Here is a 113870-nt window from a genome sequence, read left to right as displayed (position 1 = left end):
CCAATTCGGCCACCGTGCCGTCGACCAGGTCACCGACCACGGCCACGATGTCGGCGTCCAGGCGGTTGATCGCGGCGACGATGCGCTCGGTGTGCGCCCGACCGGTCAGCGGCCCGATGTGGATGTCGGAGACGGTGGCGATGCGCAGGCCGTCCATGCTGCGCGGCAACTTCGCCAGCGGAATCTGCACCCGGTCCAGTCGGGGCGGACCCATCGCGGTCCGCACCCCGTACCCGACCAGGCCGGTGGCGGTGAGCCCGGCGAAGATCGCGGCGCCACGGGCGAGCAGCAACCGGCGGGACGGGTCGTGGTCCGGGCCGACCGCGCCGACGGCCGGCCGGTCGGTCGCCCCGGCACCCGCGTCGTCGGCTGCCGGGGCGTTCGCCTCGGCGTCGTCGGTGCTCGGCGGATCCGCCGGGGTGGCGCTGCCGACCATCGCCGGCTCCGGTGCGGCGGTCGCCGCCCGGCGGCGCAGCACCCGCCGCGTCACCAGCATCGGCACTTCCAGCACGACGAGGATCACCAGCAGGTAGAACATCACCGCGAGCCAGAGGTATCCCGGCCAGGCGAGCCAGTACATCCCGGACCGGGTGCCGATCATGGTCGCCGGTACGAGCAGCGCCAGCACCACCGCGCTGACGGTGCCGATCCGCCGCCAGCGCCCGGCGGTGGTGGTGTCCTTGACCAGCCGCTTCCAGAGGTAGAGGTGGATCAGCCCGGTGATCAGGGCAAGCGTGGCCACGAAGCCGAGTACCGCGAACACGTGTGTGGATCCCCCTCAGCCACCGGCGAAGGGAGGCAGGACGTCGATCGTCGCTCCGGCCGGCAGCGGCTGCTTCCGATCATGACAGGTGACACCGTCGACCAGAAAACTCGCCACCTTGAGCACCGGCACCAGTCGCGCGCCGTGCCGGTCGGAGAGCTCCGCCAGCACCTCGTCCAGCGATCGCCCCGCGGTGGTGGTCTCCTCGGCGCGACCGGCGGCAGCGCGGGCCCCGGCGAAGTAACGGACGGTGACGGTCGCCACGGTCACCCTCCGATGGCCGACATGGGCCGGGTCGGTTGCAGGAAGGTCGGGTCGTCGATGCCGTGCCCGGCGCGCTTGCCCCAGGTCGCCGCCGTCCAGCGGCGGGCCACCTCGTCGTCGTCGGCCCCGGCCCGCATCGCGTCGCGCAGGTTCGACTCCTCGGTGGCGAAGAGGCAGTTGCGGATCTGGCCGTCGGCGGTGAGCCGGGTCCGGTCGCAGTCGCCGCAGAAGGGCCGGGTCACCGTGCCGATCACGCCCACCCGCGCCGGGCCGCCGTCGACCAGCCAGGTCTCGGCGGGTGCGGTGCCGCGCGCGGTCGGGTCCGGGCTCAGCGCGTACGCCGAACGCAGCGTCGTCAGGATCTCCTCGGCGGTGACCATGGCGGCGCGGTCCCAACCGTGCTGGGCGTCCAGCGGCATCTGCTCGATGAACCGCAGCTCGTAGCCGTGGTCGAGGGCGAAGCGGAGTAGTGCCGGTGCCTCGTCGTCGTTGACGCCCCGCATCAGCACCGCGTTGACCTTGACCGGAACCAACCCGGCCTCGGCGGCACCGGCCAGACCGGCCAGGACGTCCGACAGCCTGTCACGTCGGGTGAGCCGGGTGAAGCGTTCGCGGTCCAGGGTGTCCAGCGAGACGTTCACCCGGTCCAGCCCGGCCGCCCGCAGCGCCGGAGCCAGCCGGTGCAGTCCGATGCCGTTCGTGGTCAACGACAGCCGGGGGCGGGGTTCGAGTGCGGCGGCGGCCGAGACGATGTCGACCAGACCTGGACGGATCAGTGGCTCGCCGCCGGTGAAGCGGACCTCGGTCACGCCGAGCCGGCACACCGCCACCCGGATCAGCCGGATCACCTCGTCGTCGGTGAGCAGCTTCGGCCCGGCCAGCCAGGGCAGTCCCTCGGCGGGCATGCAGTAGGTGCAGCGCAGGTTGCACTTGTCGGTCAGGGAGACACGCAGGTCCCGGGCGACGCGGCCGTACCGGTCGACGAGGGCGCCGGCGGTCGGCGGGGCGACGCTCACCCGTCGACCGTAGCGCGCTCGGCCCCGCTCAGGGTGGCCCGGGCGGCGTGGACGACCGAATCCCGGTACGCGCCGCCGAACAGGGCGGTGTGCACCAACAGCAGGTGCAACTGGTGCAACGGGACCCGGTCCCGCCATCCGTCGGCCAACGGCCAGGACTCGTCGTACGCGGCCAGGATCCGGTCCGCGTGGGGTGCCCCGCCGAAGAGCGCGAGCTGGGCGAGGTCGGTCTCCCGGTGTCCACCGTGCGCGGCCGGGTCGACCAACCAGACCCGGTCGTCGGCGCCCCAGAGCAGGTTGCCCGGCCAGAGGTCACCGTGGATGCGGGCGGGCGGCTCGTCGCCGCCGAACTCCTCGATGCGGGCCACGACCTGCTCGACGAGCGCGGCGGCGGTGGCGTCCAAGGCGCCACCGTCGACCGAGCGACGCAGGTAGGGCACGATCCGGAACTGCGCGAACCAGACCGGCCAGGGACCGGCGTGCGAAGTGTTGTCCGCCGGCAGCGCGCCGATGAAGCCCGGCCAGGGTGCCCCGAAGGCGGGTGCCCCGGCCCGGTGCAACTCGGCCAGCTCACGGCCGAAACGGTCGGCCGCCGTCCGTCGAGGCTCGCCCGGCTGCACCCATTCCAGCGCGAGCAGGTCGGGCAGCGCCACCAGCACCTCCGGTACGCCGACCGCACCGGCCTCCCGCAACCAGCGCAGCCCGGCCGCCTCGGTGGCGAAGAAGTCCTGCGGCACCTCTCGGTCGGCGTGCTCCGGCCAGGTCTTGGCGAACACCGAGTGCCCGTCGTCCAGGGTCAACCGGCTGGCGGCACAGATGTCGCCGCCACCCACCGGCGTCTCCCGGATCCGCTGATGGGTCCGGAAGGTCGGCAACTGCTCCGGATGCGCCCGCAGGTACGCCAGATCCATCCCCGCAAGGTATCCCTTCGGATGCAAGGAAGGGCCCCCTACTAACGCCTCGTGTATAGGAAGGGTCCCCTCCTTACATCCGTACGCCGGGCGCCGAGGTCGGGTGAACCGCGCTGAACTGGGTGAATACCTAGGGTGACTGTGGATAACCCGCGTGTCGTCCACAGGGGCGGCGGCGGGAAGGGGGCCGCTCGCAGGCTGGCCTCATGAACTCCACGGACCTGCCCCGCCTCACCGTCAGATCCCCCGCCGACCTCATCGCGGCCGTGCCGTACCTGCTCGGCTTCCACCCCACGGACAGCGTCGTGGTGGTGGCGCTGGCGGGCTCCCGGATCGTCTTCGCCGCCCGGGCGGACCTGCCCGGCGAGGGTGATCCTCGGGAGTCGGCGGAGCACATCGCCGCGGTGACCGGGCGGCAGGGCGCCGACTCGGCCACGGCGATCGGGTACGGCCCGCCCGAGCGGGTCACTCCGGCCGTGGACGCGGTCCGGGTGGCGCTTGCCGACGCCGGGCTCACGGTGGTGGACGCGTTACGGGTGACCGGTGACCGGTGGTGGTCGTACGTCTGTCAGGAGCCGGAGTGCTGCCCGCCCGAGGGCACTCCGTACGACCCGAGGGCCAGCGCGGTGCCGGCGGCGGCGGTCTTCGCCGGCCAGGTCGCGTTGCCTGACCGGGCCGCTCTCGCCGCTGCGGTGGCCCCGGTCGGCGGGTCGGAGATGCGGCGCGCCGCCGAGCGGGCCGATCGGCGACTCGCCGACCTGCTGGCGGAGGCGCCCCCGGCCGACCTCCTCGGCGGTCGGGCGCTGCGGACGGCCGGGGTGGCGGTGCTGCGGGCCACCCGACGCCGTCACCGCGACGGGACGCCATTGGCCGACGACGAGGTGGCGTGGCTCTGCCTGCTGCTGACCCACCTGCCGGTGCGGGACCACGCCTGGGAACGCACCGACGGCCGGGACGAGGACGTGGCGTTCTGGACCGAGATGGTGCGCCGGGCCGAGCCGGACCTGTCCGCCGCGCCCGGAGCCCTGTTGGCGTTCGCCGCCTGGCGGGCGGGGCAGGGCGCACTGGCGGCGGTGGCGTTGGAGCGGGTGTTGGCCGAGCATCCGGACTACTCGCTCGCCCTGATCGTGGACGACCTGCTCCGCCGGGGAGTGCCGCCGTCACGCCTGGACGGCTGGCCGAAGGCGCTGCGGCGGGGCGGGCGTCGGCCCGGCCGTCGCCCGCGATGATTAACAAGAAGTCTTGTACGTCACTTCTTGTATGTCTAGGGTGGCGACATGCCGAACGACGAGAACGTGCTGCACCTGACCGACCCCCGTGCCATGCGGGCGCTCGCCCACCCCACCCGGCTCCGGCTCCTCGGCGAACTGCGGCTGCGGGGGCCGCAGAGCGTCGGGATGCTCAGCGACGTCGTCGACGAGGCGGTCGGTTCGGTCAGCTACCACCTGGGCAAACTCGCCGAGCACGGCCTCGTGCGGGAGGCTCCGGAGTGTGCGCGCAACCGTCGGGAGAGGTGGTGGCGCGCCGCGCACACCACCACCTCGTGGGAACCGCTGGAGGCACTCGACGACCCGGAGCGGAAGGTCGCCTCGGACCTGCTGCGACGCGCCGTGCTGGAGCGGTACCAGGAGGCCCTGAACAGCTACCTCACCGCCGAGGCGACCTTCGAGCCCGAATGGGTACGCGGCACCGCCAGCAGCGACAACGCCTACCACCTGACTGCTGCGGAACTACGGGAACTGCGGACCGACCTGGAGGCGCTGGCCGTGCGCTGGCAGAAGCGCAGCGACCCGGATCGCGTCGACGCCCGCCGGGTCACGATGATCTATCACGCTTTCCGGCGGCCGGAATGAGTCGCCCGACCCGTGTGCCGTTGGTCGGTCTGCTGGTCGGACACACGGTCTCGCTGACCGGCAACATGCTCACGATCATCGCGCTGCCCTTCTACGTACTCGCCGAGACCGGTTCGCCGGTCGCCACCGGCATCACCGGTGCTGTCGCGACCGCGCCGATCGTGCTCGGTGGCGCACTGGGCGGCGTCCTGGTCGACCGGATCGGCTACCGCCGCGCGAGCGTGCTCGCCGATCTGGTCTCCTGCCTGACGGTCGCCGCGATCCCCCTCCTGCACGCCACGGTCGGACTCCCGTTCTGGGCGCTGCTCGCGCTGGTCTTCCTCAGTGGTCTGCTCGACACGCCGGGCCAGACGGCCCGGGTCGCCCTGCTGCCCGAGGCGGCCATCGCCGCCGGCCTGCCCACCGAACGGGCGATCGGCTGGTTCGAGGCGACCGAGCGCGGTGCCCGGCTGCTCGGTGCGCCGGTGGCGGGTCTGCTGGTCGCCACCCTGGGGGCGTTGCCCGTGCTGGTGCTCGACGCGGCCACGTTCGTGCTGTCCGCCGTGGTCGTCGCCGTACTGGTGCCGGCGAACCTCCAGCCCGGCGCCGACGAGCCCGCGACCGGCGACGCCACCGGTTACTGGCGCCAGTTCGCCGCCGGCGTCCGGTTCCTGCTCACCGAGCCTTTGTTGCGGGTGCTGGTCCTGTTGGTGCTGGTGACCAACTTCTTCGACGCGACCAAGACCAACGTGCTGCTGCCCGTGGTCGCCCATCGTGATCTCGGCGGAGCGGCGGCCCTCGGGCTGCTCGTCGGCGCCATGGGCGGCGGGGCGCTGGCCGGCTCGTTGCTGTTCAGCGCCGTCGGTCACCGGCTACCCCGCCGGGCCACCTTCGTGGTGGCCTTCGCGGTGGCCGGTCCACCACCGTTCCTGGCGATGGCCGCCGGGCTGCCGTTGCCCGGTCTGCTCGCCGTGTTCGCGACCGCCGGCTTCGCCGCCGGGGCGATCAACCCCATGATCGGCGCGATCAAGCTCGAACGCGTGCCGGTCCGGATGCGTGCCCGGGTGTACGGCGTGATCGGCGCAGGAGCCTGGGCCGCCATCCCGCTCGGCGCACTCGGCGCGGGCTTCGCCAGCGAACACCTCGGCACCACGACCACTCTCGTCGCGGTCGGCGCCGGCTACCTCCTGGTGGTCCTCACCCCACTCCTCGGTGGCCCGTGGCGGACCATGGGTCGTCTACCGACCCCGACTAGGAAAACCGTCCCGGGGGCTCGACAGGCCACGGCACCAGCGCCGCAGTCGGACCGGGAGACACGGATAATCACCGGATGAGCGAGTGCCCGGGTGGTCCGGTATGAGTGTCGCGCTGCTGCTGTCCCTCGTGGGACTGGCACTCGTCGACAGCACCAGCATCGGCACCCTGTTCATCCCGGTCTGGCTGCTGCTCGCCCCGGGTCCGGTTCGCCTCGGACGGGTGTCGACCTATCTGGGCACCATCGCCGGCTTCTATTTCGTGGTCGGGCTGCTGCTCTACTTCGGCGGCAGCGGGTTGGCCGAGATGTGGGGCGGTGCGCTGGACAACCGACCGGTGCTGTGGGGGCAACTCGCGCTCGGTGTCGGGTTGTTCGTGTTGAGCTTCCGGTACGACGGCAAGCGCGGGGGCGGTGGCGGTCGGGTGCTGCGCTGGCGCGACCGGGCGACGTCTGGTGACGCGTCGGCGCGTTGGCTGGTCGGGTTGGCGGTGTTCGCCGCGTTGGCCGAGGTGGCGACCATGCTGCCGTACCTCGGTGCACTGGGCCTGCTCACCACCTCGGGCCTGGGCGTGCCGCAGGTGATCGCGTTGCTGGCGGGATACTGCCTGGTCATGATCCTGCCGGCGGTGGTGCTGCTGGGCGCACGGGTGGCCTGGCCGAGGCGGATCGAACCGCTGCTCGCCCGCCTCAACGCGTGGATCGTGCGGTCGTCCGGCAGCATGCTGGGCTGGGTCCTGGGCATCGCGGGCTTCCTCATCGCCCGGGACGCCGCAGTTCGGTTGGAGCTGTTCGACCTGCTGGCCAACCGCTGAGCAACGGTCAGCCGGTCACCCGCTGGGCGCCGGTGTAGACGTTCATCGTCCGGCCGCGCAGGAAGCCGACCAGGGTGAGCCCGGCCTCGGCCGCCAGGTCGACCGCGAGCGTGCTCGGCGCCGACACCGCTGCGAGCAGCGGCAGCCCGGCCATCCACGCCTTCTGGGTCAGCTCGAAACTGGCCCGGCCGGAGACCAGCAACAGGTGCCCGGCCAGCGGCAGCCGCCGTTCGCGGACCGCCCAGCCGATCACCTTGTCCACCGCGTTGTGCCGGCCGACGTCCTCGCGCAGCACCAGCAACTCGCCGTCGGCGGAGAACAGTCCCGCCGCGTGCGACCCGCCGGTGCGGTCGAAGCCCCGCTGTCCGGCCCGCAGCCGCTCGGGAAGCTCGGCCAGCACCTCGGCGGGGACGGCGAGTGGGTCGGCGGCCACGTCGAACCGGGACCGGGTACGGACCGCGTCGATGCTCGCCTTGCCGCAGACCCCGCAGGCGCTGGTGGTGTGGAAGTGCCGGGTCGTGTCGGTGCCGGGCGACGGTACGCCCGGAGCCAGCGTCACGTCGACCACGTTGTAGGTGTTCGGCGTCTCGGTGCCGGCGCAGAGCTGCGCGGTGGACACGTCGTCCGCCGAGCCGATCAGCCCCTCGGTGAGCAGGAAGCCGAGCGCCAGATCCAGGTCGGCGCCGGGAGTCCGCATGGTCACCGAGAGGGGACGACGTCGGTCCGGCCCGGCCGGCCCGACCCGGATCTCCAGCGGCTCCTCGGCGGCGAGCGTGTCCGGCCGGCGGACCCGGATCCGTCCGGCGTCCGTCGCGTCGAGGTCGATGCGGAGCACCCCGCGTCGCTCACTGGCCCGTCCCATCCCGCCATCCTGCCCCGCCCGCTCACCCCACCGCATCCGACCGCTCACCCCGGCCACCCTGTCCGGCTGGACCGCCCGGCCGAGAGCCGCCTCGGGCCGGTTGCAGGGTCGGAAACGGCCGATCCCCTGCGGGTTACCGTGATCCGGTGACGGTGTACGCGGCGATCGTGCTCGCGGGTGGGTCCGCGCGCCGGATGGGCGGGCGGGACAAGCCGGCGCTGCCCGTCGGCGGCGTACCGATGCGCGAACGCGTGCTCGCTGCTGTCGCCGACGCGACGCCCCGCATCCTGGTCGGTCCGGGGCCGGCCCCGGCGGGGGTGCTCCCCACCCGGGAGTCACCGCCCGGTGGTGGTCCGGTCGCCGCCACCGCAGCCGGGATGGCCCTGCTCGAACCGGGTGTACCGGTCGTCGCGCTGCTCGCCGCCGACCTGCCGTTGCTGACCCGACCTGCCGTCGGTGACCTGCTGCGTCAGCTGGACACACCGCCGGTGGACGGGGTGTGTTTCGTGGACGCCTCGGGACGGCGACAGACGTTGTGTGGCGTGTGGCGTACCGCTGCCCTGCGCGCGGCGCTGGACCGGTTCGCCGGACGGCACGCCGGAGCGCCGCTGCGGGATCTGCTCGCCGGGCTCACCGTGCACGAGGTGAGCTGGTCAGGTGGCGGCCCGCCGCCGTGGTTCGACTGCGACACTGACGGTGACGTACGCCGGGCGGAGGAGTGGGCGCGATGACGGTGCTGGACGACTGGGTCACGGCGGCCTGCGCGGAACTGGGACTGGAACCGGCTCAGGTGCCGGTGTCGACCGTGCTCGACCTGGCCCGCGACGTCGCCCACCAGGTGGTGCGTCCGGGTGCCCCGGTCACCGCGTACCTGCTCGGCCTGGCCGTGGGACGTGGCGCCGACCCCGTCGCGGCGGCGGCCCGGCTCGCCGACCTGGCCGGCACCTGGCCGGTGGAGTTGGGCGGCGACCAGCCGGCCGACTGACCACGAGCGAGGGTTGTCCGATCACGGTCCGGGCCGCGCCGACCGACACGGCGGCTGGGTAGGGTGACCGGAACGGACGGAGGCGATCATGACGGCAGACCACCCCTCGGCGCCGCCCGGCACGCCGGCGCATCACCACGAGTCGATCCTGCTCGACGAGCCGACCACGGCCGACCTGCGGGCGAAGGTGACCCAGGCGTGGCGGGAGTTCGCGAGGGCGCTGGCCGACCGGCTGGTCGACCTGCCGGCGGGAGCGCGCGTGGAACTGACGCTCGACCCGACCGCCTCGGGTACGGACGACGCGGTCTACTCCGTCGGGGCCGACGTGGGCGCGGACGGCCGGCTCAACGCGCGCGCGGTCGGCAACGCCACCCTGCCGCAGGGCTACCGGCTGGATCGTGCGGCCGTCGCCGACATGGTCGCGCTGGGCTGGTCGCCGCCGGGTGTGGTGGAAGGCTCCGGTGACCAGTTCGGTCTGCACTGCGGGGTCGACGAGGCGACCCGGCTGGCGGCGGTCCTCTCCCGCACGTTGCGGGACATCTACGGTGCCCCGCATCCCGCGTTCCTGGTCTATCAGATCGAGGACGCCGAGGGTGAGCCGCTTGCGGGTCCGCCGCTGGGCACGGCGCGCAGCGAGTTCGGCCTGGTGCGGGAGATCGGCACCGAGCTGGAGGAGGCGCTGGCCGCCGCCGGTGGGGACGGCACGGAGACCGAGGTGCTGGATCTGGCCGAGCGGGTACGCACGGTCGTCTCCACCATGCTCAAGTCGGACTCGGACCGGGTCCAGGTCGACTCCGACGGCGATATCAACATCCGTGCGGGCTCGGCGATGGTCTTCGTCCGGGTCCGGGACAACCCGCCGCTGGTCGACGTCTTCTCCCCGGTCCTCACCGAGGTCGAGCCCACCGAGCGGCTGTACGTCAAGCTCTCCGAGCTGACCAACCGCATGCCGATCGGTCGGCTCTACTGTGCCGACGACACCGTGTGGGCCTCGATCCCGGTCTTCGGCCGGAACTTCCAACCCACTCATCTGATGCTCGCCGTGCAGGTGATGACCGGCCTCGCGGACGAGTTGGACGACCGTCTGCACGGTGAGTTCGGCGGCAAGCGCTTCTTCGGCGAGGGGGACAAGCCGGGACGGGGTGAGCACCGCACCGGCATGTACCTCTGACCGTCGACCGCCTCGCGCCGCTGTGCGGTGGAGGCGGGTGGGACCCGGAAACCCCGAGAAACCGGGCCCCACCCGCGTGGGAGGAAGGTTCAGGTCGTCGCGATCCAGCCGACGCTGCGTGCGGTGGTCGGATCGGTGGCACGCAGGCCGCTGGCGGAGACGGTCCAGAGCACGTCACCGACCACCAGCGACCGGCGTACCGGGGACCACGTCCGCCGGTTCTCGCGGTCCGTGGACGGGTGGGTCACCTCGCCGATCTCGCGGACGGTGTCGCTGCCGACGCGCAGCAGCCGGATGCCACCGCCCACCGGCAGTGCCACCAGGCCGCTGTCCGGCCGGTACAGGAAGGCATGCGGGTCGTGCTCGGCACCGGACCACCCTCGGGGCAGATGCCACTGGTCCAGCCGGTGCGGGCGGCCGGGCTCGCGAACGTCGAAGAGGGAGACCTGTACGCCCTGGGTCCGCCCCCGCGCGTCAGCCTCCTGACCCACCCCGAGCAGCCGGCCCTCGGGCAGCGGGTGCAGGTAGCCCGAGTACCCGGTGATCTTCAGTTCGCCGGTGACCCGGGGCGCGCCGGGGTCGGTCAGGTCGAGTGAGTAGAGCGGGTCGGTCTGCCGGAAGGTCACCACGTACGCCACCGGCCCGAGATAGCGCACCGCATAGATCCGTTCGCCCCGGCCGAGCCCGCCGACCATCCCGGCGGAGACGAGTGACCCGCCCTCGCGGCGCAGCACCCGCACCGCGGACTCGGACGTCCGGCCCTGCTGCCTGCCGCCCCAGACGTCACCGGTGGTGGTGGCCACCCGCAGGTGCCCGTTCCACTCCGACAGCGCGTACTGGTTGATCAGCCAGCCGGGCACGGTGCCCGAGGCGACGAAGCGGGGACGCCCCGGCGACGCGGTGTCGAACTGGTGGATCTCGGTGACCTCGTCGGTCGACGGTCGCCCGCGGGTCGTCGCCACGACCGGCCGTGCACCCGCGAGGTAGAGACTGGTCGCGGTGCCGTAGACGGTGCTCGCGTCGGCGACCACGCCGACCGGGTCGCCGTCGCCGAGACGGTCGGTGGCCAGGTCGAAGCTGAGCACGGTCAGCGTCGACGTGCCGGTCATCCGTGCCGGGCGGCTCAGCCGGTCGCAGCCGACCCGTCCGGTGTGCCGTTCGCCGCCCGCCGTCCACTCGTACTCGGGCAGCCATGCCCCGATGCCCGCACGGGCGATGACGCCACGGTTGCGCGCGGTCCGTTCCCGGTCGCTGCCGTCCCTGTCGAACGGGAACTCCAGACGGGGCGACGAGTTCACCACCACCCGGGCGGTCGTGCCGGTCAGCCGCGCGTCCACGGTGCGGCCCTGGATGCGGTACGTCGCCAGCACCCGTGGTGCACCGGAGAGGTCGACCAGGACCAGCCGGGTGTCACCGAGCGGACCCCAGATCCGGCGCGCGACACCGGTGGGCGTCTCGCGCGGGGTGGCCTCGGTCAGGACCAGCGCCCGGTCACCGAGCAGCAGCAGTCGTTGATCCGTCCAGCGCAGGCGCTCGTGGCCGTCGGTGAGGTCGAGTTCGCCGGTGATCCGTCGGCTGGCCGGGTCGACCACCCGCAGCACGCCGCCGGTGGTCGTGACGATCCGCCGTCCGTCGGTCTTGACCAGGTCCGGCTCGTCCACGCCGACTTCGTGGTTGTTGGTCGTCGAGTGCTCCGGCGCGGCTCCTGTCGGCGCGGAAAGGGCCTCGGAACCCTTCGCCACGGCACCGGCTCCGAGGGCGCCGCCCCGGTCGCTGAACGTGCGCCAACCCCCACCGAAGCCGTACGGGCCGACCGAGGCGGCGGCTGCCGCGCGCAGCTCGGTGAGGGCGTCCGCGCAGGAGTCGAAGGAGACCAGACCGACCGGCACCATCCGCCCGTCCGTCCCGACGGGTGGCGCCGGGGCCGGTGCCGCCGACATGCTGCCGGCCAGCAGCGTCAGCGCGACCAGTGTGCCGCCGGCGGCGGTGGCCTTGATACCCCATGCCATGCGCGGTTCGACGCGGCGTCCCGCGCTCCGGTTCCCCGACGGGTGGCATCGGTCGGGGAGCCGGAGGTGGACCGGAGAGCTATGTGGACGGCAGCCAGGCGAGACGCGACCGTGCCTGGGGCGGCTTCGACGATGCGGGGAGCCGGGCCCGCCCCGGTGGCCGGGTCGGACGTCTGCGGATCTGCGGTCTGGTTCAGTTCGTGGAGGGTCCGACGCCCGGGGACTCCACCAGTCGGGAGAGCACGATGGTGCTGCGGCTGGAGGTGACGAACGATTCGGCCCGCAGTCGCTCCAACGCTTCTTCGAGGTGGGCGATGTCGGCGGCCCGCAGGTGGATGAGCGCGTCCGCCTCGCCGGAGACGGTGTACGCCCCGACCACCTCGGGGTGACGGCGTACCGCCGCACCGAGCTGGGCCGGAGTGGTGCGGCCGGCGCAGAACAGCTCGACGAACGCCTCGGTGGTCCAGCCGACGGCGGCCGGGTCGACGATGGCGGTGAATCCCCGGATCACCCCGGCCGCCCGCAGTCGGTCGACCCGTCGCTTGACCGCCGGAGCGGAGAGTGACACTCGGGTGCCGATGTCCGCGTACGAGGCGCGAGCATCCGCGACGAGCAGCGCAATGATTCGTTGGTCGACGGCGTCGATCTGCAATGTTCTGCTCCTGAGAAGCAATGTTTGCGGCTGTTACTAAAGTGGCACCCTACCTACCCTTGGTGACCGTGAACCAGCAGCGAGTACCGCGAAAGCGGACATATCTCATGTGTTCGCCCGAGCATTTCACGGTCGAGTACGCGATCAACCCGTGGATGGACGTGACCGCCTCGGTCGACCCGGAACTGGCGGTCAAGCAGTGGGCCCGCCTACGGGAGACGCTGGTGGGCCTCGGCCACGACGTGTACCTGCTGGTTCCCGAACCCGGCCTGCCCGACATGGTCTACGCCGCCAACGGCGCGTTCACGGTGGACGGCACGGCCTACGGGGCGCGGTTCAAGCACCCGCAGCGGGCCGCCGAGGCCGCCGGGCACCGGGCGTTCTACGAGTCCCAGGGCTGGCGGTTCATCGCGCCGAACGAGACCAACGAGGGCGAGGGTGACTTCGCGTACCTGCCGGAGGCGCACGGCGGGCTGGTCCTGGCCGGGTACGGCTTCCGCACTGAACTGCCCGCGCACGCCGAGGCACAGGAGGCGCTCGGCCGTCCGGTGGTGTCGTTGCACCTGATCGACCCGCGCTTCTATCACCTGGACGTGGCGCTCGCCTCGATCGACGACGGCAACGTCGTCTACTACCCGGGTGCGTTCTCCGCCGCCAGCCAGCGGGTGCTCGCCCAACTCTTCCCCGACGCGGTGGTGGCCGACGACGACGATGCGCTGTCGTTCGGCCTGAACCTGGTCAGCGACGGCGCCAACGTGGTGCTGAACAGCGAGGCGACCCGGCTGGCCGGTCGGCTCAAGGCGGCCGGGTACACGCCGGTGCCGGTGGAGCTGGCCGAACTCAAGAAGGGCGGCGGCAGCGTGAAGTGCTGCGTCGCCGAGCTGCGGCCCTGATCCGACGCCCGGGGCCGGCCGTCGCACCGGGCCGGCCCTGGACCCTGCGTCGACTCAGCCGAGCGTGGCCAGCTCGCTGACCAGCACGTTGGACAGCAGCTGGCCGTCGCGCTGTACCTCGCGCAGATACCACTTCTGCTGCGGGGTACGCGGCTGGTTGAACTGCCAGGCGCCGCGCGGGCTGTCGATCTGCCCGATCCGACCCAGCGCCAGATTCACCTCCTGCGCCGTCGGGGTCGCACCGGCGAGGCGGATCGCCTGGTCGAGCACCTTGGCCGCGTCGTAGGAGGCCATCGCGTACGTGGTGGGCGAGGCGTTGTGCTTCTTGCGGTACGCCGACGCGAAACGGCGGTTCGCGGCATTGTTCAGGTCGGCGGAGTAGTTCAGGGCGGTCCGGATGCCGAGCGCGTCGTTGGCCGGGCGGATGCTCTCCAGCACCGTGCCCTCGGTCAGGAACCCGGGCGCGTAGATCCGGCCCCGGAATCCGGCGTCCCGCAGCTGCATGACGAACTCGATTGCCGCCGCACCGGAGTAGAAGCAGAAGACCGTCGACGGACTGCGGCTCAGCGCCTGGCTGATGTCGGTGGCGTACGCCGCCTTGCTGGGGCTCGGGCTGCCGGTGGTCCAGATCACCGGGTCGGAGATCCTCGGGTCGGACTCACCGAACTCCTGGCGGAATCCGCGCAGCACGTCCTCGCCGCCGCCACCGCCCTCGGGCAGGATGATGGCGACCCGGTCGGCCGTACCCAACTCGTCCTTGAGGTAGCGGCCGAGCGCCCGGCCCGCCTCGTCGAGCACGTACGACGTACGCCAGATGTAGACGACGCTCTGCAGGCTCGGTGGTGAGGCGTTGGAGCCGATCAGCGGTACCCGGGCCTGCTCGACCGCGTCCCGGATGCCGAACATGACGGCGGAGCTGGCGACGCCGGTCATCGCGAGCACGTTCTGTTCGAGCAGGCTGCTCACGGCGGCCTGGCCGGACTTCACGGTGTCTCCCTCGTCGGCGACGACCAGGTCGACGGGGTGGCCGCCGAGACTCCGGTCGTTCAGGTCGAGGTAGAGCTGGAAGCCGTTGGTGAGTTCGTCGCCGATGGCTTTGTCCGGGCCGGCCTGCGGCGCGATCAGACCGATTTTGATCGGACTGCCGCCTGTGACGGTGGTGGTCCCCTCGTCGCCGTCCGTGCCACACGCGGCGACGAGGCTCCCTGTTCCGAGCGCGGCCAGCAACTGTAGTGCTCGCCTGCGGTTCATCTGCGACACCGGGTTCCCTTCAACACGCGTTGCCTGGGCGGGTACGCCCCATCGGCGTTCTACCTGCTTCGCGACGCTGCGTCAATGATTAATGATCTTCGCCAAGAGACCGCAACACGCTGGTTACCTTGGGCCAGGCCGGCGCCTCGGGGTCGATGAGCCCGAAATGCTCGCATCCGGAAAGCTCTACAAGGCGCATATCGGCCCCGGCTGCCTGGTTTGCGGCCACGTACGCCCTGCTCATGGCGACCGGAACCTGTTCGTCGAGCGTGCCGTGCATCACTACGGTGCGTGTCGGGAGCGGTACCACGGATCGCGGGTCGACAGCCGCGTACCGGTCGGGTACGTCGGCCGGACCACCACCCAGCAGGGCCGCCACCGCACCCCCGTCCAGGTCCAGCCGGTACCCCTCGGCGAGGTCGGCGACCGGCGCGAGAGCGAGCACTCCCGCCACCGCCTCCGGCACGTGTCGCGCCGCGTGCAGGGCGAGGTGGCCACCGGCGGAATGACCGACCAGGACCGCTGGTGTCGGTGTCACCAGACCGGGCAGCACCTCGGCCGCCAGCCGGGGAAGTGCGGTCACCGCGGTCAGGACGTCGTCCGTCGTGCCGGGCCAGCCGCCGCCGGGTTGCCCGGTCCGCCGGTACTCCACCTGTGCCACCGGATGACCGAGCGCGGCGAGCGCGGCGGCCATCGAGTCGGTGTGCCGCCGGTCGTACTCGTGGCGCCAGAAGCCCCCGTGTACCACGACCACCAGCCGTCGGGAGGACCCGGTGCCGGACGGCCGGCGCAGGTCGGCGACCTGGTCGGGGTGCTCGCCGTAGGCGACCGTGACGTCCGGGGCGGCAGCGGGACGGGTCAGCACGGCCCGCGGGTCGGAGGTCATCGGCCGACCGTAGCGCGCAACGCGCCGGGCCCGGTGCCGGGTGGAACGCGCGGTGACCGGTGCATCGCAGGGCGGAGAGAACGGGCGAGGAGTCCGTGCACCGGGCCGCCGGGCGGGAACGGCGGGGACTGGGTAAAGATGGGTGCCATGACCGAAGCACACTCAGCTGGACAGAACGACGAGCCTGGCCAGGACGATGCCGGGCACTCCGGCACGGTGGTGGTGGTCGGGCCGGACGGCCGCCCGGTCGGCACCGTACAGACCGACGAGGGCCCCGGCGAGGACCCGACGCGCCTGGTCGAGCAGCCGGCCAAGGTGATGCGGATCGGCAGCATGATCAAGCAGCTCCTGGAGGAGGTCAAGGCGGCCCCACTCGACGACGCCAGCCGACACCGGATGCGGGAGATCCACGAACGCTCGATCGTCGAGCTCAAGGAGGGCCTCGCCCCCGAGCTGCGCGAGGAACTCGAACGGCTCTCGCTGCCGTTCGCCGAGGACCAGGCGCCCAGCGAGGGCGAGCTGCGGATCGCCCACGCCCAGCTCGTCGGCTGGCTGGAGGGCCTGTTCCACGGCATCCAGGCCGCCCTGGTGGCGCAGCAGATGGCCGCCCGGGTACAGCTCGAACAGATGCGTTCCGGCCGGCAGGCGCTGCCCAGCGGCCCCGCCGGGGCGGTGCTGCCGGGGATGCCCGGCATGGGCCAGCCGGGTGGTGCCGGTGGCGAAGGACACAGCACCGGTCAGTACCTCTGACCACCGCGCGCGTCGTGCGACCTCACCGGGTCGCACGACGCGCCGCGCCGTCAGTCGGCCCCGAAGACCTTCTCCAGGTACGCGGCCACGCCGTCGGTGGAGTTCGTCGAGGTGACGTCGTCGGCGACCGCCAGCACGGTGGGGTGCGCGTTGGCCACCGCCACCGCCCGGCCGGCCCAGGTCAGCATCGGTACGTCGTTCGGCATGTCGCCGAAGGCCAGCACGTCGGCCGGGTCGACGCCGATCCGGTGGCAGTACCAGGCCAGCCCGGCCGCCTTCGTCACCCCGGCCGCCGAGATCTCCACCAGTCCGGAGTTCGACGAGTGGGTGGCCTCCGCCAGCCCCGCCAACGCGGTCGAGATCATCTCGGTGAACCGGTCCGGATCCTGGTCACCGGCCCGGACCAGCAGCTTCACCGCCGGCGCCGACAGCAGCTCCTCCGGCTTGTCCACAACCCTGATCGCCGCGTCACCGGCCTCCCAGCGCACCGGATAGTGCGCCTCGTGCCGCATCTCCCGGCTGTCGACGATCTCCACCGCGAGGCTCACGCCCGGCACCTCCGCCCGCAGGCGCTCCGCCACCTCGGCGAGCAACTCCGGCGCCAGGGGATCGGCACGCAGCACCTGGTCGTCGACGGGGTCGTAGACCACCGCGCCGTTGGCGCAGACCGCCGGCACCGGCTCGGCGAGCTGCTCGTACACGAGTCGGAGCCAACGGATCGGACGGCCGGTGACCAGCACGACCGGCGTGCCCCGGGCGGAGATCCGGGCCAGCACCGCAGCGGTGTGGGCACTCAGCGTGCGGTCGTCGCGGAGCAGCGTGCCGTCGATGTCGGTGGCGATCAGGCCGGGCGTCGCGTCCATCACCTGGACAGTAGCCGGTCGAGGTAGACCGCGACCCCGTCGTCGTCGTTACGCAGAGTGATGTCGTCGGCGGCGGCGCGTACGCTCGGGTGCGCGTTGGCGACGGCCACCCGCGCCCAGCCGGCCCACTCGAACATCGGCAGGTCGTTCGGCATGTCGCCGAAGACCAGCACCTCGGCTGGGTCCACGCCGAGGGACTGCGCGACCACGGTCAGGCCGGAGGCCTTGTCCACCCCGGGCGGGCAGATCTCGATGAAACCGAGCCCGGCCTGGGTGAGCGTGGCCAGGTGCGGCGGCACGATCTCCCGGGCGACCGCCAGCAACTCGTCGACATGGTGGTCGGCGGTCCGCACGAACGCCTTGATCACGTCACCGGCGAGGCACTCGTCCCGGGTGCGGACCTCGAACCGGTCCGGGTAGGGCCAGTCCGGGTGGTAGTCGCCCCAGAGCGGCGCCTCGTGCTCGTCGGAGGCCTCGACCATCACCGTCAGCGGGCCGACCGCGACCTCCAGATCGGCCAGCAGACCGGCCAGCACGTCGCTTGCGAGGCGCTCGTCACAGAGCACCACCGGCCCGGCCGGGTCGCTCTGGTCCACCACCCGACCGCCGCCGGCCAGCACCAGGAAGTCGGCGGCACGGATGTCGTTTCGGGTCAGCTCGGTCAGCCGGGGTCCGCGACCGGTGGCGCCGACCACGGGGATGCCGGCGGCACGCACCCGGTCGAGAACCTCATGGGTGTACGCCGAGACGGTGTCGTCGCTGCGGACGAGAGTCCCGTCCAGGTCGGTGGCGATCAGCTTGGGCAGGCCCGGGCGGGTCATGGTTCCTCCTTCGCCCGCCGCCGTCGCGGCCAGCCGTACTGGTCGCCGGGTAGGCGACCCGGCGTGACGGCGGGCAGCAACCGTACCTCGGTAAACAGGTCGCAACCACGGCTTCCCGGCGAATCGGATACCAACGGACGGCTGCCGCGAGGTGACGTTTCGGGCAGGACCGCCGCCACTCTGGTCGTCGCTGAGATGTAAGGAGGGGACCCTTTATATACACCAGGCGTTAGGAAGGGGCCCTTCCTTACACCTCAGTCGGGCGGGGACTCGCGGGCGAACGGGACCGTCGGGGAGACGGTGATGTCGGCCGGCGGGCGCCCCTCGTCCGGGTCCTCCTGGGCGGCCCGCCGTCGGGAGCGCCGCCGTGCCGTCGGATCGGTGGCTGCGTCGTCCGGGTCGGCCGGTGCCCCGCTCGGCCTCACCTCGGCCCCGGCGGGCGCGATCCGGACGAGTGCGGCGGCGAACAGCAGCACGGCCGCGAAGGCCATGAACAGGCCACGTCCGTGCTCGGTCCGGAAGGTCTCCTCGCCGGAGTAGAACATCAGCCCCCGGCGGGCCGCGTCGCCGAGCGACGACGTGGTCGCCGCGAGCAGCGCGATCATGCCGGCGGCGAGCGCCAGACCGGCCACCCGGGCGTTGACCTGTGCGGCCCTGGTGCCCCGCAGCGCGAGCGCCACCGTGCACCCGAGCCCCAGGAGACCGGTCAGGTAGCCGGTGCCCAACCCGCCGATCTCGGCGACCCCGTTGGTCACCTCCAGCGGACCGGTGGGATCCGGGCCGGTGGGGATGGTCATCGTCACCCACTCGCCGAGCAGCGAGGCGACGGCGGCGGCCGCGCCCAGCCCGGCCAGGAGCAGGGGCACCCGGTGGTCCCGGCCGAGGCCGGAGACGGCCCGCCGGAGGCGACTCCCGCCCGCCGACTCGTCCGCCGCACCCCATTCGAGGACGCTGGCACCGTCGGCGCGTTCGTCCTGCCGGGGGATGGGGAGGTCGTTGGTCATCGTTCGCCCTCTCGTCGGAGCCTGGACGCCGGGTGCGGCGCTGACCAGGACGGTGGGTCGGCGTGAATCATTCCACAGCAGGCCGGTGACGTGCGGTTCCCCGCAGTGAGCCCCGCTGGTCGGTCGCCTGCTGGCGTCCGGTGGACTAGCGTCAGGTGCATGCCTATCCGTACCGCTTCCGCACGCTGGCAGGGCAACCTTCCCGAGGGCTCCGGCACGATCAGTACCGGCAAGGGAGGGATGCAGGGGAACTACTCCTTCAAGTCCCGTTTCGAGGAGGGAGAGGGCACCAACCCCGAGGAGTTGATCGGCGCCGCGCACGCCGGCTGCTTCTCGATGGCCTTCTCCAAGGCGCTCGCCGACGCCGGGACCACCGCCACGTCGGTGGAGACCACCGCCAAGGTGCACCTGGACAAGACCGACGCCGGAATGACGGTGACCCGCATCGAGCTGGACACCGTCGGTGAGGTCCCCGGCATCGACGAGGCGCAGTTCGCGAAGCTGGCCGAGGCCGCGAAGCAGAACTGCCCGATCTCGCGCCTGCTGTCGCCCGGTGCGGAGATCACCCTCACCGCCCGCCTCGCCTCCTGACCGCCCTGCGCTGATCTCGCGCCTCCGGCACCCCGCAGACCGTCCGTGGGCCTCGGAGGCGCGAGATCGCGCGTCGGGTGAGGAACAATGAGGGTGTGGCGGTCGAGATGGAGCGCGAGCGGTTCGAGGAGTTGGTGGGGGAGGCGCTGGACGAGGTTCCGGAGGAACTGCTGGCGCTGATGAGCAACGTGGTGATCCTGGTCGAGGACGACCCGCCCCCGGGCGAGGACCTGCTCGGCCTCTACGAGGGACACGCGTTGACCGACCGGGGCTGGGACTACGCCGGAGTCCTGCCGGACCGCATCCTGATCTACCGCAACCCGATCCTGCGGATCTGCGACACCGACGACGACGTCATCGACGAGGTCGCGGTGACCGTGGTGCACGAGATCGCCCACCACTTCGGCATCGACGACGCGCGACTGCACGAACTCGGCTGGGGCTGACCGCCCGGCCCTCTTGCGGCGCTGCCCTACCGTCTGGCCAGACACGGCGAGTACGGGAGGGAACCCATGCGTAGCGAGCTGTTCTCAGCGGCGAACCTGGAGAAGGAGTCCGCGCAGCCCGGTATGCGGCTGCAGAACGCCAAGATGTTGAAGATCGAGCTGAACGGCGAGGCGATGGCCCGCGTCGGCTCGATGGTCGCGTACCAGGGGCAGGTGCAGTTCCAGGCGCTCGGCTCCGGCGGGCTCGGCAACTTCATCAAGCAGAAGCTCACCGGCGAGGGTGTGCCGCTGATGAAGCTGACCGGTCAGGGCGACGTCTTCCTCGCCGACTTCGCCAAGGACGTGCACGTCATCGACCTGGAGCCGGGGGACGCCCTCTCCATCAACGGGTCCAGCGTGCTGGCCTTCGATTCGACGCTGAGCTACGACATCAAGATGGTCGGCGGCGCGGGCATGGCCTCGACCGGCCTGTTCAACTGCGTCTTCTCCGGTCAGGGCCGGATCGCGGTGACCACCCGGGGCACCCCGGTCGTGCTCAGCGTCGACGCCCCCACCTACGTGGACCCGCAGGCCGCCGTCTGCTGGTCGGCGGGCCTGCAGACGGGCTACCACCGGGCCGATCAGCTCGGGCTCGGCACGCTGCTGGGGCGGACCACCGGTGAGGCGTACACGATGAGCTTCGCCGGGCGGGGCTTCGTCGTCGTCCAGCCCTCGGAGGAGCCGCCGGTGATGGGCAGCGGCCAGCAGGAGCAGGGCGGGGTGCTCGGCGGCCTGTTCCGCTGAGCCCGGTCACTCAGCCCAGCTCGCCCGCCCGGATCCGGGCGAGCCAGGCTGCGGCGTCGGTGTAGTCGGCGTCGGAGAGACCGGCCGGGGCCGGCACCGGCCGGTCGCCGGCCGTGCCGTCCCACCGGTGCCGGGGGTACGAACCGAGGAAGCGGACGTCGGCGCAGATCCGTCGCAGCCCCTGGAGGGCCTCACCGAGCCGGTTGTCGGCGACGTGGCCGGTGCAGTCGAGGAAGAAGACGTACCGGCCCAGCGCCTCACCGGTCGGACGGGACTCGATCCGGGTCAGGTTCGCCCCGCGTACGGCGAGTTCCATCAGCACGGACAACAGCGCGCCCACCCGGTCGTGGGCGATGTAGACCGCCAGCGAGGTCACGTCGTCGCCGGTGGGCGGCGGAGGCGGGCCGGGGCGGGACAGCAGCGCGAACCGGGTGACCGCGTCCGGATGGTCGGCGATCTTGTCGGCCAGCACGGCGAGCCGGTGCCGGGCCGCGCCGATGGGTGCGCAGATCGCCGCGTCGTACTCACCGGTGGCGGCACCGGCCGCCGCGGCGCCGTTGGAGAGGACGTCGACCACGACCGCGTCGGGCAGGTGGGCCCGCAGCCAACCCCGGCACTGGGTGGACGCCTGCGGGTGGGCGGCGACACTGCGGATGGTCGGCAGCAGGGTGCCCGTCCGCGCTCCGAGCACGAACTGCACCGGCAGGATCACCTCGCGGGTGATCACCAGAGGTTCGCCCTCGGCCAGTTCGTCGAGCGTGACCCCGACCGCGCCGCCGATCGAGTTCTCCAACGGCACCAGCGCGGCGTCGGCCTCTCCGACGCGTACCGCCTCCAGGGCCTCGCCGACGCTGCGGGCCGGCGTGCGGCTGCCCCGCTCGGCGGCGGGCACCGTACGCAACGCCTGTTCGGCGAAGGTGCCCTCGGGCCCGAGGTAGACGAAACGGGTCGGTGGCGTTCCCGGCATGGCGAACAGCCTACGCACCCGCCGAGGGTGTGGACGCCGATGGCGTCGGTGACTGCCCGGACGGCGTCGGTGCGGGTGCCGGTGGCGGGGAGGGCACGGGTGGCACCGGCACCGGCACGGATCCCTCGTCGCCGCAGGCCAGCGTCCTGATCCCGACGGGTGCGGCCACGCGTACCTCGACCGAGCAGACATCGGTGCCGGCGGTGACCAGCTGCAGGGTGCCGGCCTGGTCGCGGGTGACCACCTGGAGCGGCTCGTACCCGGTCACGTCGATGCCGGTGAAGTGCCATCCGGCGGCGCAGCGCGGCCCGCTGGTGACCTGCACCCGCGCGGTGCGGGGGAGCAGCCCGTCGCGACCCCGGACGAGGTCGAGGATCCGTTGCCGGGACGGCTGGCCGGGGCAGGCGACCGCGACCAGACCGGCGTCGGTGGGCATGCCGGTCGGAACGGTGCCGGGCGGCTCGCCGAAGGGCGGCGGTGTCGGGGTGGCCGACCCGGTAGCGGCGGCCGTGGCGGGTGGCGGCGTCGGCCGGGCCGACCCGTCGCGCAGGTCCGGCGGTTCGCCGCATCCGGAAAGCAGGAGTACGGCCAGTCCGGCGACTGCGGGCAGCCGTGTGCGGTACCGGCGGGCGCCCGGCCGGGCGGGATTGGCACGACGGATCGGGGTGGACGGCACGGGGATGATCCTCGATGGGGGTCGAGCGTCGGGGGTGCTCAGGGCCGAGCCCATGGTAGGAGGATCCGCCGCCGAGGTGAAGGTCAGCCGGGTACGCGGTGCCCACCGACAGCGTCTGCGGGTGCCACCGGTCAGAGCTCGGAGAAGAAGGTGAGGGAGCCGGCGACGGCCCCGTCGGCGAGCACCGGTGTGGAGATCGCGTCGACGGTCGCGTCGGAGACACCCTCGGTGGTCGCCATGATCCGTAACAGGCCGCGGGCCATCCGGCCGGAGACGAGCGCCAGCAGTGGCGGGATCTTGTCGATGTCCGGCTCGGCCAACTCGCCCCGGTACGCGGTGAAGTCGAGCAGTCGCAGGCCACCGTCGAGCAGCGGCAGCCCGATGACGGCCTCGGGCGTGCCGAGGCCGAGCAACTCGCAGCCGGCGGCGGAGACGGCCACTACCCGGGTCTCGGCGTCGATCAGCAGGCAGGGCTCGTCGGCACTGGACACAGTGGCCGCCCACCGGCCGAAGTTGTCGTACCCCAGCTCTGTCGGTGTCCCCGGGTCGGGCGCGAACACTTCCGAGAGCGAGAGTTCGACGTGGGCCACCGCGCCTCCTATGCACACCGACGGAACGTCCACGCTAGCCGGTCGTCTCGGCCACCGCTGACCGCGCTGGAATCCACGCCATCGGTGCTGATCACTGCCGGTCTGCGACGGCGCGGCCGGTGGGTGCGGAGTGCAGCGGTCCGGCCGCGTGGCGTCGCCGCAGACGTTACCGCCGGGTGGCCGGCTTGTCAGCGGCCATTCGGCCGTCCTCGTACCACCGGTAGTCGGCTGCTGGCGGATAGCCGCCACTCATCCACGTCCCGGGGTGCTGGGCGACCCGGGAGAGCTTCTCGGCGGTGGCCGGACTGATCCGGTTGCCGGCGGCGACGAGCAGCCGGTCGAGCTCCCGGTGGGTGGCCATCAGACAGTCCTTGGGCAGGCCGTAGACGCTGATGACGCCGGAGCCCACGAAGGTGAGCACCGGCGTCACCGGGATCGGGTGTCCGACCGCACTGGTCAGCGCCTTGCTGGCGCGTCGGGCGTCGCGGCGGGCCTCGGCCACGTACGGCGGGCGCTTCCCGTTGATCTGCACCACGTCACCGGCGACCAGGACGCGGGCCCGCCCGTGATCGGCGATGGTGACGGCGAAGAGTCCGCTCGGGCCGATGGCGAGGAAGCCGGCCCGGTTGTCGTCGCTCTCGTCGAGGAGGGCGTCGGCGGCATCCGTGCGGGGCCAGTCGATCACATGCCACGCGGGCCCGAGATGGTCGAGTTGGCCGAGCGCGCGGGCACCGGCCGCCTCAAGCCGGCGAGCACCCCGCTCGGCGCGGCGTCGGCGGGCCCACTCCAAGGGCGACGGACGCGGGGCCGCGACCACCCCCGGTGCCTCGACCCGAGGGTGTGGCACCGCCGCTTGCGGCAGCGCCCGGGCGGACGGTACGGCTCGACGAGCGGGGAAGACAGTCATCGCGACCTCCGGCAAAAGGTCCCTCGAAGTTACGTTCTCACTACCCTACGTTGCGGGTCCCGGTAGTCGGCAAGCCGGAACGCCGGAATGACTGTGGATGAATGCCATATTCATCCACAGCTGTTTTATCGGATGCCGCCAAACCCTGCCCTAGGCTTCGGGTGTGACCCACTACGTGGACAGTGAGGTCGGTCGGCTCGGCACCGTGCTGCTGCACCGGCCGGGGCCGGAACTCGCGCGTCTGACCCCGCGCAACAACGACTCGCTGCTGTTCGACGCCATCCCCTGGGTGGGCCGCGCGCAGGAGGAGCACGACGCCTTCGCCGCCGCGCTGCGCGAGCGCGACGTCGAGGTGCTCTATCTCACCGATCTGCTCACCGAGACCCTGGCCGTGGCGGAGGCCCGCGCCGAACTGACCGAACAGGTCCTCGCCTCGCCCCGGCTCGGCGACACCCTGCGCGCCCGGGTGGCCGCACACCTGACCTACCTCGACCCGGCCGCGCTCGCCGGAGTCCTCGTCGCCGGACTCGCCCACGAGGAGCTACGGCTCGGCGGTGACCGGCGCGGCGGTCTGGTCTACACGTTGATGGACCGGCACGACTTCGTCATCGCGCCCCTGCCGAACCTGCTCTTCACCCGCGACTCGTCACTGTGGATCGGCGACCGGGTCGGCGTGACCAGCCTGGCGATGCCGGCCCGGCGGCGGGAGACCACGTTGACCGACGCGATCTACCGGCACCATCCACGCTTCGCCGGCACCGAGTACGTCTACCGCCCCGACCTGGAGCACCTCGAAGGCGGCGACGTGCTGCTGCTCGCCCCCGGGGTGCTCGCCGTCGGGGTGGGTGAGCGGACCACCCCGGCCGGTGCCGAGCGGCTGGCCCGGCAGGTCTTCGCGGCCGGGCTGGCGCACACCATCCTGGTCGTGCCGATCGCCCAGGAGCGGGCCACCATGCACCTGGACACGGTCTGCACCATGGTCGACGTCGACGCGGTGTTGATGTACCCGAACGTCGCGCACACGCTGTCGGCGTACACGGTGATCGCCGGGACGGACGGCGACGACCCACGGGTGGACGGCCCGGCGCCGTTCCTGCGGGCCGCCGCCGACGCGATGGACCTCGACCAGCTCCGGGTGATCGACACCGGGCTCGACCCGGTGACCGCCGAACGGGAGCAGTGGGACGACGGCAACAACACGCTGGCGATCGCGCCCCGGCTCTGCGTCGGCTACGAACGCAACGTGGAGACCAACGCCCAGCTCGAACGGGCCGGGATCGAACTCATCCCGATCGCCGGCTCCGAGCTGGGGTCGGGTCGGGGCGGCCCGCGCTGCATGTCCTGCCCGCTGGTCCGCGAGTAGCGACGCGAGCCGAGCCGGGAGTAAGGAAGGGCCCCTTTCTAACGCCTCAGGTAGAGCAGGGGTCCCTTCCTAACACCAGAAGCGCGCGCTCAGGGTGAGCTGGCGGCACACCAGAAGCGCGCGCTCAGCGCAGCGTGAGCTGGCGGCCCAGCAGGCCCTGCCGGGCCCGGCGGGCGGCGGCGTCGAGCGGCTCGGTCTCCGTCAGCGCCTCGGCGTACCGCTTGGCGAAGTCGGCGACCGGCGCCTCCCACTCGGCGGCCGGGGTCTGCTCGGGCAGGTCCCAGACCGGCACCAGCCGACCGTGGGCCCGGAACATGCCGGCGAACTTGGTCCCCTCGCCGAGGGTCAACGAGCCGGCCGCGCCCAGCCGGGCCAACGCGTCCAGCGCGGCCTCCTCGGCCTCGGGCAGCACCCAGCGCACGTGGGCCTTCTCCGGCACCTGGCACCAGTACGCCGACCGCGCCGCCGCCAGACCCACGGTCGGGTAGATCGCCGCGTTGGCCCGCTCCAGGGACGCCTGCACGGTCGGGTCGTCGACCGCCTCGGGGACCAGCCAGAAGTCGAAGCCCTCGTGCAGGGTGACCGTCAACGGGCCGTCGACCAGGATGTCCTGGAGCCGTGGCCCGGGGCCGGGCAGCGGCGGCACCTGGACCGGGTCACCCGGCTCGGTACGCAGCGCGCAGAGCAGCGACTCGGCCAGGTCCCGGGACACGTCACCGGACTGCTGGTGTCGCTGGAGCCCGACGAACACGTGCCCGTCGGCGCGGCTCATCGCGGGGGCGGCCATCGGCAGCACGGTGGCCAGCGTCACCGGCCGGTCACCGTACTCCTCGACCAGCTCGGGGGTGAGCCGCAGCGGTGCGGAGGCGGCGGGCACCAGTTCCCGCAGCGCGATCCATTCCGGCTCGTCGGTCAGCCCTTCGAAGGGTCGGGGGACGAAGACGTCCCGCACCTTCTCCCGCTTCGGGGTCGACGTGGCGGCCCGCTGGTTCTTTCGACGCTTGCTCACGGCGACACAGCCTAGAGGCCCGGACGCGACGCCGGGGGCTGGACCCGCCCTGCGGGGACTCAGCCGGCGACGACCAGGCCCGGTCGTTCCGTCACCGGGTCGAACTCGGCCCAGACACTCTGCCCCAGACCGTCCCGCTCGACCCCCCAACGGTCCGCCAGGCCGGAGACGATGTGCAGGCCCCGGCCGTCGGCCGCGTCGATGTCCGCCGGTCGGATCCGGGGTGTGCCGGCCGCGCCGCCGTCGGTGACCCGCAGCCGGACGCACGCCCCGTCGTCGGTCGTCATCAGCCGCCAGGCCACCCGGACCACTCCGCCGGGCAGCGGGTCCGCGTGCCGGACGGCGTTGCCGACCAGCTCGGCCAGGACCGCGACGAGATCCGCCAGCACCACCGGGGACACGACCTCGGCCAGTTCGGCGGCGAGGCGGTGCCGGGCGGCGCGCGCACCGCTGGCGTGGTGCGGCACGACCACACACCACGCTCGTTCGACCGCTCCCGTCGACACGTTCCGCCCCTCTTCCGCCCCGGGTGACCCCCACGATCACCTACGGGGCAGCCGCACCTCTGCGACGGTACCTCCACCGGTTCTCGGTCGAAGGAATACCCAGCCATTCTGCTGTTCAACGATCCGGCGGACGAGATAGAGACCAAGCCCTGTGCCCGGATAGCGACGATTGTCACCCGAGTCGCCCTGCCAGAACCGGTCAAAGGCCCGTTCGACGTGCTCCGGCCGTACGCCGATGCCCCGGTCGCTGACCCGGATGCAGACGGTCGGCCCGTCCGCGGCCGCGCTCACCTCGATCGGCGAGCCGGGAGGGGAGTACTTCCCGGCGTTGGTGACCAACTCGGTCAGCACGGTGACCAGGCTCTGCCGGCGCCCGATCGCCCGGGGCAGGTCGACCGGGAACTGGAGGGTGGCCCGACGGCGCAGCTCACCGGGGAGGTTGGCGACCGCGCCACGCAGCGTCTCGCCGAGGTCGAACGGCACCGCCGGCCCGTCGTCCGGCCATGCCTCGGCGGCCGAGGAGAGCAGCCGGTCGAGCAGCCGGGCCAGCTCGTTGGCGCGCTGGCCGATGACCTGCGCGGCCTGGCGCCGGTCGGCGTCGCTGAGCGACTCCCAGTGGTCGTTGAGCGTGTCGGCGTACCCCTTGATCACCGTCACCGGGGTGCGTAGCTCGTGACTGGTCACCGCGACGAAGAGGTCCCGCTCGTGGTCGTGTCGTTGCTGGTCGGTGATGTCGCGGAAGGTGACCACCCGCAGCGCGCCCGGACCGGGCAACTCACCGGAGGTGACCCGCAGCCAGCGTCCGTCCGGCAGGCGGTGGTCGAGGACCTGCCCGGACGGGGGCACCGGGAAGGGCAGCGGTTCGTTGATCGCCTCGGCCGCGGACCGGCCGGTGACGTCGGCGGCGGCCGGATTCCAGAGCCGCACGTGGGCGTCCCGGTCGACGACCGCCAGCCCGTCGGCGAGTGCCGCCACCACCGGGCCGTCGCCGTGCACCGGCAAGCCGCTCTGGTCGCCGTACATGTGCGCGATGCAGGCGCCCAGGAAGCCGACCACGCCCCGCTGCTCCGGGTCGGGCTCGTCGTCCCCGGTCAGGTACAGCGCCTGGAGGCTGCCGACCGCGTGCCCGCCGATCTCCGCCCGGGAGGCGACCATCCGGCGCAGGCCGCGCTCGGTCAGCTCGTCGGCGAGTTGGCTGCCGAGCCGGTCGGTCCGGACGCACTGCACCCGGGGGCCGGCGAGCAGGCAGGCGGTGATCGGGTCGCTGGGTGGCAGGGGACGCCCGATGGTCCACTCGGCGGCGCCGGTGGCGGCGATCACCCGTCCCCCGCTGGGGGCGAACTCGACGAAGGCCATGCCGGCGGCACCGAGTGCCGGTTGCGCCACCCGCAGTAACTGGGTCAGGACCGGAAGGCCCGCGTCCCCCGAGTTGATCATCTCGATGACGACGGTGTGCCCGGCGATGAGAGCCGAGTAATCGGTACGGTCCGTCATGTCCCCGAGTGTGCACCTCCGCTCGCGTTCTCCGGCACCCCCGACGGTGGGTTATCCCCTCAACCGGGCCAACGTCTGTGCCGGGCGGTCGGTGATCACGCCGTCCACCTCGGCGGCCAGCACGAGATCAAGGTCCGTCGGCTCGTTGACGGTCCAGACGTACACCTGGTTGCCGGCGGCCCGCAACGACGGCACCAGCGCCGGACGTGCCCGGACCAGGCCGATCCCGGGGCCGGCGATGCCGACGCCGAACGGCAGCCGCCCCAGGCGCAGCCAGCGGGGCAGCACCTCCAGCAGCAGTACGGTCGGCAGCGCCGGAGCCAGCGTCCGCATCCGGCGTACGGCAAGCGGGGAGAAGGACATCACGGTCACGCGGACCGGGTCGTCGGGGCCCGGGTCGGTCAGGCCGTACCGGCGCAGCAGGGCGACCAGCCGGCGCTCCACGTCGCCGCCGTAGCGCGACGGGTGCTTGGTCTCCACCAGCAGCCGCACCGGCCGTCCGGCGGCGAGGACCGCCTCCAGCAGCCGTTCGAGCGTGAGCAGCCGGGTACGCGAGTCGTCGAGCACCTCGTCCCCGTCGGCCGGCACGCAGCCGGGGTGCCAGGAGCCGAAGTCCAGCTCCTCCAGCTCGGCGAGGGTACTCGCGCTGACCAGCCCGCGACCGTTGCTGGTGCGGTTCAGTCGGCGGTCGTGCACGCAGACGAGGTGCCCGTCACGGGTCAGCCGGACGTCGCACTCCAGCCCGTCGGCGCCCTCGTCGAGCGCGCGCAGGTAGGCGGCGAGAGTGTGTTCCGGTAGGTCGTACGACGCGCCACGGTGCGCGAAGACGAGCGGGGTGTGCACGGCCGTTACAGGACCCGGCCCGGTTGGCCGTCCGAGTCGACGACCGGTCGTCCGGCCGCCTCCCAGTCGCCCATTCCGCCCTCGACGTTGCGTACCTGGTCCCAGCCGTTGTGCATCAGGTAGGCGACGACCTGGGCGGACCGTCCGCCGGAGCGGCAGATGACCGCGACGTCCCGGTCGTTGGGCACCTCGGCGATGCGCGCCGGCAGTTCCATCATCGGCAGGTGGTGGGCGGTCGGTGCGTGACCCGCCTCCCACTCGTCGTCCTCCCGGACATCGAGCAGGTAGGTCTCGTCGTCGATCTCGGGCACCGTCATCGTGGGTACGTGGGATCCGAACACGGCTACCAAGCCTAGAGGGCCGTCGGGGTGATCGCGTCGACCGGCGGGTCAGAGCCGGGTCACCCAGTGCGGATGGGCGCCCGCCCACTGCGGCATCCGGGTGCCCCGGACCGCCTCGAACAGTCCCTCCCCGCCGTTGTCGAGCACGACGTAGGAGACCTGGTCGATGGTCTGCGGATAGGACGGCACCTGCACGCCGCGCAGCGCGTCGGTGGAGAGGCCGCGCAGCGCCAGCAACAGGTCCTCCACGGGTACGCCGTTGGTGTCCACGGTCAGCGAGCCGCCGACGGCCTGGACGAGCCGGTGCAACTGGACCGGGTTCTCGCGGAGCCGGGTTTCCCCCGCCCGTTGCAGCATCGCCCCCAGCAGTTGCTGCTGGTGGGTCTGCCGGTCGTAGTCGCCGCCGGGCAGGTCGTAACGCTGACGGACGTAGTCCAGCGCCTGGGCGCCGTCCATCCGCTGGCAGCCGGGCGAGAAGACCCGGTCGGTGTGGATCGAGCGCACTTCGGTGCGTACGCACATGGTCACCCCGCCCAGCAGGTCGATGACGCTGCGCAGACCGGCGAAGTCGACCAGGGCGGCGCCGTCGAAGCGGATGCCGGTGAGCCGGGACAGGGTGGCCGAGAGCAGTCGGGCACCGGCCTCGCCGCCGCCGCCGTACTCGTACGCGGCGTTGACCTTGTCCTCGCCGCCGGGATAGCCGGCTGCGGGCGGGATGTCGACCAGCAGGTCACGAGGCACGGAGACCAGGTAGCCCTCGCGCAGTCCGGCTGGCACGTGGACCATCAGGATGGTGTCGGTGCGTTGCTCCGGGCCGGTGTCGCCGGGGCGGCGGTCGGAGCCGACGAGCAGGTAGTTGAGCGGACCGTGGCGGTCGGTGCGATCGGTGCGGGCGGTCGGGTCGAGCAGTTCGGCCCGGGTGATCGTGCGTTCGTACCGGTCGGCGAGCACCCGGAGGCCGACCACGGCGACCGTGGCCAGCAGCACCACCGCCAGCCCGATCCCCAGCAGTATGCGTGGCCAGCGCGGGCGCCCGGGGCCTCCGCCCGTTGCCCGTCGTCCGCCGTCGCGTGCCCTCCTGGCCGTGACGTCCTCCCCGTCCACCTGGCATGAATCTTCTTCATGTCAGACTACGGACGGTGACGGTGGCGTGACGGCGGTTTGCGGATACGCCTGCCGGTCACTTCCGGCTGGAGATCACCTCGGGGTTGTAGAACACGAACTCGGCCAGCTTGTCCTGCTTGACCGCGTGGAACATGTCCAGCGTCTGCTCGCTGAGCGCCTCCCGGCCGCTGTCCGTGCCGTTGAAGGTGCCGCCGTTGGTCTTCAGCATGATCAGCTCGTTGCCGGTGACCCCGCGCATGGTGAAGACGAAGTCCTCCACCGACACGCCGCCGGTGTCCAGGATGAACGCCTTACCGGCCGCCTTGATCAGCTCGTTGAGCTTGAGCGGGTTGGTCAGCGTGCCGTTCTGGCTGGCCTTCTTCGCCATCGCCTTGATCAGCTGCTGCTGGTTCTGCTGCCGGTCGTAGTCGCTGTTGGCCAGGCCGTACCGCTGCCGGGAGAAGTCCAGCGCGGCCCAGCCCTCCATCTCCTGGCAGCCCTTCTTGTGCACCACCGGGGTCCGCTGCTTGCCGGTCTTCTTGGCGTCCGCGTTCCACATCACCTTGCCGTCGACGTACGACATGTGGGCCGACTTGACCTCCTGCTTCGGGCAGATCCGCACCGAGCCGAGGGCGTCGATGACGTTCTTGAATCCGCCGAAGTTGATGATCGCCGCACCGTCGAAGCCGACGCCGGTCATGCCCTTGATGGTCTGCGCCATCAACTGGGCGCCGCCCTCCCAGCCGCCGCCGTTGCGGGCGCCGGCCTGGAACGCCGCATTGATCTTGTCGACGCCGCCCGGGAAGTCGGTCTCCGGGAAGGCCGGAATGCGGGCCTCGGTGTCCCGGGGGATCGAGATCAGGTACGCCTGGTCGTGCGTGGCCGGGATGTGCAACACGATGATGCTGTCCGCGCGTACGTCGTCGGCGGCCCACCGCTCCCGGGCGTCCACGCCCAGCAGCAGCATGTCGATCGGGCCTTCCAGGTTGTTGCCGCCCTCGTCGACCGTCTTACCCGCCTCGCCGAGCAGGTTGCGCTGCGAGATGCTGCCGGTGGCCTGGCCGATCACGGCCTTGCTGCCGACGATGGCGAGGCCACTGGTCATCATCAGCACGGCGCCGAAGACCAGGGTGATCCGGGCCCAGAGAGGGTCCTTCCGCCGGGTGCGTCCCTTCTTACCGCCCTTGCCGGACTTCTTCTTGCCGGCCGAGGAGGGTGAGGGGTTCGATGCGCCAGGCGGATCGAGCAAGGAGGGGCTCTGAACCGGCATGCGTGCTCCAGCTCGTGAATGTGGGGGGCGGGAACACTTTACGGACGCAATCCCGTCGTGGCGAGTTCGTCTGACGCTCAGTTACCGTTCTCCGCCACGTCATCCTGGGGAAATGGACGAACGGGCAGAATGAAATGCACGATCGACTATTGGCTCCCAGTGATTTCACAGCAGAAGTCGGACTTTCCGTTCACGCAGGGTGAGCAGAGAGTCCGACTGTCGGCCGGTGGTGTGATCAGCCGTTACCGGCTCGCGACTCCTTGTTCGCCTTGAGCCAGTCGGCCATCGTGTCGCCGGACATCGCGCGGTACATGGCCAGGGCGTTCTCCCGGTCGGAGACGACCACCGATTCGCCGTTGATGTTCTGGCTACCCAGGTGCGGGCTGGTGACGAACGTGAGGTTCTCGCCCCGCAGATTGCGGAACTGCACCGCCATGTCGGTCAGCGAGAAGCCCTGGTCGACGGTGACCGCGTCGGTGACCGACCGGAGGAACGCGTTGAGCTTCTTCGGGTTGGTCAGCGTGCCGCTGCTCGCCGCCTTGTCCATCAGCGCCCGCAGGAACTCCTGCTGGTGACGCATCCGGGCGAAGTCGCCGTCCGGGAACTGCTTGCGCTGCCGGATCCAGTCCAGCGCCTCGGTGCCGTTCATCTGGTTGGTGCCCTTGGTGAACTTCCGGTACGGCTTGTGGATCGAGGTGATGCTCCGTTCGACCTCCAGCTCGACGCCGCCGAGCGCGTCGGTGACCTGCTTGAAGCCCCCGAAGTCGATCGCCATCACGTGGTCGATGTGCACGTCGGTGAAGCACTCGACGGTGCGTACCGCCAGCGGCAGGCCACCGAATGCGAACGCCGCATTGATCTTGCGCCGCTGGCCGGAGTCGCAGTCGGAGCCGGCGCTCTCCGGAATGGGTACGTACAGGTCCCGGGGGATGGAGACGAGGTAGGCCTGCTGGTGGTCGGCGGGGATGTGCATGACGATGATCGTGTCGGCGCGCCACTCGCCGGCCTGGTCCATCGGCGCATCCGGATCCCGCGAGTCGGTGCCCACCATCAGGATGTTGAGCGCGCCGTCCACCGCCTTCGCCGGCCGACCGCCGGTGATCTCGGAGAACGGATCGGTGCGGGCCAGGTTGTTGTCCAGGCTGCGGGCGTAGAACCAGGCACCGACGCCACCGAGCAGCGCCAGCACCAGCACCACGACACCGGTCAGCAGGGCGATCCGTCCCCACCGGGGGCGGCGGCCACGCGGCGGCGGTGGACCACCGGGTCCGCCCGGCCCCACCGGACCTCGCGGTCCGCCCGGCCCACCGGGTGCCTCGTCGTACGCCGAGAACCGGCTCGTATCGTTCGCTCGGGCAGCGCGTCCGCCCCGGCCCGAACCGGCCGGAACCGCCGCGCGCCCGGCGCCGCGGTGCAGGTGGAGGGCCGGCAGTGCGGCGGAGTTGGTGGCTGACATGTAACTCAGGGTACGCAGGCCCCGCCACTGTCGCCCGTCGTGAAACCCGACCGGTGCCGGTGCCGGTGCTACCCGATCCGCTCGCGGAAGTACTCGATCGTGCGTCGCAGGCCCACCTCTGGCGCGACGGAGGGCTCGTAGCCGAGCACCTCACGGGCGAGGGTCAGATCGGGACGGCGCATCTCCGGATCGTCGGCACTGCGCGTGACGTAGGTCACCTCGGACTTGCTCTCGCAGAGTGACACGATCGTCTCGGCCAGCTGCCGCATGCTCATCTCGTGCTCGGTGCCGCAGTTGACCGGACCGCTCTCGGTCGAGTCGAGCAGCAGCAGGATGCCCCGGACGAGATCCGCCACGTAGCAGATCGAGCGGGTCTGGTTGCCGGTGCCGTGCACGGTGATCGCCTCGCCGCGCAGCGCCTGGGAGACGAAGGTCGGGATGGCCCGCCCGTCGTCCGGCCGCATCCTCGGGCCGTACGTGTTGAAGATCCGCACGATCGCGGTGTCCACGCCCCGGCTGCGCCGGTACGCCATCGTCGCGGCCTCGGAGAAGCGCTTCGCCTCGTCGTACACGCTGCGGATGCCGATCGGGTTGACGTTGCCCCAGTACGTCTCCCGCTGCGGGTGCTCCTTCGGGTCGCCGTACGCCTCGGAGGTCGAGGCCAGCAGGAACCGGGCACCGTCGGTGGCGGCGCGCTCCAGCAGGTGCAGGGTGGCGACCGAACCCACCCGCAGGATCTCCACCGGCAGCTTCTCGAAGTCCGTCGGGCTCGCCGGGGACGCCATGTGCAGGATCGCGTCGAACCGTTCGGCCAGCGCGGGATGGTCCGGCAGCCCGTCGGAGACGTCCGCCTCCACCAGCGTGAAGGAGGGCGCGTCGAGCAGATGGGCGACGTTCTCCTTCGACCCGGTGACGAAGTTGTCCAGTGCGACCACCGTGCAACCGCGACCGATCAGGGAATCCACCAGGTGCGACGGGACGAAACCGGCACCGCCGGTGACCAGGACGCGGTGACCGGGACCAAAACGCTGCTCAACCTTCACGCCGACCAGACTAAAGGAGGGGTCCCCTGCTAACGCCTCGCGTCCTACAGGGGACCCCTACTAACAACTCGGCAGGCACCGGCGTGCCGATAGACGCTCGGTGCCCGCCGATGGGTCGTCAGTGCGCGCCGGCGCCGGTCAGCGAACGCACCTCCAGTTCGGCGTACTTGTCCTCGTCGCTCTCCTTGGAGACGAGGGTGCCGATCCACCCGCAGAGGAAGCCGAACGGGATGGACAGGATGCCCGGGTTGGACAGCGGGAACCACTGCCAGTCGTGGTCCGGGAACATCGCCGTCGGTGCTCCGGAGACCACCGGCGAGAAGAACACCAGCAGTACGGCCGCCAGCAGACCGCCGTAGATCGCCCACACCGCGCCCGAGGTGTTGAAGCGCTTCCAGAACAGGCTGTAGAGGATCGCCGGCAGGTTGCCGGAGGCGGCGACCGCGAAGGCCAGTGCCACCAGGAACGCCACGTTCAGGTTCTGCGCGAAGATCGACAGAGCGATGGCGATCGCGCCGATCACCAGGGCGGAGATCCGGGCGACGCGTACCTCCTGGCGCTCCGACGTGTTGCCGCGTTTGATGACGTTGGCGTAGAAGTCGTGCGCCAGGCTGGACGACGACGCCAGGGTCAACCCGGCGACCACCGCCAGGATGGTGGCGAAGGCGACCGCTGCGATGACCGCCAGCATCGCCGCGCCGCCCAGGTCGCCGCCGAAGAACTCGATCCCGAGCACCTCGGCGAGCTGTGGCGCGGCGGTGTTGCCGGCCGCGTCCTGTTCCCGGATGGCCGCACCACCGACCATCGCCGCCGCACCGAAGCCGAGGGCCAGGGTGAGCAGGTAGAACGAGCCGATGATGCCGATCGCCCAGAGCACGCTCTTGCGGGCCGCCTTCGCCGTCGGCACGGTGTAGAAGCGGATCAGGATGTGCGGCAGACCGGCGGTGCCGAGCACCAGGGCGATACCGAGGGAGAGCAGGTCGACCTTGTTGTAGAAGGTCTGTGTCGCGTTGCCGGCGACTTCGACGCCGTACCGCAGCCCGGGTTCGAGGAACGCGGTGCCCTGGCCGGAACTCGCCGCCGCGTCACCCAGCAGCGAGGACAGGTTGAACTTGTACTTCGCCAGCACCAGCAGGGTCATCAGCAGCGCGCCGCCCATCAGCAGGAACGCCTTGACGATCTGCACGTACGTGGTGCCCTTCATGCCGCCCACGGTGACGTAGATGATCATGAGAGCGCCGACCAGGATGATGGTCGCCACCTTGGCGGTGCTGGCGTCCATGCCCAGGAACGTGGTGCCGGGGCGGATGCCGAGCAGCAGTGCCACCAGTGCGCCCGCGCCGACCATCTGGGCCAGCAGATAGAAGATCGACACGGTGATGGTGGAGACCGCCGCCGCGGTACGCACCGGACGCTGCCGCATCCGGAAGGCGAGTACGTCGGCCATCGTGTATCGGCCGGAGTTCCGCAGCAGTTCCGCGACCAGCAGCAGGGCCACCAGCCAGGCCACCAGGAAGCCGATCGAATAGAGGAAGCCGTCGTAGCCGTAGAGGGCGATGATGCCGGCGATGCCCAGGAAGGACGCGGCGGACATGTAGTCGCCGCCGATCGCCATGCCGTTCTGGAAGCCCGAGAACGACCGGCCGCCGGCGTAGAAGTCCGTGGCGGTCTTGGTCTGCCGGCTGGCCCAGATCGTGATGCCCAGGGTGGCGGCGACGAAGGTCAGGAAGAGCACGATGGTCAGGTTCCGGGCCGTGGTGTTGCCCGCTTCGACCGCGAGGATCATCGTGGTCACGACTCACCGCCGGTCAACTCGTCACGGATCCTGTCGGCCACCGGATCGATCTTCCGGTCGGCGTACCGGCTGTAGAGCCAGGCGATGAGGAAGGTGGTGACGAACTGGAGCAGGCCGAAGACCAGCGCCACGTTGATGTTGCTGCCGAACAGTCGCGTGCCCATGAAGTCTCGGGCGTACGCCGAGAGGATCACGTAGAGCGCGTACCACAGGAAGAACGCGATGGTCATCGGGAAGACGAATCCGCGCAGCGCGCGGCGAAGCCCGGCGAACTCGTCCGACCGTTGGACCGCGAGGTACCGCTCGGGCGTCGAATCGGTCGGCGCGGTCGCGGGTGTGTCCGTGGACATTGTGTGGATCACCACCTTCACAGACGTCAGGAGTCTCGCGCACGGTAAGAAGCGGACTCCCCGCCGGAGAAGGCTGATATCGGTGTCGGTCGACGGTTGCGCCGAGTGGCAGGATGGCTGCGCCGAGTGACTCAGCTCACTCCGTTGAGCGGTAGGTGAGATCCGTCCAGGTTCGTCCGCTGCCGGCCCCGCGGTCAGCCCAGTTCGCGGTAGCGGCCCCGATGATGCAGCAACGGCGCGATGTCGTCGCCGAGCTCCACCTGCTCGACGGTCGCCTCGACGAGCAGGCTCCAGCCGTACTCCCGGGCGCTGTCGAGCCGGCACCCCGCCCACCCGCCGGCGTCGGCGGGCACCGGGCCGTAGGGCGTCTCGGTCCAGGCGCCGGTGGCGAAGAGGCCACCGGGCGACGGGAACAGCCCGGCGAACCGGTCGGCGAGCTGCCGGTGCGGCGGGCCGAGCGGCGCGACCGCGAAGCGCCCGGCCTCCTCCACCGCCGCCCACAGGTCGGACTCGGCGTCGATCAGGCCGAGCAGGCGGTCCGGCTCGCCCTCGGCCACCAGCGTGGAGGAGACCGTCAGCCCGGCCGGTCCGGGTGCCGTCCAGAGCGTCACCGGCGCGGCGAGCCGACCTCGCAGCCGCCGTGCCGGCGAACGGTCGCCCGTCGGCACGGCGAACGGGTCGGTGTGGTGGATCTGGGCACCCGGCTGATGATTCACGTGAAACATTGTGACCCGCCCAGCGGGTTCGCGGGCCCGTGCCCAGGTCAGGAACCGTTCGTGCAGGCTGGCCGGGTCGAGTCGCCCGTCGAGCTGGCTGAGCTGGGCGTGGGCCTCCGTCATCAGGAGCCCGAGATACACCAGGAGTGCGGTCCGGTCCTCGCGGTACTCGACCAGCAGCGACAGGCGGGCGGGCTGGCAGGGCCAGTGCGCTCCACAGGATCGACACCGCCAGAGCGGTCGCATCGGCACGTGCGGGACGACGCGGCTCACGGTCGATCCGACCGTCCGTGCCGAGTTGGTCCTTCCGGCGCGGCAGATGCCCGGATCACCAGCGGTCTCCGTCCGACCGCCGGCTCTGCGCGAGGGTGCGCCAGTCGGCCGGGCCGGGTCGGGGCCTGGCGTCCGGGTCCGCCGTCGATGGCGACGAGCGGCGGTACGACCGCAGCGCGGCCTCTCGACACCCGGGGAGCGCGGTGGACATGGGATGGCCTCCTCTGAACTGTGGGGGTCGCCCCGGCCGGGGGAATGACCGGGGCGACCCGACGCAGGACCGGCCACCGGGTCGTCGCCTCCACTGGCCGGGCCGCGCGTTTCCACCCTGGACTCCGCACTCGCCGCAGGGGAGGATGCCAGCGGTTACTACTCGGCGCGTTCGCGTACTTACCGGATGGGTGAGTGATGAACTTCGAGATGTGGATCAGGGCGTTGAAGGCCGCCCGTGCCGCTGTCAGCGTCTCCCAGGAGGGACTCGCCACCCTGATCAAGTGGAGTCCGTCGCTGATCGCCGCCATCGAGACGGGCCGCCGCCGACCGACGATGGAATTCGCCGTGGCCGCCGACGAGGCGCTGCAGACCGGTGGCCTGCTCGCCGAACTACTCAAGGAGGCCGACCGGGAACGCGGTCCCTCCTGGTTCGCGGCGTGGCGCGGCTACGAGCAGGAGGCGACCAGGCTGCGCGCCTTCGAGCCCTGTCTGGTGCCGGGCCTGCTCCAGACCGAGGAGTACGCCCGAGCCGTCATCTCGGCCGGTGGACTCCAACCACCGGCAATGGTGGACGAGCTGGTGGCCGTCCGAATGGAGCGCCAAGAGCTGTTGCGCCGTGATGATCCACCGCAGTGCGTCTTCCTGCTCGACGAGAATGTGGTGCGGCGGCCCGTCGGCGGTCCGGCAGTGCTCGACGCACAGCTTGGTCGACTGCTGGAGATTGTCGAGCTACCGCAAGTTCGGTTGCATGTCGTACCGGTGAGTGTCGGCGAGCATGTCGGCCTGATCGGCGGCTTCGTGCTGGCCGAGCTGCCGGACGGCGAGCAGGCGATCTACCTGGAAAACGCCGCTCGCGGGCACGTGGTCAACGACCCCGAGACGGTCCGCCTGATCGACCGGAAGTGGGATAGCCTGCTCGGCGAAGCACTGTCCACGAGCGCCTCGCTGGATCTGATCCGAAAGCTCAAGGTGACGCCATGACCGCTGCCGAACCCCGCTGGCGCACGTCGACCCGGTCCGGTGACACCGGCGGAAACTGTGTCGAGGTGGCGGACAACCTGCCTGGGCTGGTGCTGGTGCGGGACAGCAAGGATCGTTCCGGCCCGTCGCTCACCTTCGCGCCGACCGCTTGGCGGTCCTTCCTCGACCTCGCCCGCGAGGCATCGACCCCCGCCGCCCACTGACCGACCCCTGCCGGGGCGCGCGACGCACCCCGGACGGCGCGAACGGCTTTCCAGGCCAGGCGGTCGTACTGGTGGGCAGGCTCTGCGACGCCGCACCGCACCGGTCGCGCATGGCGTGCGACCCTCTCCGAAGATCACGCTCGATCCAGGATCGAGTGGTCTCGTCGTAGCTCGTTAACCACTCGATCCTGCATCGAGCGTGATCATGCGCGCCGCCCGCGAGTGCGCGCCGCCCGCGAGTGCGCGCCGCCCGCGAGTGCGCGCCGCCCGTCGTCGTGCGGGGGCGCCCGTGGGCGTGTGGGGCCGCCGACAGGCGGCGGCACGGGCGCAGGGAGCCGCGTTATCCACAGGGGCGGCGCGCGGGGCGTGGTGACTGCCATCGTCGGTGACATGCCCAGATCGCCTCGTCGGCCTCCGCAGTTGCGGGGGCGCATCTTCCGTGGGTCTCACGCGGTCACCAGTGGCCTGCTCACCCGCAACGACCTCCGCAGTTCCGCCTGGCGCTCACTCTTCCGAGACGTGTACGCGGACGCCCAACTGCCGGTGACCCACCGGATCAGGTGCACCGCTGTCGGTCGGTGGCTGATCCCGTCGGCCGGGGCGATCGCCGGCCGATCCGCTGCGGCACTCTACGGGTGCGCCGAGGTCGCCGCCGACGAGCCGGTGGACGTCGTCGTGCCGCGCGGCGTACGCGTCGGTGTCATCGCTGGTCTGCGCATCCGTCGCGGGCCCATCGACCCGGGTGACATAGTCGATCGCGCGGGGACGCCGGTCACGTCCCCCGAACGTACCTGCTGGGACCTGGCACTCTGGCTCGACCTGGTGGAGGCGGTGGTGGTCATCGACGCGTTGTTGGCGCGCCGACTCACTGACGCGTCCACGCTTCGCGGGTACGCCCTCGCGCGGGCGGGGCGTCGTGGCTGGCGGGCGATGCTCCGAGCAGTCGATCTCGCTGACGCCGGTGCCGAGTCGCCCCAGGAATCCCGGACCCGGGTACGGCTGGTGCTGGCCGGGGTGCCCCGGCCCCGTACCCAATGGGTCGTGTCGGATCGGGGCCGTTTCGTCGCTCGTCTCGATCTCGCCTGGCCGGACTATCGGGTCGCGGTGGAGTACGACGGTCTCTGGCATGCCGACCCGGAGCATCTCCACTCGGACCGCAGGCGGCTCAACCGGCTGGTCACCGGGGGCTGGATCATCCTGCACCTCACCGCGAAGCGCCTCCGTGCGGATTTCGAGGGCTTCGTCGCCGAGGTCCAGGCCGCGCTTCGCGCCCGGGGTGCCGTCCCGCCGTCGTTCAGCGGCGTGGGGTGACCGTGGCCAACAGTTCGGGCTGGCGGCGGTCCAGCGTGTCGCCGGCCAGGTACGCGCCGAGCAGTGCCGCGCCGACGCCGTACACCACGCCGAGCGGCAGACCGAGCCAGAGCCAGGTGTCGCCGAGCAGCGCGGCGGCCACCACCATCGGTACGCCGAGCACGGCGGTGACGACCATCGACAGCAGCGTCAGCAGGCTCTTGGCCACGCCGGCACCACTGTTCATTGCGAACGGGTTGCTCGTCTCCGGCAGCGAGTACGCGCCGAGTACCGAGATGAACGAGTTGACCGCCAGCCCGACACCGTACGTCGCGACCAGTGCGCCGGCCATGAACCCGATCCACGCCGGCTCGCCGAGGACCAGCGCGATCACCACCGCGACCACGGCCAGCATCGGCAGGACGTAGAGCGAGAAGGCGGCCATCCGGGCGAGTAGTTCCTGTCGACCGGGTACGCCGGCCACCACGTTCGCGGCGTACGCGCTGCCGTCGAAGCCGAACTGGTTGGCCAGGGTGACGGCGGCGAGCAGCCCGACGAAGAGCATGGAGACGCTGACCAGCACCGGTGACGAGTCGCCGACGCTGAAGCCCTGATCACTGTCGAAGGCGAAGCCCTGCGCGCCGAAGTTGACCATGACCGGCACGAAGAGACCGACCACCGCGACGGTGATCAGGTTGGCCCGCCTCCGGGCGTCCCGCCACCAGTACCTGGCCTCCCGGGCGACCAGCGCGCCGAACTGGTCCCGGCGCAGCCAGCCGGCCGCACGGGGAAACAGTTGGGCGACCGCGCCACCGGTGGGTCCGGCCTGAACACGGGTCGACCCGGTGCTCGCCGCACCCACCATCGCCGACTCCAGCGACCGCGACCACCACGCCAACAGCGCGAGGATGGTGAGCACGGCGATCGCCAGCTTCAGCGGGGCGGCCCAGACCCGGCCCTGGGCCAGGTCGATGCCGGCCGTGAAGGGTGCGCCCAGCGGGGTCCAGCCCAGCACGGTCGCCACCGGGACGAACCGGTCCCAGTTGACCTCGCCGAGCGCGGCCACGCCCGCGATCTGCAGCGGCCCCAGCATCGCGGCCAGCACCGCCAGCAGGACGGCGGCCAGGTCACGGACCCGCCGGGAGCGGAGCATGGTGGCGAACGCGCTGGTCACCGCCCGTGCACCGGCGACGCAGACGAGTAGCCCCAGGACGACGCCGATCGCGGCCACCACGGCGGCGGACCAGCCACCGAAGACACCGGCGGTGACCACCAGGCCGGAGAACGCCACCAGGGCGGCGATCGCCGGTACGCTCACCAGCGCCGCCGCGAACAGCCCCTTGACCAGGGTGCGGCGGGGTAACGGCAGCAGCGCGAAGCGGGCCGGGTCGAGCGTCTCGTCGACGCCGAAGAAGACCAGCGGCAGCAGCATCCAGCCGAGCACGGTGAGGCTGCCGGCGAGCGCGGCGATCAGCAGCGCGTACGTGTCGTTGCCCGCCAGCCCGGGGGCGGCCAGGCCGAAGAAGGCGCCCACCGCGATCCAGAGCCCGAACAGCGACCCGATCAGGAACAGTGCGACCCGCCAGCCCTGACCACGGAAGTTGTTGGCCATCACCCGCAGCTTGAGCCGGACGAAGTGCCGGGCCGAGACGGCCCGTACCGGCTTCGCCGGGGTGGTCACTGAGACAGCCACGCCAGCTCCTCACCGGTTGCGGTACGCCCGCCGACCACCTCGACGAAGACCTCCTCCAGCGAGCGCTCGCCGCGTACCTGCTCCAGCGTGCCGACCCGCTTGATGGTGCCCTCGGCGAGGATCGCCACATGCGTGCAGAGCCGCTGCACGACCTCCATCACGTGACTGGAGAAGACCACCGTGCCGCCGCCGGTGACGTACCGCTGGAGGATGTCGCGGATCAACGCGGCCGAGACCGGATCGACCGCCTCGAACGGCTCGTCCAGCACCAGCAGTCGCGGTCCGTGCAGCAGCGCGCAGGCCAGGCCGATCTTCTTCTTCATACCCGCCGAGTAGTCCACCACCAGGGTGCGGCCGGCGTCGGCGAGGGCGAGCACGTCGAGTAGTTCCCCGGCACGCTGGTCGACCACCGCCGGGTCCATGCCGCGCAGCAGGCCGTGGTACGCCAACAGCTCGGACCCACTGAGCCGGTCGAAGAGGCGTACGCCGTCCGGCATCACGCCGAGCAGCCGTTTCGCGGTGACCGGGTCGGCCCACACGTCGTGCCCGAGTACCTGGGCGCCACCTGCGTCGGGCCGCAGCAGCCCGACCGCCATCGACAGCGTGGTGGTCTTGCCCGCGCCGTTCGGGCCGAGCAGGCCGTAGAACGAGCCGGCGGGTACGTCCAGATCCACGCCGGCCACCGCGACCTTGCTGTCGAACCTCTTCGCCAGGCCGCGCAGCGCCAGCGCCGGGTGCTCACCAGTCATGATCCCGACCGTATCCGGTCCTGACCAGTGCACCGACCCTCCGGAGGACGATTCACGGCTCATCCCCGAGTCGGACGTCGCGCCAGCCGCCCCTGCCCGCCGACGGACGTTAGCAGGGGACCCCTCCTATACCGCAGGCGTTAGCAGGGGGCCCTTCCTTACCGCCGGAGGGCGTCGGGGGCGTGCAGGCGCAGCATGGTGCGGGCGATGTCGGTCGGGGCGCGGCGGCGGGTGGCGAGCGAGACGGCGACCATCACGGTGAAGGCCAGCGGCACCGTCCAGGCGGCGGGCTGGGCGGTCAGGGTGGCCGGCCAGCCGGACAGCGGTGGGCCGAGCACGGTGACCAGCACCGCCGAGATCGCCGCGCCGCCGCCGACCAGGATGCCGGCCGCCGCGCCCGCGTCGGTGAGCCCGCGCCACCAGATGCCGAGTACCAGCAGTGGGCAGAAGCTGGACGCGGCGACGGCGAACGCCAGCCCGACCACCTGCGAGACGTCCAGCCCGGAGACGTTCAACGCGAGCACCGTCGGGATCCCGCCCGCGATTACCGTGGCCAGCCGGAAGCCGCGTACCGAGCCACGGCCGAGCACGTCCGTGGAGATCACTCCGGCGACGCTGGTGAGCAGGCCGGACGAGGTGGAGAGGAAGGCCGCGAACGCACCGGCGGCGACCAGGGCGGCCAGCAGCCGGCCGGTGGTCCCGGCGCCGAGCGCCGCTTCGGGCAGCAGCACCACCACCGCGTCGGTCTGCCCGCTGACCAGCAGTTGCGGGGTGTAGATCCGACCCAACACACCGTAGATCGTGGGTAGCAGGTAGAAGACCCCGACCAGCGCCAGCACCACCAGCGTGGTTCGGCGGGCGGCGGCCCCGTCCGGATTGGTGTAGAAGCGGACGAGGACGTGCGGTAACCCCATGGTGCCCAGGAAGGTCGCCAGGATCAGCGAGTACGTGGCGAACAGCCCCCGGTCGTCGTCGGCCGCGGTGCTGGGCAGCAGCCATTCGGCCGATCCGGTCGCCACTCCGGAGACTTCCGGCACCGGCTCACCCGCTGCGAAGGTCAACTCGTCGCCGGGGCGTACCTCCCGGGTCTCACCGTCGGGCAGCGTGAGCACGGCGCGGTGCTCGACCACGACGGTGGTCGCGGTCCGGAACGTCGGCCCGTCGGGCGGCGTCACCGGGGGACGTCCGTCGGACTGCCACTGGAGGGCGAGGAAGATGGCGGGTACGGCGAGCGCGGTCAGCTTGAGCCAGTACTGGAACGCCTGCACGAAGGTGACCGCGCGCATCCCGCCGAGCGCCACGTTGGCGGTCACCACCGCGGCCACCACCAGGGCACCCACCGGGTACGGCGAACCGGCCAGCGTGGCCAGCGTCAGCCCGGCGCCCTGCAACTGCGGGACCAGGTAGAGCCACCCGATGAAGATCACGAAGATGGTGGCGAGCGTCCGCAACCGGCGGGAACCGAGCCGCATCTCGCAGAAGTCGGGCAGGGTGAACGCCCCGGAGCGGCGCAACGGTGCCGCCACGAAGAGCAGCAGGGCCAGGTAGCCGGCGGCGAAGCCGACCGGATACCAGAGCACGTCGACGCCGTACTTGAGGACCAGCCCGGCCACGCCGAGGAAGCTCGCCGCCGAGAGGTACTCCCCGCCGATCGCGGCGGCGTTCCAGGTCGGGCTGACCACCCGTGAGGCGACCAGGAAGTCGGAGGTGGTGCGGGCCAGCCGCAGCCCGTAGAACCCGATCCCCAGCGTGATCAGGGTGACCGCCACGATCGCGGGGACGACGAGGTCGTTGCCCACTCAGCGCTCCGGCCGCTGGACCAGGTCGGTGAAGTCCTGCTCGTTGCGTTCGGCCAGCCGCACGTACGTCCAGCCGACCGCGACCAGGAACGGGAAGGAGAGCGCGCCGAGCACCAGCCACGGCAGGTTGACGCCGAGCACGGTCATCCGCCCGACCGACGGCGCGATGGCGAACAACAGGGGCAGGCCGCCCAGCCCGACCAGCACCACCGCCGACAGTTGCAGCGCCAGCGCCAACTGGGCGCGGACCAGTCCCCGGACGAGGGCCTCACCGACCCGGGTCTGCTGGGTGAGCTCGGTGTGCGTACCGGCGGCGGGGCGCTGCCGCTGCGACACCTCGGCCAGCACCACCCGGGTGCGGGTGGGCGCCTCGGGTGTCGGCGGCCCGCCCTGCGGCGGCACCGGTCCGGGGTCGGCGTGGCGGGGCTGCGCCCCGGGCCCTGCCGCTGCCCCGGGCGCCGGGACGGGATCGTCGGCAGCGGCCACCCCGGCAGTCTCGTCCGCCGGACGGGAATGTCAAGAGGGCTGTGCACAACCTGTGGACAACTCGTGCAGCCTGTGGATAACCCGGTGGACGGGGGACGGCGTCGTGCGTCGCCGTCCGCCCGCCACCTCAGGTTCAGCTCGTCGGGATGACCACGTCGACGCTCGTCGACCCGGTCGCGGGCACCGTGAAACGGACCAGCCGAACGACGCCGTCGGAGTCGGCGACCCGGTACCGGCCCGAGTGCATGTCCACCCCGTCCAGCGAGACCTCGTAGCTGAGGAAGACCCGCTGGCGTCCGGTCAGTCGGAGGTCGAACTGCCCGCCGGAGACCAAGCCGCTGCCCGCGATGTCGCCGGTGTCGACGCTGTGCGCCATCACCAAGCCGGACTGGAACGGCCTACCCGTGCCGTCCTTGATCGTGCCGGTGAACTGCGTGCCGGGGCTGAGCGTCGCGTCCAGGGTCGCCGTGGCGTCAGCGGTGACCAGCACCGGAGTGGCCTTGAAGCGGCTGGACGCGCCACCGGACCAGACGGCGGCGTGCGAATCCCCGCCGAACACCACGGGCCACGCGTACGGGCCGAGTCGGGTCAGCGTGTAGCCGCCCTGATCGTCGGTGCGGACGTCCTCCGCGCCGACGCCGGGGTGGCCGGTGAGTACCGATACGTGGACGTCCGCCAGACCCGCGCCGGTCTGCACGTCCGTCACCCGACCACTCACCCGGCCCGCACGGTCGAGTCGGACCACCGGGCCGGTGGACACCTGGCCCAGGTTGGTGGTGACCGTGGCGGCCTCCCGCTCGTCGCCGGTGCCGCCGTCCGGCCCGACCCACTGCCGGCCGTACGTCTGGTTCTGCGGCACGGCGAAGAGCTTGTGCTCGCCAGCCCGCAGCGGTCCGATGTCCACCCGACCGTCGTGGTCGCTGCACTTCGGGTAGCTGTCCAGCAGCAGCGCCCGCTTGTTCGCGAACGCCTCCAGACAGACGCCGGCAAGGGGTGCTCCGGTCTGCCGGTCGACCACCGTGGTGCTGATCGTCGCGCCCGGACTCAGCGCGACGGTCACCTCGGTGGTCTGGTCGGCGCGGATCAGCACACCGCTGCGGTTGCGTGGGAGGTACCGGCCGTCCGGCGTGTAGAGGTAGACGTCGTGCCGCCCCTCGGGGATGTCGGGGATGATCACCGAACCGGTGCCGTTGCTGCACGCATCCATCGCGCAGAAGCGGGCGATCGGCGCACCGGTCACCGAGTCGACCGCCCGGACCCGCAGGGTCCCGGTGCCGAGCAGGGCGTCGGTGATGCTGGTCCGCTCCCCGCCCCGCACGGTGACCAGGTCGGCCTGCTCGGGGACGAGCTTCCCGCGGTAGTACTGCTGGCGGTCGTCCTTGAACACCCCGACCCGGTAGGCGCCGGCGAGCACCTCCAGGTCGAAGGCCCCGTCGGCGTCCGTGTCGGTCCAGCCGGCGTTCTCTCCGTCCGGCGTGTAGAGGTCGACCTGCGCCTCCGTCAACGGTGCCCCGGCGGCGGTGGTGAACCGGCCCGACAGGTTGCCCACCGGCAGCACCGTGTCGTCGGCCACGACCACCGCGTCGGCGGTGACCGCGAAGACACCCGCGCTGCGCAGGCCGAGCTTGCCCGGTACGTACTGGGCCTGCCTGGAGCCCTCGATCGGCTGGAAACTCACCCGGTAGTCGCCGGCGAGCACGGCCATCGCGTACCGCCCGTCGGAGTCGGTGACCGTGTTGGCCCAGTTGGGGGAGCCGATCGGGCGGGCCTCGACCCGTAACCCGGACCGAGGCTCACCAGCGGCGTCCACGATGCGGCCGGTGACCGTGCCGGTGGCCACCAACTGCTCGTCGACGGTGGTGGTGGCGTCTGCGGTCACCACGACCGGATCCGCCTCCCAGGACCGGAACTTCTGTCGGTGGTACTGCTCCGGCCGGTTGGGGGGAAGGTAACCGACGGTGTAGGAGCCGGGCCGCAGCGAGGCGAGAGTGTAGGTGCCGTCGGCGTCGGTCTGGGTTTCGGCGATGGTGGTGAACCCGCCGGTCCGGTAGACCACCACCGGAACGTCCGGTGCGGCGGCGCCGGCACTGGTCGTGAGTCGACCGCTGATCGTGCCGGTGTCGGCCGCCCACGCGGGGGTGGCACCGGGTGCCACGACGGCCACCACGGCGATGCCGGCCAGTACGGCACGGCGAATGAGGGTTAGCTGCATCTGCGTCCAAACGTGAGGGTGCGGGGCGGCCCGTGCAGGCACTGCGCCCGCGCCGGTCCCGCGCCCCGTACCGGACCGGCAGCAGGAGGATAGAGCAGCGACGATTCTCGCGTGGACCGATAAACGGACCGCCGCACGTTCAGCGGCTCCACTCCTGCTTCGCGGCGCGGACCAGCTTGTCCTTCAACTCCCGGATGTGTCGCCGGCTCACCGACAGCTCCGTGCCGTCGACCACCACCACGTACCCGGAGTTGACCAGCCGGAGTTCGGCGATCAGCCGGAGTTGCACCAGGTACGACCGGTGGATCCGGACGAAACCGGCGTCGGCCCAGCGCTCGGCGAGCGTGGCCAGCGACACCCGGACCAGGTGGGCGCCGTCGACGGTGTGCAGCCGGGCGTAGTCGCCCTGTGCCTCCACCCACCGCACCGCCGAACGGGGCAGCATCCGGGTGGTGCCGGCCAACTCGACCGGGATGGTCGGGTCCTCCTCGGCGCGGGCCAGCGCGGCCGGGTGCGACGGCACCACCCGGGAGCCGACCACCCGACGCAGCGCCTCGGAGAGCCGTTCGGACCGGACGGGCTTGCGGACGTAGTCGGTGGCGCCGAGGTCGAAGGCGTCGGCCGCGCCGTCGTCGTAGGCGGTGACGAAGACGATCGCCGGTGGCCGGGCGAACCGGCGCAGCACCCGGGCCAGCTCCATGCCGTCCAGGCCGGGCATCCGGATGTCCAGGAAGACCACGTCGATATCGCCGTCGCGGAGCACCCGCAGCGCCTCGGTGGCGTCGCCGGCCGTGTGCAGCCGGGCCACCCGGGGGTCGGCGCGCAGGTGGTACGCCAGCTCGTCGAGCGCGGGCGGTTCGTCGTCCACCGCGAGGACGCGCAGGAAGCCGGGAGCGGCCGGGCCGCCGTTGCCGGTCACGAGCCGGCCCGTACGCCGGGATGGAACTTGGGCACCCGCATGCTCACCTTCGTTCCCGAGCCCAGCCCCGTCTCCACGACGAGGCCGAAGCCGTCACCGAAGACCGACCGGAGTCGCTCGTCGACGTTCGAGAGGCCGACGTGCTGGCCCGGGTCGTCGCCGGGGTCGCCGGTGGCACCGGCCAGCTCGGCGATCCCGGCGGTCAACGTGGCCGGATCCATCCCCACTCCGTCGTCCTCCACCGTGATGTGGCACTCGGCTCCCGCGTCCCGGGCCTCGATGCTCACCATGCCCGTGCCGGGCTTACGCGACAAGCCGTGCCGGACCGCGTTCTCCACCAGTGGTTGCAGGCACAGGAACGGCAGGGTCACCGGCAGCACCTCGGGGGCGATCTGGAGCCGCACCTGGAGCCGGTCGCCGAACCTGGCCCGTTCGATGGTGAGGTAGCGATCGATCGACCGCAGCTCCTCGGCCAACGTGGTGAACTCCCCGTGCGCCCGGAAGGAGTACCTGGTGAACTCGGCGAACTCCAGGATCAGCTCCCGGGCCCGCTCCGGGTCGGTCCGGACGAACGAGCCGATCGCGGTCAGCGCGTTGTAGATGAAGTGCGGGCTGATCTGCGCCCGCAGCGCCCGTACCTCGGCGCGGGCCAGCCGCTCCCGGGACGAGTCCAGCTCGGCGAGGGCGAGCTGGCTGCCCGCCCAGTGGGCGGTCTCCAGGGTGGCCTGCACCAGACCGGGGGCGGGCACGCCGTCGGTGACGGCGACCAGGGCACCGGCTATCCGGCCCTCCGCGCCGGCCAGCGGAGCCACCACCGCACCCCGGACCGGACAGTCGACGCGGTTGCAGGACAACTCCGCCTCGCCGAGCACCGTCGACCGCTCCGAGGCCACCACCCGCCGGGCCGCCGCGCGTAGTTGGTCCCCGTGGTGGGCGCCCCGCCCGTCCAGGGCGAGCAGGTCGTCGGTGTCGGTCAAGGCCAGCCCCTCGGCCCCGACCAGGGTGCGCAGGTGGCGGGCCGCCTTCGCCGCGCCGGCCGGGTTCAGCCCGGCACGCAGCGGTTCGGCGGCCAACCCGGCGGTGTGCAGCACCTCGTAGGTGGCCCGCTGGCCGGGGGTGGCGATGCCACGTCGACCGCGCAGCCGACCGACGGCGTACAGGGCACCGGCCAGTACGGCGACCAGGGAGATGACGCCGACGACGGCGGAGAGGTTGCCACCCACGCCGACGATCCTGGTCGTTTCCGGCCGCCGGGCCAAGAGTCAGTACGCGCCCTTGCGGGCCAGCACGACGCCCACGGTGCGCCACAGGATGCTCAGGTCGTACGCCAGCGACCAGTTGTCGACGTAGTAGAGGTCCAGCCGGACGGCCTCGTCCCAGGACAGGTCCGAGCGGCCGGAGACCTGCCACAGGCCGGTCATACCGGGACGGACCAGCAGTCGGCGTCGTACGTCACCGAGGAAGTCGCCGTCGTCGGCGGGCAGCGGGCGCGGCCCGACCAACGACATCTCACCCTTGAGTACGTTGATCAACTGAGGCAGCTCGTCCAGCGACGAGGCACGCAGGAAACGGCCCACCGGGAAGACCCGGGGATCCTGCTTCATCTTGAACAGCATGCCGTCGGTCTCGTTCTGGTCGGTCAGGCTGGCGAGCCGGTCCTCCGCGTCGACGTACATGGTGCGGAACTTCCACACCCGGAACGTCCGTCCCTCGTGCCCCACCCGGGGCTGGCGGAAGAAGACCGGACCCGGGTCGGAGATCCGGATCGCGACGGCGACGGCGAGGAAGACCGGCACCAGCATCAGCAGGCCGAGACCGGCGCCGACCCGGTCCATCATGCTCTTGGCCAGCAGCGCGGGCCCGGAGAGGGTCGGCTCCTCGACGTGCAGCAGCGGCAGACCCTCGATCGGGCGGATGTGCACCCGGGGGCCGGCGATGTCGGTCAACTGCGGGGCCACCACCAGGTCGACCCCGGAGCCCTCCAACTGCCAGGCCAGCCGGCGCAGCTCGCCCGGCTCGGAGCTGGCCGAGCCGCAGACCGCGATGGTGTCGCCGCCGACCTCACGGACCAGCGCCAGTACGTCGCGTCCGGCGTACACCGGGACCGGGGTCTGCACGCCCCGGGCTGCCGCGTACCCGTCGGTGATGTGGATGGCGACCGGGACCAGCCCGGCGGACGGGTTGCGGGTGACCGCGGTGTAGACCTCCAGGCAGTCCGGCAGCGTGCCGACCAGCACCATCCGGTGCGCGGCCTGCTGGATGTTGCGCCGGACCACGTGCAGCACGAAGCGGGCCAGGATCCGGCCCAGCAGGATCAGCAGCAGCGCCATCAGCAGGGCGGTGCCGACGGTGAACCGGGACAGGTCGGTCTTGGTGGCGAAGGCGAGGAACGACACCGTGGCGCAGGCCGTGACCCCGGCGCGGATCACCCGCTTGAACTCGTCCGGCCCGAGCCCGAGACAACGCCGGTCGTAGGCGCCGTTGAACCACAGAACCACCAGCCAGCCCAGCGGCAACAGCAGGAAGGCCACCGTGAAGAACCAGGTCGGGTCGTTCTGCGCGTCGTAGAAACCGGCGGTGGCCTGGTCGAAGCTGTGGATCGCGGTGTAGCTGGAGAAGGCGACGGCGGCGAAGTCCAGCAGCAGCAGGATCGCCGTGTACGGGCGGTGCCAGCGGGAGACGCGTCGCCGCGCCCGCGCCCACGCCGATCGCGGTACGCCGCTGGTGGAGGGTGGGGTCGGCGGCTGGATCTCGAAGCTGTCGACGTGCCGCACGAATCTGCTCCGGCCTTCGTTGGTCACCGGGCGCTGGAGGCTAGTCGTCACCTCACCATGTCCTCCCGCATGACACGTGCCGCTCACTCGCCGTGATGGCCCGCGTCGCCCACCGTTCCAGCTTCCCACGCGGATCCGCGCCCGTCGCGGACCCGGGGGACATTGCGCGACAGACTCGTGTTCGCCTGGGATCTGGCCGACTTCGCGCCGTCCGGAAGCCGGGGACCGGGCCACTATACCGATGGATTGTGGCCCGGGTAGAGCGTGCGAGCGGCGGTTCGACACCCACGTCCGATTCCGCTCCGTAGTCGATGAGCAACGTCACTCACCGTACAAGTCTGGACAGCCGTCGGTCAGCCAGCGGCTTGCCGCCGGTCTGGCAGGTGGGGCAGTACTGGAGGCTCGAATCGGCGAACGAGACCTCCCGGACGGTGTCCCCACAGACCGGGCAGGGCAGCCCGGTGCGGGCGTGCACCTTCAGCCCGGACCGCTTCTCACCCTTGAGTTCCGCGGCGCGCTGCCCCAGCGAACGGGTCACCGCGTCGCCGAGCACCCGCCGGGTCGCCGCGTGCAGCGTCGCCATCTGGTCGTCACTCAGCCGGTCGGTCAGCGCGAACGGCGACAGCTTCGCGGCGTGCAGGATCTCGTCCGAGTACGCGTTACCGACCCCGGCCAGCACGGACTGGTCGGTGAGCACCCCCTTGACCTGGCCCCGGCGGCTGCGCAGCGCCTCGGCGAAGGCGCTCAGGTCGGCGGCGATCGCGTCCGGCCCGAGCTTGGCCACCCCGGGCACCGTCTGCGGGTCGGTCACCAGGTAGGCGGCGAGCTTCTTCTGCGTACCGGCCTCGGTCAGGTCGAAGCCGGAACCGTCGTCGAGGCGTACCCGGAGGGCGATCGGCCCCTTTCCGGGACGAAGCGGGACGGTCGAGGCGAACGCCTCCCGGTAGTGCAGCCAGCCCGCGCGAGCCAGGTGGACCACCAGGTGCAGGCCGCCGTCGAAGACGACGTCGAGGAACTTGCCGTGTCGCCGGGCGTCGGTCACCGTCCGGCCGACGACCGCGCTCGGCGCCGGATCGTACGTCTTCAGGGCGCTGATCGCGGCGACCTCCAGCCGGTCGACACGCCGGCCCACCGCGCGCTGCCGCAGGTAGCCTGCGAGCGCCTCTACCTCCGGTAGTTCGGGCACAGGTCAACGGTAGCCTTCTTTGCCGTGAGAATCGTGGTGGCGCACAACCGGTACCGGGAAGCCCAGCCGTCCGGCGAGAACACCATCGTCGACGTGGAGATCTCCCAGCTCGCCGCAGCCGGCGTGGAGGTGCTGCCGTTCCTGCGCAGCTCCGACGAGATCCCGTCGATGCCGAAGACGGCGAAGGCACTGCTGCCGATCTCGCCGATCTACGCCCCCCGGGCGCAACAGGAGCTGAGTCGGCTGCTCACCGAGCACCGTCCGGACGTGTTGCACCTGCACAACCCGTACCCGCTGCTCTCGCCCTGGGTGGTGCGGACCGCGCACCGGCACGGGGTGCCGGTGGTGCAGACGGTGCACAACTACCGCCAGGTCTGCTCCTCCGGCCTGTACTTCCGCGACGGGGTGATCTGCCAGGACTGCCGGGGCCGGACGCTGGGTGTACCGGCGGTGGTACACCGCTGCTACCGGGGGTCGCGGGCACAGAGCGCGCTGATGGCGACCACCCTGGCCGTGCACCGGGGCACCTGGAAGTCGGTGGACCGGTTCATCGCGCTGACCAGCGCGGTCGCCGACCACCTGCGTGACTACGGCATCCCGGACGAGCGGATCGTGGTCAAGCCGAACGCCATCCCGGACCCGGGCACCCCCGCGCCGCTGGGCCGGGGCTTCCTCTTCCTCGGTCGGCTCTCCCCCGAGAAGGGGCTCGACCTGCTGCTGGAGGCGTGGCGCCGGCACCCGGACGGCGCACTGGGCCCACTGCGCGTGGCCGGTGACGGCGAACTGCGTCCGCTGGTCGAGGCGGCGGCGGCCGAACGCGCCGACGTCACCTTCCTCGGCCCGCTCGACCGGGCCGGGGTACGCGAGGCGCTGAACGCCAGCGCCGTCGTGCTCGCCACCTCCACCTGGCACGACGTACTCCCCACCGTGATCATCGAGGCACTGGCCAGCGGGCGGCCGGTGCTCGGCACCGCGCTCGGCGGCATCCCGTACCTCGTCGGCGCCGACACCCCCCGCGAACCCGCCGGCACCGGCCCTGCCGTGGCCGCCTCGGCAGCCGCCCCGCCCAGCCCCGGCGGCCCCGCTGGCCCGGTCGGTCTTGCTGACCCGGTCGGCTCCGGTGGCCCGGTCGGCTCCGGTGGCGTGGGTTCCGTTGGCGTGGGTTCCGTTGGCCCGGTCGGGCCTGGTGGATCCGTCGGTCAGGTCGACTCCGCCGGTCGGGCGAGCGCCTTGCCGGCCGGGATCCGGGCCGGAGAGGCCGGATGGGTCGTGCCGCCGGACCCGGCGGCGCTGGCAGCCGCACTGCCGGTGGCCGCCGCCGGAGCCGCCGCCCTGGCCGGGCCCGCCCGCGCCCGCTACGACCGCACCTTCCACCCCGAGGTGGTCACCAAGCGCCTCATCGACGTGTACGCGTCCCTCCGCTGACCCCCGACACCCCCGTCCCCTCCCAAACGCCGCCCGTCACCTCGCACCCCATCCCACGTGCCTCGCGCGTCCTCCATCCTCCCTGTCCCGCCTTGTCCCCCGTGCCTCGCCTACCCCACGTGCCTCGCCTACCCCACGTGCCTCGCGTCGCATGCTCCGCGCCTCGTGCGTCGATCATGGAGTTGTGGCTTCCGACTCATCCAGTCTTGCGCCTTTTGTGAGCGCCACAACTCCATGATCGACGAGTCGAGCCTGCCCAGCGCGGGAGTGGATGGAGTGCTGCCGCGTGCTCATCGACTCCCCTCTACAGCGACCAGCGGAACCTGTCGTGATGAGCGCCCGGTAGCCACTCGATCCGGGATCGAGTGCCTACTGCGGTGCTTCGATGCCACTCGATCCTGGATCGAGCACGATCTTGGGAAGTGGGGCACGCAGGGAGCAGGGCGCGCAGGGAGCGGGGCGCGCAGGGAGCGGGGGGCGGGGGGCGCTAGGCACAGTCGGGGTGGGCTCGGCACGGGTCCCGGCGGCAGCGGTCCGGCGGCAGCCGTCAGGCGGTCCGTCGGCAGGCAGCGCTAATCCGGGCAGGCTGCGTTAATCGGGGACCCCTGCTATGCACGAGGCGTTAATAAGGTGCCCTTCCTTGCATGTCGGTTAGAGGGAGGCGCGGGCGGAGAAGGCGATGCTGGCGAGCAGGAAGCCGCCGTTCACCACGGTGAAGGCGACCACGACCCAGAAGACGAGCGCCGGAGCGAAGGCCAGCACCAGGGCGGCTACGAAGATCACTGCGCCGTAGTCGCGGACCAGCTTCACCAGGCGGACCGGCAGGCTGGTGGAGGTGACCATGCTGGCGGCGTTCGGGCCGGACTGCATCACCGAGGTCACCAGGTTGACCATCCAGGTGCCGGCGAAGGCCGCCACCAACCACACGGGCGTCGACGGCACCTGCGCCACGGCGGTCGCGGAGAGCGCGGCGACCAGGGCGATCTGGGCCGCCACGTCGCAGAGCACGTCGACCCGGGCCCCGGCCGCGCTGCCCTGACCGGTCACCCGGGCGAGCTGTCCGTCGGCGCAGTCCAGGGCGTACGCGATCTGCCAGCCGAGGAGCGCGAGCAGCCCGACGACCCAGGAGGGTACGTCACCGGCGGCGACCGGACCGGCGAGCGCGACCACGGTGACCGAGGTGGCCAGACCGAGTACCAGGTTGGTGATGGTCAGCGCGGTGGGGCGGAGTCCGAGCCGCTGGGCGACCAGCGCGAAGACGGCGCCGATCCACTGGCTTACGGACTCGCTGAACAGACCACCACCCCGGTTCACCCGGTGGAAGTCGGCGACCGTGGGGTGGGACGGTTCAGCCAAGGTGCTCACGGAGGGCGTCAACGTAGTCTCCCAGCCGGGTCCGGACGTCGTCAGCGGACAACGCGAGGTGTTCGAGGATGGTGTAGCGGTCCGGTCGGGTACGCGGCGCGAAGGCGACCGCCTCGACGAACTGCTCGTCGGTGAGGCCCAGCTCGTCGGGCCGGACGGCCAGGCCGTGCCGGTGCAGGCAGGTGCTGAGCTGACCGAAGCGTTCCAGGTCGCCCCGGAGGAAGGTGCAGAACAACGCGCCCAGGCCGACCTGTTCGCCGTGCGAGCCGGTGCCCGGGTAGAGGTGGTCGATGGCGTGCGAGATCTCGTGGTCGCCGCCGCTGGCCGGGCGGCTGGAGCCGCAGATCGACATGGAGATCCCGCCGAGGATGAGTGCCTCGGCCAGCGTGGTCAGGAAGGCGTCGTCGGTGATCTTGCCGGGATGGTTGACCAGGGCTTCGGCACCGGTCCGGGCGAGCGTCACGGCGAGCCCGTCGATCGGCTCGTCGCGTACCCGGTGGGCCAGTTCCCAGTCGGCGCAGGCGCTCAGGTTGCTCACCGCGTCGCCGATGCCGGCCTGGGTCTGCCGGTCCGGCCCGTTCTCCACGAAGTCGAGGTCGACCAGGACGGCGATCGGGATGTGCACGCCGTACGAGCCCTTGCCGCCCTCGTGGGTCAGCGACGCCACCGGGGAGGCGATGCCGTCGTTGGCGAGGCTCGTCGCCACGGTGACCATCGGGATGGCGTAACGGGTGGCGGCGTACTTGGCGGTGTCGATGGTCTTGCCGCCGCCGATGCCGACGACCGCGTCGTAGTGCCGGCGCCGGAGCTGGTCGCCAAGCTCCTGCGCGGAGTCGACGGTGCCGCCGGTCACCGTGAAGATGTCGGCCGAGCCGAGTGAGGGCCGGCAGAGGTCGGCGATCTTCTCGCCCTGTCCGGGGCCGACCACCACCGCGACGTCGCCACCGCCGGAGATCCGCCGGTCGGCCAGCAGCACGCCGAGGTTGGCCACCGCCCCTCGGCGGACCTCGATCGACAGCGGTGTGGTGACGGTGCGCGCTAGTAACGGCACGCGATCTCCCGCGCCCGGGCCAGGTCGTCGTGGTTGTCGACCTCCACCCAGGACACGTCACCGATCGGTGCGGCGCGTACCTCGCCACCCCGCTCGGCGAACTCCTGGTATCCGTCCTCGTAGTACAGGTTCGGGTCGCGCCGCCAGGTCGCCTCCAGCGCGTCGGCGAGCGCTCCGGCCACCTGCGGCTCGATCAGCGTCGCGCCGATGTACTCGCCGTACGCGTCGGCCGGGTCCATCAGCTTGGTGATCCGGGTGAGCTGGCCGGCGGCGTCGAAGGTGGTCTTCATCTCCTCCTCCGCCAGCGGCTTGAGGGTGTCGACCGCGAGCAGCACGCCGGGCCCGCGCTCGGCCAGCAGCGTCTTCTCGATGCTCACCGGGTGCACGGTGTCGCCGTTGACCAGCAGTACGCCCCGGGCGAACCAGTCGCGGGCCAGCCAGAGCGAGTACGCGTTGTTCCACTCCTCGGCCTTGTCGTTGTGCACGAGGGTGAGCGTCACTCCGTGGCGGCGTTCCAGGTCGGCCTGGCGTTCGCGGACGGTGTCCGCCGCGTAGCCGACTACCACGACGACGTCGGTCAGCCCCACCTCGGCGAGGTTGCGCAGCGCGATGTCGAGGATGGTGATCTCGCCGTCCACCGGGACCAGCGCCTTGGGCAGAGTGTCGGTGTACGGGCGCAGTCGGCGCCCGGCCCCGGCCGCCAGCACCATCCCGACCATGCCGACATCAGTTCCTGTTCGTACGGCGTTCACCGAAGGAGGATAGCGCCGCGCGTCGACCGGCTGTCGGGGGTCAGCCGGGCAGGGCCGCCAGGTCGGCGAGGAAGGTCAGTCGCTCCTCGGCGGTCAGCGCCGTGTACGGGCCGGCTGCCCGCCGGTCGGTCTCCAGCTCGATGGCCTGCCACTGCGCCCCGTCGATCAGTTCGGCGATGCTCGACGGGGTGTGTCCGGCGGCCGTCCAGGCGTCGGTGTGCGCGTCGGCCCGGTGGTACCGCAGCGTGCCGAGCCGGTTGAGCAGCAACACGCCCGACGGGGTGCCGTCCGGCTCGTACGGTGGGGCGACCGCGTCGAATGCGCCGGGGCTGGGCACCGGCTCGTCGCCTCGGGGCGCCAGGGCAGCCGTCAGCAGCCGCCCGGCGGTCTCGGTCAGCCGCTGCACCCGGTCGTCGTGGCCGGCCCAGAGTTCCTCGGTCACCTCGGCGTGCACCTGGTACAGCTCGGCCAGGAACGCCGTGCCGCGTTCGGTGGCGGTGAGTCCGCCGTCCGGTCGCCGGTGGATCATCCCGTACGCGACGTGCCGGTCCAGCGCCCGTTGACAGGCGATCGGGTCCCGGTACCGGGTGATCGCGGCGAATCCGGCACCGTCGACCGTGCCACCGGCAGCCAGGCGGGTCCGCATCTCCACCAGGAAGCTGGTGGCGGGCATGCCGCCGTACCGCTGGCTCAGTTCCGCTCCGCCGCCGTCCTGACCGGCCTGCATCGCCGCGCGGACGACCCGGTCGAGGACGGGGGCGACCAGCGCCACGTACCGGTGCGCGGCGAGCCCGACGCTGTCGCTCACGAACCGGTCGGACCCAGGAGTTCGAAGGCCTGTTCGGCGATCCGCCGGATCAGTCCGTCGTTGACGTCGCGGTCCTCGTCGAGCAGGTCGAGGTCGGCCGGGCCGAGCCAGCGGTACTCGGTGTGCTTGCCGACCTCCAGGACCGGTGCCGTCAGGTCGCCGTCGACCCGGACGAGCCAGTCGCTCTCGATCCGGGCCAGGCCGTCGTCGCCGACGTACCGGTACTCGCCGACCTGCGCGATGATCTCCGAGACCCGCCAGCCGGTCTCCTCGGTGACCTCCCGGCGCAGTGCCTGTTCGAAGGTCTCGCCGGGTTCGAGGTGCCCGCCGACGATGTCCCAGCTGTTCGGGAACAGGCGGCGGTGCGGCGAGCGGCGTTGGAAGAAGATGCGCCCGGCGGGGTCGACGATCAGCGCTCCGGCGCAGCGCAGCGGCTCGGTGGACACCTGAAGAACAGTAGCCGCCGGTGCCGAGCTGCGGCGATGTCCGCTCGGGCGGACTTGTCCGCTGGTGTGGACCGGCCGGACCGGGGGTATGGATTCGGTGCGGGCGCGGGCCGAGACGCGCACGCGAGGAGGTCGACATGCGCGGCGCGGACCAGTTGGTCGAGCAGCAGTACGCCATGCTCCTGCGACGGGACGTGGCCAGACTCCCCGACCTGTACGCCCCGGACGGGTACTACGCGATGCCCGGCGTGACGGTCCGGCCGGTGGAGTTGCCCGCCCTGCTGCGTACCTGGACGGGTGCCTTCCCCGACCTGCGGCTCGACGTGCTGGGTTCGGTGCGTACGGCCGGCGGGGCAGCGGTCGAGCAGCGGCTCACCGGCACTCACACCGGTGTGCTGCACACCCCGTTCGGCACGGTGGCCCCCACCGGACGCACCGTCTCCTGGGAGGTGGTGGACATGGTCCGGGTACGCCGGGGCCGCATCGCCGCCTGGCGGTCCTACTTCGACTGGGGACAGTTGATGGCCCTGCTCGGCCTGCAGGTGGCCGGAGTGTCCCGGCGACCGGCACCGGACCGGTCGCCTCTCGACGAGCCCGTGTCCTTCGGCGCGCCCCGGGCGGTTGCCGCCTGATCGGTCGTCCGGCCTGACCTGGTACGCGGTCGGCTCGCCGGGGTGGACGCCCGGTCCGCACCGGTTCACCCGACTCGGTGGCTCAGGATGCGGACATCGCCGTGCCGTACGCGTTCACCCGGCCGCCGCCCGTACGCTGAACAGCCATGACCGCCGAGCAGCTGATCTCCTTTGCCCGTGGCGCCCCCTCTCTGGACATCGTCGATGTCGAAGGGCTCAAGGCCGCCGCCGTCCGTGCGTTCGACGCCGATCCCGCCGGGGTGACCGCGTACGGCACCTCCGTCGGCTATCTGCCGTTGCGCCAGTGGGTCGCGGAGAAGCACGGGGTCACGGCCGAGCAGGTGCTGATCACCAACGGTTCGTTGCAGGCGGACGCCTTCCTCTTCGACCACCTGGTCCGCTCGGGTGACGCGGTGGTGGTGGAGCGGCCGACCTACGACCGGACTCTGCTCAACCTGCAGCAGATGGGTGCCGAGGTGCACGGCGTCACCATCCAGCCGGACGGCCTGGACACCGCCGAGCTGCGCAAGCTGCTGGAGTCCGGGGTGCGGCCGCGCCTGGCGCACGTGATCCCGAACTACCAGAACCCGGCCGGCGTGACGCTCTCCGAGGGCAAGCGGCGTGAGCTGCTCGACCTGGCGGCCGAGTACGGCTTCACCATCTTCGAGGACGACCCGTACGCGGACGTCCGGTTCCGGGGCGAGCCGCTGCCGTCGATGCTGTCGATGGACACCCGGGACGTGGTGGTGCACGCCTCCAGCTTCACCAAGACGGTCTGCCCCGGCGTCCGGGTCGGTTACCTGGTCGGTCCGGCCGACCTGATCGCCGACATCGCGAAGAAGGCCACGAACCTCTACATCTCGCCGGGCATGGTGGCGCAGGCGATCGTGCACCAGTTCTGCGTCTCCGGCGACATCGCCCGCTCCATCGAGACGGTCCGGGCGGCGCTCGGCGAGCGGGCCGGGGCGTTGGCCGAGGCGCTGCGGCGGCACATCCCCGAGGCCCGTTTCGTGGAGCCGGACGGCGGCTACTTCCTCTGGGTCGAGCTGCCCGAGGACGTCCTCGTCGACAAGCTCGCCCCGGCGGCGGCCGAGCGCGGCGTCGCGGTGGTCAAGGGCAGCGACTTCGTGGTGGACGGTGGCCGGCACGCACTCCGCCTGGCGTACTCGGCGGTGACCGCCGACCGCATCGACGAGGGCGTCCGGCGGCTGGCCGAGGCGATGGAGGCCGTTCGGGGGTGAAAATCTGTCGGGTTTCCGACAGAACGGCGATACCGGCGTGCCCGGGACTCCCGCTGTGGCGGCTGGCGGCCCACAATGCTGCGAGCGTCCTACACCACATGTAGTGCAGGTCACGCCGGTTCCGGCCGGCGTGACGCCGACGTCGCGGTGCGGCCCGGCCGCCCTCGGTGTGGTGTGACGCGGCCAGCACAACCCCCCGCCCCAACGGCGCCGGGCGGGCCGGATCGCCCCCTCACCCCCCGATGCGATCCGGTCCGTCCGGCGCCACCCCTCCGCCGCCGCGCCACCGCCATGATCGGTACGGCGGCGTACCCTGCAAGCCGCAGCCGAGCGCGGACGGGGGCGTGATGACGGAGCGGATGCAGCGGGAGGGCACTGCCCCCACCGGTCGCGACCAGACCGACCCCCAGCCGGTTCCACCGCCGCTAGCCCGGTCGCCGCGAGCCCGCGCCTGGTCGCCGGTACGCGCGGTGACCCGCCGGCTCAACCCGGACGGGTCCCAGCGGGTGGAGGCCCCGGCGGGTCCCCGGCGGAGCGCGGTGGTCGACTGCGCGCTCTATCTCGACGGGCGACGCCAGGGCGGTGACTGCGGCTACGCCGAGGCGTTCGCCGAGGCGCGGCGAGCCGAGAACGGCTTCGTCTGGCTCGGCCTGCACGAGCCGGAGCTGGCCGAGATGAGCGAGATCGCCGCCACCTACGGGCTGCACGAGCTGGCCGTGGAGGACGCGGTCAAGGCACACCAGCGGCCCAAGCTGGAGCGCTTCGGCGAGGTCAGCTTCCTGGTGCTGCGCACCGCGCGCTACTGCGAGCACACCGAGCTGACCGAGAAGACCGACGTGGTGGAGACCGGGCAGGTGATGCTCTTCATCGGCCCGCACTTCCTGATCAGCGTCCGCCACGGGGACGCCTGCCGTCTGGCGCCGGTCCGCGAGGAGCTGGAGGCCCGGCGGGAGCTGCTGCTGCACGGTCCCTGGGCGGTCGCGTACGCGATCACCGACCGGGTCGTCGACCTGTATCTGGAGGTCGCCGACCAGCTTGAGGACGACATGGACGTGCTGGAGACGGAGGTCTTCGACCGGCAGGCCAGCGGCCGGATCCAGCGGATCTATCAGATGAAGCGGGAGCTGGTGGAGTTCAAGCGGGCGGTGATGCCGTTGCAGCGGCCGTTGCTCGCGCTCACCGCCCAGATGAACCGCGAGGTGCCCAAGGAGGTCCGCCGCTACTTCCGCGACGTGCAGGACCACCTCAGCCGCACCGTCGAGCAGGTCAACTCGTACGACGACCTGTTGAACTCGATCCTGCAGGCCCGACTGGCCCAGGTGACCGTCGACCAGAACAACGACATGCGCAAGATCGCCGCCTGGGCCGCCATCGCGGCGGTGTGGACGGCGATCGCCGGGATATACGGCATGAACTTCGAGTTCATGCCCGAGTTGAAGATCGTGTACGGCTATCCGGTGGTGCTGGCGTTGATGCTCACCATCTCGCTGACGCTCTACCGATGGTTCCGCCGTAACGACTGGCTCTGAACCCGCAGCCCGCCCGCCCCGCCGAGGTGGCGGGGCGGAGGCGGGACCGCGAAATCAGGCGCGCCCGTTGGACTTGCTGGGCGCCTTGCTCAGGGCGGTGGTCAGGTCGTCGGCGGGACGACCGCTGGTGGTCCGTGCACCCTCGGCGACCGACGGCACCTTGTCCGTCGGCGTCACCGGGGACGGCTTCGGCGGCGCGGTGGTCGACGCGCTGTCACCGGAGACCACTGCCGAGCTGCCGGCTCCGGTCGACGCCTTCGCGACGCCCGACGGGGCGGCCGTACGCACCTCGATGGTCTCCACCTCCTCGTGCATCGGCTCCAGCGCGGTGGTCGCGTCGTACTCGGTCCACTCCTGCTGTTCGCGGTGACGTCGCAGGGCGATCGCACCGGCCAGCCCGGCCACGACGCCGGCGGCGAGCATCCCGGCCAGCATGGTCCCGCTGCGGCGGGACTTCTTCCGCTTCATCTTCTTCATGTTCTTCGCCTTGACCTTCCTGGCGGCCGCGGCCTGCTTGGCGACGACCTTCTTGCCCGACGCGGCCCGACCGGCGGCCTCGGCCTGTGCGTGGCGCACGGCCAGCGCCAGCGGTGCCATCGCGGCGGCCGTGGTGGCGAGGCCACTCGCGGCACGGTCCCGGACCAGCATCGCGGTCGGTGCCACCGCGTCACGCGCCGTCTGGACGCGCGGGCCGACAGTGGACCCGGCTCCCTTCGCCGCGTGCGTGGCGGCGAGCCTCAGGTGACCGATCCCCTGGTTGAGCTCGGCCCGGGCCAACTGCCCCTCAGTCCTGCGGCGCCCGATTCCAAACACGGTCCCACCTCCTGGGAGTTGCTTCGTCTCATCCTCCACCTTCGGATGCCTCCGCATGTCCAGATCGGGCACATGGGAGGATCCGCAAGGAACTGACCAACGAGTAAGGAGTACCCGTGGCCGAGGCTGTCTACGCCACCTTGCACACCAACGCCGGCCCGATCAGGCTGGAACTCTTCCCGAACCACGCGCCGAAGACGGTGCGCAACTTCGTCGACCTGGCCGAGGGCACGCGTGAGTACACCGACCCGCGGACCGGCAAGCCGGGCAACAGCCCGTACTACGACGGCACCATCTCGCACCGCGTGATCAGCGGCTTCATGGTCCAGATGGGGGACCCGACCGGAACCGGTCGCGGTGGTCCGGGTTACACCTTCGCCGACGAGTTCCACCCGGAGCTGCGTTTCGACCGGCCGTACCTGCTGGCGATGGCGAACGCCGGGCCCGGCACCAACGGTTCGCAGTTCTTCATCACGGTCGCGCCGACCCCGCACCTGAACAACCGGCACACCATCTTCGGTGCGGTGGCCGACGAGCAGTCCGCGAAGGTGATCGACTCGATCGCCAACACGCCGACCGGTCCGAGCGACCGGCCGCTGCAGGACGTGGTCATCGAGCGCGTCGAGATCGAGCGGCAGCCGGCCTGACACCGGCCGCCACAGGTGGTGCCCGCCGCCCGGGCCTGGGCGCGGCGGGCACCGACCGGCCGTACGGTCGCCTGACCCGTCCGATCGGTGGGCCGAGGTACCTTTGCTCGCATGACTGAGCGCTCGGGCACCTGGGGCACCCGGTGAGCGAATCCCCGCCGACCACCCCGGTCTGTTATCGCCATCCGGGCCGGGAGACGTACGTCCGGTGCACCCGGTGCGACCGGTCGATCTGCCCGGACTGCATGAACGAGGCGTCGGTCGGGTTCCAGTGCCCGGAGTGCGTGGCGCAGGGACGTCGGAGCGTACGCCCGGCGCGCACCGCCTTCGGTGGTGGCGAGACCGGTCGGCTCGGGTACGTGACCAAGACGCTGATCGGCATCAACCTCGTGGTGATGCTGATCTCCATCGCCTCGGACCGGGGCGGGGACGCGGCGGCCGGCGGCACCGGTTTCGGCGGTCTGCTCGGCGGGAGCACCCCGTTGACCGAGTGGGGTGCGGTGCTCGGTCGGGCGATGTTCCTCGACGGCAGCATCGGCGGCGTCGCCGAGGGCCAGTGGTATCGCCTGGTCACCGCGATGTTCCTGCACTACGGCGTGGTGCACCTGCTGCTCAACATGTGGGCGCTCTGGGTCCTCGGTCGCTCGCTGGAGGCGGTGCTCGGGCCACTGCGCTTCATCGCGCTCTACTTCATCGCCGGTTTCGGCGGCAACGTCGCCGTGTACGTGTTCAGCGCGCCCAACCAGATGTCGGCCGGTGCCTCGACGGCCATCTTCGGCCTCTTCGCGGCGACCTTCGTGATCATGCGGCGGCTGGGTCGGGACACCTCGGCCATCGTGCCGATCCTGGTGATCAACCTGATCTTCACGTTCACCGTGCCGCAGATCTCGATCGCCGGTCACCTGGGCGGTCTGGTCTTCGGCGCGCTGATGGCGCTGGTGCTGGCGTACGCACCCCGGTCCCACCGGACGCTGGTGCAGGCGACCGGTGGCGCGTTCTTGCTGGTGGTGCTGCTGGTGCTGGCCCTGTTCCGCACCTTCACCCTGCTCGGCTGAGGGGTCAGGCGGTCGTCGGGCGGGCGGCCCGCAGAGCGTCGGCCACCTCGTCGGGGTCGGCGTCGAGGTCCTGCCGGGTGAACAGGTGCAGCGACTCGCCGGCGTCGATCTCCAACACCGGCCCGCTCCCCCCGCGCCCGGCTCGGCGGTTCACCTCGATGGTCTCGATCGTCGACCAGGGCAGGTGCCGTCGCGCGGTCCACCACCCCGTCGGCACGGTGACGCCGTCCGGTGCGACGGCGAGACGGACCGGTGCGACCAGGTCCCGTACGCCCCAGGCGGCGAGGGCCGCGCCGGCCAGCACGCCGAGTGCCGGCCGGAGCAGGTCACCGTCGGCGAGCAGCAGTCCCAGGGCCAGTACGCCGACCGCGCCGGCCAGCTTGAGGATCGGCAGGGCGGGGCGTACCCGCCACTGGCGGGCGACCGTCTCGAACGTCACCCGACCAGCATGCCAGCGCGGCGGGTGACCGGCATGCCGGTGCCCACGGGCGGCGACGTCGCCGGGACGGCGGCGTAGGATCGGGAGCAGCCCAAGTTACCGGGGAGTAGACATGAGTGACGCGGTTATCGTCGGCGCGGTGCGTACCCCGGTCGGGCGGCGCAAGGGCAGCCTGGCCACGGTCCACCCGGTGGACCTGTCGGCACACGTGCTGCGCGCCCTCGCCGAACGCACCGGCATCGACCCGACGCTCGTCGACGACGTGGTCTGGGGCTGCGTCTCCCAGGTCGGCGAGCAGTCGTGGAACGTCGCGCGCAACGCCGTGCTCGCGGCCGGCTGGCCCGAGTCGGTGCCCGGCACCACGGTGGACCGGCAGTGCGGCTCCAGCCAGCAGGCCCTGCACTTCGCCGCCGCCACCGTGCTCTCCGGGCAGGCCGACCTGGTGGTGGCCGGCGGTGTCGAGTCGATGACCCGGGTCCCGATGGGGTCCAGCGCGGCGGGCGGACTGCCGTTCAGCGGCCAGATCCTGGCCCGCTACCAAGGCGTCGAAGGGGTCGCGGAGGACTCGGCGCTGCCGTTCAACCAGGGCGTCGGTGCGGAGCTGATCGCCCGCCGCTGGCGGTTGTCCCGGACCCAGCTCGACGAGTTCGCGTTGGCCAGCCACGAGAAGGCCGCCGCCGCCCAGGACGCCGGGGCGTTCGAGGCCGAGCTGGCCCCGGTGCCGCTGGCCGACGGCGGTAAGTTCACCGCTGACGAGGGCATCCGCCGGAACACCTCGCTGGAGAAGCTCGGCGAACTGGCCACCCCGTTCCACCCGGAGGGCGTGGTCACCGCCGGCTCGGCCTCGCAGATCTCCGACGGCGCGGCGGCGCTCGCCGTCACCACCAGCGAGTGGGCCAGCCGGCACGGCCTGCGTCCGCTGGCCCGGGTGCACACCGCCGTGGTCGCCGCCGACGACCCGGTCACCATGCTCACCGCGCCGATCCCGGCCACCGCGAAGGCGCTGCGCCGCGCGGGGCTGGGCATCGAGGAGATCGGGGTGTACGAGGTGAACGAGGCGTTCGCCCCGGTGCCGCTGGCCTGGTTGGCGGAGACCGAGGCGGACCCGGAGCGGCTCAACCCGCGGGGTGGTGCCATCGCGTTGGGGCATCCGCTCGGCGGGTCCGGTGCCCGGATCATGACGACGATGCTCGCCCACATGCGCGACAACGGGGTGCGTTACGGCCTCCAGACCATGTGCGAGGGCGGCGGGATGGCCAACGCCACCATCGTCGAGCTGCTCTGACCCGTAGGCCGTAAAACCCGTCGCGGGCCGACTCCGGCGGAGGTTAGCGTGCCCTCGTGACCGCCGCGACCGCATCGCACACCGACTGGGACGACCGCACGTGGCGCGCCGCCGCGTGGGAATGGGTGGCCGAGGCGCTCGCCGGCACCGGGCAGCGGATCACCGGCCCGGTCGAGCCGCGCGTCCGGCCGTGGGCGTTGATCTGGCGGGTGCCGACCGACGCCGGTGACGTGTGGTTCAAGGCGAACGCGGCGGGGACCGGCTTCGAGACGGCACTGTCCGCCGCGCTGGCCCGGCTGGCGCCCGGACGGGTGCTCGACCCGATCGCGGTGGACACCCGGCGGCGCTGGGCGCTGTGGCCGCACGGCGGCGCGACGCTACGTGAGGCGCTGGCCGGTGCGCCGGACCCGGCCCGGTGGGAACGGATCCTGCCCGAGTACGCCGAGCTGCAACGGGCCACCGCCGCGCACGTCGACGAACTGCTCGCCCTCGGCGTACCCGATCATCGGCCGGCGGCGTTGCCGGCGCATCTCACGGAGTTGCTCGACGACGACGCGGCTCTGCTGCTGGACACCCCGGACGGGCTCACCACCGAGGCGCGTGACCGGTTGCGGTCCCTGCTGCCGGAGTACGCGCAGCGGTGCCGGTTGCTGGCCGACGGCCTGATCGGGCCCACTGTCCAGCACGACGACCTGCACGACGGGAACGTCTTCGCGGCCGGCGACGGCCACCGGTTCTTCGACTGGGGTGACGCGTCGGTGGCGCACCCGTTCGGCACGCTGCTGGTGACGCTGCGATCGGTCGCGTACGTCAGCGGTCTCGACGCCGGGGACCCGGCGCTGGATCGGCTGCGCGACGCGTACCTGGAGCCGTGGACGGATCGCGGTGACCGGTCGACCCTGCTCCGGCTCGCCGAGGTCGCGGCCGGGGTGACGATGGTCAGCCGGGCGCTGTCCTGGCGTCGAGCGCTGGACACCACCGACCCGAGGCGCGCCGAGTTCGCCGCCAGCGTGCCCGGCTGGCTGGACGAACTGCTGGTCACCGAGTTCGCCTGAGCCGGTCACGGGACGCCCGCCGAGGGGCTCGGCGGGGCTGCAAGACGTAACGTGGAATTTGCAAAAAGCATGTCCGTGAGCCACGTCACCCAGCGAACATCGTCGTTGGGCACGTCATGGACGTCTTCTCCCGAACGTTCCTCCCGGCCGCCTCCGAGGCCGGCCTGGCGGTGCAGACCGCCACGCGCCACATGCCGGTGTTCCGTCGCTGTGTGGGTTCCGGCGACGCCACCATCCTGGTCACCCGGTGCAGCCGACCCGATCGGCCGATGTCCGGGGACTACCTTCTCCTACTCACCCACCGGCGGCTGGTGGTGACCCGGCAGACGCCGGTGCTGCACCGCCTGCGGCTGCACCTCAACGCCGAACTGCGCGAGCTGAGCCACGTCACCTGGAGCCCCGACCCACGGCTGCACTCGGTGGAGCTGGCCGCCACCGCGATCGACGGGATCCGTGAGCGGTTCCTGGTCCGCACCCAGTTCCCGAAGCAGGTGTGGCAGCTCGACGCGCTGCTCAACCACGCCTTCCGCACCCGGGTGCGCAGTGCGCTGCCCCGGGTCGTGGCCACCGTCGCCGAGACGCCCACCGCCGTCCGACCGGCCACGCTGCATCCCGCCGTCGCCCGCTGACGCCCGCCGGTCCGCTGCTGCGGTGCCGGCCACCGCTCGACGCCGCCCCGGTACCGGCGTGCCGGTCACGAGCGGGGAGCGGCCGTCCGTCGACGGCCGCTCCCTCGTCACCGGTGCGGGATCAGTAGACCCGCGATCCGATGAAGTCGTCGCGGCCGTACCCGACGGGGTTGGCGAACGACCGCGACTCGAACGACCACTGCTGCCGTGAACTGCTCGAACAGGTGGCCAGCCGCAGTCGGGGCGTACCCAGCAGCGGATTGTCGAAGGCCAGGCAGAGGTTGGTGTTGCCGGCGGCCCGGAGTTGGTTGCCGGCGAGCACGAACCGCTGGTTGACGCCGCCGTGGCAGTCGTGGACGTTCACCGTCGTGCCCGAGCTCAGGGTGCCACCCGAGACGTCCAGGCAGCGGTCGTGGGACAGCTCGGAGTGCAGCGACTGCCGGGCCTGGTCGTACCAGAAGCCCTGGTTGCGTCCGCCGTGGCAGCGGTACGACTGCTGTGCGGTGCCGTTGCGGGAGTCGTAGCCCTTGCCGTCGACGCAGGTGCCGGTGGCCGCGTTGCGGAGCTGCCGGAACTCCATCAGCCCGGACTGGAGCACGCCGTTGCCGGTGCTGGCCGGGTCGACGCAGGTGCCCCGTTCCTGGCCGGCGGCATAGAACTGCGTGATGCACTGGGCGAACATGCCGTGGCCCCGGTAGTTGGGGTGGAAGGACTGGCGGGCCGCGTTCTCGTCCCAGACGCCGAGTTCGATGTAGAGACCCCGGACGGAGGTGCTGTCGGTGCACACCTCGTGCCCGTGGAAGAGGCGGCTCGCGTCGAGATAGCGGGTGCCGGTGTTGGCGGCGGCGGCCCGGAGCGCCGACTCGAACATCGGTACCGCCTTGTTCCGGGCGAACGCGGCGTCGGCCAGATAGAGCAGGCAGCCGCCCGCGTACCAGCCCGGGAAGTTCGGGTTGTCCTCGACGTCGGGGCTGGCCGGGCTGGAGTACGACATCAGCACCAGCTCGTAGTCGGAACGCAGGTAGCCGGCCCCGGTCATGGTCCGGCGGATGTCGGTCAACGCCTCCTCGACGGCGCGCCGGCTGCCGTCGGTGCGGACGGTCCACTGATCGGTGTACGTCGGCCAGCAGGGGCCCTGGAACAGCACCCGGCGCAGCGCGCAGTCGGTGGCGACCGGGCCGAACTGGATCGTGCCGTCGCCGTTGGCCCCGGCCACCACCCAGATCAGCTTGATGTTCGTGTTGCGGGCCTTGATCGCCAGGTGGTCACCCTGGTTCAGCTCGTTGTGCTGGGTCGGGCCGCCGGACACCAGGTTCCACGGAGTGGCACCCGAGCAGGCGATGTTGTACCGCTCGTCGGCGGTGATGCCGGTCCGGAACACCGCCTGGTCGTAGGAGCGGTCACACCAGTTGCCCGGCTGGTGGGTGCCGGGCACGTAGTTGCCCACCCCTTCGCCGGAGATCTGGCTGTCGCCCATGGTGAGCAGGGCGGTACGCCGTTGGTCGAGTGGGCGGACGGCGGCGGAGCCGTAGAGCGCGGTGGCCTCGGCGGCGCGGATGGTCTCCAGGTGGGCGGGGAGCGGCTGGACGGTGGGACGGTCGGCCGCCGCGGCGGGGGCCGCGGTGGCGAGCATCGGCAGGACGAGAGCGGTGGCGAGGACGGCGGCCTGGACGAGCCGCCGTCGATGCGTCCGGTCACGCCTGGCAGGGGTACCAGACATCGACGCACTCCTTCCGGGTCGATCGCGGGACGTCGATCGAGTTACCGGACGGTAGCGCCTGCCGCGTACCTATGTGAATGCCTCTCGGAATACTTGCGCGCAGCGTCGAACCGGGCCAATGGGGCAGGTCGTGGCCGGTCGGGCAGTGTCGCCCGAGGTCGGCGGCGTGCCGCTCAGCGGTCTGTCGGCACCGCGTAACCCACGTACTCCCGGAACTCGAAGCGCCAGCCGGGCGGCACGAGATCGGCGCAGAGCCGGCGGCTGCCGGTGCAGACGATCGCGTCCATCGCCGCCGGGTCCGCCGCCGGGCGGTCATCCAGCACCGACTGGAGCGCGAGCAACTCCGGTGCTCCGCCGTCGGCGTCCCGCAACAGCAGCCACCAGGGGTACTCCCAGTCGTCGTTGCGCTGGGACAGCCCGATCCGACGGGCGTCGGCGGCGCGCACCGCATCGGCCGCCCAGCGGTACTCCTCGGCCCAGTGCGGACGTCGCAGGAAGCGGCTCTCCCAGTCGGAGGTGGTGAAGACCGACCCCTCGCCGACCAGCCGGCGCGGGAAGCCGTACGACACCGCGAGCACACCGGCCAGCGCGCAGGTGGCCAGCACCGTCACCGCGAGCGTCGCGGCGATCGGCCGCCGGGCGCTCCGCCCGTCACCGGCACTCCGCCCGTCACCGGCGTTGCGGTGTGCCCGCCGCAGCACGGCGTCGAGCCAGAGCCCGGCCAGCGGCACCGAGGCGGCCAGGGCGTAGAGGATCAGCCGGTTGCCCCAGGGCTGCCACTTGATCGTCGCGGTGTGCAGCACCACCGCGACCACCACCACCAGTGCGTACGCGCGCAGCGCCCCGGCCGTCTCCGGGCTGATCCGCGCCGGACGGCGCAGTGCCGCCACGGCACCGATCAGCACCAGCGCGCCGGCCAGCGGGAAGGCCACCCGGTCCTCGTCCGGATACCAGGACGGCACCGGGAAGACCTCCCGCCCGAACGTGATAGCCCGGTCCTGCGGGTCCACCCCGATCAGGTCGGCCACGCCGATGATCACCGCAGCGGAGGCGTCCCGTAGCGGGGTCAGCGGGGTGTCCAGCGCGGTGTGTCCGATACGGAGCGCGTTCACCACCACCGACAGCGGGTCGTGCCGTTCCATCGGCACCGACTCGCGCAGCCGCTCCGGCCCGAGCGGATGGCCGAACTCGGCGTACACCCGGCCCAGGAAGGGGCCGACCACGGTGACGGCGACCAGCAGGATCAGCGCCGAGGCGCCGACCGTCCGGGCGGTCGGGGCGGCCGGGAGCCGACGCTCCGCGCCCGGCCGGTCACGGTACGCCAGGCGGAGCTGGCCCAGTCCCCAGAGCACCAGCAGCGGGCCGACCGCGAGCAGGCCACTGGTCTTGGTCACGGCGGTCAGTCCGGTGGCCGCCCCGAGCGCGAGCAACTCACCGAAGCCGGCACGGTGACGCAGCCCGTCCAGTGCGAGCGTGGCCGTGCACACCACCCATGCGGCGCAGACCAGGTCGGTCTGGGTGCTGGTCGCCTGGAGCGTCACCATCGGCGTGGTGGCCAGGACGAAGACGGTGAGCAACTGGGCCCGGCGGGCGCCGCCGAGCTGCGCGGTCACCCGGGCGACCGCGATCAGGCAGAGCACCCCGGCGGCCCACTGCACCAGGTGGTGAAGCGCGTCGCCACCGGTGAAGAGGCGCAGGTGCAGCAGCAGGTACTCGGCACCCGGCGGGATGGTGACCTGCCGGTGGATCGCGGTCGCCCAGAGCGACAGGTCGCCCTGCGCCACCCAACGCTCCACCTTGGGCAGGTGGTAGGTCTGCGAGTCGAAGTTGTTCGGCGCGGCCAGCAGGGCGATCAGCAGCTCGACCAGGACCAGCCCGGCGACCGTACCGGCCAGCAACCGCTCGCCGCGACTCGCCGTACGCCAGAAATCGGTGACCGACGCCCGCCAGCCCACCTCCGTCGCCGGGTCCTCCGGGCCGGACACGGTCGCCGGGTCGAGGGTGGCGATCGTGCCGATCGCGGTCGAGGTCGGGGTCTCCGACGCTCCGGCGAGGACACTCGCCGAGGACGACGCGGCCGGACGCCCACCGACCGACCCGCTCCCGCCCTCGGAGACACGGCGGTCCGCCACCCGGCCGGTGGTGGTGGCCGCCCGCCGTCGCGCGGCGGCGACCCCGGCACCCGCGAGGAAGAGGAGCCACGCCGCCCCGAACGCGGGCGTGCTCAGCATCCCCAGTGCACCCAGCACCTCGACGGTCAGCACCGCGAAGGCGCCGACGGCGAGACTCGCTCGGATCACCGCAAGCCGTCGTGGCGCGGTGTGACGTACGGACCGTGGCCGCAGCGCCACCGACAGCAGGACGACGGCGGCGACGGGGGCGAGGACGAACGGGAAGCCGGCGGCCGACATGGCCGGAAGTAAACACCATCGGACTGAGTGCCCGTTGGTCGATCTCCTGAGGCGGTCGCCACCACAGGACCGACCTGCCGGGGCTACGCTATGGCCGACATACTGCCGCCCTCGTGGAGATTCCCGTGAAGCTGTCGATCCTCATGCCGGTCTACAACGAGGAGGAACGCATCGCGGACGCCCTCAAGCAGGCGTTGGCGGTCGAGTACCCGTGTGAGATCGAACTCGTGGTGGTCGATGACGGCAGCCGCGACGGCACCGGGGAGATCCTGGGCCGGGCCGACGACGCGCGTCTGCGCGTGATCACGCACCAGCGCAACGCGGGCAAGGGCGCAGCCATCCGGACGGCGGTCGCCAGCGCCGAGGGTGAGTACATGGTCATCCTCGACGCGGACCTGGAGTACGACCCGCAGGACATCCCCAAGCTGCTCGCCCCGGTGCTCGACGGCCGGGCGACCGTGGTCTACGGAAATCGGACCTTCGGCAGCCACAGCGCCTACAGCTTCTGGTACGTGATGGGCAACAAGGGCGTCACCATGGCGGCCAACGTGATGTTCAACTCCTACATCGGCGACCTGGAGACCTGCTTCAAGCTGATGCCGGTGGCGCTCTACCGCTCGCTGGACGTGCGTTCCCGGGGCTTCGGCATGGAGGCCGAGGTGACCGGCAAACTGCTGCGCCGCCGGATCCGGCCGTACGAGGTGCCGATCAGTTACCGGGCCCGGGGCCGCGAGGAGGGCAAGAAGATCACCTGGCGGGACGGTGTCGAGGCGATCTGGATCCTCGGCCGTGAGCGGACCCGTCGTCGCCCCGGGAGCGGCTCCGCCGCCTGACGCGGCAGCCCGGTCGAGGACGACGACGGGCAGCTCTCAGACCAGAGCCGGGGACAGGAACCCGGTCAACGCGCGGTGCAGGCCCGCCGCGTCCAGTCCGTGCCAACGGGTGTGGTCGTCGGCCGAGCCGTAGCGGCGTAGCTCGTCGCGTCCCACACCGAGTGCGAGGAGCCGGTGCGGCCGGTCCGCCAGTGCCGCCGTGACCACCCGGGTCGAGGTGCCCGCCAGGTAGGGCTCGACCAGGATCACCTCGGTCCCGGCGAGCGCCCGCAGGCCGGTGGTGTCGAACGGGCGCGGCCGGTGGGTGTACGCCACCGTGACCGGCAGATCCGCTGCGGCTGCCACCGCCGCGTCCAGCACCGGCCCGACCGCGACCAACAGCGGTGCACCCGGTCCGGCGTCGCGGACCACCACCAGCTCGCCGTCACCGGCGTACGGCCGTGCGTTCCGCGACGTCGACAACCGCAGGTACGCCGACGCGTCCCCGGCGACCGTGGCGCGCAGCAGACCGGGCACCTCCGCCGGGTGCCCCGGCACGTGCACCGTCCAGCCGGAGAGGGTGTCGAAGAGCGCGACGTCGGCCGGGCTCAGGTGGGTGCGCCCGGCCGCCGCCCGGTCGTACGACGCGCCCACGCTGACCAGCACCGCGTGTGCCGCCTGGTGGTCGAGGTCGAGCTTGATCTGCTCGTACGCCCGCTCCACCAGGAACGGCGCGTAGCTGTGCACGATCGGCCGTAACCCGGTCAGCGCCAGCCCACCGGCCACCCCGAGCATCAACTGCTCCCGGATGCCGACGTTGAGCACCCGGTCGGGGTGTCGTCGGGCGGCGGGGGAGAACGCGTCGGCGGAGATGTCGGCGAGCACCAGCGCGGTACGCGGATCCTCGGCCAGCAGGTGCGTGGTGGTCTCGATGAAGCTGTCCCGCATGGCTACTCCCCGCTCTCGACGACCGCGACGACGACGTGCGGCCGGGGTCCGTGGTGCCCGGTCAGGGCGGTGCGCAGCGCGTCGTGGTCCCGTCCGTCGACCGTGGCGGCGGTCCACCCGTTCACCGTGAAACGGGTGGCCACGCCACCGGGCCAGCCGTGTGTGGCGGAGGAGTTGTCGACCACGATCGCGGTCAGGTTGGGCAGACCGGTCCCGCCCGCGTACGCGATCGCCTCGTGGTTCGATCCCTCGTCCAGCTCGGCGTCACCGAGCAGGACGTACACCCGGGTGTCGAGCAGTCCCTGGGCGCGCAGCCCGAGCGCGGTCCCGACGGCCAGGCCGAGACCGTGCCCGAGCGAACCGGAGCCGATCTCGACTCCGGGGACCAGCGTCCGGTCCGGGTGGTCGCCGAGCCGGCTGTCCGGCCCGCCCTGGTCGTCCAGCCAGTCGAGCGGCACGAACCCCTTGGCGGCGAGCACCGCGTAGTAGCCGGCGACCGCGTGTCCCTTGGAGAGCAGGAAACGATCACGAGCCGGGTCGTCGACAGTGTCCGGGGTGATCCGGAGGACCCGGTCGTAGAGCACCCAGAGCACGTCGATGGTCGAGTGGACGTTGGCACCGAACACGCGGCCGGCGCGGATCCGTTCCAGCAGCGGAGCGACCGGCGACCGGCCGTCGAGCGGCGCGGCGGCCTCGGCGACCCGGGCGGTGGTGGCGAGAGTAGTCATGCGGATACTCTGCAAGTTGAAGTTAGGTTCAATTCAAGGCGGTGTGATGCAGGAAGCCCTCACCATCGGTCAGCTCGCCGATCGCAGCGGCGTGGCACAGTCGGCTCTGCGCTACTACGAGCGGATGGGGCTGATCCGCGCCGACCGCACCGGCGGCAACCAGCGTCGCTACCATCGGAGCGAACTGCGCCGGGTGGCGTTCATCCGGATCTCGCAGCAGGTCGGCATCTCGCTGGACGAGATCCGGGCCGCGCTCGACTCGCTGCCCGCCTCCCGGACGCCGACCGCCGAGGACTGGACCCAGCTCTCCACCGCGTGGCGCGACCGGCTGGACGAGAAGATCAGGCTGCTCGCCAAGCTCCGCGACGATCTCGACGGTTGCGTCGGCTGTGGGTGCCTCTCGCTCCAACGCTGCGCGCTCAACAACCTCGACGACCGGCTCGGCGCCGAGGGCCCCGGCCCCCGACTCGCGCTGCCGAACACGCCGGCGTGTCAGACGTCGCTGCCGGCGCCTAGCTGACGGTGAGCAGCACCTTGCCGAGGTGCTCGTTCGACTCGACCAGCCGGTGCGCCTGGGCCACCTCCGTGATCGGCAGCCGCCGGTCCACGACCGGGCGGACCCGGTCCGCCTCGACCAGCGGCCAGACCTCGTCGCGTACCCCCTGCACGATGGCGGCCTTCTGGTCCAGCGGGCGGGCCCGCAGCGCGGTGGCCGCCACCGTGCCCCGCTTGGCCAGCAGCGCGCCGAGGTCCAGCTCGGTCTTGCGGCCACCCTGCATGCCGATCACCACCAGCCGCCCGTCCGGCGCCAGCGCGGCCACGTTCCGGCCGAGGTAGGACGCGCCCATGATGTCGAGTACGACGTCCGCGCCCCGTCCGTCGGTGACCCGCCGGACCTCCTCGACGAAATCCTGCTCCCGGTAGTCGACCAGGTGGACCGCGCCCAGCTCACGCAGCCGGGGATGCTTCGCCGCCCGCGCGGTCGCCACCACCGTGGCCCCGAGCGCGGTGCCGAGCTGGATCGCGAACGTGCCGATGCCGCTGCCGCCACCGTGCACCAGCAGCGTCTCGCCCGCCGACAGCCGGGCCACCTGCACCACGTTCGACCAGACCGTGCACGCCACCTCGGGCAGCGCGGCAGCGTCGACCAGGTCGACCCCCGCCGGCACCGGCAGCAGCTGCCCCGCCGGCACGGCCACCCGCTCCGCGTACCCGCCGCCGGCCAGTAACGCACAGACCTCGTCACCGACCCGCCATCCGCTGACGTCCGCGCCGGTGGCGCTCACCACACCCGAACATTCCAGTCCCGGGTACGCGGGCGCACCCGGCGGCGGCGGATAGTGCCCCTGCCGTTGCAGCAGATCGGCCCGGTTCACCGCCGTGGCCCGTACGTCGACGATCACCTCGTCCGGTCCCGGCTCCGGGTCGGGCACCTCGTCCCAGCTCAGCACCTCCGGCCCACCGGGCTCGGCAATCACGATCGCGCGCATAGCCCAGTCTTACCCGATCGACGTGCTGTTCCACGCCCTGGCCGCCCCCTGGCCGGCGAAATTCGGGCCGGCGGAGCACAGTGGAGTCGCGTGACCGACCGCCGCGACGGCCACGCGGTCGGGGGTGGCTCGCCCCTTCGCCGATCTGCCGGACGTGGCAGACTGTGCACGGCCGCGCCGTGCGTGGCACCGGGAGGGTTCGCCTAGTGGCCGATGGCGCTGGTCTTGAAAACCGGTAAGGCAGCGATGTCTTCGTGGGTTCGAATCCCACACCCTCCGCTCACCCTCCACCCGCGCGCTCATTCGGACCCGCACCCGTCCACGCGCCCGCACCCGTCCACGCGCCCCGCCACCTGCCGTGTCACGTGCCTGCCCGCCGCGATCATGGATATGTGGCACGCGAAAAGCTCCTGAATGCCCTTCGTTGTCCCTGCCACAAGTCCATGATCGGCGGGGCGGGTGGGGCGGGGCGGGGCTGGGTTAGGCGGGGTGGGGTGGCGTGACTCGTCGGCGCTCAGCGCTTTGGTGGGCGTACCTGCTGGTTCTCGCGGATCTTCTCGGTGGCGAGCCGGTCCACGGCCCGGCGGCGTTCGTCGGGTCGAGGCTGCTCGTCGTCGCGGTCACGCACGGCGTCTACGGCCGCGGTGACGAAGTCGCGCCAGATGCCGGCCACGGATCTCCCTCGCTCGATGGGTGCCAGGCTGACAACCCGCGTGAGCGGCCTTCGGTTACGGCGGACACCTCGCGTTTTCCTGGTTGGCGCCGCGCGACAGGGTATGAAGGGGGACGCAGAACACCACTTCCACCGGAAGGACCTGTGTCGATGACCCTGGAACGACCCATCGCCCCGGACCCGTACGAGCTGCTGCCGACCGTCGCATCGTTCACGCTGACCAGCGACGACGTGCGCAACGGTGAGCCGATGGACGCGGCGCATGCCCACGACAGCACCGGTGGGGAGAACGTGTCGCCGCACCTGGCCTGGTCGGGTTTCCCGGCGGAGACCAAGGGCTTCGTGGTGACCTGTTTCGACCCGGACGCACCGACCGGCAGCGGGTTCTGGCACTGGGTGCTGGTCAACCTCCCGGCCGACGTGACCGAGTTGCCGCGTGGTGTCGCCGAGGGCGACCTGCGGGGTGCGTTCAGCGTCCGGAACGACTACAGCGTGCAGGGGTTCGGCGGTGCGGCGCCGCCGGCCGGTGACCGGCCGCACCGGTACGTCTTCGCGGTGCACGCCCTCGACGTGGAGCGCCTGGACCTCACGCCGGACGCCTCACCGGCATACGTCGGCTTCAACCTGGCCTTCCACACCCTCGCCCGAGCCACCATCCGCCCGACCTACCAGATCACCACCTGACCCCACCCCGCCGACATGGCCGCGTTGATCAAGAGGTTTTGGCCACCGATCCCGACCGGGCGTGGCACAAACTTCTTGATCAACGCGGTGAACCCGCCCGGGGGAGGGGGAGGGGGAGGGGGAGGGGGAGGGGGAGGCGCAGGGGGTTAGGCGGGGGTGCGGGCTACGGCGAAGACGGACTGGCCGAAGGGCGGGCGGGCGACCTGCTCGGCGGCCTTGGTGGCGGGGAGGACGAGGGTGTCGTACACCTTCACCATCGGGCCCTCCTTCGGCATCAGCCGGAAGACCTTGGTCGCCATGAAGTAGCCGATCAGGCCGAGCGCGTTCGCGTAGTGGATCTTCTCTACCCGCAGACCGGCCTCGGTCATCGCGGCGGAGAGCGTCTTCTTCGTGTAGCGGCGCACGTGGCCGGTGGCGACGTCGGCCGGGCTCATCGCGAACTGGAACGCCGGGACGATGATGACGACCGCGCCGCCCGGGCGGACCAACTGGCCCATGGTGCGCAGCGCCGACACGTGGTCCTCGATGTGCTCCAGCACGTTGTACGACACCGCCGCGCTGTAGTCGCCCCGCTCCGTGTTGGGCAGTAGCATCTGGCGTACCTCGATGGACGGCTGGTCGGCCAGGCGCTCCTTGAGCGCGACCAGCCGGTCCGGGTCGGCCTCGGTGGCGGTGAAGCGGGGGAAGTGCTCGGCCCACTCCAGTGCGTAGTCGCCGAGCCCGCTGCCGATCTCGATCGGGTTGTCGCCCAGGTAGGGCACGGCCAGCTCGACGAACCAACGTCGGTGGTTGACCGCGGTGGCGAGGCCCTCCAGAACCTCGGACTGCACGCGCTGATCCCCAGTGATTTCTGCCATGCGTCGATTCCTCACGATATGACTCGACCCCGCGCCAGGACCGACTGAGTGAACCATCCGCCTGGAGGGCGGGAATATCGGGGCCCGCGGTGGCCGAATTACGGTCGGGTGGCTGCACGATCGGTGGTGGTCAGCGAACTCGGAAGATGTTACGCCAGTGGTCGGAAGGCCGCACGATGGCCCGATACGCCGACTACGCTCCGAATTACCATGACTACTCCTGAATCGGGCCGCTCCGCCGACGAGTCTGAGGCGCCAGGGGTGCCGGTCGGGCCACCGGAAGGCGGCCATCGTCCCAGTTCAGCGCGGTGGAGGGACGTCGCCGCCGTGGTGAGCTTCACGGTGCTCGGCTTCTGGGTCACCGCGCGGATGTGGCTCAACCCGGCCGACGGAATTCGCGACAATCAGACGGATATGGCCCAATTTCAGTGGATGATGGCGCACGGTGCGCGGGTGGTGACGGAATTCGCGTACCCGTTCTCCTCGGATCGGATGAACGTGCCGGAATCCGTCAATCTGATGGCGAATACCTCCGTTTTATCCGTTTCATTGCCGATGACGCCGGTGACCCTGCTGTTCGGCACCCGTACGTCGTTCCTGCTCTTCCTGACGCTCGGGATGATCGCCACGGCCACCGCCTGGTACTTCGTGCTCTCCCGCGTCCTCGTCGGCTCGCGCGGCCCCGCCTGGCTGGGCGCCGCCTTCTGCGCGTACGCCCCGGCGATGGTCTCGCACGCCAACGCGCACCCGAACATCGTGTCGCAGTTCGTGGTGCCGCTGATCGTCTGGCGTACCTTCCGGCTCGCCGAGCCCGGCCGCTGGCTGCGCAACGGCGTCCTGCTCGCCCTGGTGATCGTCTGGCAGGCGTTCCTGAACCTGGAGATCCTGCTGATGACCGCGATCGGTCTCGGTGTGGTCGTGGTGGCGCTGGCGATCGCCCGACCCGACCTGCGTCGACGGACCCGCACCTTCCTCGCCGGACTCGGCGTCGCCGCCGGGATCGCACTCGTGCTGCTGGCGTACCCGCTCTACGTCCAGTTCTTCGGGCCCGGCGCCTACAACGGCCTGTCCTGGCTGATCCGGGGCTACTCCACCGACCTGGCCTCGTTCTTCACCTACGCCCGGGAGTCGGTGGGCGGCGAGGCGTTCAGCGCGGCCCGGCTGGTCAAGAACCCCACGGAGGAGAACGCCTTCTTCGGCTGGCCGCTGGTGATCCTGGTGGCGGCGATCGTGTGGTGGCTGCGGCGCAACCCGGTGGTGGTCGCGCTGGCCGGACTGGGGCTGGTCTTCGCGGTGCTCTCACTCGGGCGGGAGATCCGCTTCGACGGCCGGGGCACCGGGATACCGGGCCCCTGGGCCGCACTGGAGGACCTGCCGGTGCTGCACTCGGTGGTGCCCACCCGCTGGTCGCTGGCGATCACGCCGATCGTCGGGCTGCTGCTCGCCTACGGTGCCGAACGGATCCGGCAGGTCGCCGCCCGGCACCCGGACCGGCGTACCCAGATCCGGTTCGGCACGGCGACCGTGCTGGCGATGGCCCTGGTGCCGGTACTGCCCACCCCGCTGCCGACCAAGCGCCTCGAACCGACCCCGGAGTTCGTCACCTCGGGGGCCTGGCGTCCCTACCTGGCCGGCGGGCGCAGCCTGGTGACCCTGCCGCTTCCCGACACCGACTACGCCGAGCCACTGCGCTGGTCGGCGCAGACCCGGTTGCGGATGCCGATCGCCCGTGGCTACTTCCTCGGCCCCGACACCCGGCCGGGCCGGGACCGGGTCGCCCTGTTCACCGCGCCGCCGCGCCCCACCAGCACCTTCTTCGCAACGATCCGGCGGACCGGCGAGGTGCCGCCGATCACCGACCAGGACCGGCGGGAAGCGGTCGAGGACCTGCGGTACTGGCGGGCCGGGGCGGTGGTCCTCGGCCCGCACGAGCAGGCCGAGGCGCTGCGGACCGGGATGACCGAACTGACCGGCGTGGAACCCACCTACACCGGCGGGGTGTGGTTGTGGGACGTCCGGCCGCTGGTCGGAGAGTGACGCTCAGGAGCTGCGGATGCAGCAGCCCTGGCAGACCTTCGGCGCGGGCAGGGTGAAAGCCAGGCAGCAGGTGCGGCGCTGCACGGTCGGCTCGCCGTTGCGGCCCGGCACCAGCTCCACCAGGTCGGCCAGGTCGAGCGCGCCGAGCAGCGTGTCGACCGCCTCGACCGCCGAGCCGGGCAGGCTGTCGGCGGCCCGCAGTACCCCGTGCGCGATGCCGGAGGCCACCGAGCCGAGCAGCGTCCGCGTACCGATCCGGACCTCGCCCTGGATGGCGGCGATCACCGGCGACAGGTGGGCGTCCAGCAGCGTGCCGCGCAGCGCGGTCAACAGGGCCTGCTCGTCGGCGAGCACCTGGACCTGGGGCAGCCCGGACAGGGCCAGCGGGTCGTTGGGCAGGACCGCGATCGGGGTGGACCGACGCAGGCCCAGCGTGATCAGGGTGCGCGGGTCGGCGAAGTGCACGAGAGCCGCGTCGGCGTCGAGCAGCGGCACCCGTCGGGCGACGGCCCAACCGAGCACCACCGGCAGTGCCGCCCAGTAGCTGTACGCCTTCCAGGCGACCGCGGCGGAGGCGTGTGGCGTACCACCCCAGAGGCGGACGGCCGAGCTGAGCAGCTCCGGCACCTGGGTGCCGCTGGTCAGCGTCGTCGCCGGGGCCCAACCCGCCTCGTCCGGCACGACCAGCCCGGCGGCCAGACCGGGCAGCGCGTCGGTGCCGAACATGGCCCGCAGGGCCGTGGTGACCGGGGCCAGCGGTGCGGCCGAGGCGGCGTGGACGGGCAGCACGGCTGTCACCTGATCCACCCCCGTCCGAGACCCTACTGGCCAAACTAAGGCTAGCCTAACCACACTTCCGGCATCCGGGGAACCCGGGAAGAAGGAAAAGCGAGAGGTTCGGATCACTCGACGGGCGGCGGTCACGCAGAGTGTCGCACCGGAGACTCGGGGCAGTATCGGTAGAAATCGCTCACCGGTCAAGGGTCCTGTCGAGAACATGCCAGATGTGTGCGTGATCGGCGACGCAACGTGAAACTTGATGCACCCGGCCACGAGGAAGCTGATGACGACCTCACCGCTCGATCGGGCTGCCGACTCGTTCGCCGCCGAACTCGCACGGCACCGGACGGAGCGGGGGCTGTCCAAGAAACAACTCGCCACCCTGATGGGCTTCGACCCGTCGTACGTCAGCCACGTGGAAGGGCGGCGGCACCGACCCACCGAGGACTTCGCCCGGCGCGCCGAGGCCGTCCTGGAGGCCAGCGGCGCCATCTGGCAGCGGTTCCGGGAGTACGACGACCTGCGCCACGCCCGAGTCGAGCGCCACCACCGGGAACCCGTCCTCCCCGGCCAGTGGATGCCGCCGGGCACCGGACTCATCGTCGAACGCGAGACCGCCACACTCACCCACACCGACGACTCCTACCACTGCGTCATCCGCCGGGAGCTGTACAACGCCGGCACCGAACCGGTCACGCGCTACCTGGTCCGGATCGCCGTCGACCGCTACCCGAACGACCCGGGCCGCTCCAACCGGCACCACCGGGAACACCCGCTCACCTTCGCCGAACTGCAACTGAGCGCACTCCGCGAGGAGTCCGGCGAGCGGGAGGCCATGCACTGGCGGGCCAAGCACGACCGGGACGCCTTCAAGGAGATCTGGCTGCTCTTCGAGAACGCCGACCGCCGCTTCCCGCTCTACCCGGGTCGCCGCGCCACCATCGAGTACGCGTACACCGTCGGACGGGACAAGTGGGGCCCCTGGTTCCAGCGGGCGGTCCGCGTACCCACCCGGTACCTTGCCGTACGCCTGGATCTGCCGGCGGCGCTGGACCCACAGGTCTGGGGCGCGGAGACCTCGCTCTCGGCGGAGGAGGGGCCGCTGCGCACGGCGGTGACCCGGCGGGACGAGGACGACCGGGCGATCTTCGACTGGGCGACCGACGAGCCGCCGCTGAACGCCCGCTACCGGATGCAGTGGCGCTTCCGCGCCGAGCCGGAGACTGAGCCGGAAGCCGGCCGGGTCCGGCCGTCCGACCGGATGCGCGGACTCGGTGTCGTGCAGCGCGGCGCGGACCTGCTGCGGCAGCCCGCCCGACCGTTCGACCTGCCCCGCGAGGAACACGCCGCCCGCGAGATCGTCGACCGGCTGGTCACCGCGATGGCCCGGCTGGACGAGATCCACCCCTTCACCAAGGGCGTGGGCGTCGCCGCGCCACAGCTCGACATCGGTCGCGCGGCGGCCGTGGTCCGCCCGCCCGACCGCACCGCCGAGCCCGTCGTCCTGCTCAACCCCCGGGTGGTCGAGGCCGCGCCGGACACCGACGAGCAGTACGAGGGCTGCCTCTCCTTCTTCGACCACCGTGGGCTGGTGCCCCGAGCGCTGCGGATCGACGTGGAGCACGCGCATTTCGACGGCGGACGGGTGATCACCTCGTTCGAGTTCGGCATGGCCCGCCTGGTCGCGCACGAGATCGACCACCTGGAGGGTCGGCTCTACGTCGACCGGATGGCGCCCGGCGTGCCGCTGGTGCCGATCGAGGAGTACCGGGAGACCGGGAACCCCTGGCGCTACTGACCCCTGCCGCCTGCGCGGGTGGCGCCCCGCGCCAAGGTGTGAACGGCGGACTCATGATCCGTCGGTCACGGGCTCGCGGGAGGCGCCACCGCGCCCGCCCGGGTGGGAACGACGGCCGGACGGGCGCGGTGGCGCGGGCGGTGCCGGTCCGCCCGATCAGGGAGGGCCGGGGCGCGTGCCCCAGGGGGCAGGGGCACGCGCCCCGGCTCGGGGGGAGAAAAGCTCTACAGGTTGCCGAAGGTGTCGTACCTGGTCTGCTGAGGCGGGACGTCGTCGGCGGCGAGCACCCGCAACGTCGACCGGACCATCGAGGCGGAGCCGGAGACGTAGCAGTCGTGCGCGGTCCACGGCCCGTAGCGGGCCACCACCTCGGAGATGTCACCCTGCTCGCCGTCGAAGTCAGGGTCGTCGCTGCACGCCGGCGTCACCGACAGCCACGGATGTGCCGCCACCAGCTCCCGCAACTGGTCGAGACCGTACAGGTCCGCCTCGGTACGGGCACCGTAGAAGACGTGCACCCAGCGTGCCCGGTTGTAGCCGGCCAACTCCTCCACCAGGGCCTTCACCGGCGCCAGCCCGACCCCACCGGCGACACAGAGGATGTCCCGCTCCGACGCGCGGTCCAACGTCATCGACCCCATCGGCGCGGCCACCCGCAGCAGGTCACCCGGCTTGATCCGGCGGACCAGCGCACCCGAGACCCAGCCGGCCGCCTCCGGCGGCGTACGCACGTGGAACTCCAGCACGTTGTCGTCGTTCGGAGCGTTCGCCACCGAGTACGTCCGCCACACCCGGGGATGGTGCCGGGGCGCCTCCACGCTGACGTACTGGCCGGCCTTCCAGGACAGCGGATGTTGCAACGCGCGGCAGGTGAAGACGGCGGTGTCCGAGCCGTACCGCCGGTGGGTCAGCACCTCCGCGTGCCAGAACGGCGGGTTGTCGTCCGCCGCCGCCCCGGCCAGCATCTTCTCGGCGATCGCCGCGTACGCGTCCCGCCACGCCTGGTCGTACTCCAGGTTCCAGCCGTCCCCGGCGGTGCTACGCAACGCGTCCAACAACGCGACACCCATCGTGTCGTAGTGCGCCGCGTCGACGTGGTACTTGCGGTGGTCCCTGCCCAGCGCCCGCAGGAACTCGTCGAACCCCTCCGGGTCGTCCACGGTGTGGATCGCCGCGATGATCGCTTCGAGGAGCCGGTCACCCTGCCCGGACATCTGCACCGGGAACAGCTTGCGCAGCTCCGGGTCGAGGAGAAAGACCCGCGCGTAGAAGTGGTCCGTCAACCGGGCCCGATCCTCCTCGACCAGGGCCCAGCTCTCCTTCAGCAGCCGCGCGAAGTTGTCCACCTGGGAGCGCTCCTTCTTCTGCCGGCGGGGATCGGGAACACCGATAGAATGTCCACGGAGCGTGCATGTGGGTCGCACAGAATGTGCGATCCGACGTGAGGCGCGCTCAGTGACACCCGGATGCCACCAGGGCAGACGGTCGGGCACAGTGGTGCGGTGACCGCAGAGCTGACCAGCCCGACGTCCCGTCGGACACTCGGCACCGAGACGATGCTCGTGCTCGGCCTCTCGCTCGGCCAGTCGGCCGTCTACGCCACCGTCTCGATCATCGCGAAGCTGACCGCCGAGGGCGGACTCTCCCGGCAGACCGCCGCGCTGAACACCTCCGCGTCGGCCCGGCCGTACCTCGACCTCACGTACCAGCTGCTCGGCATCGTCTTCGCGCTGCTGCCGGTGCTGCTCGCCGTACACCTGCTCACCCGCGACCCCGGCGACCCGGTACGCACCCTCGGCCTGGACGCCCGACGACCCTGGGCCGACATCGCCCAGGGAGCCGGGCTGGCGGCACTGATCGGGCTCCCCGGCCTGGTGCTGTTCTGGGCGGCAGCCCAACTCGGCATCAACGCCACCGTGGTGCCGGCCGCGCTGCCCGACCTCTGGTGGACCGTGCCGGTGCTGATCCTCGCCGCCTTCCAGAACTCGATCCTGGAAGAGGTGATCGTGGTCGGCTACCTGATGACCCGGCTACGGCAGCTCCAGTGGCGAGTCGGCGCGATCATCGCCACCAGCGCCCTTCTCCGTGCCTCCTACCACCTCTACCAGGGCTTCGGCGCGTTCATCGGCAACGCGGTCATGGGCGTCGTGTTCAGCCTCTTCTACCTGCGTACCCGCCGGGTGATGCCGTTGATCGTGGCGCACGCCCTGCTCGACATCTTCGCTTTCGTCGGCTACAGCCTGCTGCCCCGAGAATGGTTCGACTGGCTCTGACCGCGCAGACCCCGGCCCGGTGCCGGTCGCCGGTCGCGCTTCCGCTCCGACCGCGCAGGTCCCTGGCCCGGTGGCGGTCGCGCTCCCGGATGGTGGGGCTGGCCTCGGTCGGGGACGCGGGCGGCCGTTGGGCCCGGCAAGCCGTGGTCAGCGGGGGTCCGGCAGGCCGTGGTCAGCGACGTCGCGTCGGGCGATAGGCGGCGACCGCGCGGGAGGACAGCCGCTGCGCCGCCGCCGAGTCACCGACCGCCGCCGTCACCACCGCCGCGCCGGGCAGCAACCTGGACGCCCACCGCAACGCCAACCAGCCGCCCGCCTGCGCGGCCAGCGGCGCCGCCAGCCGCCAGGCCGCCTCGGCGGCCCGTGGCCCCGGCTGCTCGCCTGGCCCGTCCGCCGTCCGCGCCGCCGCCAGCGCCGACCGCGCACTCGCCTCGTCCGGATGCACCTGCGCCAACACCAGCAGCTCCACCGCCCGCTCCGGATCCGCCGGATCACGGCCGTACGCCGCAGCCAGGTGCAGCACCAGGCTCGCCTGCGTCCAGAGCACCGCCACCAACTCCACCACCGGCGCGAACACACCCGCCAGCGCGGCGGTCGCCCCGCCGACCCCCGCCTGCCGGACGAACCGTCGGTCGGCCAGCCGGGCCAGACCGTCGCCGTCCGCCTCCGGGTACCTCTGCCGCAGCCGCCGCGCCCACGCCGCCGCCCCCGGCCCGAGCGCCTCGACGGCCGTCAGGGCGAGCAGCTCCGGTGCGTAGCCCGGGTGCTCCAGCAACCGCGACACGAGCATCCGCAGATCCGGCGTACGCCCGACGAGCCCCGCTTCGATCGCGTCGAGCGGTGCTGGTTCTGGTGCGGTCTGCGGGCGCGGCTCGGGTGCGGTCGGGGTCGGCTTGCCCGGGGCCGGCTCGGGCCGGGTCGTCTCGACGGAGCCCGGCCGGCTCGGATCCGGCTCGGTCGGATCGCTCGGGTCGGCGCCGGTCTGTGCTGCGGCGTTCGGTGGCAGGGTCGGCTCGGCGGCGTTCGGTGTGGGGGGCGGCTCGACTGGGGTCGGCTCCGCGGCGTTCGGTGTGGGGGTAGGCCCGGCCAGGGTCGGTGTGGGGGTTGCCTCGGCCGGGGTCGGCTCAGTGGCCTGCTCTGCTGGGGAGGTGTCGGTGCGGGCCGAGGCGGTCTCCTCGGCCTGGGGCACGGCGTCGTCCGCTCCGACCACGGCGGCAGCTGTGATCCCACCGGCGGCGGTGACCCCGGTCGCCTTCGTCGCGGCCTTCCGGCCGGGTGCGGCCTTCGCCGCCGCCTTCCTCGCTGTCTTCTTCACCGGGGTGGCCTCGGCGGAAGCAGCCGCAGCCGGCGTGGCCTTTCTCGGCGTGGCCTTTCTGGCCGTCTTCCGGGCCGGAGCCGGCTGCGTCGCCGCAGTCGCAGTCGCGTCGTTCTGCCCATCGCTGCTCGACGGCGTTCCGGTCGCGTCGTGCTGCTCGGTCCTGTCCGAGGGCGTGTCCGTCGCGTCGTGCTGCCCGCTACCGGTCGACGGCCCGGCGGTCGCTGCCCCAGCGGCAGAGGAATCGGCGGGACCGGTGGCGCCCGATTCCGGCCCGGTCGGCTCAGGTCTCGATCGAGGTGCCTTCTTAGCGGCGGCCCTCCGACGCGACGGCGCAGGGGTGTCCGAAGACGCGCCGTCCGGACCGTCGGCTCCCCTTTGGGCCGGTTGGCTTCCCGCCGATGCTGGACCGGCCGCGGGTGCCGGTCCAGCATCGGCGGGGGGTGCCGGAGTGGCCGGAGGCGTGGGGGTGAACGGTGTCCTGGACGAAGCGGGACGAGTCTGACGGGGCGCCGGCTGTTCGGCAACGGGCGGCGGCTGGAAGATCAGACCCGGCGCGGGCTTCGCCTGACGAGGTCGACGCCCGCCCTCGTCCTCCTGCGGCTCCGCGTCGCTCGGGGGCGCCGGAGCCGGAGGCGCTGTGAACGTCGCCTTCGGCAAGCGGCGGCGCGCTTCCCGAGCAGGTTCCGGGTGGTCATGCTCGCGTGGCGACTCCTCCTGCATGTCGATGGAGCGTAGTCGCGATCACGGCGACGCACAGCGCAAGAATCCCCTCGCCGGTCTGCGGGGCGGCGGGTTCCGGTAGTCGCTTTGCCCCCGGACGGGCGGGGCCTGTATCCTCGGGCGCGGTGGTCTGCGGGCCACCAGGGAGACTTCGCCTAGTCTGGTCTATGGCGCCGCACTGCTAATGCGGTTGGGGTCTTAAAGCCCCTCCCGGGTTCGAATCCCGGAGTCTCCGCGCGAAGGCCGGGTGTGTAGACTGGCCGAGCACCAGCGCCCGTAGCTCAACGGATAGAGCATCTGACTACGGATCAGAAGGTTAGGGGTTCGAGTCCCTTCGGGCGCACAAGATCGACAAGGCCTTGACCTGCCATAACGGCGGTCAGGGCCTTGTCTGTTTCTGTCCATGAGGGACGGTTGGCTGCTCGGTGGCTGCTCGTGCGACGAGCATCCCCTGCGTGTCGGACTGTCCGGGGCCGTCCGGTCGGGTCCGTGCGAGTTTGACGATGCCGAAATTCTCCTTCCTCATTCAATCCACGAAATTTGATCGAATGCGTGGAGGGTGGGGTGGGGTGAGGGCGTGGTTCCGCATCTTGCCGTCGAGTTGGACCGGCGCGGCTTTGCGTTGCGGTGCGAGAAGATGGGCCTGGGGCCGCCAGCGATGACGACGACCTCGTCGAGCCCTGGGCGCATCCGGATCTGCCGATGAGTGGATATCCCCGGAGCCCGTTGAAGTGTCATGATCGCCAGCGATGAGTACCGGTGCGGATTCCGAACGTGTTCTCGGTGAGGCGCGTCAGCACCACCTGGCCCAGGTGAACGGTGTGCTTCGTCGCCCTGGCATGTACGGCAAGTACGAGATGGCTGAGCGGCTTCTGCTGGAGGCGATGGCCGCCGTGGACGGAAGCCTGGAGCGGTGGGCGACGGAGCGTGATGGGTTACGCGAACGCGACGCGTTCGTGGCGACCGGTGTCATGGGCGCCTACAGCTACATCCTGCCGGCAGATGCCTTGCGTGATGCCACGGCCTCCGTCTACGCCGAGATAGCCCATCGCCTCGGCTGGCTCGAGTTGGATCGGGCGTGTCGGAGGCAGAGTTTCAGCAGTTGAGCTCCGGCGTCAGCGGTTGGGTGACGGAGGATCGGACGCTGTCTGAGGTCATCGAGGCGTTCGGGCTCCCGTCGCTGTGGATCGGCGGAACCAACCCCATGTATTCCAAGACACTGGCCTACGCCATGGCAGATCCCGAGCATGACCTGATCTGCTTTCACCTATGGAATGCCTTCGCGAACACCACAAAGGGCACGGAGCTACGGGGCGTACATGCCGAACCGGTGGTTCTCGCCGCGCGTCATCGGCCAGGCACGTTTCCCGGCTCGTTCTCGTCCACCCCAGAAGGCTTGCACCGTAGGCCGCGTGACTGAAACTGTCACCTATCGGTGCAGCAGACCCGTCGCTTCGAGTTTTGGAGTGGGAGTTCAACACTTGACGCGGACGTTGGCCACCTGGTTGCCCGGTGCAATGGCATTTACTGTGTCGCCTTCGCCACGACTAGTGATTGTGTCGGGAGATACGCGCAGCTTAATCAGTTGATCTCGAACCGTTTTGGCTCGGGCATAGGACAATGTCACCTTAAGCTCGCTACTGCCGATTGAATCTGTCATGCCGATCACTTCGACGGTAAGCTTGCCGCTGTTGATCCGCTTCGCCAAAGCGCCGAGCGTCGCCTTGGCCTCTTCCGGGTCACGGAGAACAGCGGAGTCTGGATGGAAGCTGATCGCCTGGGTGGTCAGCGTGGTGTCGCTGCCGCAGGTCAGCGTTAAGCTCTGCTGCTCTGGCAAGCTTATAGTGGCAACGGCTGGCGCATCGACGGGCGCGTCACCACTGAGCGGTGTATCCAGGATCTGCACGCAGCTAGCCCCGGCGGACACCGCGATTTGGCGCCAGATGTCCACCAGGTTTCGCCGCTGCCGATCGTTCAGCGGCTGCTGGGGTGCCGCGACGTCACCAACGCCGACGAGGATAACCCCCCGGCCGGACAGCGGTGGTAGAAGCTCCTCGGACCGCAGGAAGCTGCTTACCTCGCTGGGACCAGCCTCCACAACGCCTGGTTTGACGAAATCGAGAGGCGCGACCGTCTGCAGGCCGGAGTCCATCAGGACGATCGTGCCGCGGTCTCCGACGGCTCGGGCGCCGATCGACAGCCCGGCGAGGACATCGGCCTCGGGTGCGATGGCGCGCAGACCTGCCAGCGATGCGTCCAGGTCGCTCAGCGTGTTCTTGACCTCAAGGTCGTGATTCCTGGCGGACTTCGCCGGTGTGATGCTCAGGGTGCCTGCCAGGGTCGGATGGCCGTCGAGTCGGATCAGGTAAATCTGCTCGCCTGCGGCGAGGTGGGCACTCAGCAACGACCGCACCTCGGCCGTCAATGTGGGTCGTGGGACGTTCGCGCGGGCGCCGACGACTAGGGCGACGGCTCCCGTACCGCTGGCAGCGCAGGTGGTCCCGGCTGGCCCAACTGAATCGTCAGGGCCTGAGGCATCAAAGAGAGAAATCGTTGACACTCTGACCGTAAACAGAGCAAAGACCAAGGCCGCAGCCAACAGGATGACGTTCCGCGTCTCCAGGCGCCCGGCCGGCCCATCCAGTGTGGGCCGTTCGAGCGGCTCGTCGCTGACTGGGTGTAAGAGCCTAGCTGAGGGAATAGTGCCGGCTGGCTGCTCGTTACGGCGACGCCGCAGCTCGCTCAGCGTCAGGTAAAGCGCCAAGCCACCGAACAGCGCGCCGACAACGCTCGCCACCTGGTCGGCGGTATCCAACCCGATCAGGTAGACACCTGCTACGACGGCGGCCAGAGTCGATCCGAATATCACGAGTCTGTTGCCATGCCGCTTCATCACCTGGTCATTATGGTCGCGAGCCGCAACGGCCTACGGATCAGAAGGCTAGGGGGGCGAGTCCCTTCGGGCGCACAAGATCGACAAGGCCGGACCTGCCGTAATGGCGGTCTGTTTTCGTCCATGAGGCATGGTTGGCTGCTCGTGCGTCGAGCATCCCCTGCGTGCCGGTTTGTCAGGCTGGCTCCTTTCGGTCCTCACTGGTTCGGCGGCACTTGGGGGCGGCGGCGACATCGTCGACGACTCGGCTGAGGCGCTGCCCCCGCTGCAGCGGCGACGGTGTTGGTGATGGGAGCATTCGGTCGGCCCACGGTGGAGGTTCCTCGGGAGCGTCAGTCAACGGCCGGGGAGTGAGTTCAATCGATGGAGGCGAGTTTGCCGCTTACGCACCTTCCGCTGTGGGATCCGATCTGGCGCAACTCCACGGAGTATGCGTCGCGTCTGAAGATCGCGCTCGCCCGAGCCCGCGACGTTCCAGACGACACGCTCGCGCGGACGCCCGTGGACGCCGTGGCTGATGTCATCGTGAACGAGTGCGCCGCCGCTTCCGTCACTGTTGATCATGAAGGGCTTTGGGTCGAGACACTCGAAACGCCGTCTCATGGGGGCAAGGAGCAGCTGGTCCGGCTGAACCTCTGTGTGATGGTCGATGGTGCGTCCAGTGCGCTCATGTCCCGTGGGGTTCTTTCTGGCGCGGACATCGAGGGTGACAAGCCTGCCAAGTGCTTCTCGACGATCGCTGAAGCGACCAACGAGGACATCGCTGACGCGATGGCTGATGCCGCCAGGTTTGGGGAGTACATCGAAGAGTTCCAAGGACTGCTTCGGGAGGCAGCGGCTGCCGCCAATGAGGAGGTTCAGCACCATCGGGCGGAAATGCGTGCGCAGGTGATGACCGCCATAGGCGCCCGTGCCCGTAGGGTGCGAGCAGTCCTCGCGACGGCCGACGCCTTGGGTATCCCGGTCGCCCCACGGTCGATGGAGCAACGCATCCCGTTGCAGCCCCGTGGGGTCACCGTCGCGCAACTCGACGCTGCCGTTGTGGCGGGGGCTCAGGAGTGGCACCTCGCCGAGCAGATCGCGGAGGACATCACTGTCACGATCATGTCCTTCACCGCTGCGCTCGAACGTCTCGTTCGCTCGGCAAGCAAGCTACTGCGGGAGGATGAGGAGACCATCCGGGACTTCCTCCTGTTCATCCTCAACGCGAACTATCAGGGGGCAGCGACCGGCGAGACGTTCCTTGGGCGTGGCAAGACGGACATCCTGCTGCGGTGGCGCGATCGAGATGCGTTTATCGGGGAGTGCAAAATCTGGCACGGCCCTTCCAAGTTCGTCGAGGCTGTCGATCAACTACTCGGTTACACCATCTGGCGCGACACCCGAATCGCCCTTATCTTGTTCATACGCGACCGGGCGGACACTAGCGCCGTGGTCGACAGTGCCGGGGCCTGTTTGGACCAACACTCACGGTTGCTGCAGGTCATCACTCCCGATGAGCCAACTCGCCGTCGCGATTATCTGCTCCATGCTGCCGGTGACCAGAAGCGCGTCATCAGGCTGTCCCTGCTTCCCGTCGTCCTTCCGCAACCATTTTGAGAAACGGGCGTTAGTGGCCGATCGCAACCTGTCTGGCAAAGCGATTCAGGAATGTGAGTGTGTTGGCATGCCGTTGAGCCTGCGGTCTTCACATTTTGATTCCTGGCCATGCGCGGGCCGCTGTTAGAGCTAGGGCGAGGTGAGGGCGCGCCGGGTAGGTCGAGCTGGTGGGCGGCAGACGTGTGCCGTCGTGTCGCCTATACCAGTGGCTTGGCTTTTCGTAGAGTCTCGTTAACAGGACGGGGCATGGGGCTGGGTGCTGTTCGTCGTGCATGGCATGTGCATGGGGCCGCTCGTGTGGGAGTAGGTCAAGGGTGACCGGTTAGGGCGGCGTAACGGTGCGGTCGGGTTCGGCGCCACCGGGTGTCGGCATGCCGACAGTGACGCCGAGGCCGTACGTCGGCGAGGCGGTCCGTAACCGCTGTGGCGGTTACTTGTATGGCAGCCGGACTGTGTTGTTTCCGAGGGCTCGGAGGAATGAACGCCAGGAATCGTCCGTGAATGACAGGGTCGTGTCGGGGTTCGCAGAGTTGCACACCTCGACGCTTGCGGGATAGCGGGACACGTCCACGCAATGGTCGTTTTGGCACCGGGAACTGCGACGGGTCCAGATGGGACAGTTGTTCCGGGACTCTTCCATTTTGTTGCTCCTGAAATCCGACGATGTGCATAGGGGCTGTTCATGAATGGCGACGCAACTATGGTGAGGATTCCCGTGAACGCCGTCGAGCAATCGGTACCGAGGCGACCGTCAAGCCGGCGACGATCTTCACGTACCGTCTCTGCGGGCGTCGCGCTATGTAAGCACGGTAGCAGGGGAGCGCCCACTTCGGCCATGAATGTCTGCCTCTTTCACCCGATCCCGCGTTCGATAGGCCCGTCTGATAGCTTATTGCCCTCAGCAGAGAGCCGAAGGCCCAAAGAAAATTGCTCAAGGCAGGGTTCTTTATTCATTTTGCCTTCTGCAGTTGCTGAGTGGAGGGCGTGGACGTGACGACGGGCGGGCATGGGCCGACCACGAATCGCAGGCGGCTGCGTCTCGTGCTGCGTCAGTTGCGACTCGAACGCGGACTCTCGCTGGAGGACGTGCGCCAGGAGATGGACTGGTCGTTGTCGAAGGTGACGCGGATCGAGAACGGGTCGGTCAGTATCTCCGTCAACGACCTCCGTGCATTGCTGGACTTCTACCAGGTGCACGACACCAGCCAGGCACGCGACCTGCTGGGCTTGGCGAGGTTGGCGCGCAAGCGTCATTGGGCTGCCGAGTACCGCGAGTTCGTCTCACCGTCGTACATGGACTTCCTCGGCTACGAAGACGACTCGTGGCGCATCAGCCAGTACCACCCCTTCCTCATTCCTGGGTTGCTGCAGACCGAGCAGTACGCCCAACTGGTGGTGGCGATTGGGCCGCAGATCCGTGGCGACCAAGCCGCCGCGCAGGCGCGTGTGCAGTTGCGTCTGGCCCGTCAGGCGCGCGTCTTCGGCCAACCGCACCGTGAGGTGCGGATCGTCCTGGACGAACGCGCCCTCAAGTTCGTGGAGAACACCCAGCTCATGCTGGAGCAGGTCGAACACATCCTGTTCCGGCTTCCGGAACATCTGCATCCCGTGGTCCTCAAGCGGGACACTGCGGCCAACTCCGCTCTTGTCGGCCCATTCTCCCTGCATGAGTTCGAGTGGGACGTGGACCCGGACGTCGTCTACCTCGACAACCTGCCGGACGACGTCGCCCTCGTCGAGGACGAGACGGCGGTCGCTGGCTACAAGGCCTCCTTCGAGGACCTGTACCGCCAGGCGGCGAAGGGCGACGACGCCCGGCGGCTGCTTGAAGGGATCCGTGACGCCCTACGGGAACAGGCACCCGCCTAGCCCTTCCGCGAGCGGCGCGGACGTGGCACCTCCACAGATGCCCCAACGGGATGCGGTTCGCCCTGGTACGCCAACTGAAGGATCGGCGCGGTAGGCGAACGGATCTCCGTAACGAGTACCCGTTCCGACCCCACCAGTCTGCCGATGGCTGCGACCAGCAGTCCTAGCAGGCAGGCATCCGCCATGCCACCGCCCTGCTGACCGACGAGCACCGCCACGGTGACGACGGTTCCCAGCAAGGCACACCTGCCTCCGTGGCCGGCTGGGGTTCCGATCCACCTTCCTGGCCCCGCGCCGTCCACCGCCACCACGGACACCACCGGTGTCGCCGGCGTCGGGCTCGTCGCGGCCGAACGGCCCGTCGTCATCTTGTACGAACGCACCATGGGTGCGCTCCTCCTTGTCTGTAAGGGGTAAGCAAGGTGCGGGATGCACATGCTGTCCGCAACTCCCAGGTAGCCCAAGGCGATCGGACTTGTGCAAAGTTACGCCCTGCAGGTTCTGTCACCCCTCACGACACGCGGACAGTCACACGGTCATCGCGGAGCGGCATCGCCGGCTCCTTGGCTTCACCGCGTTCGATCGTGAAGAACATTCGGAACTGGGGTGCATGGGCGTCATGCCGCCGCTACCTAGGCAGGGTGGGGTTGCCCGGTCAGTTCGGTAGAGCAGCGTGCAGGCGCCGCGGAGAGGCCGCCCCATACGGTGCCTGCAGACATCTACCGACTTTGGCCAAACCGGGGTACCGCGAAAACGTGACGTGGTGGATCGGTTGAGGTTCGGTCGAACGAGCAACTCCCTCGTCCGTCGCTTCGCGCTGACGGCACCGGCAGCTTCTCCAGCCGCCAGTCGGCCAGCTCGACCCGTGCTTGCTGTGCCGCTGTGTCGGCTCCGCCTGAAACCGACCCCGTGGTTCCGGTTGAATTTGGCCCCTTCCGGAAGCACCGGGAGGTGCCGAGCGTGGAGGACTGGGCGGAGATCCGTCGGTTGCACCGGGCGGAGGGGATGGCGATCAAGGCCACCTGTCGTCGGCTGGGGATATCGCGGAACACGGTGAGTGAGGTAGGCCGCCTTGCGCTGTAGGTGGAGCCAGGGATTCGTGCGAGCACGTGTAGTGAGCCATGCGGCGTCAGCGTGCACGGATCGGAACAGTTGCTGTGCGAGCGGGGGTCACTTACCGGCGCGGGGCCGTGATCCGCAAATCCCAGCCTGGAAGATCACTTTCGTCGTTGGGTAGAAGGCTTGCGTCGAACCAGGTGGCGTCGGGCCGTCCTGCTTGTTCCCATCGTTGTAGCCAGGTCCGTAGCGTGGTCAGGGATGGGGAGTCTGCGCTGTCGGCGAGGATGGTGCCATCGGTCAGGATCACGGCGGCGGAGGTTGCGGTGGTGTGTCCGATGCCCCGCCTGCCGTCGCCCAGAGCGGTGAGACTGCGTTGTGGCCCGCCGACGATGACGGTGTAGGCCGTCCATGACAGCCAGTCCAAGGGTGCGCGGTGATAGGTCTCCGTGTGGTCGGGGTCGAGCAGCAGGTTGAGCGCTGTGCGGGCGCCGGTGTGCTGCGGGTCGTCATCGTCGCGCCAGCCGATGGATATCCAGGCCAGGTGAGGTTGGTCGACGCGGTAGTCCACCCAGCGGGCGGGGATGGTCAGGGCGTCTTCCACGGCAGTGGCGGTGCTCTGGGCGTAGCCGCCGAAGGTCACCGTCTCGACGCGCGGTTGTCCCGTGGTGAGGGTGATGGTGGTGACCAGGGTGGTGGATGGTTGCGTGGCGATGGGTAGGCAGGCCACGATGCGTCCGTTTGGGGCGAGTTGGTCGACCCATGTTATGGGTAGCCGTGGGGGCGTGCACCAGGCCGCGATTCGCTGGTAGGGAGCGTGTGGTCGGTAGCCGATCATGCCGTCGGCGACGTGGCAGGTGATCGTGGTGACGCCGCGTTGGTGGTGCAGGCGGTTCGCCCATGTGACGAGGTGGTCGCTGATGTCGACGCTGGTCACACGCCCGGACGTGCCGGCTCGGGCGGCGAGGAGCGCGCCGGAGTATCCGGTGCCGGTGCCGATTTCCAGCACATGGTCACCTTCGCTGACCTCAAGGGCGATCACGTCTCGCTGGATGGCCTCCGGCGCGGACCGATGCAGGGTCTCACCGCGGTCCTTGTTATGGACGTAGTAGCGCTCAGGCACACCTCCGAGCAGCGAGTCGGCTGAGGCCACAGGACTCCTTCCATCACGGGCGGCGGTCTACCGTCAGCGAGCTCGCAGTTGGGTATGGCGGCGGTGACGATCCGCCCCGAGACGCCATAGATCACGAACTGGTTAGTGACATGGATCTGTCATTGAGGCTGGGCGATCGTGCCGCTGAGGGCGGACCGGGAGGCGCTCACGGGCGTTCAGTGCCGTGTTGTAGGCCGAAGCGCAGTTGTGGCACATCGTGCAGGTCGGGGTTAGAGACTCGATGCATCGCGGGTGAGCGGATTTCGATGACGAGCATTTCGGTGAGGAATTGGACGGTGGCGTCCAGGAGGTGGCTGGTGTGGGCGGTGGCGCTGTGTTCCTTCAGGCCGACGGTGATGTGGATGTGGGGGGTGATTGTTTGGGTGGTGTCGTCCCAGGCGATGGTGCCGCCGCCGAGGGCTTCGATGTTGGTCAGGTCGACGTGTGACCAGACGGGGGCGTCGGGGTTGTCGAGACGTTGGCAGGTGCCGACGATCTTCGCGGTGGACAGGCCGGCGATGAACATCGGGATGTAGCCCTGCTTGATGCGGTGGGTGCGGCAGGCGTCGGTGAGGGCGGTGAAGAAGTCGTCGCCGTGGTCGAAGACGACGCCGATCATGCGGCCGGGGGTGAGGTCGTGGCTATGCATCCGTCGTGCTCGTTTCCGTCGGTTGGTTGTCGGTGATGGGCCAGGGCCAGGCGGTGGGACCGGTGAGTCCACCTGCGGTGGTGATCGCCGTGGCGATGTCCTGTGGGTTCGCTGAGGCGTTGAGGAGGGCGCCTAGCAGGATGCGGGCTTTGTAGGGGTGCAGCCAGCCGGCGGGGATGAGGCCGCGTGTGATGAGGTCCTGTTCGGAGCCGGGGAAGCCGTAGGTGCGGGTGAGGGTCGGTCCGGCTGGGGCGCGGGAGGCGAGGACGACGGGGATTCGTCCGGCGAGGGTGCCGAGGGTGTCGACGAGGGGTTCGGGGACGTGGCCGACGCCGAAGCCGGCGATGACGAGGCCATCGACGCGGGCGCCGATGGCGTCGAGGACGGTGGGATCGTCGTCGAGGGTGACCGTGTGTAGGCCGACACGGGCGTGTTCGGCGAGGTGCGGTGGGGTGAGGGTAAGGCGGTGGGGGACTCGGGTCAGCATCCGGACGGTGCCTTCGAGGACGTAGCCGAGAGGGCCTGTATCCAGGGAGCGGAAGGTGTCGCCGCTGGTGGAGTGAGTTTTGGTGACCCATCGGGCGGCGTGGACTTCGTCGGCGAAGACGACGAGGCAGCCCTGTTCTCGTGCGTGTGTCGATGCGGCGGTGTGGATGGCGGAGAGGATGTTGGCGGGTCCATCGGCGCCGGCGAGGGTGGGGTTACGCATCGCGCCGGTGACCACAAGAGGTTCGGGCCGGTGGTGGAGTAGGTCGAGCAGGTAGGCGGTCTCCTCGATCGTGTCGGTGCCCTGGGTGACTACGACACCGTTCGCGCCGTTGGCCAGCGCATCGGCTGCGGCTGCGGCGAGTTCGGTGATGTCGGTAATGGTGAGGGACGCGCCGGGACGGCGCCGAAAGTCCACCACTTCGATTTCGATTCCGGCGTCGGCGAGCCCGGGGACGGCGTCGACGAGTTGCTGGGTGGAGAGAGCGGGGATCACGGCGCCGCCGGTGCTGCTGGTCATGGCGATGGTGCCGCCGAGCCCGAACACCACGACCCGTGGCGGGGGTGCGGTTGAGGTTGAGGACACCGGGCTCCTTCCAGGGCGCGCCGCTGCGGTGACGAAGACTGTGCTGGCCTGCGGCGATCGTGATGGTGGCGGGAGCCTATTACGGCAGGGAGCCGACGAAGCGACACGCCCGATCGGCGCCGTCGAGGGACAGCAGCCGGCTGCGCGGCTCGGCCAACCCGGCCAGACCGTAGTCACCGAGCTCGGCGCACCGGGTCCGCAGCCAGGTCCAGTTGAGGTTCAGGTAGTCGGCGAGGGCGTTCAGCCGCGAGGCGGAGGTGTCGGCGGTGATGACTGAGTGAGCACGTGCGTGCCCGGCGGCATCGCGGTACTCGGCTAGCGCGGATCGTTGGCCGGTGACGTCGACATGCCACACTCCGTCCGCGCGGATCCACGTGGCGACGATCGCGCGGCGTGAGGTGAGGGCGAGGCCGGGCAGCGCGGCGTACTCGGATTCGTCGGTGATCGCGACGTCGATGCCGAAGGACTCCATCAGCGCGACCGCTAGCAGCAGAAGGATCCGTTCTGACTCTGTCGATGCTTCCACGGCGGCCTGGGGGACGCAGAAGATCCTCGTGGCCTGCTGGGAGCTGGTGGTGAACCGTTCTGCGGTGGCTTCCAGGTACCGCAGTTTGTGGCTGAACAACAGCCAGGTACTGGCCTCTTCACCGGTCTGTTCCCGGGTCCAGTAGGTGGGGATCTCGGTGAGGTCGGTGGATTGGCGGCTGATGTGGTCGGCGCAGAACGCCGAGCCGAGCCACATCCGTGACACGGTCTCCAGGTCTGGTCCGACATCACCGCTGACAGCCGACCGGGTCAGGCGGCTGTACTCGGCTATGGCGGTGCGGGCAGCGTCGAGGCGGGCGTCGTCAAGCAGGAGCGACTGGTCCAGGTTCGCCACGGCCCACAGCACCGCTGCGGTGATCGCGTCGAGCTGGTACACACGCGGGATGAGCAGGCGAACACCGTCATCGATATCGACCAGCCGTTGAGACGCCTGGCGGGAGTCCAGAGCGAACAGGCGGTTGCTGGCGGACGTGGTGATCTGTCCGGCGACGAGCCGACGCTGAAGCGGACGTCGCCACTGCCGCTCGGCATCGGTCCTGGGAATCGTGGCGATGATCCGGCCGTCGTCGACGGCGGGGTACACCTCGACGTCGATAGGCACGCCGGGAAAGTACCGTCCACCCGGCGCGGCAAGGGTGCGTTCTACCCGGGGCTCCCGGGCCGCCGAGCCCAGCGCAGACGCGATCGTCGATGCAAGATCACCGCCCGGTGAATGGGCGGAGACGGCCCGGTGGCGAGCTGACACGAGGCCGGCATGAGACGTGGCACGATCCAGTGCCGTCTCGGCGGCTGCACCCCAGCGGACCCGCATCGCCGTCTCGGACCGTTCCCGCTGATATTCCGACTCAAGCTGGCGGTATGCGTCGTAGGCAGTGAGTAGGCGGCCCTCGGCGTTCAGAAGTGTGTCGCACTGCTGCCAGAAGACCCGGTCGACCACCTGCCGGCCGGCCTCCACGTTCGCCACCGTACTGCGGGTGCTGTGCACCTTCCGCGCGATGTCCTTCTGCATAAGACCACACGCCGTGCGTAGTTCGCGTAGCTCCCTGCCGAGCGCGTGTTTCGCGTCGTCAAGCTGTTGCGGGTCGATCATGACATTGGCCTTTCCCCGCGGTCAGCTGGTCCATCTGATTTCGCTCCGCTGAGGAGCGGCAGCGCATGCCGACTTGACGTCAGCTGACGATATCGGCGGACTCGACTGTTGTCCGGTACCACGGCTGCCTGGCAGGCACTCGTCGGCGTGGCCGAAGAGGGCTTCCGTGGCTGCTTGCGCGAGGGTGGCTTGGGCTGCGGCAGGTATCCCGATCCGGTTCCAGTGAAAGATCAGGTGTTCCACGATGACCGCGCGTAGTCCCCGAGTGAGCCTGCCTGTGTCGCGTAGCCCCCGAAGGGTGGTGCCGGTGCTCTCGAACCCGGTATGCCAGCTGTTGGGGGCGCGAGTCGAGCCGAGTAGCAGGTAGTGGACCTTCTCGGTGAATGCCCTCCACCTGTCCAGGTCAGGCGCGGGCCGCTGGCTGAGGTGATCGGCGCGACGTTGGGCGACTCGCGCCCAGACGTCGCCTTGTTCGTTGAGGTCGAGTCCTGCGGCGCGCATGAGTGCGGTGCAGAGGATGAGGGAGCGTTCGCGCCGGTCGGTGGGATGGCCGTGAAGGTAGGTCAGGAGGTGATGGCTGTCGTGGTGGAACAACGTGTGGGCTGCGTCCATCGCGTCGAGGCCGCCGAATGCGTGGGTCTCTGGCTCGTAGGTGTCGCTGGTCCAGACGACTCCGTCGGTGAGAAGGCGGTGTGAGGGATCTTCGGGCCAGTGGTGGGCGGTGGTGGGTAGGTAGCGGATGCGCCAGGGTCCTTTGCGGATGAACCACCACGCGCTGATCAAGCCGGCGGTCTCGGCGGCGGGCAGCACCCGGCGGAGATGAGGCACCGCCGCCTGCTCACGGTCGTGACGGCGGTGACCGGGGTAGTGGATGTTCACCTGTTTCCAGGCGATCTCGTCCATGACGGGCCTTTCGTCAGCTGAGGAGGAGGCAGGCGTCCCAGCCGGTGGTGGTCGCGGTGGTGGCGAGGTGGGAGCCGGAGGTGCCGTCGAGGAGGCCGGTGGCCTCCTCGGTGCCGGGGGCGGTGTGGTGGTGCAGGTGTGTCAGGTGGGTGAGTGGCGTCGGGGTGAGGGCGTCGGCGGTGATGCGTCGTGCGGTGGTGAGGAGCCCTGCGGTGCCGTGGCACAGGCTGCGGTCGGTGAGCCGGCGGAGTTGCGCGGGGTCGGTGACGCAGGCGGTGAACGCTGTTTCGGCGAGGTGTCGGCGGTGGGTGTCGTGGAGGGCGAGGGCGGCCAGTTGTTGGGCGCGGGCGATGCCGGGGGTGCCGTAGCACCACGACGGGCGCAGCGGCTGCTGCTGGGTGGGTGTGGCGTGGTGCAGGTCGTCGAAGGTGAGGGTTTGCGGCCACCAGGTGCTGCCGTCGGTGTGCTGCTGCCAGGTGTCGAGCCAGCGGCAGATGGCGCGGATCGCCGAAGCGTGTCCGTTGACGGTGATGCCGTCTCGGTGGGTGAGGGCGAGCAGGGCGAGGGGGCCGGTGATGCCGTGGGCGAGGCCGTGGTTGGCGTGTCCTCCGGCCGGTGGTGGTTGGTGGCGGTCGGGGCCGTTGGTGCACCACCAGCCGGGAAGGTTGTGGACGGGTTCGGTGAGCCGGACGAGGTAGTCCAGGACGTGGCGCAGCAGGCCGTGATCGCCGAGGCGGCGCAGGGCGACGCCGAGGCCGGTCAGTCCCCGGATGAGGTCGTATTCGGCGTAGTGGGGTCGTTGGTGAGAGTCGATGCGGCGGTGTGCGGCGTCCAGTCGTCGGCGGGTGACGGTGGCGGTGCCGTCGGCGGCGACCGCGCGGGCGCGTGCGAGGGCGGGCTGGTCGCTGGTGGCGAGGACGAAGGCGAGCGCGGGAGCGCCGTAGAAGAGGCTGGCTCCGGCGGCGATGCTGACGCCATGGCGGGTGGCGGTGCGTAGGGCGGCGTACGCGGCGGGCCAGTCGCCGGTTTCCAGGTGCAGGAGCGCGATGCCGGCGGCGCCGTCGGCGAGGGACTGTCCGGGGTTCATGCGGTGGCCTGGTGGGTGCGGGCGATGGTGCGGGCCAGGCGCAGGCAGTGTCGTTCGGAGGCGGTGTCGACGCCGATCATGCGGGCGTGGTGCAGGTGCAGCAGGTCGGCCAGCACGTGGTCGAGATACAGACCGTCGGCGGCGGCCAACCGTCGGTAGGTGGCCAGCGCCGCGTCCAGGGCGTCGTCGCGGAGTGGTGTGCGGGCGTGGGCGAGCTGCGCGGGTGAAAGTCGTGGGCCGCTGTGGTGAGGCAGATGAGCGGTTAGCCATCGTGGTCCGTCGCGGGTGAAGGCGTCGGCGATGGCGATCATGCCGGCGGCGGTGGTGGCCTGACGGTCGCCGGTCAACCGGTGCAGGACGGTGTGGGAGTCTGCGGCGAACACCCGCTCGGCGGCGGCGAGGGTGGGGCCGGTGCCGTGGCGGGTCTCCGGCCGGTAGCTGTGCAGGGTGTAGTCGTGCAGGACACCGTCGTGTTCCAGGTGTTGCGTCCACTCGGCGAGGCTGCTGACGGTGCTGGTGAAGTCGGCGTTGTGCAGGGGGATGCGGAGCCGCAGGTGCGGTTCGGGGTCGGGGTAGCGCAGGAACCACCACCCCTCTGGCAGGAGGCTGTCGACTCGGCCGGCGAGGTCGTGGAGGATGTCGTCGGCCCGCCCGTACAGCCGCGTCTCCAGCCACGGCGATGGTCCGGCTCGGTGCGCCACGGTCGTCACGGCGCGGGCCGGTCGAGGCGGCCGGTCGGCGGGTTGCGGCTGGGTGCGGGTGAGGGTGAGCAGGAGTTCGGCGGGCCTGCCGCCGATCCACCCTGCGGAGCCGGGCGCCTCGGTGACGGTGGTGCGGTGGTGCCGGTCGATCTGCTGCCGCAGCACCGCCAGGTGCGCGTCATCGTCCAGGTTGAGGCGCAGCTGGACGTCGTCGTCGCCGACCAGGATCTGCTCGGGTAGCCGGTGTCGGTCGCGGTGTCGCTGCCAGGCGTCGCGCCACTGCGGCCAGGGCACGTCACGGGGAAGGGCGTTGCGGTCGACGATCCAGCGGGCGGTATGCAGGATGCTGCGTCCGCGCCGCACGCGGGGTAGGAACGGCAGCCCGCTGGCGTGGCCCCAGTCGAATCTGCTGCACGGCGCGGTCCAGGCCGTCCAGATCTCGGTCAGGAACCGCATCAGCGGCTGCTGCAGCCCGGGCAGCAGCACGCTGTTGCACAGCAGCGCCTCGACCGGACGGCCGGTCGCCGCCCGGACCAGCCACAGTCGGTGGCCGTCGCCGGCGACCGCCAGGTCCGCGACCGTGATCGGCGGGTCCGGATGGAAGTCACCGACGGGTAGGACGGGCAGCATCGCCGGTGTCCGGGCGACCGAGATCAGCCGCGCGTCCAGGGGTGGGCCGGACAGCTGCACGATGTCCGCGTCGGGCAACGCGGTCGGCAGATTCTGGTAGACGTGCTGGAACGATGCCCGTTCGGCGGGGGTGAGCAGGTGCAGGAACCGGCCTGCGGACACCCCGGCATGCCGGGCGCCGCTGAGCACCGTCATCGTGAACGCCCCCCGGTCCACATCTGCGAGGGTCGCGGCGGCGAGAGTGAACCTGACCTCGGTGTGCGGGACAGGCGGCCGCTCATCGTCTGCCCGGAGCTGTCCGATCAGCTCGTCGTCGAGGACCACCTCCGCGCCTCCGGTGAGCGCCGACTGCTGAGCGAGCTGCCCCAGCAGCCGGTCGCGGGCGGTGAGCACCGCAGGTACGCGGCGGGTGGATCCCCGGTACCCGGCGGGGAAGCCCAGCACGGTCAGCACGTCGCGGACCGGCACTGCCGCACCCGGGCCCCACCGCGCGATGAACGCCCGGTGGTACTCCGCCCAGCCCGGCAGCTGCGGTGCCACCGCTACCAGCGTCGACGCGGCACGGGCCGCTTCCCGCCGCACCGCAGGTGGCAGCGTCACCGCCACGTCGACCCGCAGGTCCACCGCGACCCGGTCCCCAGGGGCAGGCATCGGAAGGTGGCGGGCCAGGTGGGCCTCCGGGTCGGTGACGGTCATCGCCGGCCGCACCGCCGACAGCAGCACCCCCGCCCGGACCAGCGACGCCACCGTCCGCTCCACCTCGTCCACACCGAGGCACAGCGACTCGGCGACGCGGGCGGCAAGAACGCCGAACCCGACCGGACCGGCCGCCCCTTCCACTACCGCCCGCACCACACCCGTCAGCCGAACCTCGATGTCCCACCGGCGCTCGCCGTCGCTGCGGGCACAGGGCAGCACCCACACCCCACCCCGCCGGTACCCCACCGCGTTCGTCACCACCGCCACCCGACGAAGCACCGTCAGATCCCGCTCCGCGCGCACGGTGTGCTCCGCGATCGTCTGCCCGTCAGCAGACACCACCGACCGGTGCGCCTCACCCCAGCGCACCGCCGCCCGGTCACCGAACTCCACCGGCGCCACCCCCGCGAAGGTGCCGAACGGTGTCGCACGGGTGGTCCACCGCAGCAGATACCGCACCGTCGACTCCACCAGCCGCCGCAACCGCTCCTCCGACACCGGCTCACCGGCGACGGCCCGACTGATCTGCGCGGCCAACCGCGGCGTGGCATCGGCGACAGCCGCCGCGAACCCCGGCAACTTCCACACCGTGGCCAACCACCGCTGCCACTGCGCGGGCCGGTCACACGTCAGGTCGGGCCAGGCCGGCAGGACCAGGCCGTCCGGGTACGCGGCGACTCTGATCAACGCCGCACCAGGAGTGGAGAACACGATGCACCACCGAGACAGGGCAGGGCCCGGCGTCGGCGGACGCCGGGCCCCGAGAGTGGGTGTGAAGGGTTGGTTACTTGCCGCCGCCGGAGCAGGCGTTCGAGCCGGTGTTACCCGAGCCGCAGCCGTCGTCGGTGCTGGTGGCGTACCCGCCGGCGGCGGGACCGGAGTCCACCAGCGTGATGTCCAGGTCCAGCTCGTCGAGTTCCGTGTTCTCCACTCGCGTTTCCCTTCCTATGCGGGGGTGAAGGTGAGGACCATGCGGCTGTGCCGCTTGTCCAGCACCGTCCCGGCCGGCACGTCGCCGTCGGGAGTACCTGCGGGCAGAACGCTCAGCACCGCAGACGGCTCACCGGCGTCCACCCATGCGCGCATCTGCGCCACCATCCGCGCCGCCCACACGGCCGCGTCCGGCCCGTGCGCACACGCGCCGACGTCGAACACGTCGCCGCTCCACCGCAGCGCCGACCGGTACACGAACGTGCCCCCATGCAGGGCGGCGGGTGTACCGAACCGCCACGCCGGGGCCACGACACCGGCGTCCACGGCGTCCTGCTGCGCCGTCAACACCACGACCTCGTTCACCTCATCGCGAAGACGGGCCGCCAGCCACAGATCCAGATCAGCCAGGACGGTACGAGGCGGCAGACTCGCCCCGGCCCACGCCTGCTCCCGCGGCAACGCCAACAACCCACCGACCGAGGTCGCGTCGACCTGCTGACCCTCGTCCAAGCGCAGATGGACCCCCGGCGCGATGTCGACGTAGCGCACCTCGTGCGCGCCGGCACCCTGCATCGCCACGAACCCACACAACCGGTCGCTGCTACTGACCAGCCGATCACCGTCGCGCCGCAACGCCCACGACCGGGTCATCCCGAACGTCCGCACCGGTGCTACCAGCACGCCGCCCTCCGCCAGCTGGGCGATCCACGCCGGAGGCACATCCCACGCACCGACCGTCACGATGATCAGGTCGAATCTGCGGTCCGAGGTGACCGGCTGCTCGGCGTCGGCGCAGACCACGGTCACATCGCTGTACCCCGCCGCGGCCAGACACGCCACGGCACGCTCGGTCACCTCAGGATCGATGTCCACCGTCGTGACCGAACCCGACGGCCCCACCAACTCCCGCAGCAACGACGCGTTGTAGCCACCCGACCCGATCTCCAACACATGCCGGCCCGCCAGCCCACCATCCAGGGCGTCCACCGCCTGATCGAGCATCTCCGCGATCAACCACGGCGCCGACACCGAACTGACGGTCTCGTCACCACGCTTCTTAGTGATGACGGCGCTGTCGCTGCGATACGCCTCCACCAACGGCACACCCGGCGTGTACAGCTCCCGAGGCACCACCCGCAGCGCCGCCTCCACCTCAGGCCGCATCACCAGTCCCTTGGCCTCGTGATCGGCGACCAGCTGGTCGACCATCGCCTCACGCAACCTCTGACTGCTCACCGTGTCGATACTCATGGACCTGTCACTCTCCCTATCCATCACGCCGCCCCCAGTTCACACGGCCGCTCTTCTTCGGCAGCAGTCCACGTACGCGAGCAAGCTTCGGAAGACGCACCTTCACCGGAGCACAAGGGCCGCATCGCCACTCGACGCCTGCACGTAGGTCGGGCACGGTCATGGCTCGAAGTGCGGTGATCTGTGTAGATCACGTCCTCCGATCAATGTGCGGATGGCGAGGAGAACGGCTTCGTGCCGGTCATGCTCACCACTGAACGCTGACGCACCGGTGTCGAACACCCTCGACACGGAATTTCGACACCGGCCGCGAGCATGCCTGCTGGGCAGTAGCAGTCCTGGCAGCCCGCACCGGATCGATCCGGCGACCTCTACATCTGGTTGAACGGGGTCCAGCGTGGCGCCGTGGCGGTGTTCAAAGGGCCGCATGCGGAGACACTGAGCTTGTGCGCAACCGCCGGCCGCGGAGACGACCAGGGCTCGGCGACATGTTGGTGGCCAGTCGGGTTTCCCCGCTGGCGGCCAGTTAGCGGGAGGTATCTGGCCGTAGATGACTACTCAGAGCTGATCCCTACCGGTGTCGTGTCGTGCATCGGCCGAGCTATAACGATGTGGTGGGAGCAACGCCGACCCTTGTCGTCATCAGCGGGCCTTCGGGGGCTGGCAAGACGACGCTCGCCCACCTGCTCGCCGGGCGGATCGGTTGCCCGGCGATCTGCCGGGACGAGATCAAGGAGGGCATGGTCCACGCGGCCGGCGACTTCATCGCCGCACCGAGCGACGAGCTGAGCCTTCGGACTCTGCCCACGTTCTTCAAGGTGCTGCAACTGCTGTTGTCCGCAGGTGTCACCACAGTCGCCGAGGCGGCCTTCCAGGACCGCCTCTGGCGCCCCGGCCTGCAGGCATTGATCGGTATCGCCGACATTCGGGTGGTGCATTGCCGGGTCGACGCGCAGACGGCCTTCGACCGCGTACAGCGACGGCAGGACGAGAACGCGATCCGGCGTGCCCACGCCGATGCGTACCTCGGTGACCATCAGACCCATGGCGTCGGTCACCGCAGCTTCCAGTCTGTCCGGCTCGACGTGCCCGAGATCGAGGTGGACACCAGCGACGGCTACCGTCCTGGACTCGATGAGATCGTCGCCTTCGTGAACGCCGGGCGATGAGCTACCCGTGGTCACCTTGCACAACTTCGGAACTGGCCGTCCACGGGAAATCCAGCTGGCCGCCGACAGCGACACCGACCGTCTGAGCTGGCTTCAGCGAGCGTAGACGGCATGTGAGCTGCCGCCTCACTACCGAGGGCGACCGCCGGCTACTCGCCTGGCGAGCGTGACGACCGTCGAAGAGCGGGCGGCGTGTCGATTCTTTGTGTCGACGGTGTTCGACAGTCCCGGTCCCCGTCATAACTGATCCGACGACATCGACTGCTGCGGCGTTGACGACCCGGTGACGACAGGTGACCCGACATCTGTGGAGTCGGCGCGACCGCAGCCCGGTGACGCGATTCCTCGTTCGCGTCACCTGCTCACAGGGGAGGCGGGATGCGAATCCGCACAGCTGTGGGCCGGACGGCACCGGCCCAGGCCGCCGTCGCCTCCGACGGAGGCGACGCGGGTTCGGATCACCGCCTGGTCCGCCCCGGGGCTCGCAGAACGGCGGTGATCATCCGCTCGTGTGCGAGCCCTGGGGCGATGCCGGACCGCCTGTCACACCCTCTCGACGACGAAGGAGTACCCGCCGTGCAGCCCGTCCGTACACGCCACCGCCCCCTGCTCATGTTTCTCAGACCGAATGCCGGACCGGCGTTGTCGGAGCGGCAGCTCGTGGCCCGCACCCCGACGGACGGAGGAACGGGATCGAGCGAGGAGGTGTGGGGCTGGGCGGTGCGCCGAAAGTGGCGCGACGGTCGCCACGACCTGTTCGGGTTCACCGCCGACCGGCGTACGGCCGACCGTGCTGTGGCCCGTGATCGGGGCTTCTGGCGGGTCGGGCCGGTGCGGCCGGCAGCGGTGTACGTGGTGCCCGCCAACGCGTCTGCGGTGGTCGGGCATCCGGTGTCCGGCTGCGGCAACTCGTCGTGCCCGGACTCCCCGGAACGGGGTGAGCTGCGGTGACGGCGGGAGTGCAGGTGGCGTTGGCGCGTCGGACGGTGACGCCGTTCGGGTTGTGGGTGTTCGGGGCGCAGGCGTCGGCACCCTTGGTTGTTCTGGTCGGTGGTATCCCCGCGATCTACGCGACCACGGGCATCACCGCGCTGCCGTTGACGTATGTGCTGGTCGCGGGTGTGGTGGCGGTGTTGGCGGTGGGTTACACGGCGATGGCGCGTCAGGTCGGGCACCCGGCGGCCTACTACGGAATCCTGGCCCGTGGGTTGGGTCGTGGTTGGGGTGTGGCCGGCGGCATGGTCGCGCTGGTGGCCTACAACGGGATCCAGATCAGCCTGTACGGGCTGCTCGGCGCGACTCTCGCGGCTCAGGTCGGTGGGGTGTGGTGGGTGTGGGCGGGCATCGCCCTGGTGGCGGTCGCGGCGTTCGGTCGCGCGCCGATCGTCCGCTCGACGTGGCTGCTGGCGGTCGTGTTGGTGGTGTCGCTGCTGCTCGTCGCCGTGTTCGTGCTGGCCGGGGTGGGTCAGGCGTCGGCGGGTGACGTGTGGGCGGGCTTCGACGTGGCGGGGTTGATGGTCGGTGGGATCGGCGGGGCGGTGGCGTTCTGTGTGGCCTCGCTGATGGGCGTCGACGCGCCGGGGTCGTTCGTGGAGGAGGCCGTCGACCGGCGGTCGGTCGGTCGGGCCTCGGTCGTCGGTGCGCTCGCGCTGGGTGGGGTGTATGCGGTGGCGGCGTGGGCGATGGGCGTGGCCGTCGGCCCCACTGCCGTCGGCGAGGCGGCTGCGGCGGACGGCGATCTGCCGTTCACGATCCTGAGCCGGGCCGGTAGCGGGGTGGTGGCGCTGGCGGGAGTGATGCTGCTCCTGGCGATCCTCACCGCGAAGCTGTCCTTCCACGCCGTGGTCGCGCGGTATGTGTTCGCGATGGCGCGGGAGGGTGTGCTACCGGCCCGGCTCGCGGGGGCCGAGGGCGGCACGCGGGTCAGTGCGCCGCGTGGCGGCTCGCTGACGCAGACGGTCATCGCCGCGGTGGTGGTGGCGGGGTTCGCGGCGGCCGGCGCCGACCCGGTGGGTCAGATGTTCACCTGGTGCTCGACGTTGGGTGCGTTGGGTCTGCTGAGCTTGCTGCTGGCCGCGTCCCTGGCCGCGCTGCTCGCCCCACCCGAGGTGCGGGGTGAGCGGGCCGGCGTGTGGGAGTGGCGGATCGCTCCGGTGCTGGGCCTTGTCGCGGGGACGGTGGTGCTCGCCGCGATGATCCTGAACGTCGGGAGTCTGCTGGGGGCCGCGCCCGGATCCCCGTATCCGCTGCTGTTGCCCACGATCATCATCGCCGCCGCGGTCGCGGGCGGGATGTGGGCCCAGTACGTGCGGCAGTCCCGGCCGGAGGTCTACGCCGGGATCGGTGACGGTACTCCGCAGCCGAACGCGGTGCCCGATGCCGTGAACATCTCGATCTGACGGGCCGACGATGATGACTCACGCGCACCGACCTCCCGGCCGTCCCGGCCACCCGGTCGACCCTCTGCATCCCGGCTGGAGCCCGGAGCACCGCCAGGTGCCCTCGCCCTCCGCGCACCGTCCGCCCGCCGACCACGGACTCCGGCCCGATTACCGGCCACCACCCGCATCCGGGTACGGGCCGCCGCCTGGGCCTGGGTACGGGCCGCCGCCTCCAGCCGGGTATGGGCCGCCGTCGGTCGCCTACGACCGTCTTCCGGAACCTCCACCCGAACCGCCCCAGCCGCAGCTGCCTGCAACGGATCCGCAGGCGACGGCAGCGGGAGAGGCGGAGGGTGGCTCGGAGGGTGAGTCGGACGCCGACCGCCGGTGGTGGGTGGAGTTGCGTCACCAGGTCCTCTACCGGTGTAAGGGCGTGAATCGGGGGCATCTGCTCGCCGCCGACGAGCGGTACGGGACGCGGGAGGCTCTCGGCCCGCACGCGGTGATGCTGTTCTTCGCGGCGCCGTCGTCGACGGAACCTTACGGGTTCCGGCTGCACACCGCGTACCGGATGTTCCTGGCGGCTCCCGAGTCGGAGAACCTGGTGGCCCTGTTGGCGGACCTGACGGCCATCGCCGTAGACAACATCGCCCACGCCAGGTCCCTGGGACGGTGGTGGCATCCGCTGGGTCCGGAACGGTCGATGGTCAACGGCGGTGACATGACCCTGCCCGCCGACGCGGTCTACGTCGGTGCCGGGGTGAGCACCCTCGACTCCGTCGACGGGTCGTGGCAGCAGCTCGCCCGCTGTCTGCGCAGCCCGTCCGGGACCGGCTCCGTCCGGTCGGCGTTCGACTTGAAGAGCGAGTGCTATGCGCTGCTGGTCGACGGCACGGCCATCAAGGTCGATCGTGACCCGCACGCCCGCGTCGGCAGCTCGGGCGTGCGCAGCAGTAAACCCCTGGAAGCGCGGTGGGATCCGCTGTGGCACAACCCGCACCACGACCTCACCATGCAGGGCGACGCCGACACCCGGCAGGTGTGGCACCACCTCGGCACCCTGCACGAGGTCCTGACAGCTCAACTGCGCCGGAAGCGGCCTCGGTGACCACCTCGATCGCCGATCTGGCGGTGGCCGCTGATCTGAGCCGCGATGACATCGACGTCACCGCGGTCCTCGACCACCTCGTCGCCGACGCCGCAGCCACGGCACCGACGGCCATCGGGTATCCGGGTGCGGTCGACCTCGACCACAGCGCGGTCATCGCCCGTCTCGGGCACCGGCTGTGGAACAACATCGGCGACCCCGCCGACACCGGCGGGGTCGCGCACACCCGGGTGCTGGAACGGGCGGTGGTCGCCTGGATGGCGGACCTGTTCGGGATGCCGGCCGGTGACCGGTGGGGCTACGTCACCACCGGCGGCACCGAAGGCAACCTGTCCGGCCTGGCCGCCGCCTACCGACGCTGGCCGACAGCCCGGATCTACTACTCCACCGCCGCCCACTACTCCATCCCCAAGATCGTCGACCTGCTCGGCGCCTACAAGACGGTCGTGCGGGCGCACCCGGACGGGGAGATGGACTACGACGACCTCGCCGAGAAGCTGCGGAAGCGACGGCGGTGGCCCGCGATCGTGGTCGCCACGGCGGGCACCACGATGACCGAGGCCGTGGACGACATCATCCGGATCCGCGCCATCCTCAGTGAGTACGCCATGGTCGGGCATCTACACGTCGACGCGGCCCTGTCCGGGATTCCACTCGCCCTCGACGGCACACTCGACTGTGATGACGTCGGCATCGACTCGATCGCCGTGTCCGGCCACAAGTTCCTCGGCGTGCCCACACCGTGCGGGGTGGTCCTGATCCGCGACCACGTCCGCAACCCGGCCCGACAACCGATCGCCTACACCGCCGCCGCCGACACCACCGTCACTGGATCCCGCTGCGGCCTGGCCGCCGCCCTGCTCTGGCACGCCATCGCCGTCCACGGCCGCGAAGGACACCGGTGGCGGGCCGCCGAAGCCCGCACCGTCGCCGCGTACGCCGTCGACCGGATCCGTGCCACCGGCTGGCAGGCATGGCGGTACCCCCACGCCTTCACGGTCGTCCTCCCCACCCCACCGGAAGCGGTGCGGGTCAAGTGGCTGCTGGCCACCGACGGACCCGCCAGCCACCTCATCTGCATGCCCGGCATCACCACCGCGCAGATCGACGCACTGACCGCCGACCTGACCGCCGCCATCAGAACACCGATCCCACGTCCCCGCGCACCGCACACACCTGAGGTCACCACCGCGTCCTGACCTCGACCGGCGGACCGCTCCTGCCTCACCAGCGGCAGGCCATCGACGAAGCCGCCCAACTCGTCGACCGGATCCCACCGCCACGAACACCGCCGCATGACCGATGCCGCCGGCATCACCAGACCAACCTCCGGAGGCCCCTATGACGCCCACGCCGCTGTCGGCACGCCCTGCCCCGGTTCACCGACTGCTCGACCCGGTCATCCGCAGAATCTTGGACCGGATCGACATCAGACCCGACCAGTCCGTGCTCGAAGTCGGTGCAGGTCCCGGGGAGATCACCGCTCACCTGGCGCACCTCGTCGGCGACCACGGGATCGTCACCGCCGTCGACACCGACACCAGCCGACTCACCCCGACCAACGTCATCGACGTGCAGCAGCGTGACCTGGACCGGGACGTCCTGCCCGACACATACGACAGGTACGACCACGTCGTCGCCCGTCGCAGCACCAAGCCGCTACGCGACCCGGTGGACGTGTTGGAGCAGATGATCGCCCGACTGCGTCCCGGCGGCTGGCTGCTTCTCGCCGACATCCTGCCCTCCGCGCCGAAGGTGTACCGGGCGCCGGACGCCGTCGACGACCACCTGATCGCCGCCGTCATGAACCGGGTCCGCCGCGCCATCGCCGGCAGCGACGAGGCAGGCACGTGGACGAGCAACATCGAGTCCCTGCTGGTCAACCGGGGCATGACGCGGCACTGCGTCCACGTCGGCACCGAGACCTGGACCGGTACCCGGCCCGGTTGCCAGCTCCTCGCCGACATCGCCACCCACCTACGCCCCGAACTGGCCACCGAGTTCAGCGACAGTGATCTCGATCGGTTCGGTGCCCTCATGGCCGATCCGCGCGTGCTCCTGGCCTCCTACACGACCCGGGTCATCCACGCCCGCAAGGCCGACTGAGGACGCGCGCACCATGACGCAGCAACCCCACCCGACCCGCCGCGCTCTTCTGCCCCTGCTCCTCGGCGGCGGTGTCCTCGTCCTGGCCGGGTGCCAGCCCAGCACCGCAGCCCCCCGACCGGGCACGCCCACCGCCGCCGCGCCGCCGGACCACCCACCTACCCAGTCCGCGCCCGACGCCGGGCACACCGCAGGGCAGCGGTTGGAGATCCTCGCCGACACCCTGGCCGGCACACCGGCCGACGCCACCACCGGCCTGCCCTACACCTACCTGCACCTGCAAACCTGGGCCCGCGCGACGAACAGAATCGTCCGCAGCGACGTCCGACGGTGGCGGCACGCGGACGGATCCGGCCGTGAGGTCATCCGGCGGGCACCGGACCTGGCGGGCGTGGAGCACCAACCCGGACCCGATGAGCGGTCCCTGTTCGATCGCGCCGCCCCGACCACGCACCGCCACCGGGCGGGAAGCCTGCACCCGTACCTCTCTGAGCCGGTCCCGGCCGACCCAGCACGGTTGGCCAGGCTGCTGGTGCCAGCCGAGCTCGTCGGCGAGCCCGCCTACCCGAGACTGCTCGCTGGCGGTGTCATCGGCCTGGCCACCAGCCAACACCTCCACCACGCCCAGCGCGCCACGGCACTACGCGTGCTCGCACGGATTCCCGGCATCACCTACGGCGGCCCGACAACCGACCTCGCCGGACGCGCCGGTCTGGCGTTCCGTGTCACCGCCGAGGGGTCCACCACCGTGCTGGTCATCGACCCGGGCACGGGGGAGTTGCTCGCCGCGCACGAACGCGTCAGCGGCATCCGGCCGGGCCTGTTCTCGCACGTGCTCATCCTGACGCGAGGCCACACCACCGACACCGCCACACCACCCGCCGCCGGGTGACGGGTGACGACCTGACCAGCCGCCCAACCTGGACCCGAGCAGCAGGCGACGGCTGGTCTCCCGGCCGGCGGCAGCGGACCGCCCCCGTTGCGCTGCCGCCGGCCACCCACACCAGCACGCCGTCTCGCGGCGGACCGACGACAGCGAAGGAGAACGAGGTGGGGTACCGGATCAGGGCCGCCAGATGGGCGGAAAGGGCTGAGGCCGTCGAGGTGATCGCTGAGGCGTTGCATCCCAGCCCGCTCGCCGAGTGGTTGGTGCCCGACGACGCGCAACGGGCCCGCGTCCTGGCCGCAGTCGCCGCGATATGGGTAGAGCACGCCATGTTCTACGGCGAGGTCCACCTCGTTGACGACCTGAGCGCCGCCAGCGTCTGCTTGCGCCGGTACGGTCCGCTGCCACCCCCGGCCGACTACACCTGGCGCCTCGCCGAGGCCGCCGGCCCGCACGTCGACCGCTTCGTGACGCTGCATGATCTGCTCGCTGCCGCTCAACCCGACGAGGCCCACCACCACCTCGCCTACCTCGCCGTCCGCCCACCGTTCCAAGGCACCGGGCGGGGCCAGGCACTGATGGCGGAGGTGCACCACCGCATCGATCACCTCACCATGCCCTGCTGGACCGTCACGCTCGCGGCCGGACAGCGCCTGCTCGCTCGCAACGGTTATGAGCCCGGCAACGCGATCACGGTCGCCGACGGCCTGCCCCTGCATCCGATGCGCCGCCGCGCGCACCGTGACACCACGACGCAGGCCGGCACCACATTGACGTCATCCACCGCGCCATCCCGCGACGGCGTGTGACGGCCGTGAGGATCCCGGAACCAGCGAGATCGGAGTTGGCGACTGCGCGTGTGATTCGTGTAGCGCATCTGATGGTGGTCATCGTGTTCGTGCACACGCCGATCTCGGTGATCACCGGCGGTGTCACCTACGTGGGGACCGCCACCGCCCTGCATGTGGTGGCACCGGATCTCCCCGCGCCGGCACGCGGCGGTGTCGTCACGGCCGCCGTATTGGTCGTCTGCGGCCTGGTGGGCTGGTACCTGCACGAGATCATGGTGATCATCGCCCGACTGGCGACCGCGGCCCTGCGACTGACGAAGGGACTGAGGTGACGGGCCCACGGCTGGTCGAGCGGCTGCCAGCGCTTCGCGACTATCAGCGGGAGGCTGTCGAGGCGATCGTGCGAGGGCAGTCCACCGGTGGTCGCGGCCAGTTCCGGGCCGCCTGCGGCACCGGAAAATCGCTGGTCGCGGTGCACGCCGCTGCGCGGCTGTGCCCGGCCGGGCTGGTGGTCGTGGCGTGCCCGTCGCTGCCGCTGCTGGCGCAGACCCTGGCGGTGTGGGCCGCCGCCGGTATGGGGGCGCAGGTCCTCGCGGTGTGCAGCGATGACACCGTCGCCGATGCTGCGGTGCGGGTGGCGGACCTTCAGTGTCCGGTCACCACCCGGCCGAGGGAGATCGCCGACTGGGTGCGGCGCACGCCGAGCACGCGCATGCGGCTGATCCTGGTCACGCATGCCTCTGCCGGTGTAGTGGGCGAAGGACTTCACGAAGCCGACACCGTCGCCGATCTGTTGGTCATCGATGAGGCGCACCACACGGCGGGATGGCCCGGCAAGCATGTCGCGTT

The 113870-nt window shown here is 71.0% G+C and carries 108 protein-coding genes, 4 tRNA genes and 3 pseudogenes (1 of these 115 running past the window's edge); 50 read left to right on the top strand and 65 right to left on the bottom strand.

The annotated features are described in order from the left end of the window. The 4 genes in view from ABZ738_RS27215 to ABZ738_RS27200 are tightly spaced (at most 15 nt apart) and all read right to left on the bottom strand, a layout consistent with a single transcriptional unit that may run on beyond the window. On the bottom strand, positions 1-763 hold the 5' portion of the coding sequence (locus ABZ738_RS27215) for a metallophosphoesterase (RefSeq protein WP_357217683.1). The gene continues 533 nt to the left of window position 1, outside the view; the window shows 763 of its 1296 coding nt (coding positions 1-763); the start codon lies at positions 761-763; the stop codon falls past the left edge of the window. 15 nt (positions 764-778) lie between these two features. Continuing rightward, on the bottom strand, positions 779-1033 hold the full coding sequence (locus ABZ738_RS27210; RefSeq protein WP_350698018.1) for a MoaD/ThiS family protein: 255 nt from the start codon (positions 1031-1033) through the stop codon (positions 779-781). Further along, a complete protein-coding gene (gene moaA, locus ABZ738_RS27205) occupies positions 1030-2043 on the bottom strand; it encodes a GTP 3',8-cyclase MoaA (protein ID WP_176095584.1) in 1014 nt (337 codons plus the stop codon). Before moaA ends, ABZ738_RS27210 begins: the two co-directional genes overlap by 4 nt. Continuing rightward, positions 2040-2954, bottom strand: coding sequence for a fructosamine kinase family protein (locus ABZ738_RS27200; RefSeq protein WP_357217678.1), 915 nt, complete (start codon positions 2952-2954; stop codon positions 2040-2042). The genes moaA and ABZ738_RS27200 overlap by 4 nt, the downstream gene beginning before the upstream one ends. A 206-nt stretch (positions 2955-3160) precedes the next feature. Here ABZ738_RS27200 and ABZ738_RS27195 point away from each other — a divergent pair, with 206 nt between their 5' ends. Genes ABZ738_RS27195 through ABZ738_RS27180 form a run of 4 tightly spaced genes read left to right on the top strand, consistent with a single transcriptional unit; the run spans position 3161 to position 6853 of the window. After that, positions 3161-4183, top strand: coding sequence for a DUF4192 domain-containing protein (locus ABZ738_RS27195; protein WP_357217675.1), 1023 nt, complete (start codon positions 3161-3163; stop codon positions 4181-4183). Between the two features lie 48 nt (positions 4184-4231). Continuing rightward, positions 4232-4807, top strand: coding sequence for a helix-turn-helix domain-containing protein (locus tag ABZ738_RS27190; protein ID WP_357217672.1), 576 nt, complete (start codon positions 4232-4234; stop codon positions 4805-4807). Next, the gene (locus ABZ738_RS27185; protein ID WP_357217669.1) at positions 4804-6120 is read left to right on the top strand and encodes an MFS transporter; all 1317 of its coding nucleotides are present in this window, start codon (positions 4804-4806) and stop codon (positions 6118-6120) included. Before ABZ738_RS27190 ends, ABZ738_RS27185 begins: the two co-directional genes overlap by 4 nt. A gap of 22 nt (positions 6121-6142) precedes the next feature. Beyond that, positions 6143-6853, top strand: coding sequence for a GAP family protein (locus ABZ738_RS27180; RefSeq protein WP_176095580.1), 711 nt, complete (start codon positions 6143-6145; stop codon positions 6851-6853). A 7-nt stretch (positions 6854-6860) separates the two neighbouring features. Here the strand turns inward: ABZ738_RS27180 and fdhD are convergent, their stop codons facing one another. Continuing rightward, complete coding sequence (gene fdhD, locus ABZ738_RS27175) at positions 6861-7715, bottom strand: formate dehydrogenase accessory sulfurtransferase FdhD (protein ID WP_357217665.1); 855 nt, start codon at positions 7713-7715, stop codon at positions 6861-6863. A 146-nt stretch (positions 7716-7861) separates the two neighbouring features. On the opposite strand from fdhD, the gene ABZ738_RS27170 reads away from it, so the two are divergent. The 3 genes from ABZ738_RS27170 to ABZ738_RS27160 all read left to right on the top strand — a co-directional run bounded on the left by ABZ738_RS27170 (position 7862) and on the right by ABZ738_RS27160 (position 9871). Continuing rightward, positions 7862-8446 (top strand): NTP transferase domain-containing protein, encoded by a 585-nt coding sequence (locus tag ABZ738_RS27170; RefSeq protein ID WP_357217662.1) that lies wholly within the window; start codon positions 7862-7864, stop codon positions 8444-8446. After that, a complete protein-coding gene (locus ABZ738_RS27165; RefSeq protein ID WP_176095578.1) occupies positions 8443-8700 on the top strand; it encodes a DUF6457 domain-containing protein in 258 nt (85 codons plus the stop codon). Before ABZ738_RS27170 ends, ABZ738_RS27165 begins: the two co-directional genes overlap by 4 nt. 88 nt (positions 8701-8788) lie before the next feature. Then, on the top strand, positions 8789-9871 hold the full coding sequence (locus ABZ738_RS27160) for a hypothetical protein (protein WP_176095577.1): 1083 nt from the start codon (positions 8789-8791) through the stop codon (positions 9869-9871). Between the two features lie 89 nt (positions 9872-9960). Here the strand turns inward: ABZ738_RS27160 and ABZ738_RS27155 are convergent, their stop codons facing one another. Continuing rightward, positions 9961-11880 (bottom strand): beta-propeller domain-containing protein, encoded by a 1920-nt coding sequence (locus ABZ738_RS27155; protein WP_357217658.1) that lies wholly within the window; start codon positions 11878-11880, stop codon positions 9961-9963. 193 nt (positions 11881-12073) lie between these two features. After that, entirely contained in the window at positions 12074-12532 is a 459-nt protein-coding gene (locus tag ABZ738_RS27150; RefSeq protein ID WP_131052372.1) for an Lrp/AsnC family transcriptional regulator, read from the bottom strand. Positions 12533-12591: 59 nt separating this feature from the next. Here ABZ738_RS27150 and ddaH point away from each other — a divergent pair, with 59 nt between their 5' ends. Continuing rightward, the gene (gene ddaH / locus ABZ738_RS27145) at positions 12592-13425 is read left to right on the top strand and encodes a dimethylargininase (protein WP_357217654.1); all 834 of its coding nucleotides are present in this window, start codon (positions 12592-12594) and stop codon (positions 13423-13425) included. Positions 13426-13479: 54 nt separating this feature from the next. Here the strand turns inward: ddaH and ABZ738_RS27140 are convergent, their stop codons facing one another. Both ABZ738_RS27140 and ABZ738_RS27135 read right to left on the bottom strand, forming a co-directional pair. Then, positions 13480-14685, bottom strand: coding sequence for an ABC transporter substrate-binding protein (locus ABZ738_RS27140; RefSeq protein WP_357217651.1), 1206 nt, complete (start codon positions 14683-14685; stop codon positions 13480-13482). Between the two features lie 79 nt (positions 14686-14764). Next, entirely contained in the window at positions 14765-15562 is a 798-nt protein-coding gene (locus ABZ738_RS27135; protein WP_357217648.1) for an alpha/beta hydrolase, read from the bottom strand. A gap of 138 nt (positions 15563-15700) precedes the next feature. Between ABZ738_RS27135 and ABZ738_RS27130 the strand changes: the two genes are divergently transcribed. Beyond that, a complete protein-coding gene (locus ABZ738_RS27130) occupies positions 15701-16312 on the top strand; it encodes a bacterial proteasome activator family protein (protein ID WP_131052369.1) in 612 nt (203 codons plus the stop codon). A 50-nt stretch (positions 16313-16362) separates the two neighbouring features. Here ABZ738_RS27130 and ABZ738_RS27125 read toward each other — a convergent pair whose 3' ends face one another. The 3 genes from ABZ738_RS27125 to ABZ738_RS27115 all read right to left on the bottom strand — a co-directional run bounded on the left by ABZ738_RS27125 (position 16363) and on the right by ABZ738_RS27115 (position 19000). Continuing rightward, positions 16363-17175 carry an HAD family hydrolase gene (locus tag ABZ738_RS27125; protein WP_176095572.1) on the bottom strand — a complete coding sequence of 271 codons (813 nt, stop codon included), beginning with the start codon at positions 17173-17175 and terminating at the stop codon, positions 16363-16365. Continuing rightward, complete coding sequence (locus ABZ738_RS27120) at positions 17175-17996, bottom strand: HAD family hydrolase (protein ID WP_131052367.1); 822 nt, start codon at positions 17994-17996, stop codon at positions 17175-17177. Before ABZ738_RS27120 ends, ABZ738_RS27125 begins: the two co-directional genes overlap by 1 nt. Positions 17997-18250: 254 nt before the next feature. Then, complete coding sequence (locus ABZ738_RS27115) at positions 18251-19000, bottom strand: hypothetical protein (protein ID WP_357217643.1); 750 nt, start codon at positions 18998-19000, stop codon at positions 18251-18253. A 159-nt stretch (positions 19001-19159) separates the two neighbouring features. Here ABZ738_RS27115 and ABZ738_RS27110 point away from each other — a divergent pair, with 159 nt between their 5' ends. From ABZ738_RS27110 to ABZ738_RS27100, 3 genes are all read left to right on the top strand, one after another. Beyond that, on the top strand, positions 19160-19591 hold the full coding sequence (locus ABZ738_RS27110) for an OsmC family protein (RefSeq protein WP_131052365.1): 432 nt from the start codon (positions 19160-19162) through the stop codon (positions 19589-19591). Between the two features lie 107 nt (positions 19592-19698). Further along, positions 19699-20037 carry a metallopeptidase family protein gene (locus tag ABZ738_RS27105; protein WP_131052386.1) on the top strand — a complete coding sequence of 113 codons (339 nt, stop codon included), beginning with the start codon at positions 19699-19701 and terminating at the stop codon, positions 20035-20037. Between the two features lie 66 nt (positions 20038-20103). Continuing rightward, complete coding sequence (locus ABZ738_RS27100; protein WP_131052364.1) at positions 20104-20820, top strand: AIM24 family protein; 717 nt, start codon at positions 20104-20106, stop codon at positions 20818-20820. Positions 20821-20830: 10 nt separating this feature from the next. On the opposite strand, the gene pheA is transcribed toward ABZ738_RS27100, so the two are convergent. From pheA to ABZ738_RS27080, 4 genes and pseudogenes are all read right to left on the bottom strand, one after another. After that, positions 20831-21787, bottom strand: coding sequence for a prephenate dehydratase (gene pheA, locus ABZ738_RS27095; protein WP_131052385.1), 957 nt, complete (start codon positions 21785-21787; stop codon positions 20831-20833). 118 nt (positions 21788-21905) lie between these two features. Continuing rightward, positions 21906-22397: pseudogene (locus ABZ738_RS27090) on the bottom strand (hypothetical protein); the annotation flags it as partial. A 197-nt stretch (positions 22398-22594) separates the two neighbouring features. Further along, entirely contained in the window at positions 22595-23053 is a 459-nt protein-coding gene (locus ABZ738_RS27085) for a PAS domain-containing protein (protein ID WP_131056735.1), read from the bottom strand. Between the two features lie 166 nt (positions 23054-23219). Next, a complete protein-coding gene (locus ABZ738_RS27080; protein ID WP_176095571.1) occupies positions 23220-23960 on the bottom strand; it encodes a hypothetical protein in 741 nt (246 codons plus the stop codon). Between the two features lie 163 nt (positions 23961-24123). On the opposite strand from ABZ738_RS27080, the gene ABZ738_RS27075 reads away from it, so the two are divergent. After that, positions 24124-25323, top strand: coding sequence for an arginine deiminase (locus ABZ738_RS27075; RefSeq protein WP_357217637.1), 1200 nt, complete (start codon positions 24124-24126; stop codon positions 25321-25323). 124 nt (positions 25324-25447) lie between these two features. On the opposite strand, the gene ABZ738_RS27070 is transcribed toward ABZ738_RS27075, so the two are convergent. The 12 genes and pseudogenes from ABZ738_RS27070 to ABZ738_RS27015 form a co-directional block, all read right to left on the bottom strand. Next, positions 25448-26332: a DUF5926 family protein gene (locus ABZ738_RS27070; protein WP_176095569.1), complete on the bottom strand. Its 885-nt coding sequence runs from the start codon at positions 26330-26332 to the stop codon at positions 25448-25450. A gap of 59 nt (positions 26333-26391) precedes the next feature. Continuing rightward, entirely contained in the window at positions 26392-26805 is a 414-nt protein-coding gene (locus ABZ738_RS27065; protein ID WP_176095568.1) for an ATP-binding protein, read from the bottom strand. 69 nt (positions 26806-26874) lie between these two features. Next, positions 26875-28332, bottom strand: a complete 1458-nt coding sequence (locus tag ABZ738_RS27060) for an ATP-binding protein (protein WP_131055387.1) — start codon at positions 28330-28332, stop codon at positions 26875-26877. Between the two features lie 51 nt (positions 28333-28383). Next, positions 28384-29175, bottom strand: a complete 792-nt coding sequence (locus ABZ738_RS27055) for a glycerophosphodiester phosphodiesterase family protein (protein ID WP_131055385.1) — start codon at positions 29173-29175, stop codon at positions 28384-28386. A 5-nt stretch (positions 29176-29180) separates the two neighbouring features. Further along, positions 29181-29516: a rhodanese-like domain-containing protein gene (locus ABZ738_RS27050; RefSeq protein WP_131055383.1), complete on the bottom strand. Its 336-nt coding sequence runs from the start codon at positions 29514-29516 to the stop codon at positions 29181-29183. A 48-nt stretch (positions 29517-29564) separates the two neighbouring features. Next, entirely contained in the window at positions 29565-30503 is a 939-nt protein-coding gene (locus ABZ738_RS27045; RefSeq protein WP_357217735.1) for an LCP family protein, read from the bottom strand. A gap of 193 nt (positions 30504-30696) precedes the next feature. Next, the gene (locus tag ABZ738_RS27040) at positions 30697-31890 is read right to left on the bottom strand and encodes an LCP family protein (protein WP_176095566.1); all 1194 of its coding nucleotides are present in this window, start codon (positions 31888-31890) and stop codon (positions 30697-30699) included. A 235-nt stretch (positions 31891-32125) separates the two neighbouring features. Further along, on the bottom strand, positions 32126-33346 hold the full coding sequence (locus ABZ738_RS27035; RefSeq protein ID WP_357217633.1) for an LCP family protein: 1221 nt from the start codon (positions 33344-33346) through the stop codon (positions 32126-32128). Between the two features lie 68 nt (positions 33347-33414). Continuing rightward, positions 33415-34389, bottom strand: a complete 975-nt coding sequence (locus ABZ738_RS27030) for an NAD-dependent epimerase/dehydratase family protein (protein ID WP_131055746.1) — start codon at positions 34387-34389, stop codon at positions 33415-33417. Positions 34390-34507: 118 nt separating this feature from the next. Next, on the bottom strand, positions 34508-36175 hold the full coding sequence (locus ABZ738_RS27025) for a cation acetate symporter (RefSeq protein WP_131055749.1): 1668 nt from the start codon (positions 36173-36175) through the stop codon (positions 34508-34510). Beyond that, positions 36162-36534 (bottom strand): annotated as a pseudogene (locus ABZ738_RS27020) (DUF485 domain-containing protein); the annotation flags it as partial. The gene ABZ738_RS27025 and the pseudogene ABZ738_RS27020, both read right to left, overlap by 14 nt. 194 nt (positions 36535-36728) lie before the next feature. Continuing rightward, positions 36729-37496, bottom strand: a complete 768-nt coding sequence (locus tag ABZ738_RS27015) for a flavin reductase family protein (RefSeq protein WP_357217732.1) — start codon at positions 37494-37496, stop codon at positions 36729-36731. Positions 37497-37931: 435 nt separating this feature from the next. Between ABZ738_RS27015 and ABZ738_RS27010 the strand changes: the two genes are divergently transcribed. The 3 genes from ABZ738_RS27010 to ABZ738_RS27000 all read left to right on the top strand — a co-directional run bounded on the left by ABZ738_RS27010 (position 37932) and on the right by ABZ738_RS27000 (position 40231). Further along, positions 37932-38717, top strand: coding sequence for a helix-turn-helix transcriptional regulator (locus ABZ738_RS27010; protein ID WP_131055742.1), 786 nt, complete (start codon positions 37932-37934; stop codon positions 38715-38717). Next, on the top strand, positions 38714-38920 hold the full coding sequence (locus tag ABZ738_RS27005) for a DUF397 domain-containing protein (protein ID WP_357217629.1): 207 nt from the start codon (positions 38714-38716) through the stop codon (positions 38918-38920). Before ABZ738_RS27010 ends, ABZ738_RS27005 begins: the two co-directional genes overlap by 4 nt. Before the next feature lie 390 nt (positions 38921-39310). Beyond that, complete coding sequence (locus ABZ738_RS27000) at positions 39311-40231, top strand: hypothetical protein (protein ID WP_357217626.1); 921 nt, start codon at positions 39311-39313, stop codon at positions 40229-40231. Here the strand turns inward: ABZ738_RS27000 and ABZ738_RS26995 are convergent. The 9 genes from ABZ738_RS26995 to ABZ738_RS26955 all read right to left on the bottom strand — a co-directional run bounded on the left by ABZ738_RS26995 (position 40215) and on the right by ABZ738_RS26955 (position 52028). Then, positions 40215-41903, bottom strand: a complete 1689-nt coding sequence (locus tag ABZ738_RS26995; RefSeq protein ID WP_357217623.1) for an ABC transporter permease — start codon at positions 41901-41903, stop codon at positions 40215-40217. The genes ABZ738_RS27000 and ABZ738_RS26995 overlap by 17 nt on opposite strands. Continuing rightward, on the bottom strand, positions 41888-42652 hold the full coding sequence (locus tag ABZ738_RS26990) for an ABC transporter ATP-binding protein (protein WP_131055826.1): 765 nt from the start codon (positions 42650-42652) through the stop codon (positions 41888-41890). Before ABZ738_RS26990 ends, ABZ738_RS26995 begins: the two co-directional genes overlap by 16 nt. Before the next feature lie 158 nt (positions 42653-42810). After that, positions 42811-44451 (bottom strand): cation acetate symporter, encoded by a 1641-nt coding sequence (locus tag ABZ738_RS26985; RefSeq protein ID WP_131055824.1) that lies wholly within the window; start codon positions 44449-44451, stop codon positions 42811-42813. Beyond that, positions 44452-44853, bottom strand: coding sequence for a hypothetical protein (locus tag ABZ738_RS26980; protein ID WP_131055831.1), 402 nt, complete (start codon positions 44851-44853; stop codon positions 44452-44454). A gap of 217 nt (positions 44854-45070) precedes the next feature. Continuing rightward, entirely contained in the window at positions 45071-47149 is a 2079-nt protein-coding gene (locus ABZ738_RS26975; RefSeq protein ID WP_131054759.1) for a carboxypeptidase-like regulatory domain-containing protein, read from the bottom strand. A 139-nt stretch (positions 47150-47288) separates the two neighbouring features. Further along, entirely contained in the window at positions 47289-48068 is a 780-nt protein-coding gene (locus ABZ738_RS26970; protein WP_131054758.1) for a LytTR family DNA-binding domain-containing protein, read from the bottom strand. After that, positions 48065-49291 carry a histidine kinase gene (locus tag ABZ738_RS26965; protein ID WP_357217617.1) on the bottom strand — a complete coding sequence of 409 codons (1227 nt, stop codon included), beginning with the start codon at positions 49289-49291 and terminating at the stop codon, positions 48065-48067. Before ABZ738_RS26965 ends, ABZ738_RS26970 begins: the two co-directional genes overlap by 4 nt. A gap of 39 nt (positions 49292-49330) precedes the next feature. Further along, positions 49331-50842, bottom strand: coding sequence for a sugar transferase (locus ABZ738_RS26960; protein WP_131054760.1), 1512 nt, complete (start codon positions 50840-50842; stop codon positions 49331-49333). Between the two features lie 325 nt (positions 50843-51167). Beyond that, the gene (locus ABZ738_RS26955) at positions 51168-52028 is read right to left on the bottom strand and encodes a DNA-formamidopyrimidine glycosylase family protein (protein WP_131054756.1); all 861 of its coding nucleotides are present in this window, start codon (positions 52026-52028) and stop codon (positions 51168-51170) included. 24 nt (positions 52029-52052) lie between these two features. Here ABZ738_RS26955 and ABZ738_RS26950 point away from each other — a divergent pair, with 24 nt between their 5' ends. After that, entirely contained in the window at positions 52053-53453 is a 1401-nt protein-coding gene (locus ABZ738_RS26950) for a glycosyltransferase family 4 protein (RefSeq protein ID WP_357217613.1), read from the top strand. Between the two features lie 651 nt (positions 53454-54104). Here the strand turns inward: ABZ738_RS26950 and ABZ738_RS26945 are convergent. The 5 genes from ABZ738_RS26945 to ABZ738_RS26925 form a co-directional block, all read right to left on the bottom strand. Further along, entirely contained in the window at positions 54105-54818 is a 714-nt protein-coding gene (locus tag ABZ738_RS26945; protein WP_131052342.1) for a CDP-alcohol phosphatidyltransferase family protein, read from the bottom strand. Beyond that, the gene (locus ABZ738_RS26940; RefSeq protein WP_131052343.1) at positions 54802-55869 is read right to left on the bottom strand and encodes an iron-containing alcohol dehydrogenase family protein; all 1068 of its coding nucleotides are present in this window, start codon (positions 55867-55869) and stop codon (positions 54802-54804) included. The genes ABZ738_RS26945 and ABZ738_RS26940 overlap by 17 nt, the downstream gene beginning before the upstream one ends. After that, the gene (locus ABZ738_RS26935) at positions 55857-56588 is read right to left on the bottom strand and encodes a phosphocholine cytidylyltransferase family protein (protein WP_131052363.1); all 732 of its coding nucleotides are present in this window, start codon (positions 56586-56588) and stop codon (positions 55857-55859) included. The genes ABZ738_RS26940 and ABZ738_RS26935 overlap by 13 nt, the downstream gene beginning before the upstream one ends. Before the next feature lie 73 nt (positions 56589-56661). After that, positions 56662-57429: a hypothetical protein gene (locus tag ABZ738_RS26930; protein WP_131052344.1), complete on the bottom strand. Its 768-nt coding sequence runs from the start codon at positions 57427-57429 to the stop codon at positions 56662-56664. Continuing rightward, on the bottom strand, positions 57426-57875 hold the full coding sequence (locus ABZ738_RS26925) for an NUDIX domain-containing protein (protein WP_131052345.1): 450 nt from the start codon (positions 57873-57875) through the stop codon (positions 57426-57428). The genes ABZ738_RS26930 and ABZ738_RS26925 overlap by 4 nt, the downstream gene beginning before the upstream one ends. 137 nt (positions 57876-58012) lie before the next feature. On the opposite strand from ABZ738_RS26925, the gene ABZ738_RS26920 reads away from it, so the two are divergent. The 3 genes from ABZ738_RS26920 to corA all read left to right on the top strand — a co-directional run bounded on the left by ABZ738_RS26920 (position 58013) and on the right by corA (position 61277). Continuing rightward, positions 58013-58507, top strand: coding sequence for an ester cyclase (locus ABZ738_RS26920; RefSeq protein WP_131052346.1), 495 nt, complete (start codon positions 58013-58015; stop codon positions 58505-58507). A gap of 146 nt (positions 58508-58653) precedes the next feature. After that, positions 58654-59748, top strand: a complete 1095-nt coding sequence (locus ABZ738_RS26915) for a PLP-dependent aminotransferase family protein (protein WP_131052347.1) — start codon at positions 58654-58656, stop codon at positions 59746-59748. A gap of 347 nt (positions 59749-60095) precedes the next feature. Continuing rightward, positions 60096-61277: a magnesium/cobalt transporter CorA gene (gene corA, locus ABZ738_RS26910; RefSeq protein ID WP_131052348.1), complete on the top strand. Its 1182-nt coding sequence runs from the start codon at positions 60096-60098 to the stop codon at positions 61275-61277. A gap of 54 nt (positions 61278-61331) precedes the next feature. Here corA and ABZ738_RS26905 read toward each other — a convergent pair whose 3' ends face one another. After that, positions 61332-62147, bottom strand: coding sequence for a hypothetical protein (locus ABZ738_RS26905; RefSeq protein ID WP_131052349.1), 816 nt, complete (start codon positions 62145-62147; stop codon positions 61332-61334). 59 nt (positions 62148-62206) lie between these two features. On the opposite strand from ABZ738_RS26905, the gene ABZ738_RS26900 reads away from it, so the two are divergent. Both ABZ738_RS26900 and ABZ738_RS26895 read left to right on the top strand, forming a co-directional pair. Continuing rightward, positions 62207-62737: a peptidylprolyl isomerase gene (locus ABZ738_RS26900; RefSeq protein WP_131052350.1), complete on the top strand. Its 531-nt coding sequence runs from the start codon at positions 62207-62209 to the stop codon at positions 62735-62737. Between the two features lie 143 nt (positions 62738-62880). Then, a complete protein-coding gene (locus ABZ738_RS26895) occupies positions 62881-63792 on the top strand; it encodes a rhomboid family intramembrane serine protease (RefSeq protein ID WP_131052351.1) in 912 nt (303 codons plus the stop codon). Between the two features lie 4 nt (positions 63793-63796). Here the strand turns inward: ABZ738_RS26895 and ABZ738_RS26890 are convergent, their stop codons facing one another. Beyond that, on the bottom strand, positions 63797-64231 hold the full coding sequence (locus ABZ738_RS26890) for a PH domain-containing protein (RefSeq protein WP_131052352.1): 435 nt from the start codon (positions 64229-64231) through the stop codon (positions 63797-63799). Positions 64232-64343: 112 nt separating this feature from the next. On the opposite strand from ABZ738_RS26890, the gene ABZ738_RS26885 reads away from it, so the two are divergent. The 3 genes from ABZ738_RS26885 to ABZ738_RS26875 all read left to right on the top strand — a co-directional run bounded on the left by ABZ738_RS26885 (position 64344) and on the right by ABZ738_RS26875 (position 67200). After that, a complete protein-coding gene (locus tag ABZ738_RS26885) occupies positions 64344-65516 on the top strand; it encodes an acetyl-CoA C-acyltransferase (protein WP_131052353.1) in 1173 nt (390 codons plus the stop codon). 56 nt (positions 65517-65572) lie between these two features. Continuing rightward, entirely contained in the window at positions 65573-66571 is a 999-nt protein-coding gene (locus tag ABZ738_RS26880; protein WP_357217601.1) for an aminoglycoside phosphotransferase family protein, read from the top strand. A gap of 116 nt (positions 66572-66687) precedes the next feature. Next, a complete protein-coding gene (locus ABZ738_RS26875) occupies positions 66688-67200 on the top strand; it encodes a hypothetical protein (RefSeq protein ID WP_357217598.1) in 513 nt (170 codons plus the stop codon). 121 nt (positions 67201-67321) lie between these two features. Here ABZ738_RS26875 and ABZ738_RS26870 read toward each other — a convergent pair whose 3' ends face one another. Next, entirely contained in the window at positions 67322-68920 is a 1599-nt protein-coding gene (locus ABZ738_RS26870) for a ricin-type beta-trefoil lectin domain protein (protein ID WP_357217595.1), read from the bottom strand. 173 nt (positions 68921-69093) lie between these two features. After that, a complete protein-coding gene (locus ABZ738_RS26865; RefSeq protein ID WP_357217592.1) occupies positions 69094-71331 on the bottom strand; it encodes a glycosyltransferase family 39 protein in 2238 nt (745 codons plus the stop codon). A gap of 125 nt (positions 71332-71456) precedes the next feature. On the opposite strand from ABZ738_RS26865, the gene ABZ738_RS26860 reads away from it, so the two are divergent. Then, on the top strand, positions 71457-72164 hold the full coding sequence (locus ABZ738_RS26860) for a glycosyltransferase family 2 protein (RefSeq protein ID WP_131052358.1): 708 nt from the start codon (positions 71457-71459) through the stop codon (positions 72162-72164). Positions 72165-72200: 36 nt separating this feature from the next. On the opposite strand, the gene ABZ738_RS26855 is transcribed toward ABZ738_RS26860, so the two are convergent. Beyond that, positions 72201-73091 (bottom strand): transketolase, encoded by an 891-nt coding sequence (locus tag ABZ738_RS26855; protein WP_357217588.1) that lies wholly within the window; start codon positions 73089-73091, stop codon positions 72201-72203. Positions 73092-73093: 2 nt separating this feature from the next. Then, on the bottom strand, positions 73094-73819 hold the full coding sequence (locus ABZ738_RS26850) for a transketolase (protein WP_357217585.1): 726 nt from the start codon (positions 73817-73819) through the stop codon (positions 73094-73096). Positions 73820-73865: 46 nt separating this feature from the next. Between ABZ738_RS26850 and soxR the strand changes: the two genes are divergently transcribed. Beyond that, entirely contained in the window at positions 73866-74339 is a 474-nt protein-coding gene (gene soxR / locus ABZ738_RS26845) for a redox-sensitive transcriptional activator SoxR (protein WP_131052361.1), read from the top strand. Here the strand turns inward: soxR and ABZ738_RS26840 are convergent. Further along, positions 74332-75309 carry an NAD(P)H-quinone oxidoreductase gene (locus tag ABZ738_RS26840; RefSeq protein ID WP_131052362.1) on the bottom strand — a complete coding sequence of 326 codons (978 nt, stop codon included), beginning with the start codon at positions 75307-75309 and terminating at the stop codon, positions 74332-74334. The genes soxR and ABZ738_RS26840 overlap by 8 nt on opposite strands. 192 nt (positions 75310-75501) lie before the next feature. Between ABZ738_RS26840 and ABZ738_RS26835 the strand changes: the two genes are divergently transcribed. Next, positions 75502-75588, top strand: a tRNA-Ser gene (locus tag ABZ738_RS26835). A gap of 235 nt (positions 75589-75823) precedes the next feature. Here ABZ738_RS26835 and ABZ738_RS26830 read toward each other — a convergent pair. After that, positions 75824-75982, bottom strand: a complete 159-nt coding sequence (locus tag ABZ738_RS26830) for a hypothetical protein (protein ID WP_161595086.1) — start codon at positions 75980-75982, stop codon at positions 75824-75826. A 150-nt stretch (positions 75983-76132) separates the two neighbouring features. Here ABZ738_RS26830 and ABZ738_RS26825 point away from each other — a divergent pair, with 150 nt between their 5' ends. Further along, a complete protein-coding gene (locus ABZ738_RS26825; RefSeq protein ID WP_131057881.1) occupies positions 76133-76666 on the top strand; it encodes a YbhB/YbcL family Raf kinase inhibitor-like protein in 534 nt (177 codons plus the stop codon). Positions 76667-76812: 146 nt separating this feature from the next. Here ABZ738_RS26825 and ABZ738_RS26820 read toward each other — a convergent pair whose 3' ends face one another. Continuing rightward, on the bottom strand, positions 76813-77523 hold the full coding sequence (locus ABZ738_RS26820; protein WP_131055928.1) for a class I SAM-dependent methyltransferase: 711 nt from the start codon (positions 77521-77523) through the stop codon (positions 76813-76815). A 210-nt stretch (positions 77524-77733) separates the two neighbouring features. On the opposite strand from ABZ738_RS26820, the gene ABZ738_RS26815 reads away from it, so the two are divergent. Beyond that, positions 77734-79560 carry a hypothetical protein gene (locus ABZ738_RS26815; RefSeq protein WP_357217577.1) on the top strand — a complete coding sequence of 609 codons (1827 nt, stop codon included), beginning with the start codon at positions 77734-77736 and terminating at the stop codon, positions 79558-79560. Between the two features lie 3 nt (positions 79561-79563). On the opposite strand, the gene ABZ738_RS26810 is transcribed toward ABZ738_RS26815, so the two are convergent. Further along, positions 79564-80346, bottom strand: a complete 783-nt coding sequence (locus tag ABZ738_RS26810; protein WP_357217727.1) for a hypothetical protein — start codon at positions 80344-80346, stop codon at positions 79564-79566. 277 nt (positions 80347-80623) lie between these two features. On the opposite strand from ABZ738_RS26810, the gene ABZ738_RS26805 reads away from it, so the two are divergent. After that, positions 80624-82138: a peptide deformylase gene (locus ABZ738_RS26805; RefSeq protein ID WP_131055932.1), complete on the top strand. Its 1515-nt coding sequence runs from the start codon at positions 80624-80626 to the stop codon at positions 82136-82138. Between the two features lie 224 nt (positions 82139-82362). Here the strand turns inward: ABZ738_RS26805 and ABZ738_RS26800 are convergent, their stop codons facing one another. Then, positions 82363-83484, bottom strand: a complete 1122-nt coding sequence (locus ABZ738_RS26800) for a globin domain-containing protein (protein ID WP_131057683.1) — start codon at positions 83482-83484, stop codon at positions 82363-82365. Between the two features lie 156 nt (positions 83485-83640). Between ABZ738_RS26800 and ABZ738_RS26795 the strand changes: the two genes are divergently transcribed. Further along, positions 83641-84411, top strand: a complete 771-nt coding sequence (locus ABZ738_RS26795; RefSeq protein ID WP_131057684.1) for a CPBP family intramembrane glutamic endopeptidase — start codon at positions 83641-83643, stop codon at positions 84409-84411. 172 nt (positions 84412-84583) lie between these two features. Here ABZ738_RS26795 and ABZ738_RS26790 read toward each other — a convergent pair whose 3' ends face one another. Beyond that, on the bottom strand, positions 84584-85726 hold the full coding sequence (locus ABZ738_RS26790) for a hypothetical protein (RefSeq protein WP_357217569.1): 1143 nt from the start codon (positions 85724-85726) through the stop codon (positions 84584-84586). 867 nt (positions 85727-86593) lie between these two features. Between ABZ738_RS26790 and ABZ738_RS26785 the strand changes: the two genes are divergently transcribed. From ABZ738_RS26785 to ABZ738_RS26770, 4 genes are all read left to right on the top strand, one after another. After that, a tRNA-Ser gene (locus ABZ738_RS26785) sits at positions 86594-86684 on the top strand. Between the two features lie 35 nt (positions 86685-86719). Beyond that, positions 86720-86792 (top strand) — tRNA-Arg (locus ABZ738_RS26780). 406 nt (positions 86793-87198) lie between these two features. Continuing rightward, entirely contained in the window at positions 87199-87555 is a 357-nt protein-coding gene (locus ABZ738_RS26775) for a hypothetical protein (RefSeq protein ID WP_357217566.1), read from the top strand. Beyond that, positions 87528-87869, top strand: coding sequence for a hypothetical protein (locus tag ABZ738_RS26770; RefSeq protein ID WP_357217563.1), 342 nt, complete (start codon positions 87528-87530; stop codon positions 87867-87869). The genes ABZ738_RS26775 and ABZ738_RS26770 overlap by 28 nt, the downstream gene beginning before the upstream one ends. Before the next feature lie 54 nt (positions 87870-87923). Here the strand turns inward: ABZ738_RS26770 and ABZ738_RS26765 are convergent, their stop codons facing one another. Continuing rightward, positions 87924-89342: an OmpA family protein gene (locus tag ABZ738_RS26765; RefSeq protein ID WP_357217724.1), complete on the bottom strand. Its 1419-nt coding sequence runs from the start codon at positions 89340-89342 to the stop codon at positions 87924-87926. A 363-nt stretch (positions 89343-89705) separates the two neighbouring features. Here ABZ738_RS26765 and ABZ738_RS26760 point away from each other — a divergent pair, with 363 nt between their 5' ends. Beyond that, positions 89706-90941: a hypothetical protein gene (locus ABZ738_RS26760; protein ID WP_357217560.1), complete on the top strand. Its 1236-nt coding sequence runs from the start codon at positions 89706-89708 to the stop codon at positions 90939-90941. Positions 90942-91371: 430 nt separating this feature from the next. Here ABZ738_RS26760 and ABZ738_RS26755 read toward each other — a convergent pair whose 3' ends face one another. Continuing rightward, entirely contained in the window at positions 91372-91581 is a 210-nt protein-coding gene (locus ABZ738_RS26755; protein ID WP_357217557.1) for a DUF397 domain-containing protein, read from the bottom strand. A 335-nt stretch (positions 91582-91916) separates the two neighbouring features. Here ABZ738_RS26755 and ABZ738_RS26750 point away from each other — a divergent pair, with 335 nt between their 5' ends. After that, positions 91917-92810 (top strand): helix-turn-helix transcriptional regulator, encoded by an 894-nt coding sequence (locus tag ABZ738_RS26750; protein ID WP_357217554.1) that lies wholly within the window; start codon positions 91917-91919, stop codon positions 92808-92810. A 951-nt stretch (positions 92811-93761) separates the two neighbouring features. Further along, a pseudogene (locus tag ABZ738_RS26745) lies at positions 93762-93866 on the top strand (helix-turn-helix domain-containing protein); the annotation flags it as partial. 118 nt (positions 93867-93984) lie between these two features. Here the strand turns inward: ABZ738_RS26745 and ABZ738_RS26740 are convergent. The 9 genes from ABZ738_RS26740 to fxlM form a co-directional block, all read right to left on the bottom strand. Then, complete coding sequence (locus ABZ738_RS26740; RefSeq protein ID WP_357217551.1) at positions 93985-95019, bottom strand: methyltransferase domain-containing protein; 1035 nt, start codon at positions 95017-95019, stop codon at positions 93985-93987. 166 nt (positions 95020-95185) lie between these two features. Then, complete coding sequence (locus ABZ738_RS26735) at positions 95186-95668, bottom strand: DUF296 domain-containing protein (RefSeq protein WP_357217548.1); 483 nt, start codon at positions 95666-95668, stop codon at positions 95186-95188. Further along, positions 95661-96740: an asparaginase gene (locus ABZ738_RS26730; RefSeq protein ID WP_357217545.1), complete on the bottom strand. Its 1080-nt coding sequence runs from the start codon at positions 96738-96740 to the stop codon at positions 95661-95663. Before ABZ738_RS26730 ends, ABZ738_RS26735 begins: the two co-directional genes overlap by 8 nt. Positions 96741-96819: 79 nt before the next feature. Continuing rightward, entirely contained in the window at positions 96820-98376 is a 1557-nt protein-coding gene (locus ABZ738_RS26725; RefSeq protein WP_357217542.1) for a helix-turn-helix transcriptional regulator, read from the bottom strand. Between the two features lie 21 nt (positions 98377-98397). Then, entirely contained in the window at positions 98398-99279 is an 882-nt protein-coding gene (locus ABZ738_RS26720; protein WP_357217539.1) for a thiopeptide-type bacteriocin biosynthesis protein, read from the bottom strand. Between the two features lie 13 nt (positions 99280-99292). Continuing rightward, on the bottom strand, positions 99293-100366 hold the full coding sequence (locus ABZ738_RS26715) for a lanthionine synthetase C family protein (RefSeq protein WP_357217536.1): 1074 nt from the start codon (positions 100364-100366) through the stop codon (positions 99293-99295). Continuing rightward, a complete protein-coding gene (locus ABZ738_RS26710) occupies positions 100363-103107 on the bottom strand; it encodes a lantibiotic dehydratase (RefSeq protein WP_357217533.1) in 2745 nt (914 codons plus the stop codon). The genes ABZ738_RS26715 and ABZ738_RS26710 overlap by 4 nt, the downstream gene beginning before the upstream one ends. Before the next feature lie 73 nt (positions 103108-103180). Further along, a complete protein-coding gene (locus ABZ738_RS26705) occupies positions 103181-103327 on the bottom strand; it encodes an FxLD family lanthipeptide (RefSeq protein ID WP_176093382.1) in 147 nt (48 codons plus the stop codon). A gap of 14 nt (positions 103328-103341) precedes the next feature. Further along, a complete protein-coding gene (gene fxlM, locus ABZ738_RS26700; RefSeq protein WP_357217529.1) occupies positions 103342-104580 on the bottom strand; it encodes a methyltransferase, FxLD system in 1239 nt (412 codons plus the stop codon). Positions 104581-105167: 587 nt separating this feature from the next. On the opposite strand from fxlM, the gene ABZ738_RS26695 reads away from it, so the two are divergent. The 11 genes from ABZ738_RS26695 to ABZ738_RS26645 all read left to right on the top strand — a co-directional run. After that, positions 105168-105749 carry an AAA family ATPase gene (locus ABZ738_RS26695; RefSeq protein WP_357217526.1) on the top strand — a complete coding sequence of 194 codons (582 nt, stop codon included), beginning with the start codon at positions 105168-105170 and terminating at the stop codon, positions 105747-105749. A 398-nt stretch (positions 105750-106147) separates the two neighbouring features. After that, positions 106148-106222: transfer RNA gene (locus ABZ738_RS26690), tRNA-Arg, on the top strand. A 139-nt stretch (positions 106223-106361) separates the two neighbouring features. Continuing rightward, a complete protein-coding gene (locus ABZ738_RS26685; RefSeq protein WP_357217523.1) occupies positions 106362-106700 on the top strand; it encodes a hypothetical protein in 339 nt (112 codons plus the stop codon). Then, positions 106697-108148, top strand: coding sequence for an APC family permease (locus ABZ738_RS26680; protein ID WP_357217520.1), 1452 nt, complete (start codon positions 106697-106699; stop codon positions 108146-108148). The genes ABZ738_RS26685 and ABZ738_RS26680 overlap by 4 nt, the downstream gene beginning before the upstream one ends. Positions 108149-108563: 415 nt before the next feature. Then, the gene (locus ABZ738_RS26675) at positions 108564-109238 is read left to right on the top strand and encodes a hypothetical protein (RefSeq protein WP_357217516.1); all 675 of its coding nucleotides are present in this window, start codon (positions 108564-108566) and stop codon (positions 109236-109238) included. Further along, positions 109235-110437: a histidine decarboxylase gene (locus ABZ738_RS26670; RefSeq protein WP_357217513.1), complete on the top strand. Its 1203-nt coding sequence runs from the start codon at positions 109235-109237 to the stop codon at positions 110435-110437. The genes ABZ738_RS26675 and ABZ738_RS26670 overlap by 4 nt, the downstream gene beginning before the upstream one ends. 103 nt (positions 110438-110540) lie before the next feature. Further along, positions 110541-111344: a methyltransferase domain-containing protein gene (locus ABZ738_RS26665; RefSeq protein WP_357217510.1), complete on the top strand. Its 804-nt coding sequence runs from the start codon at positions 110541-110543 to the stop codon at positions 111342-111344. Between the two features lie 13 nt (positions 111345-111357). Next, the gene (locus ABZ738_RS26660; RefSeq protein WP_357217507.1) at positions 111358-112236 is read left to right on the top strand and encodes a hypothetical protein; all 879 of its coding nucleotides are present in this window, start codon (positions 111358-111360) and stop codon (positions 112234-112236) included. Positions 112237-112394: 158 nt separating this feature from the next. Beyond that, the gene (locus ABZ738_RS26655) at positions 112395-113039 is read left to right on the top strand and encodes an N-acetyltransferase (protein WP_357217504.1); all 645 of its coding nucleotides are present in this window, start codon (positions 112395-112397) and stop codon (positions 113037-113039) included. 71 nt (positions 113040-113110) lie between these two features. Then, positions 113111-113353, top strand: coding sequence for a hypothetical protein (locus ABZ738_RS26650; protein ID WP_357217501.1), 243 nt, complete (start codon positions 113111-113113; stop codon positions 113351-113353). Next, positions 113350-113870 (top strand): DEAD/DEAH box helicase family protein (locus tag ABZ738_RS26645; protein ID WP_357217498.1); only part of this gene is annotated, 521 nt, incomplete at its 3' end. The genes ABZ738_RS26650 and ABZ738_RS26645, both read left to right, overlap by 4 nt.

It is taken from the genome of Micromonospora sp. NPDC047793, from assembly GCF_040642635.1.
Taxonomy (GTDB): Bacteria; Actinomycetota; Actinomycetes; order Mycobacteriales; family Micromonosporaceae; genus Micromonospora.
This window is presented reverse-complemented; position numbering and strand designations above follow the sequence as displayed.

Coding starts and splice junctions, on each gene's coding strand:
- ABZ738_RS27200 (WP_357217678.1), bottom strand. CDS start 2,954: ATGGATCTGGCGTACCTGCGGGCGCATCCGGAGCAGTTGCCGACCTTC.
- ABZ738_RS27195 (WP_357217675.1), top strand. CDS start 3,161: ATGAACTCCACGGACCTGCCCCGCCTCACCGTCAGATCCCCCGCCGAC.
- ABZ738_RS27190 (WP_357217672.1), top strand. CDS start 4,232: ATGCCGAACGACGAGAACGTGCTGCACCTGACCGACCCCCGTGCCATG.
- ABZ738_RS27185 (WP_357217669.1), top strand. CDS start 4,804: ATGAGTCGCCCGACCCGTGTGCCGTTGGTCGGTCTGCTGGTCGGACAC.
- ABZ738_RS27180 (WP_176095580.1), top strand. CDS start 6,143: ATGAGTGTCGCGCTGCTGCTGTCCCTCGTGGGACTGGCACTCGTCGAC.
- fdhD (WP_357217665.1), bottom strand. CDS start 7,715: ATGGGACGGGCCAGTGAGCGACGCGGGGTGCTCCGCATCGACCTCGAC.
- ABZ738_RS27165 (WP_176095578.1), top strand. CDS start 8,443: ATGACGGTGCTGGACGACTGGGTCACGGCGGCCTGCGCGGAACTGGGA.
- ABZ738_RS27160 (WP_176095577.1), top strand. CDS start 8,789: ATGACGGCAGACCACCCCTCGGCGCCGCCCGGCACGCCGGCGCATCAC.
- ABZ738_RS27155 (WP_357217658.1), bottom strand. CDS start 11,880: ATGGCATGGGGTATCAAGGCCACCGCCGCCGGCGGCACACTGGTCGCG.
- ABZ738_RS27135 (WP_357217648.1), bottom strand. CDS start 15,562: ATGACCTCCGACCCGCGGGCCGTGCTGACCCGTCCCGCTGCCGCCCCG.
- ABZ738_RS27130 (WP_131052369.1), top strand. CDS start 15,701: ATGGGTGCCATGACCGAAGCACACTCAGCTGGACAGAACGACGAGCCT.
- ABZ738_RS27125 (WP_176095572.1), bottom strand. CDS start 17,175: ATGGACGCGACGCCCGGCCTGATCGCCACCGACATCGACGGCACGCTG.
- ABZ738_RS27120 (WP_131052367.1), bottom strand. CDS start 17,996: ATGACCCGCCCGGGCCTGCCCAAGCTGATCGCCACCGACCTGGACGGG.
- ABZ738_RS27115 (WP_357217643.1), bottom strand. CDS start 19,000: ATGACCAACGACCTCCCCATCCCCCGGCAGGACGAACGCGCCGACGGT.
- ABZ738_RS27110 (WP_131052365.1), top strand. CDS start 19,160: ATGCCTATCCGTACCGCTTCCGCACGCTGGCAGGGCAACCTTCCCGAG.
- ABZ738_RS27105 (WP_131052386.1), top strand. CDS start 19,699: ATGGAGCGCGAGCGGTTCGAGGAGTTGGTGGGGGAGGCGCTGGACGAG.
- ABZ738_RS27100 (WP_131052364.1), top strand. CDS start 20,104: ATGCGTAGCGAGCTGTTCTCAGCGGCGAACCTGGAGAAGGAGTCCGCG.
- pheA (WP_131052385.1), bottom strand. CDS start 21,787: ATGCCGGGAACGCCACCGACCCGTTTCGTCTACCTCGGGCCCGAGGGC.
- ABZ738_RS27080 (WP_176095571.1), bottom strand. CDS start 23,960: ATGACTGTCTTCCCCGCTCGTCGAGCCGTACCGTCCGCCCGGGCGCTG.
- ABZ738_RS27060 (WP_131055387.1), bottom strand. CDS start 28,332: ATGACGGACCGTACCGATTACTCGGCTCTCATCGCCGGGCACACCGTC.
- ABZ738_RS27040 (WP_176095566.1), bottom strand. CDS start 31,890: ATGCCGGTTCAGAGCCCCTCCTTGCTCGATCCGCCTGGCGCATCGAAC.
- ABZ738_RS27035 (WP_357217633.1), bottom strand. CDS start 33,346: ATGTCAGCCACCAACTCCGCCGCACTGCCGGCCCTCCACCTGCACCGC.
- ABZ738_RS27025 (WP_131055749.1), bottom strand. CDS start 36,175: ATGATCCTCGCGGTCGAAGCGGGCAACACCACGGCCCGGAACCTGACC.
- ABZ738_RS27015 (WP_357217732.1), bottom strand. CDS start 37,496: ATGCGACCGCTCTGGCGGTGTCGATCCTGTGGAGCGCACTGGCCCTGC.
- ABZ738_RS27010 (WP_131055742.1), top strand. CDS start 37,932: ATGAACTTCGAGATGTGGATCAGGGCGTTGAAGGCCGCCCGTGCCGCT.
- ABZ738_RS27005 (WP_357217629.1), top strand. CDS start 38,714: ATGACCGCTGCCGAACCCCGCTGGCGCACGTCGACCCGGTCCGGTGAC.
- ABZ738_RS27000 (WP_357217626.1), top strand. CDS start 39,311: ATGCCCAGATCGCCTCGTCGGCCTCCGCAGTTGCGGGGGCGCATCTTC.
- ABZ738_RS26990 (WP_131055826.1), bottom strand. CDS start 42,652: ATGACTGGTGAGCACCCGGCGCTGGCGCTGCGCGGCCTGGCGAAGAGG.
- ABZ738_RS26975 (WP_131054759.1), bottom strand. CDS start 47,149: ATGCAGCTAACCCTCATTCGCCGTGCCGTACTGGCCGGCATCGCCGTG.
- ABZ738_RS26935 (WP_131052363.1), bottom strand. CDS start 56,588: ATGGTCGGGATGGTGCTGGCGGCCGGGGCCGGGCGCCGACTGCGCCCG.
- ABZ738_RS26920 (WP_131052346.1), top strand. CDS start 58,013: ATGCGCGGCGCGGACCAGTTGGTCGAGCAGCAGTACGCCATGCTCCTG.
- ABZ738_RS26915 (WP_131052347.1), top strand. CDS start 58,654: ATGACCGCCGAGCAGCTGATCTCCTTTGCCCGTGGCGCCCCCTCTCTG.
- corA (WP_131052348.1), top strand. CDS start 60,096: ATGACGGAGCGGATGCAGCGGGAGGGCACTGCCCCCACCGGTCGCGAC.
- ABZ738_RS26905 (WP_131052349.1), bottom strand. CDS start 62,147: ATGCGGAGGCATCCGAAGGTGGAGGATGAGACGAAGCAACTCCCAGGA.
- ABZ738_RS26885 (WP_131052353.1), top strand. CDS start 64,344: ATGAGTGACGCGGTTATCGTCGGCGCGGTGCGTACCCCGGTCGGGCGG.
- ABZ738_RS26875 (WP_357217598.1), top strand. CDS start 66,688: ATGGACGTCTTCTCCCGAACGTTCCTCCCGGCCGCCTCCGAGGCCGGC.
- ABZ738_RS26870 (WP_357217595.1), bottom strand. CDS start 68,920: ATGTCTGGTACCCCTGCCAGGCGTGACCGGACGCATCGACGGCGGCTC.
- ABZ738_RS26865 (WP_357217592.1), bottom strand. CDS start 71,331: ATGTCGGCCGCCGGCTTCCCGTTCGTCCTCGCCCCCGTCGCCGCCGTC.
- ABZ738_RS26855 (WP_357217588.1), bottom strand. CDS start 73,091: ATGCGGGACAGCTTCATCGAGACCACCACGCACCTGCTGGCCGAGGAT.
- ABZ738_RS26850 (WP_357217585.1), bottom strand. CDS start 73,819: ATGACTACTCTCGCCACCACCGCCCGGGTCGCCGAGGCCGCCGCGCCG.
- soxR (WP_131052361.1), top strand. CDS start 73,866: ATGCAGGAAGCCCTCACCATCGGTCAGCTCGCCGATCGCAGCGGCGTG.
- ABZ738_RS26840 (WP_131052362.1), bottom strand. CDS start 75,309: ATGCGCGCGATCGTGATTGCCGAGCCCGGTGGGCCGGAGGTGCTGAGC.
- ABZ738_RS26825 (WP_131057881.1), top strand. CDS start 76,133: ATGACCCTGGAACGACCCATCGCCCCGGACCCGTACGAGCTGCTGCCG.
- ABZ738_RS26820 (WP_131055928.1), bottom strand. CDS start 77,523: ATGGCAGAAATCACTGGGGATCAGCGCGTGCAGTCCGAGGTTCTGGAG.
- ABZ738_RS26815 (WP_357217577.1), top strand. CDS start 77,734: ATGACTACTCCTGAATCGGGCCGCTCCGCCGACGAGTCTGAGGCGCCA.
- ABZ738_RS26805 (WP_131055932.1), top strand. CDS start 80,624: ATGACGACCTCACCGCTCGATCGGGCTGCCGACTCGTTCGCCGCCGAA.
- ABZ738_RS26775 (WP_357217566.1), top strand. CDS start 87,199: ATGAGTACCGGTGCGGATTCCGAACGTGTTCTCGGTGAGGCGCGTCAG.
- ABZ738_RS26765 (WP_357217724.1), bottom strand. CDS start 89,342: ATGAAGCGGCATGGCAACAGACTCGTGATATTCGGATCGACTCTGGCC.
- ABZ738_RS26760 (WP_357217560.1), top strand. CDS start 89,706: ATGGAGGCGAGTTTGCCGCTTACGCACCTTCCGCTGTGGGATCCGATC.
- ABZ738_RS26755 (WP_357217557.1), bottom strand. CDS start 91,581: ATGGAAGAGTCCCGGAACAACTGTCCCATCTGGACCCGTCGCAGTTCC.
- ABZ738_RS26735 (WP_357217548.1), bottom strand. CDS start 95,668: ATGCATAGCCACGACCTCACCCCCGGCCGCATGATCGGCGTCGTCTTC.
- ABZ738_RS26725 (WP_357217542.1), bottom strand. CDS start 98,376: ATGATCGACCCGCAACAGCTTGACGACGCGAAACACGCGCTCGGCAGG.
- ABZ738_RS26720 (WP_357217539.1), bottom strand. CDS start 99,279: ATGGACGAGATCGCCTGGAAACAGGTGAACATCCACTACCCCGGTCAC.
- ABZ738_RS26715 (WP_357217536.1), bottom strand. CDS start 100,366: ATGAACCCCGGACAGTCCCTCGCCGACGGCGCCGCCGGCATCGCGCTC.
- fxlM (WP_357217529.1), bottom strand. CDS start 104,580: ATGAGTATCGACACGGTGAGCAGTCAGAGGTTGCGTGAGGCGATGGTC.
- ABZ738_RS26685 (WP_357217523.1), top strand. CDS start 106,362: ATGTTTCTCAGACCGAATGCCGGACCGGCGTTGTCGGAGCGGCAGCTC.
- ABZ738_RS26665 (WP_357217510.1), top strand. CDS start 110,541: ATGCCGCCGGCATCACCAGACCAACCTCCGGAGGCCCCTATGACGCCC.
- ABZ738_RS26660 (WP_357217507.1), top strand. CDS start 111,358: ATGACGCAGCAACCCCACCCGACCCGCCGCGCTCTTCTGCCCCTGCTC.
- ABZ738_RS26650 (WP_357217501.1), top strand. CDS start 113,111: ATGGTGGTCATCGTGTTCGTGCACACGCCGATCTCGGTGATCACCGGC.